The organism is Streptomyces lancefieldiae (assembly GCF_031845825.1).
Lineage (GTDB): Bacteria > Actinomycetota > Actinomycetes > Streptomycetales > Streptomycetaceae > Streptomyces > Streptomyces lancefieldiae.
Window position 1 is genome coordinate 56,353 of the sequence record NZ_JAVRFH010000016.1, and the last position, 88,836, is coordinate 145,188.

General features: G+C 70.6%; 62 protein-coding genes and 5 pseudogenes (1 of these 67 only partly in view). 33 read left to right on the forward strand and 34 right to left on the reverse strand.

Annotation, left to right across the window (positions count from 1 at the left end; genetic code table 11):
- A protein-coding gene (locus RM812_RS18220; protein ID WP_311573630.1) for a carbohydrate ABC transporter permease crosses the window boundary here: on the reverse strand, nt 1-369 show its beginning. The gene continues 549 nt to the left of window position 1, outside the view; the window shows 369 of its 918 coding nt (coding positions 1-369); it begins with the start codon at nt 367-369; its stop codon lies off the left edge, out of view.
- A gap of 152 nt (nt 370-521) precedes the next feature.
- Between RM812_RS18220 and RM812_RS18225 the strand changes: the two genes are divergently transcribed.
- The gene (locus tag RM812_RS18225; RefSeq protein ID WP_311573632.1) at nt 522-1,685 is read left to right on the forward strand and encodes an ROK family transcriptional regulator; all 1,164 of its coding nucleotides are present in this window, start codon (nt 522-524) and stop codon (nt 1,683-1,685) included.
- A gap of 630 nt (nt 1,686-2,315) precedes the next feature.
- Here RM812_RS18225 and RM812_RS18230 read toward each other — a convergent pair.
- Nucleotides 2,316-3,179: a LacI family DNA-binding transcriptional regulator gene (locus RM812_RS18230; RefSeq protein WP_311573633.1), complete on the reverse strand. Its 864-nt coding sequence runs from the start codon at nt 3,177-3,179 to the stop codon at nt 2,316-2,318.
- Nucleotides 3,176-5,671 carry a glycoside hydrolase family 2 protein gene (locus tag RM812_RS18235; protein ID WP_311573635.1) on the reverse strand — a complete coding sequence of 832 codons (2,496 nt, stop codon included), beginning with the start codon at nt 5,669-5,671 and terminating at the stop codon, nt 3,176-3,178. The genes RM812_RS18230 and RM812_RS18235 overlap by 4 nt, the downstream gene beginning before the upstream one ends.
- 156 nt (nt 5,672-5,827) lie before the next feature.
- On the opposite strand from RM812_RS18235, the gene RM812_RS18240 reads away from it, so the two are divergent.
- A complete protein-coding gene (locus RM812_RS18240; protein ID WP_311573637.1) occupies nt 5,828-8,011 on the forward strand; it encodes an alpha-galactosidase in 2,184 nt (727 codons plus the stop codon).
- A gap of 472 nt (nt 8,012-8,483) precedes the next feature.
- On the opposite strand, the gene RM812_RS18245 is transcribed toward RM812_RS18240, so the two are convergent.
- The 6 genes from RM812_RS18245 to RM812_RS18270 form a co-directional block, all read right to left on the reverse strand.
- Complete coding sequence (locus RM812_RS18245) at nt 8,484-8,759, reverse strand: hypothetical protein (RefSeq protein WP_311573639.1); 276 nt, start codon at nt 8,757-8,759, stop codon at nt 8,484-8,486.
- A 158-nt stretch (nt 8,760-8,917) separates the two neighbouring features.
- Nucleotides 8,918-9,823 (reverse strand): ABC transporter ATP-binding protein, encoded by a 906-nt coding sequence (locus tag RM812_RS18250; protein ID WP_311573641.1) that lies wholly within the window; start codon nt 9,821-9,823, stop codon nt 8,918-8,920.
- Nucleotides 9,820-10,791 carry an ABC transporter ATP-binding protein gene (locus tag RM812_RS18255; RefSeq protein ID WP_311573643.1) on the reverse strand — a complete coding sequence of 324 codons (972 nt, stop codon included), beginning with the start codon at nt 10,789-10,791 and terminating at the stop codon, nt 9,820-9,822. The genes RM812_RS18250 and RM812_RS18255 overlap by 4 nt, the downstream gene beginning before the upstream one ends.
- Nucleotides 10,788-11,786 (reverse strand): ABC transporter permease, encoded by a 999-nt coding sequence (locus RM812_RS18260; RefSeq protein ID WP_311573645.1) that lies wholly within the window; start codon nt 11,784-11,786, stop codon nt 10,788-10,790. The genes RM812_RS18255 and RM812_RS18260 overlap by 4 nt, the downstream gene beginning before the upstream one ends.
- Nucleotides 11,787-11,801: 15 nt before the next feature.
- On the reverse strand, nt 11,802-12,791 hold the full coding sequence (locus RM812_RS18265) for an ABC transporter permease (RefSeq protein ID WP_311573647.1): 990 nt from the start codon (nt 12,789-12,791) through the stop codon (nt 11,802-11,804).
- Nucleotides 12,792-12,849: 58 nt separating this feature from the next.
- Nucleotides 12,850-14,529 carry an ABC transporter substrate-binding protein gene (locus tag RM812_RS18270; protein ID WP_311573650.1) on the reverse strand — a complete coding sequence of 560 codons (1,680 nt, stop codon included), beginning with the start codon at nt 14,527-14,529 and terminating at the stop codon, nt 12,850-12,852.
- Nucleotides 14,530-14,889: 360 nt separating this feature from the next.
- On the opposite strand from RM812_RS18270, the gene RM812_RS18275 reads away from it, so the two are divergent.
- The 3 genes and pseudogenes from RM812_RS18275 to RM812_RS43070 form a co-directional block, all read left to right on the forward strand.
- Nucleotides 14,890-16,155 carry an ROK family transcriptional regulator gene (locus tag RM812_RS18275; protein ID WP_311573652.1) on the forward strand — a complete coding sequence of 422 codons (1,266 nt, stop codon included), beginning with the start codon at nt 14,890-14,892 and terminating at the stop codon, nt 16,153-16,155.
- 510 nt (nt 16,156-16,665) lie between these two features.
- Complete coding sequence (locus tag RM812_RS18280; RefSeq protein WP_311573654.1) at nt 16,666-17,562, forward strand: glycosyl hydrolase; 897 nt, start codon at nt 16,666-16,668, stop codon at nt 17,560-17,562.
- Between the two features lie 71 nt (nt 17,563-17,633).
- A pseudogene (locus RM812_RS43070) lies at nt 17,634-17,771 on the forward strand (IS3-like element ISRhosp1 family transposase); the annotation flags it as partial.
- Between the two features lie 224 nt (nt 17,772-17,995).
- Here RM812_RS43070 and RM812_RS18285 read toward each other — a convergent pair.
- Both RM812_RS18285 and RM812_RS18290 read right to left on the reverse strand, forming a co-directional pair.
- Nucleotides 17,996-18,337, reverse strand: a complete 342-nt coding sequence (locus RM812_RS18285) for a hypothetical protein (protein ID WP_311573656.1) — start codon at nt 18,335-18,337, stop codon at nt 17,996-17,998.
- Between the two features lie 759 nt (nt 18,338-19,096).
- Nucleotides 19,097-19,711 (reverse strand): TetR/AcrR family transcriptional regulator, encoded by a 615-nt coding sequence (locus RM812_RS18290; RefSeq protein ID WP_311573658.1) that lies wholly within the window; start codon nt 19,709-19,711, stop codon nt 19,097-19,099.
- Nucleotides 19,712-19,910: 199 nt separating this feature from the next.
- Here RM812_RS18290 and RM812_RS18295 point away from each other — a divergent pair, with 199 nt between their 5' ends.
- The 7 genes from RM812_RS18295 (at nt 19,911) to RM812_RS18325 (ending at nt 26,842) form a co-directional block, all read left to right on the forward strand.
- Nucleotides 19,911-20,720: an SDR family NAD(P)-dependent oxidoreductase gene (locus RM812_RS18295; RefSeq protein WP_311573660.1), complete on the forward strand. Its 810-nt coding sequence runs from the start codon at nt 19,911-19,913 to the stop codon at nt 20,718-20,720.
- A gap of 47 nt (nt 20,721-20,767) precedes the next feature.
- On the forward strand, nt 20,768-21,937 hold the full coding sequence (locus RM812_RS18300; protein ID WP_311573661.1) for a serine hydrolase domain-containing protein: 1,170 nt from the start codon (nt 20,768-20,770) through the stop codon (nt 21,935-21,937).
- A 120-nt stretch (nt 21,938-22,057) separates the two neighbouring features.
- Nucleotides 22,058-23,347 carry a cytochrome P450 gene (locus RM812_RS18305; protein WP_311573663.1) on the forward strand — a complete coding sequence of 430 codons (1,290 nt, stop codon included), beginning with the start codon at nt 22,058-22,060 and terminating at the stop codon, nt 23,345-23,347.
- A 1-nt stretch (nt 23,348) separates the two neighbouring features.
- Complete coding sequence (locus RM812_RS18310) at nt 23,349-24,413, forward strand: aromatic ring-hydroxylating dioxygenase subunit alpha (protein ID WP_311573665.1); 1,065 nt, start codon at nt 23,349-23,351, stop codon at nt 24,411-24,413.
- Nucleotides 24,410-24,637: a hypothetical protein gene (locus RM812_RS18315; protein WP_311573667.1), complete on the forward strand. Its 228-nt coding sequence runs from the start codon at nt 24,410-24,412 to the stop codon at nt 24,635-24,637. The genes RM812_RS18310 and RM812_RS18315 overlap by 4 nt, the downstream gene beginning before the upstream one ends.
- Before the next feature lie 28 nt (nt 24,638-24,665).
- Complete coding sequence (locus tag RM812_RS18320; RefSeq protein WP_311573668.1) at nt 24,666-25,637, forward strand: PDR/VanB family oxidoreductase; 972 nt, start codon at nt 24,666-24,668, stop codon at nt 25,635-25,637.
- A gap of 119 nt (nt 25,638-25,756) precedes the next feature.
- Complete coding sequence (locus RM812_RS18325) at nt 25,757-26,842, forward strand: S-(hydroxymethyl)mycothiol dehydrogenase (RefSeq protein WP_311573670.1); 1,086 nt, start codon at nt 25,757-25,759, stop codon at nt 26,840-26,842.
- 146 nt (nt 26,843-26,988) lie between these two features.
- On the opposite strand, the pseudogene RM812_RS18330 reads toward RM812_RS18325, so the two are convergent.
- The 4 genes and pseudogenes from RM812_RS18330 to RM812_RS18345 all read right to left on the reverse strand — a co-directional run.
- Nucleotides 26,989-27,348: pseudogene (locus RM812_RS18330) on the reverse strand (hypothetical protein); the annotation flags it as partial.
- 70 nt (nt 27,349-27,418) lie between these two features.
- The gene (locus RM812_RS18335) at nt 27,419-28,771 is read right to left on the reverse strand and encodes an FAD-dependent oxidoreductase (protein WP_311573752.1); all 1,353 of its coding nucleotides are present in this window, start codon (nt 28,769-28,771) and stop codon (nt 27,419-27,421) included.
- Between the two features lie 1,103 nt (nt 28,772-29,874).
- Complete coding sequence (locus tag RM812_RS18340) at nt 29,875-30,417, reverse strand: SDR family NAD(P)-dependent oxidoreductase (RefSeq protein WP_311573672.1); 543 nt, start codon at nt 30,415-30,417, stop codon at nt 29,875-29,877.
- 187 nt (nt 30,418-30,604) lie between these two features.
- The gene (locus tag RM812_RS18345; RefSeq protein WP_311573674.1) at nt 30,605-31,195 is read right to left on the reverse strand and encodes a DUF6461 domain-containing protein; all 591 of its coding nucleotides are present in this window, start codon (nt 31,193-31,195) and stop codon (nt 30,605-30,607) included.
- A 53-nt stretch (nt 31,196-31,248) separates the two neighbouring features.
- Here RM812_RS18345 and RM812_RS43355 point away from each other — a divergent pair.
- Nucleotides 31,249-31,385, forward strand: a pseudogene (locus tag RM812_RS43355) (IS630 family transposase); the annotation flags it as partial.
- A gap of 251 nt (nt 31,386-31,636) precedes the next feature.
- On the opposite strand, the gene RM812_RS18350 reads toward RM812_RS43355, so the two are convergent.
- Nucleotides 31,637-32,548 (reverse strand): LysR family transcriptional regulator, encoded by a 912-nt coding sequence (locus RM812_RS18350; protein ID WP_311573676.1) that lies wholly within the window; start codon nt 32,546-32,548, stop codon nt 31,637-31,639.
- Nucleotides 32,549-32,707: 159 nt separating this feature from the next.
- On the opposite strand from RM812_RS18350, the gene RM812_RS18355 reads away from it, so the two are divergent.
- The 7 genes from RM812_RS18355 to RM812_RS18380 all read left to right on the forward strand — a co-directional run bounded on the left by RM812_RS18355 (nt 32,708) and on the right by RM812_RS18380 (nt 38,594).
- The gene (locus tag RM812_RS18355; RefSeq protein WP_311573678.1) at nt 32,708-33,442 is read left to right on the forward strand and encodes an SDR family NAD(P)-dependent oxidoreductase; all 735 of its coding nucleotides are present in this window, start codon (nt 32,708-32,710) and stop codon (nt 33,440-33,442) included.
- 111 nt (nt 33,443-33,553) lie between these two features.
- Nucleotides 33,554-34,177, forward strand: a complete 624-nt coding sequence (locus RM812_RS18360) for an NADPH-dependent F420 reductase (RefSeq protein WP_311573680.1) — start codon at nt 33,554-33,556, stop codon at nt 34,175-34,177.
- Nucleotides 34,178-34,318: 141 nt separating this feature from the next.
- Nucleotides 34,319-35,221 (forward strand): TIGR03619 family F420-dependent LLM class oxidoreductase, encoded by a 903-nt coding sequence (locus RM812_RS18365; protein ID WP_311573682.1) that lies wholly within the window; start codon nt 34,319-34,321, stop codon nt 35,219-35,221.
- Between the two features lie 95 nt (nt 35,222-35,316).
- Nucleotides 35,317-35,940 carry an NADPH-dependent F420 reductase gene (locus tag RM812_RS18370; protein WP_311573684.1) on the forward strand — a complete coding sequence of 208 codons (624 nt, stop codon included), beginning with the start codon at nt 35,317-35,319 and terminating at the stop codon, nt 35,938-35,940.
- 63 nt (nt 35,941-36,003) lie between these two features.
- The gene (locus RM812_RS18375) at nt 36,004-36,945 is read left to right on the forward strand and encodes an SDR family oxidoreductase (RefSeq protein ID WP_311573686.1); all 942 of its coding nucleotides are present in this window, start codon (nt 36,004-36,006) and stop codon (nt 36,943-36,945) included.
- Between the two features lie 380 nt (nt 36,946-37,325).
- Nucleotides 37,326-37,571, forward strand: a complete 246-nt coding sequence (locus tag RM812_RS43075; RefSeq protein ID WP_394816473.1) for a DUF6233 domain-containing protein — start codon at nt 37,326-37,328, stop codon at nt 37,569-37,571.
- A 189-nt stretch (nt 37,572-37,760) separates the two neighbouring features.
- The gene (locus tag RM812_RS18380; RefSeq protein ID WP_311573688.1) at nt 37,761-38,594 is read left to right on the forward strand and encodes an NAD(P)H-binding protein; all 834 of its coding nucleotides are present in this window, start codon (nt 37,761-37,763) and stop codon (nt 38,592-38,594) included.
- A 77-nt stretch (nt 38,595-38,671) separates the two neighbouring features.
- Here RM812_RS18380 and RM812_RS18385 read toward each other — a convergent pair whose 3' ends face one another.
- Nucleotides 38,672-38,968, reverse strand: a complete 297-nt coding sequence (locus tag RM812_RS18385; protein ID WP_311573690.1) for a hypothetical protein — start codon at nt 38,966-38,968, stop codon at nt 38,672-38,674.
- A 327-nt stretch (nt 38,969-39,295) separates the two neighbouring features.
- Here RM812_RS18385 and RM812_RS18390 point away from each other — a divergent pair, with 327 nt between their 5' ends.
- Nucleotides 39,296-40,306 carry an aldo/keto reductase gene (locus tag RM812_RS18390; protein WP_311573692.1) on the forward strand — a complete coding sequence of 337 codons (1,011 nt, stop codon included), beginning with the start codon at nt 39,296-39,298 and terminating at the stop codon, nt 40,304-40,306.
- A 6-nt stretch (nt 40,307-40,312) separates the two neighbouring features.
- Here RM812_RS18390 and RM812_RS18395 read toward each other — a convergent pair whose 3' ends face one another.
- Entirely contained in the window at nt 40,313-40,516 is a 204-nt protein-coding gene (locus tag RM812_RS18395; protein ID WP_311573694.1) for a LapA family protein, read from the reverse strand.
- A 60-nt stretch (nt 40,517-40,576) separates the two neighbouring features.
- Between RM812_RS18395 and RM812_RS18400 the strand changes: the two are divergent.
- Nucleotides 40,577-40,772: pseudogene (locus tag RM812_RS18400) on the forward strand (hypothetical protein); the annotation flags it as partial.
- A 99-nt stretch (nt 40,773-40,871) separates the two neighbouring features.
- A complete protein-coding gene (locus tag RM812_RS18405; RefSeq protein WP_311573696.1) occupies nt 40,872-41,411 on the forward strand; it encodes a hypothetical protein in 540 nt (179 codons plus the stop codon).
- A gap of 388 nt (nt 41,412-41,799) precedes the next feature.
- On the opposite strand, the gene RM812_RS18410 is transcribed toward RM812_RS18405, so the two are convergent.
- Nucleotides 41,800-42,585, reverse strand: a complete 786-nt coding sequence (locus RM812_RS18410; RefSeq protein WP_311573698.1) for a helix-turn-helix domain-containing protein — start codon at nt 42,583-42,585, stop codon at nt 41,800-41,802.
- Nucleotides 42,586-42,614: 29 nt separating this feature from the next.
- On the opposite strand from RM812_RS18410, the gene RM812_RS18415 reads away from it, so the two are divergent.
- Nucleotides 42,615-43,055 carry a nuclear transport factor 2 family protein gene (locus tag RM812_RS18415; protein ID WP_311573699.1) on the forward strand — a complete coding sequence of 147 codons (441 nt, stop codon included), beginning with the start codon at nt 42,615-42,617 and terminating at the stop codon, nt 43,053-43,055.
- Nucleotides 43,056-43,575: 520 nt separating this feature from the next.
- Here RM812_RS18415 and RM812_RS18420 read toward each other — a convergent pair.
- On the reverse strand, nt 43,576-44,319 hold the full coding sequence (locus RM812_RS18420) for an SDR family oxidoreductase (RefSeq protein ID WP_311573701.1): 744 nt from the start codon (nt 44,317-44,319) through the stop codon (nt 43,576-43,578).
- 156 nt (nt 44,320-44,475) lie between these two features.
- Here RM812_RS18420 and RM812_RS18425 point away from each other — a divergent pair, with 156 nt between their 5' ends.
- Nucleotides 44,476-45,402, forward strand: coding sequence for a LysR family transcriptional regulator (locus RM812_RS18425; RefSeq protein WP_311573703.1), 927 nt, complete (start codon nt 44,476-44,478; stop codon nt 45,400-45,402).
- Nucleotides 45,403-45,838: 436 nt separating this feature from the next.
- On the opposite strand, the gene RM812_RS18430 is transcribed toward RM812_RS18425, so the two are convergent.
- Together RM812_RS18430 and RM812_RS18435 are read right to left on the reverse strand one after the other, a co-directional pair.
- On the reverse strand, nt 45,839-46,642 hold the full coding sequence (locus RM812_RS18430) for a GNAT family N-acetyltransferase (protein WP_311573705.1): 804 nt from the start codon (nt 46,640-46,642) through the stop codon (nt 45,839-45,841).
- Between the two features lie 279 nt (nt 46,643-46,921).
- Entirely contained in the window at nt 46,922-47,806 is an 885-nt protein-coding gene (locus tag RM812_RS18435) for a LysR family transcriptional regulator (RefSeq protein WP_311573707.1), read from the reverse strand.
- Between the two features lie 140 nt (nt 47,807-47,946).
- On the opposite strand from RM812_RS18435, the gene RM812_RS18440 reads away from it, so the two are divergent.
- On the forward strand, nt 47,947-48,576 hold the full coding sequence (locus tag RM812_RS18440) for an anthrone oxygenase family protein (RefSeq protein WP_311573709.1): 630 nt from the start codon (nt 47,947-47,949) through the stop codon (nt 48,574-48,576).
- Between the two features lie 78 nt (nt 48,577-48,654).
- On the opposite strand, the gene RM812_RS18445 is transcribed toward RM812_RS18440, so the two are convergent.
- Nucleotides 48,655-49,500, reverse strand: a complete 846-nt coding sequence (locus RM812_RS18445) for an SDR family oxidoreductase (RefSeq protein ID WP_311573711.1) — start codon at nt 49,498-49,500, stop codon at nt 48,655-48,657.
- Nucleotides 49,501-49,580: 80 nt separating this feature from the next.
- Between RM812_RS18445 and RM812_RS18450 the strand changes: the two genes are divergently transcribed.
- The 3 genes from RM812_RS18450 (at nt 49,581) to RM812_RS18460 (ending at nt 53,582) form a co-directional block, all read left to right on the forward strand.
- A complete protein-coding gene (locus tag RM812_RS18450) occupies nt 49,581-50,183 on the forward strand; it encodes a TetR/AcrR family transcriptional regulator (protein WP_311573713.1) in 603 nt (200 codons plus the stop codon).
- Nucleotides 50,184-50,595: 412 nt separating this feature from the next.
- Nucleotides 50,596-52,095, forward strand: a complete 1,500-nt coding sequence (locus RM812_RS18455; RefSeq protein ID WP_311573715.1) for an SDR family oxidoreductase — start codon at nt 50,596-50,598, stop codon at nt 52,093-52,095.
- 113 nt (nt 52,096-52,208) lie between these two features.
- Nucleotides 52,209-53,582 carry a cryptochrome/photolyase family protein gene (locus RM812_RS18460; protein ID WP_311573718.1) on the forward strand — a complete coding sequence of 458 codons (1,374 nt, stop codon included), beginning with the start codon at nt 52,209-52,211 and terminating at the stop codon, nt 53,580-53,582.
- Nucleotides 53,583-53,789: 207 nt separating this feature from the next.
- On the opposite strand, the gene RM812_RS18465 is transcribed toward RM812_RS18460, so the two are convergent.
- Nucleotides 53,790-56,066 carry an FG-GAP repeat domain-containing protein gene (locus tag RM812_RS18465; RefSeq protein WP_311573720.1) on the reverse strand — a complete coding sequence of 759 codons (2,277 nt, stop codon included), beginning with the start codon at nt 56,064-56,066 and terminating at the stop codon, nt 53,790-53,792.
- 133 nt (nt 56,067-56,199) lie between these two features.
- Between RM812_RS18465 and RM812_RS18470 the strand changes: the two are divergent.
- Nucleotides 56,200-56,418: pseudogene (locus RM812_RS18470) on the forward strand (MFS transporter); the annotation flags it as partial.
- A gap of 141 nt (nt 56,419-56,559) precedes the next feature.
- Here RM812_RS18470 and RM812_RS18475 read toward each other — a convergent pair.
- The 10 genes from RM812_RS18475 to eccD all read right to left on the reverse strand — a co-directional run bounded on the left by RM812_RS18475 (nt 56,560) and on the right by eccD (nt 79,269).
- On the reverse strand, nt 56,560-58,095 hold the full coding sequence (locus RM812_RS18475; protein WP_311573722.1) for a hypothetical protein: 1,536 nt from the start codon (nt 58,093-58,095) through the stop codon (nt 56,560-56,562).
- Between the two features lie 141 nt (nt 58,096-58,236).
- Entirely contained in the window at nt 58,237-72,072 is a 13,836-nt protein-coding gene (locus tag RM812_RS18480) for a WXG100-like domain-containing protein (protein ID WP_311573724.1), read from the reverse strand.
- A 25-nt stretch (nt 72,073-72,097) separates the two neighbouring features.
- Complete coding sequence (locus RM812_RS18485) at nt 72,098-72,439, reverse strand: hypothetical protein (RefSeq protein WP_311573726.1); 342 nt, start codon at nt 72,437-72,439, stop codon at nt 72,098-72,100.
- Nucleotides 72,432-72,944: a YbaB/EbfC family nucleoid-associated protein gene (locus tag RM812_RS18490; protein ID WP_311573728.1), complete on the reverse strand. Its 513-nt coding sequence runs from the start codon at nt 72,942-72,944 to the stop codon at nt 72,432-72,434. The genes RM812_RS18485 and RM812_RS18490 overlap by 8 nt, the downstream gene beginning before the upstream one ends.
- On the reverse strand, nt 72,944-74,974 hold the full coding sequence (locus tag RM812_RS18495) for a hypothetical protein (protein ID WP_311573730.1): 2,031 nt from the start codon (nt 74,972-74,974) through the stop codon (nt 72,944-72,946). Before RM812_RS18495 ends, RM812_RS18490 begins: the two co-directional genes overlap by 1 nt.
- A gap of 57 nt (nt 74,975-75,031) precedes the next feature.
- Nucleotides 75,032-75,487, reverse strand: coding sequence for a hypothetical protein (locus tag RM812_RS18500; RefSeq protein ID WP_311573732.1), 456 nt, complete (start codon nt 75,485-75,487; stop codon nt 75,032-75,034).
- Between the two features lie 13 nt (nt 75,488-75,500).
- Nucleotides 75,501-75,794 (reverse strand): hypothetical protein, encoded by a 294-nt coding sequence (locus RM812_RS18505; RefSeq protein ID WP_311573733.1) that lies wholly within the window; start codon nt 75,792-75,794, stop codon nt 75,501-75,503.
- Between the two features lie 59 nt (nt 75,795-75,853).
- Nucleotides 75,854-76,204, reverse strand: coding sequence for a hypothetical protein (locus RM812_RS18510; protein WP_311573735.1), 351 nt, complete (start codon nt 76,202-76,204; stop codon nt 75,854-75,856).
- Nucleotides 76,205-76,385: 181 nt separating this feature from the next.
- The gene (gene eccB / locus RM812_RS18515) at nt 76,386-77,879 is read right to left on the reverse strand and encodes a type VII secretion protein EccB (RefSeq protein WP_311573737.1); all 1,494 of its coding nucleotides are present in this window, start codon (nt 77,877-77,879) and stop codon (nt 76,386-76,388) included.
- Nucleotides 77,880-77,886: 7 nt separating this feature from the next.
- Nucleotides 77,887-79,269 carry a type VII secretion integral membrane protein EccD gene (eccD, locus tag RM812_RS18520; protein WP_311573739.1) on the reverse strand — a complete coding sequence of 461 codons (1,383 nt, stop codon included), beginning with the start codon at nt 79,267-79,269 and terminating at the stop codon, nt 77,887-77,889.
- Nucleotides 79,270-79,434: 165 nt separating this feature from the next.
- Between eccD and eccCa the strand changes: the two genes are divergently transcribed.
- From eccCa to RM812_RS18535, 3 genes are all read left to right on the forward strand, one after another.
- Nucleotides 79,435-83,388 carry a type VII secretion protein EccCa gene (eccCa, locus tag RM812_RS18525; protein ID WP_311573740.1) on the forward strand — a complete coding sequence of 1,318 codons (3,954 nt, stop codon included), beginning with the start codon at nt 79,435-79,437 and terminating at the stop codon, nt 83,386-83,388.
- A 206-nt stretch (nt 83,389-83,594) separates the two neighbouring features.
- Nucleotides 83,595-86,885, forward strand: a complete 3,291-nt coding sequence (locus tag RM812_RS18530) for a right-handed parallel beta-helix repeat-containing protein (protein WP_311573742.1) — start codon at nt 83,595-83,597, stop codon at nt 86,883-86,885.
- An 835-nt stretch (nt 86,886-87,720) separates the two neighbouring features.
- The coding region (locus tag RM812_RS18535) for a S8 family serine peptidase (RefSeq protein ID WP_311573744.1) at nt 87,721-88,836 on the forward strand (1,116 nt) is incomplete at its 3' end.

An 88,836-nucleotide genomic window follows, 5' to 3' on the forward strand; every position in this document is an offset into this window, starting at 1 on the left:
GGGCGTCAGCACGATGCCGCGCAGCGTCGCCGACCGGGTCAGCCGCTGCAGCAGCACGGCGATCGTCAGCGCGGCCACCGTCTGCACGGCGATGTTGATCACCACGTACTCGACGGTGACCTTCAGCGAGTCCCAGAAGAGCGGGTCGTGGACCATCCGGTCGTAGTTGTCGAGCCCCACCCACTGGGGCGGGGTCAGCAGGTTGAAACGGGTGAAGCTCAGATAGACGCCGCGCACCGTCGGCCAGAGCAGGAACACCAGGAACCCGAGCAGGGCGGGGGCGATGAACAGCGCCGCGAGCCGTCCGTCACCGCCGCGCTCGCCGCCCGAAGGCGGGCGCAGCGGAGGGCTGTGGGGAGCGGTGGGCATCGGGACGACTCCTCTTCGCTGGATGTCGGGACTTACTTTTGCTGCCAAACAATCCCGTCGTCAAGAGGTTGACCAACACCTTCCGAAGCCGGGAACTCGCTCCGTAGAATGACCTCGTTGCTTTTCCCACGGAACAAAAGGAGGAGGCCGCGATGGGCTTGGGCCCGGACGGTTGGCTGCCACTGAGCCCTGGCGAGCGGTCGGTGGCCATCGAGGTGCTTCTGCACGGCCCGCTCTCACGCACCGAGGTGGCCCGCCGCCTGGACCTGTCCCAGGGCAGTCTGACCCGTCTCACGAAGCCACTCATCGAGTCGGGCCTCCTGGTGGAGACGCCGGACTCGAGAGCCACGTCTCAGGTACGTCAGGGGCGGCCGTCACAGCCCCTCGACGTCGTGACCGACTCGCTGTCGTTCGTGGGCTTCAAGATCACGCAGGACATGGTGTACGGCGTCGCCACGACCCTGCGCAGCGAGGTGGTCATGCGTCTGGACCGTCCGCTCACCACACACGAACCCACCGAAGTCGCGGACCTGCTCGCGGCGATGACGGACGAACTGGCCCGCGAGCACCCCGCCGTCGCCGGGCTGGGCATCGGCGTGGGGGGCTCGGTCAGGGACCGCGCCGTCGTCACGGAGTCCGGCTTCCTGTCCTGGCGCGATGTACCGCTGGCGGATCTCGTCCGGGACCGTACCGGCCTGCCGGTCGTCGTCGACAACGACGTCGCCGCCCTCGTCGAGGCCGAGAACTGGTTCGGGGCGGGCCGTGGCCTGGAACGCTTCGCGGTCCTCACCATCGGCGCGGGCATCGGCTACGGCCTCGTCCTCGGCGGGAAGCACGTGCCCAGCCACGGCGAGGACCGCGAGTTCGGCCGGCACTGGGTCATCAACCCCACGGGGCCGCTCACCCCGGACGGCGAACGGGGCAGCGCCGTGTCCCTCCTCACCATCCCGAGCATCCGCTACCAGGTCCGGGCCGCCCTCGGACGCGACCTGTCCTACGAAGAGATCCTCTCCCGCGCGGTGGACAACGACCCCATGCCCGCGCGGGTCGTCGACGAGGCGGCCCGCGCGCTCGGCACACTGCTCGCCCAGATCGCCAACTTCGCGATGCCGCAACGCATTCTGCTCGCCGGGGAAGGCGTCGGCCTGATGGACGTGGCGGGCCCGATCGTGCACGAGACCCTGCGCCGCGGTCGGCACCCCCTGGCCGCTCCCGTCGATGTCGTCACCCGGGTCTCCGACTTCCACGACTGGGCCCGCGGCGCCGCCGTGCTGGCCATCCAGGTCCTCGTGCTCGGGATGAAGGAGACCGCATGAGCTCTCCCGCAGGTCGTCGGGACCGCTGAATGCGGCAGACTCCTCGGATGCGCGTGGACTCCGCTCGGATCGCCGCCGCGTTCGGCCTGGGCCGCCCATTGGGGCCGTGGCGCTCGTTGTCCGGCGGTGGCCACCCGTCGGACAGTCATGTGCTGACCACCTCCCGAGGGCGGTGGACGGTTCGGGCGGGCCGGCTCACCGACTGGCATCACCAACAGGCACGGCGGGTGCACCGATCGGAAAGCGCGGCCTGGAACGCCGACATCCGGATGCCGCGGCCAGTCGTTCCGCCCGCCCCGTCCGTCGGCTACGGGCACACGCCGGGCGGGGACGTCTCGGTGCGGGTGAGCGCGTGGCTGGCAGCGGCAGGACGCGCAGCGCACCGTTCGCGCCGCGCCAGACGGAGACCACCTTCGCGATCCGGTATGCGCGGGCGGTAACCATGGCGGCGACAGCCGCGTACTCCGCGCAGAACCCGGTTCCCGACCCGGTGTCGATGCACACCCCCGAATACGGACGGCTGGTGTCCGACAAGCGTCGAGGCCACGTCGCCGATGAGCCGGTCGCCCACACGGTACGGCTTCGGCACGGCCGCGGCGGTCGTGATCAGCGCGTCATCGGCAGGGGCGCTCACGCGGGCGCGGGTCCCGTCGTGCCGCGTTGCACGAAGTGGGCGCTCGGAGACCAGCGTTCGACCATGGGGCGGTCGTCGAGGCAGTCCAAGGCGGCTTCCGCGACCTGTACTCCGAAGTGGTGCACGTCGACGGTCATGGTGGTCAGCGGCGGGGATGCCAGTCGGCACAGCGTCGAGTCGTCCCAGGCGATCAGTGACAGGTCGGCCGGGATCTCCAGGCCCAGGTACTTGGCCGCGGCGAGACCGGCGCCCGCCATCACGTCGTTGTCGTAGAGGATCGCCGTGGGCCGGGAGGACCGCTTGAGCAGTTCGGCGGTGAGCTGTTCACCGGACTCGGCCGTGTAGTCGCCCTCGACGACCACCGCCTCGATCCCCGCCTCCCGGCATGCCTCCCGCTGAGCTGCCGTACGAGCCTGGGTGTGCAGGAGGTTCGGCGGTCCGGCGACGCGGGCGACGACTCGGTGTCCGAGTTCGGCGAGCCGGGCCACGGCGTCGCGGACCGGGCCGCCGTCGTCGGTGCGCACGGACGGCAACTCGGGGTCGTACGGCCAGGTGCCGACGAGGACCGCCGGCAGGCCGAGGTCCTGAAGGACGGCCGGCCGGTCGTCGCCCTCGGTGAGGTTGACGACGGCCACCGCGTCGACCAGCCCTGCCTCGGCCCACCGGCGATAGGCGGCGATCTCCTCCTCGTACGTCGCCACCACGTGGAGCAGCACCGACATGTCGCGCGTCACCAGGCGTTCTTCCATCCCGGCGATGAACTCCATGAAGAAGGGCTCCACGCCGAGCAGACGGGTCGAGCGCGCCAGGACGAGGCCCAGGGCGCCCGGCTGGGTGCGGTCGCGGTGGGCAGGAGTCATCCGATCTCCGGTGTGGTGTGGCAGAGGCTGTTCACGGAACGCAGCACGGGCGGTGCAGTCAGGACAGCCGGGTCGAGGGTGTGGCGGGTGCGGACGTGGAAGGAGTGGGTTTCGCCCGGCAGCAGGGTGACCAGCATGTCGTCGACGAGCGCGTCGGGGGCGACGTGGTCGGCAAGCACCGAGACGTCGCGGGCGAAGGAGGTGGCGTGGACGTCGACGCGGTATCCGCCCGGCTCAGCGTGCGCCTGTGCGGTGAGGGCGTCGGGCCGGTAGTCCAGTTCTCGGTCCTCGCAGAAGGTGTGGACGGCGCGCACGCGCTCCGACGACGCCACCAGTACCTCCTGCCTGACCTCGTCCGGTGCGAGCAGTGCGTCGTCCGGTGCGACGAGCACGACCGAGCGGGGCTCCGCCCGGAGGTCGACTTTAGCACCGGCCAGGACGACGCCCCCGAGCGTCCGGCGCTCCAGTACGAGGCGCCCGTTCCAGGTTTCGTCGGTGTCGTTGACGGCGACGACGACGAGCCTGCCCTCCCGCGGCTGGAAGGTGAGCATGCGTGGTGCGTATGCCTGGCGCAGCGCGTACCACAGTGGCTTGGGGCGCTCGTCGCTGTCGATGGCGGCCCAGGAGGTGACCGGCCAGCAGTCATTGAGCTGCCACACCAGGGTCCCGGCCGTGCGGGGCCACCAGGAGCGGAAGTGTTCGACGCCGAAGGCGACGGCGCGCGCCTGGTTGAGCTGGGTCGCCCAGTGCCAGTCCGTGAACGTACGCGGGGCGGGCAGGTGCGGAGCCATGCCGCGGTCGAGTTTGCCGTTGCCGTCCTCGGCCTTCTGGTGCAGCAGGAACGCGGGCGAGGTCGGGCTGAGCGGCTCGTCGTGGATCCAGCGGGTGAGCGTGGACCAGGTGGGCGGGCCCTGGAAGCCGAACTCCGAGCAGAAGCGCGGGACGTGGTCGCGGTAGGTGGTGTAGTCGAGCCGGTTCCACACCTCCCATTCGTGGCGCGTGCCGTGGTGCTGGTCGTTGGGGTGGATGCCACCGACCGGGGCGCCCGGGGAGTAGGGGCTGCCGTCGGCGTACGGCGTCGTCGGGTCGAGTTCGGCGACGATCCGTGGCAGCAGGTCGGTGTAGTAGCCAAGTCCCCAAGTGCGGCCGGCCAGTTGTTCGGGCCAGCCCCAGTCGGCGTAGCCCCAGAGGTTCTCGTTGCCGCCGTTCCACAGCGCCAGGCTCGGGTGTCCCGCCAGGCGGGCGACGTTCTCGCGGGCCTCGGCCTCGACCTCGCCGCGCAGCGGCTCCTCCTCGGGGTAGGCGGCGCAGGCGAAGGGGAAGTCCTGCCAGACGAGCATGCCGCGTTCGTCGCACACGTCGTAGAAGTCGTCGGTCTCGTAGATGCCGCCGCCCCACACGCGGAGCATGTTCATGTGGGCGGCGTGTGCCTGGTCGACGCGGCGTTCGAGGCGTTCGCGGGTGACCCGGGTCAGGAAGTGGTCCTCGGGGATCCAGTTGGCCCCCTTGGCGAAGATCCGGGTGCCGTTGACGACGAAGGTGAACGGGGTGCCGGTCGCGTCGGGTGCGGTGTCCACGGTGATGTTCCGGAAGCCCACCCGCCGGTCGACGGCGTCGAGGGGACCGCCGACGGGGTCCGCGTCCTGACCGTGCGTGGACAGGGTGACGTGCAGGTCGTACAGGGGCTGGTCGCCGTATCCTGCGGGCCACCACAGCCGGGCGTCCGGCACGGTGAGGCGGAGGACGGCGCTGGTCTCGCCGCCGGTGAGCACGGCGCGTGCCTGGTGTCCGCCGACTTCGGCCGTGAGCAGGAGGTCCGGACCGCCGGTCGCGGAGCGTTCGACGTCAGCGTGCAGGTCGACCACGCCGGTGCCGTCGTCCTCGACACGGACGAGGGGACGGACCCGGTCGAGCCGTGCCGTGTGCCAGCGTTCCAGGCGGACGGGCTTCCAGATGCCGGCGGTCTGCAGGTCGGGGCCCCAGTCCCAGCCGAAGCTGCACGCCATCTTGCGCACCATGTTGAACGGGTGGGGGTAGACGTGCTCGCGGCGGCCGAGCGCCGCCTCCGCCTGCTCGGCGTACTGCAGGGCGGAGGAGAAGTCCACGGTGAGTTCGTTGGCGCCGTCGGCGAGCCGGTGGCTGACGTCGAAGCGGTAACGCCGGTGCATGTTGGCGGTGGTGCCGACCGGCTGCCCGTTGAGTGCGACGGCCGCGACGGTGTCAAGGCCGTCGAAGACGAGGTCCACGCGCTCCTCGGGCCGCGCGGCCGCGGCTTCGAAGGGGAGGCGGTACCGCCAGTCGGTGCGGTGCATCCACGCCAGTTCCTCCTCGACCCGGTCGAGGTAGGGGTCGCGTATGAGACCCGCAGCCATCAGGTCGAGGTGCACGCTGCCGGGTACCTGGGCCCGGACCGTGCCTCCGCGGACGGAGTCCGGCACCGGACCGCGCGTCGCGCTCAGCAGCCAGCCCTCGTGCAGGGTCGTACGCGCCATGTTCACTCCCGTCGGATCGAAGCCTACGGCCGGGACATCCGTCGTCGCGGGACTCTGGTGTCTTCCAGACGGGGCCGTTAGGCTCCGAGCATTGTTACGTCGCTGAATTAACTAAGTCAACGACACATGAACATCCCACTCCGAGGAAGCGCCACTGTGTCAGCTGATTCCCTCACCACCGCGCCTGTACTGGTCCAACTGCGCGCCGCGGGCGCCGCGTTGGTTCTGGACCTGTCGGGAGACACCCTCCCACGCGTCCTCCACTGGGGGGCCGACCTGGGAGACCTGTCCCCCTCCCACCTGCGCGCCTTGCGGCTGGCGTCGCTGCGGCAGCCGGTCGGCTTCTCCGTCGACCACCCCGTCGAGGTCTCGGTGCTGCCCGAGCACTCGGCGGGCTGGCTGGGGACCCCGGGCCTGACGGGCCACCGCGCCGGCGCGGACTTCTCGACCGCCTTCCGCGTCACTGGCAGCGAACTCGCCGTCGACGAGCAGGACGACGGTAACCGTCCCGGCACCCTCGTCGTGCAAGCCCAGGACGCTTCGGCGGCCCTCGCGCTGACGCTGACGATCGAGCTGACACGGGAAGGTCTGGTGCGCCAGCGCGCCCGTGTCACCAACCTCGCGGACAGCGTGTTCGCCGTGGACTCGGTCCACCTGGCCCTGCCCGTCCCGGCCGTCGCCGTGGAGCTGCTCGACTTCACCGGGCACCACCTGCGCGAACGCAGCCCGCAGCGCACTGCCTTCACGCAGGGCCTGCGGGTGCGCGAGAACCGTACGGGCCGCACCGGTTTCGACTCCGCCTACCTGCTCACGGCCGGCACCGAGGGGTTCGGCAACCGCTCCGGCGAGGTGTGGTCCGTGCACACGGCGTGGTCCGGCAACCACCGCACCTTCGCAGAACGCACCTTCCACTCCGTCTCCCTGCTCGGCTCCGGCGAACTGCTGCTGTCCGGCGAGGTGCTGCTCGGCCGGGACGAGGGCTACACCACGCCCTGGCAGTACGCGGCGTACGGGCGCGGTCTCGACGAGGTGTCCGCCCGCTTCCACCGCCATCTGCGGGCCCGCCCGCACCATCCGTCCTCACCCCGGCCCGTGGTCGTCAACACCTGGGAAGCGGTCTACTTCGACCAGGACCTGGACCGGCTCAAGCGCCTCGCCGACACGGCGGCCGCGGTGGGCGCGGAGCGCTTCGTCCTGGACGACGGCTGGTTCGGCGCGCGGCGCGACGACCGCCGGGCGCTCGGCGACTGGTACGTGTCCGACGAGGTCTGGCCCAAGGGGCTGAGCCCCTTGGCGGACCACGTCACCACGCTCGGCATGGAGTTCGGGCTCTGGGTGGAACCGGAGATGATCAACGAGGACTCCGACCTCGCCCGCGCCCACCCTGACTGGATCATGGCCACCGGCGGCCGTCTGCCCGGCGCCGCCCGCAACCAACAGGTCCTGGACCTGGCCAGGCCCGAGGCGTACGCGTACATCCTGGAGCGCCTGGACGACCTGCTGACCGCCTACCCGATCGCGTATCTGAAGTGGGACCACAACCGCGACCTCGTCGAGGCCGGGCACCAGCCGGTCGGGCGGGCCGGTGTGCACGACCAGACCCTGGCCGTCTACCGGCTCCTCGACGACCTGCGGTCCCGGCACCCGGGAGTCGAGATCGAGTCCTGCTCGTCGGGCGGCGGCCGGGTGGACCTCGGCATTCTGCAGCGCACGGACCGCGTGTGGGTGTCGGACTGCATCGACGCCCTGGAGCGGCAGCAGATCCAGCGGTGGACCAACGCCCTGGTCCCACTGGAGCTGATGGGCACCCATGTCGGCTCGCCCGTGTCCCACACCACCGGCCGCAGCCACCCGCTCGACTTCCGGGCCGGCACCGCCCTGTTCGGCCACTTCGGCATCGAATGGGACCTGACCACCGCCGCGCCCGAGGACCTGGAACGCCTGGCGCAGTGGGTGGCCCTGTACAAGGAACTGCGGCCGCTTCTGCACTCGGGGACGGCGGTGCACGCCGACCACGCCGATCCGGCCCTCCAGGTGCACGGGGTGGTCGCCGCGGACGCATCCGAGGCCCTCTACGCACTGGTCGCCCTCGGCACGTCCGAGCTCTACCCCGCGGGCCCGGTGCGGCTGCCCGGCCTCGACCCGCACGCCGTCTACCGGGTCCGCCCACAGGCGCCCGGCGACGTACCGGAAGGCAACGCGCACCACTGGGGCCTGCACCTGCCCTGGTGGTCCGCGGAAGGCGTCGAGCTGCCCGGCGCCGTCCTGGAGCGGGCCGGGCTGCAGGCCCCGGCCCTGCACCCGGAGCGGCTGGTGCTGGTGAGGGCGACACGCGTGTAGCCCTCATGACGTACAAGTGGGGCCCACCGGCCAGGAGCCGGTGGGCCCCACCCTTCGCGTCGCCCCGCCTTACGAGCCGGGGTGCAGCCGCACCACGCAGGCCGTGGGCGCCTGCGCTCGGCTCAGTCGGCGTCGGTGGGGCCGAGGATCGCGACGCAGGCGCCGTGGCGGCGCTCAACGACCTCCCGGTGGCAGGTCCCGTTGTGCTCGACCTGCCAGGCCAGTGACCAGGAGCCGTCCCGTGCGACCGGTGCTCCGGTCGGCAGGTTTCGCCGGTGGACCAGAGCCGCGTGAGGTTCAGCGCGAACCGGTTGCGCGGGGTGTGGGGGTGGGCCTCGGGATCCGTCGCCGCCGGCCCGGCACGCCGCAACGGGGTGCGCTGCCCACGGCTTTCGGCGCACCGGTCGCTGACGCCGTGCACGAGGCCGAAGTCGTCCACTCCCAACCCGGCGTCGGTGAGGAAGGCGCCGGTTCAGGCCGAGGCGACGGCCTGAACCGTGAGCCGCTCACCCGTGGCCTCTGTATAGGTCCTCACGCGCACCGCCGCACCCTCCGCCGTGGCGCGGAAGACGCTGGTGGCAGACAGCCCACTCACCGGGCCGTGCGGGGACAGGCGCAGTACCGCGCCGCTGTCGGCGGCCGTGCTGCGGGTGTGTCCCGTGGAGCGCAGGCGGGCGCCGACGGCCGTGTCGGCGTGCCGGTGGCTGCCGGGGAAACGCCCCACGCCGAGGACCTGTACCCCGGCCAAAGGGGCGGCATCCGTGGCCGGGCGATGACCGGGGCAGCGACAGGCGCGTCCACGGGACGCAACGAGAACAGCCGGACAGGCCGTTCGCCGCCGATGCCGAGCGTCAGTGTGACGCCACCGCCCGCCCAGGCCAGGTGGGCGCTCGAGCTCTCCGAGCCTCACACCACCGCGGCGGCATCGGCAGCCGCTTCGGCATCGACGTCCACCCAGCGCCCCGCGTCATGGTCGTAGGTGAGGTGGTCGCGCCCGGACGACGCCTCCGGTTCGGGCTCCGCCGAGCGCAGCCGGCCGCGCAGTTCGGGGTTCGGGGCGGCGGCGGCAAGGGTCTGGGTGTAGGGATGCCGGGGGTCGAGGATGACGTCGTCGGCCGGTCCCCGCTCCACGATCCGGCCCCGGTTCATGACCAGGATGCTGTCGGAGAAGTGCCGGGCCGTGGCCAGGTCGTGGGTGATGTAGAGGACCGCGAGGTCGTCCTCGTGCTGGAGCCTGGCCAGGAGGTTGAGGACGCCGAGACGGCTGGAGACGTCCAGCATGGAGACCGGTTCGTCCGCGACGATCACCTGGGCGCCGGGGGCGAGGGCACGCGCGATGGCGACGCGCTGGCGCTGGCCGCCCGACAGCTCGTGCGGACGCCGGTCCATCAGGTCGACGGGCAGGTTCACCCGCTCCAGAAGCTGCGCCGACCGCTCACGGACCTGTTCGCGTCCCTTCGCCCGGCCGTGCAGCACCAACGGACGGGCCAAGTGGTGCTCGACGCTGTGGAACGGGTTGAGGGAGGCGAACGGGTCCTGGAAGACCATCTGCACATGGTCGCGGTAGTGACGGTCGTCCACGGTCGCCCCGTCCGGGCCGACGGCGGCGATGGAGCCGGACGTGGGCCTCTCGAGGCGGGCGATCATGCGTGCGACGGTGGACTTGCCCGAGCCGGAGGCCCCGACCAGCGCGACGGTGCGGCCGGGCACCAGGGAGAAGCCGACCCTGTGGACGGCCCGCAGCCGGGTGCGGCGCAGGCCGGACCGGAGGGTGAACTCCTTGACGAGTTCGCGTACTTTCAGCGTGGTCATCGCACACTCCCGTCGGTACGAACGTGGTTGCCGTCTGCGGTGCGGGGGCCGACAGGTGCCGCGTCCGGCACGGTCTCGGGTGCGGCGGGCGCGCCGTCACGCAGGAAGGCTCCGCGTTCTCCCGTGAGGCTCGGGAAGGAGTCCAGCAGCCGGCGGGTGTAGGGGTGCTGCGGCTGCTGGTGGATCGTCTCTGCGGACCCGTACTCGACGATCTCGCCGCGCAGCATCACGGCGATGCGGTCGCTCAGTTCGAGCAGCAGGGGCAAGTCGTGCGTGATGAAGATGACGGCGAAGCCGAGTTCGTCGCGCAGCCGGAGGATCTCTCGCAGGATGCCGCGCTGCACCAGGACATCGAGGGCGGTGGTCGGCTCGTCCATGATCATGACCTGGGGGTCGAGCAGCAGCGCCATGGCGATCATGACGCGCTGCCGCATACCTCCGGAGAGCTCGTGCGGATACGAGTCCATCCGGCGGGCCTCGACACCGACGAGTTCCAGGACCTCCGCGCAGCGCGCCCTGCGATCCTGCTTGGACATGCCGGGGCGGTGCGTGGTGAGCACGTCCTCCAGCTGTGCTCGTACGGACGTGACGGGGTTGAGGGCGTTCATCGCGCCCTGGAACACCATGGACAGCTTCGACCAGCGGAAGCGGCGCAGTTGCTCGGCGCGCAGGGCGAGCAGGTCGAGGTCCTGTCCGTCGCGGTCGTGGAAGATGACCGATCCGGCGGTGACTTCGGCGGGCCATTCGTGGAGCCGGTTGATGGCGTAGGCGAGGGTGCTCTTGCCGCAGCCGGACTCCCCGGCCAGGCCGAGGATCTCGCCCCGGCGCAGGGTGAGGGAGACGTCCTTGACGGCGTGCACGGGTGACGCGCTCTGGTACACGACGTTCAGGTCACGCACCGTCAGTAGCGCTGCCGGAGCGGGTCCTTGGGTGGCCGATGCGGTGTGCGACGACAGGTTGGGGGTCATACGGCGGTGCTCCTGACGGCGTCGTTCCGGCTGGTGACGGACGCGGCCCGGCCCGCGCGCCGGCGACCGGGGCGGCGCAGCCGCGGGTTGATGATCTCGTCGAGGCTGAGGTTGACGAGGGCGAGTCCGCATCCGAAGGCGGCGATGATCGCGCCCGGCGGTACGAACCACCACCACGCCTCGCGCTGGAGGGCGAAGCCGTTCTGTGCGAAGTACAGCATGGTGCCGAGCGTGGAGGAGTTGGATGCGCCGAGGCCCAGGAAGGACAGACCCGCCTCACTGAGGACGGCGGCGATCACCGAGAAGACGAACTGCGAGGCCAGCACCGGCAGCAGATTGGGCAGGATCTCCACACAGATCACCCGCCAGGGCTTCTCCCCTGCGACGCGTGCCGCCGACACGTAGTCACGGTTGCGCAGTGAGAGGGTCTGGGCACGCAGCACGCGCGCCGCGGCGGCCCAGCCGGTGACCGTGAGCACGAGCGCGATGGTCCACGAGCCACGCTGGTCCGCGGGGACGAATCCGGAGATGACGATGACCAGCGGCAGGCCGGGGATGACCAGCACGACGTTGGAGAACAAGGAGAACGCCTCGTCGACGATCCCGCCGACGTAGCCGCCGATCACCCCGAACACCGCGGACAGGGCGGTCGCCATGACGCCGACGAGGAGGCCGATCTGCAGGGATCCCCGGGTGGCGTGGGTCAGTTGGTCGAGCACGTCCTGGCCGGTCTGGGTGGTGCCGAGCCAGTGGTCACCGCTCGGCCCGGTCAGGCCGATGTTGCGGATGGTGTCGGGGTTGCCGGCGAAGACCGGCCCGATCAGCCCGAACAGTGCGATGACGACCACCAGGCCGAGGCCGACGGCCAGTTTCGGTGTCCAGGTCGGCAGGACGGCGCGTCGACCGGTACGCCGGGCGGGTGCGGGCACGGCGCCGGGTCCGGCACCCGGCGGCAGGTCCTCCAGCCCGCTGGAGGGGGGAATGACACTCGTCATGGATGGTCCTTCCGGTCAGTTGCTCGCGCGGGTACGGGGATCGATCAGCCCGTAGAGCAGATCCACGAGCAGGTTGGCGCCCAGGACCGCGACGGTGATGACGAGGAAGATGCCCTGCATGAGCGCGTAGTCGTTGTTCTCGACGGCCTGCAGCAGCCGGCCGCCGATGCCGGGGTACGAGAAGACCTGCTCGGTCATCACCGATCCGGACACCACGAAGCCGAGGGAGGTGGCGAACCCCGCGACCGAGGGAAGCGCCGCGTTGCGGGCGGCGTAGCGGATCATGATGCGACGATTACGCAGGCCCTTGGCGCGTGCCGTGAGCATGTAGTCCTCGGCCGCGGTGGACACCATCATGTTGCGCATCCCAAGGAGCCAGCCGCCCACGGAGGAGATCACGATCGTGAGCGCGGGCAGGATGCCGTGGTAGATCGCCGAGGAGATGAACGGCCAGTTCCACCCCATGGCGAGGGACACGTCGTACCCGCCGAGCAGCGGGAACCACTGCAGCGTGGAGGACAGCAGTGCCGCCAGGATCAGGGCGAGCCAGAAGTACGGCACGGCCGCCAGCACCGTGGTGCCTGGGATGACCGAGTCCAGCCAGGTGCCTCGCTTCCAGCCCACCAGCGTCCCGAGCGCGAGACCGAGTGCGAAGGAGATCAGTGTCGCCATCCCGATGAGGACGATGGTCCAGGGCAGGGACTGGCCGATCACGTCCGACACTTTGGCGGGGTAGGCGCTGACGGAGACTCCGAGGTCGCCATGGAGCAGATGGCTCAGGTAGGAGAAGTACTGCTGCGCGAGCGAGTCGCTGTGGTCGGCTCCCAGCAGAAGCTCGTAGGACCGGCGTACCGCCGGGTCGACCGTCCCGCCGCGCTGTTGCAGCTTCGCCATCAGGATGTCCACCGGGTTGCCCGGCATCATCCGCGGGATGAAGAAGTTGAGCGTGACGGCCGCCCACAGGGCGACGAGATAGAAACCGAGTTTGCGGGCGTAGTACCTCATCGGTCACTGCCGATCATGATGTGCTCCTGAGCGCCGGACTTGGTCACTTGCGCGTGCCTCACTTGGCGGGCTTGAGGTGCAGGAAGACCTGCGAGTTGTCGGGACGGCCCCAGACGGCCGGGAACGCGTAGAGGTTGTCGTCGCTGGGCCAGCCGCTGAACTTGCTCGCGTTGAACTCGCTCGTGGTGCCGCCGGTGAGCAGCGGGATGTACGGCATCGACTTCTCGATCTCGGTCTGGATCGTGTCGTAGTACGGCTGTCGGGCCGCGGTGTTCTGCGGGTCAATCGCCTTCAGGGCGTCCAGGGCCGCGTCCACCTCGGCGTCCTTGAACCGGGAGAAGTTCGGGTTGGCGCTCTGGCCCACGCGTGCCGTGGTCTTGGCGGAGAAGAAGTAGCTGTAGAGGTAGTACGGATCGGGGGCGGGCCCCTGCGACAGGGAGTCGATCAGCAGCTGGTAATGGCCGCGGCCTCGGGCGTCGGACCACTCGTTCCACGACACCTGCTGTGCGGTGAGCTTGATGCCTGCCTTCTTCAGCTGCTCGGCGATCGTGTTGACGGCGGTGATGTAGTCGGTCCAGCCGGAGACGACCTTCACCGTGAGGGCGAGCTTCTTGCCGCCCTTGGCGTAGATGCCGTCGGACCCCTTGGTGTAGCCGGCGTCCTGGAGCAGCCGCGCGGCCTTGTCGGCCTGCGGGTTCATCGGCGCGATCCGGTCGGTGAGCCTGGACGACACCACTGTCCTGTCGCGCTCGGGCAGGGCGAAGCCCGGGGAGATCTCGCTGGCGGTGTTCTCGAAGGCCAGTGCGTTGAGCTGGGTGCGGTCCATCGCGTAGTAGACGGCCTTGCGCACCGCGGGATCGGTCTGCGGTCCCGAGCAGCCGAGGTCGGCGTTGGCGCAGGTGAACAGAGCGGCCTGGTTCATCGGCACGGTGATGGCCTTGTAACCCGGGTAGTTCTTCGACACGTTCCTGACGTCGGGGACGGGGCCCGTCTGCCAGTCGATCTGCCCGGACTTGAGGGCGTCGGCGCCGGACTGATTGCCGGAGAGAGCGACGAAGCGGACCTTCTTCAGCGCGGGAGCCCCGCCGTAGTAGTCCGGGTTCGCCTCCAGCGTGAACGCCTGCGGCTTGAACACGGCCAGCTTGTACGGTCCAGTGCCCACCGGTTGCTTCATCACGTCCTCGGACGGCTTGGTGATCTTGGACCATATGTGCTTCGGGACGATCCAGGACTTGCCGAGGATCTGAGGGCCGTCGCTGAAGGACGGCTTGTCGAACGTGATCTTCACGTGGGTGGCGTCGACGACCGTCGCCCTGCCGGAGTACCCGGTGCTGTTCATGCCGGGGTTCTTGCGGATCATGTCGAGGGTGAAGGCGACATCGTCCGCGGTGAACTTCTTCCCGTCGCTCCACTTGGCGTCGGAACGCAGGGTGATCGAGAGCTCGGTGCCCTGCTTGTTCCAGGAGAAGGCGGTGCCCAGTCGCGGAGCCGGGTTGTCCTTGCGCGCGATGTTGTAGAAGAACAACGGCTCGAAGATGGTGCCCGGACCGTCGATCGCGGTCGGCGAGTACGGGTTGAAGTTGATCTGGTAGTCGCCTGCCTGGCCGGTGTAGGCGACCAGCGTGTCGGAACCACCACCTGCGGTGCCTCCACCGCCACTGCATCCTGTGAGGACAAGGCCGAGGGCAACGGCTCCCGCGATGCCGACGCGACGCGACTCACTGCGAATCCTGGACATATTGGCCACTCTCCCGAGGCGGTCCTTACCGGACGGCCGGCCGGGGCTCCCTCGGCACCTCGTGAAGGCCTGGGAACCACACTTGTGTGGCGAGATTGTTAAGCTGACGAAGAAAGAAAGTCAACACATCGACGGGAATCAACACCCCGTCGTGAACACGCGAAGCTCACGTTCGGGCCCCAGCCCCGCCTCTCCGAGCGCACCGAAGGCCTCGTCTTCTCCCCCGGCCTGTGCCGACGCCCCGCATCGGTTGCTATGTTCGTCCTGCAAATAAACTGGTCCAGCGCCGGGATCTCCGGCCGGAGTACGGCGCTTCGCGGGGCGCCGGGGAGGATGCCGATGGGCGCGCCGGCAAAGGACATGCCACATGCGACGAGCAGAGCCGCGGTGCTGGACGCCATCAGAGCGGCCGGCACCATCAGCCGGGTCCGACTGATCGAGGCCACGGGCTTCACGGGCGCCACGATCTCGACCGTGGTGCGGCGCCTGATCGACGACGGGCTCGTCACCGAGGTCGGCCGCTCCGAGTCCACGGGGGGCAAGCCACGGACCCTGCTGGCGCTGAACGAGAGCGCCCGCTACGCGATCGGTGTCCATCTCGACCACTCGGGCATCACCTACGCGCTCACCGATCTGACCGGGTCGGTCGTGGCCCGGATGTCCCGGGCCGGGGTCGGCACCGACAACCCGCCGGTGGTGGTGGCCCGCGTGGCCGAGGAGGTGGACAGACTCATCCGAAGCGTCGGGATCAGCCGGCACCTGATCCTCGGTCTCGGCCTGGTCTCCCCCGGGCCGCTCACTCCCGCCAGCGGCATGCGCCTGACGCCCCCGACCATGCGGCACTGGGAAGAGTTCCCGCTCGACCAGGCACTGGAGGAGGCCACCGGCCTTCCCGTCATCCTCGAGAACGACGCCACCGCGGCGGCCCTCGGCGAACACTGGTCCGGAGTCGTGCGCGGCACACCGAGCTTCGCCGCCGTCTACATGGGAACCGGTATCGGCGCCGGCCTGATGATCGACGGTGTCGTCTACCGCGGCCGCAGCGGCAACGCCGGCGAGATCGGCCACATGTGCCTCGACGCGGACGGCCCCGACTGCTGGTGCGGAGGGCGGGGCTGCACGGAAGCACTCGCGGGACCCGCCGCCGTGGTGACGCAGGCGCGAGCCGACGCACACGTCAGCCGCGCGGCCGGCCTGACCCAGGGGCCGGGCGGGCAGCGCCCCTCGGTGGCGTCCGACTTCGCAGCAGTGGCACGTGCCGCACGGTTCGGTGACCGCGGCGCCCGTGAACTGTTGGAACGATCCGCGCGCTGGCTCGCTCTCGCGGCCCGCGCACTCGCCAACGTCATGGATCTGGACGCGCTGGTGCTCACCGGGCCGAGCCTCGCCGTCGCGGGGTCGGTTTATCTTCCCGTGGTGCAGGAGGAGTTGGACCGGGCCTTCTTCGCACGCGCCGCGCACCGCGTGGTCGCGCACCTCTCGGACTCGGCTGCCACCGCTCCCGCCATAGGGGCGGCGACCATGGTGCTGCGGGCCGAACTGGTGCCCCTGCGTCAGGGCAGTCTTCCCTTGGCGAGCGTCTCCAAGGATCCGGAGCCCAAGGCCGCGGGGCGCCGTAACCGGTAAGCGTCTCACCGGGCGCTCGCTCCACAACCCCACAGCGGAGTCAGCGACGTGCGTCAGCAGGCGCCCGAGCCTGAACCGGACGCCCGCTGCCTGCGAGAGTCAGCTGACGGCCACCGCGCGCCATAAGGCAGAGCGGCTCCCGTCACTTTCGTCAGTAGCCAAACTTAATCGGTCACCGCTCTTGCCAAGAGACAGGCGCGCTCCTAACGTCAGGGCGCATCGGCGACCCCGACCAGGAATCCGGTTCGCCCGGGGCTTCCCCTGCTCCGTTCCTGTTCCTCCTGCGCGACATACGCGTGCGACGCAGGACGGTTCCCTCCCACTCCCCAGATTCCAGGAGCGCTCATGTCTCCAGCACACTTCACTCGTCGTGCCACCCTCCGCGGGGCGGTGGGCGCCCTCGCAGCCGCGGGTTCCGCCGCAGTCGCCGGTGTGCCGGCCGGCGCAGCACCTTCCCTCCCCACCGCCTCGCGCCACCGTCGTCCGAAGCCCTGCCGAGCCGCCGCCCCCGTGACCGCAGGGGCCACCCGCCAGGCAGCCAGACTGCTGTCGTTCATCTCCGCCCAGTACGGCAACCGCATCATCTCCGGGCAGCAGGAGTCGACCTGGATCGACGGCCCCGACTACGAGATGAACTACATCCACGAACACACCGGCAGGTACCCCGCCATACGCGGCCTCGACATCTGCGACGAGCCCGGCGCCACCGACCGGGCCATCGCCTGGTGGCAGGCCGGAGGCATCCCGATGTTCGGTTATCACATGGGCGCGCCCACGTTCTCGGACGACTACGACGGCTCCAAGCAGACCGTCTCGATCGACAAGGTGCTCACCGCCGGCACGGCCGAGAACATCTCCTTCCTGGAGCGGTTGGACCGCGCCGCCGCACAGCTGCACAAGCTCAGGAACGCAGGGACGGCCGCCATCTGGCGTCCCTTCCACGAAGCCGGCGGAGCCTGGTTCTGGTGGAGCAAGGAAGGCGGGGCCCAGTACCGGCGGCTGTGGCGGTTCACGTTCGACTACATGACGAAGACCAAAGGGGTCGACAACGCCGTCTGGCTCTGCGGATTCAACGGCGAACCGGCCGCGTCCGCATCCTTCTACCCCGGCAAGCACTACGCCGACCTCGCCGGCGCCGACACGTACGCCGGCGACGGGAACTACGACCCCCTGAAGGCGATGTACGACGCGACAGCCGGCGTGGTCGGCTCGGCCGTTCCCGTCGCCCTGCACGAGAACGGACCCATCCCCGACCCCGACCAGCTCCAACAGGCCGATGCCCACTGGGTCCTGTTCAACACCTGGAATGTCGAGCACCTCACGGTGAGCAACTCCGTGGACCACTTGGCCAAGGTCTACCACCACGACTACGTCATCACCCGAGACGAGGTGCCGGACCTGAACTGACCATCGGGCCAATTCCCCCATGACGCGGACACTCTGGCAGTGGATCTGCAGATCCGAGGGACGGTGTCCTGGTGGGACGTAAGTCTCCGTATCCGGCGGAGTTCAGTAACGACGCTGTCCCGCTGTGCCGCACGTCGGGTGGGAAGCGCACGTACGCGGCAGTCGCGGCAGATGTCGGGGTTACCGGCAAAACGCTGCGGAGCTGGGTGTGCCAGTCCGACGAGCACGCGGGCCGCGCGCAGGGCGACGGTGAGCAGAGCGCGGAGAGGCTGGTTGAGGAACTGGCCCGGTTGCCGCCGATCTGCCAGTGGACGGATTCGGGGTACTGGGGATGTACCAGTCCAGCATGTCAACTCTCAGCGCCTCAGTGGCTCAGCGCGGCAGGGCTGCCCCCGCACGAGGGGAGCGTGGCAGCCCTGCCCGCCTGCCCTGCTCAGTTCTCGTCGTCCCGGACGCAGTCGTAGCCGGTGATCGTTCCGGGACCGCCCCGTTCCTCGACGCGCTCGCACCGCCAGTACGCGTCGTAGTACTCGGAGAAGACGAGCACGTCCTCGCCCGGGTCGCCCGGTACGCGGTGGCACTGGTCGGCATAGAGGGTCACCGACTGCCCCGGCTCGGGGTCAGCGGGGGACGGTACGGGCTCGTCGTCGCAGTCGTAGTCCACGGCGGCAGCAGCGGCCGTGGGTGCGGTGACCGCGACCGTGGTGCCGGCGAGCAGTCCGGTGAACGCGACGGCCGCGCAGACACCGGCCATCCGGGTCCTCAGTGAGCGCATGAAATCTTCCTTTCCGGTGACGTTGGTTGGCAGCACGGCTCGGCTCCATCCGCACGGGCGTCCGCGGGGGCCGAGTCGGGATAGTCACTCGAAGGTCAACGGTCCCAGTCCTCCACACGCCCCGTCCGTGCCCCGAAAGCGTGACGCACCGGTGTGAAAGAGCAGCACCGAGCCAGAACTTCACCCAGGCGCACTCAAATGCCGCAGTAGGGCAGAAAACTACGAACCAGGATCGGACCGGCGGTACTGATGTGCCGTCACAGCACCGCCCGCCCTGTGGCCCGCCTTGAGGTGCTGGGCCCCGGGCCGACCCGCCTGGTGGAAGTCGTCCACCGCCGCGGCTGTCGGGTCCGGGCGACTTTGGCCGAGTAGTCCAGGCGTACCCGTGCGCGGAAGCCGGCCTTCACGGCGTTCCAGCACGGTGCAACCAGCGAGCGAGGGGCCGGTTCGCCAGCCGCCTACGCCCGTGGACGGTACGGGTTCCTGCACGAACTCGACCAGCGGGGGTGACGCGAGCGCCCGGAGCCCCACGGCCGTTCCGCGACGAGTGTCCCGGCGGGGACGTGCATCGCCTCACCGAACGCGCCCGCGGGGACATCGTCGTCGGAGCCCGCGATGAGCAGCAGTCGGACGTCAGCGTAGCGTCGTCGCGTCATGGGGCAGTGCAGCGAGGGCCCCCCGGAGACCGTTCGCTTCGGATCCGTCACCCGGCCCGTGGAACCTCACGTCACCTCCGTGTCGGCCTTGGGGAACCGCCGGTCATGACTGCTTCAGCACGTCCCACCACTGCTCGGCGAGCACGTCCACCAGCTGTTCACGGTCGTGCGGAGCCTGACGCACAGCCGTGAAGTACATGAGCCTCTCCAGTTGGGTGATCAGCGTGACGAGACGCAGTCGCTCCCGGTCGCGGTCCGGCCCTTCCGTGAACGCGGCCAGGTGCCGTGGCATGGCATCCGCCGCACGGTGGACACTCTCGAACCAGCGGGCCGCCACCTTGGGCTCGATGGCAAGAGCCTGCTCGAAGGCCTCGAAGCGGAGCCTGTCGCGCTCCCACCAGGCGACAGCGCGGTCGAGCCACTCACGGACCGACTCCAGGGATGGGTCCGACTCGTCGAGGCTGCGGTGGAACGCCACCACCGTGGGCTCGATGCGTTCCAGCAGGGCGATGACCACTTCGGCCTTGCTCGGGAAGTGCAGGTAGAACGTGGCCCGACTGGCTCCCGCCGCCGAGGCGATGTGCGCCGCGGTCACCGCCGCGTAGCCCCTGTCACGGAAGGCCTCGAAAGCCGCATCGACGAGCCGCTCCCGCGTGAGGCGCTTCTGGGCCTCACGCAGGGACCCACCGGCCCGACTCGCTGTGCTTGCTTCCGTCACTCGTGTCACGTCCCTGGATCCGCCGGCCGTCCGCTCCGGCGAGGGGGCGTCGCCGCCCGGCCGCCGAAGTCTCGATCGTGACAGCAAATTTACCACTGGACTTCTGTCTGATTACTAGACGAGGGTCTAGCCAAATGGCATGGTGGCCCGCACCACACCAGTCCTGCCGCTCACCGGCAGGGGCTCGAGGAGGAGTCGTATGAAGCTGGAAGGAAAGGTCGCCTTCGTCACCGGAGCCGCTTCCGGGATCGGAGCCGCGACGGCCCGGCTGTTCGCCGCCGAAGGGGCGACGGTCATCGGAGCGGACCTGTCCACCGAGAAGGCCAAGGACGCGCTCAAGGGTCTCGACGGGGCCGACGGCATCGGTCTGGACGTCAGCGACAGTGCCGCGGTGAACGCCGCTTTCGCCGAGATGGAACGCGAGCACGGGCGTCTCGACGTCCTGGTCAACGCTGCGGGCATCAACGCACCGACCAAGCAGGCCAACGACCGTCTGGTCGAGATCAACGTCGAGACGTTCCAGGCCGCAAGCCGGGGCGAGACCTACCACCCCGACTTCCTGAACGACACCACGGACGAGGACTTCCTCAAGGTCCTGGCGGTCAACCTGTGCGGGCCGTTCTACTGTCTGCGCGCGGCGGCTCCCCTGATGCGCAGGAGCGGCGGCGGCTCGGTCGTCAACATCGCCAGCGTGGCCGCGCTGGTGGGCGCGCCCATGCCGCTGTACTACCCGGCGTCCAAGGCGGGCGTCCTGGGCCTCACCCGTGCCGCGGCCGGCGAGCTGGCCCCGCACAACATCCGGGTCAACGCGGTCGCCCCCGGCGCGGTGGACACCCCGCTGTTGCACGCACAGCCGCCGGAGATCGTGGCCGGCATCGTCTCGATGCAGCCCATCAAGCGACCCGCCACTCCTGACGAGTTGGCCCGCACCATGCTCTTCCTCGCGTCCGACGACGGCGCCTACTACACGGGCCAGACGCTCTCGCCGTCCGGCGGCCTGTACATGTGACCAGGCGGTCCTCTCGTCCTGAACTTCCCCATAGAAGAGGCACAACTGTGATCAACGAAGACCACAGCGGACTGGATGCCGCAGCCCTGCACAGGCTCCAGGCCGCCGTCGAGAGCGACATCGAAGCCGGTCGGTACGACGGCGCCAACATCATCGTCGCGCGGCACGGCGAGATCGGCCTGCAGGCATCGGTCGGCTGGTCCGACCGGAAGGCCGGACGCACCGCCGCTCCCGAGGACGTCTACCGGATCTTCTCGATGACCAAGGCGTTCACCAACGTCCTGGCCCTGCAGGCGATCGACCGCGGAGAACTGGCGCTCACCACCCGCGTCGTCGACGTCATACCCGAGTTCTACGGCCGCGACCGCTTCCGCACCGCGCGCAAGGACAGGGTCAACCTCGCTCACCTGCTCACCCACCGCGCGGGCCTCGTGACCACGCCGACGCCGCTGCCGTACGACGAGCTGGGCGACCTCGGCAAGGTCATCGACGCCGTCTGCCAGCTCGACGTCGTGGGCGAGCCCGGAACGACCCTCAACTACTCACCTGCGCTCAACCACGCGCTGATCGCCGAGATGGTCCGCCGTGCCACCGGTGCCGCGTCCGTGCGCGACCTGATGAAGCGGGAGATCTTCGACCCCCTCGGCATGGACAGCACGGCCCTCGGTGCCCCCCGGAAGTGGGCCGAGCGCTACGTACCCGTCCGGGCGAGCTTCCCCGACGGCGGCTGGCTGTCCACCGCGGATGTCGAGGTGATGGAGGAGATCATCACCGAGGAAGCCGAGATGCCCTGGGTCGGTGCCGTGTCCACGGCCCGGGACATCCACTCCTTCACCGAGATGCTGCGCCGGCGCGGCGAGTACGACGGCAATCGCATCCTCTCGCCGGCGGTCCTGCACCTGGCCACCACCAACCAGACCGGCGACCTGCCCAACGACCTCTACCGGGCGCTGGCCGAGGCGCGCGGCTGGGACGTGCCACCGGGCAACTTCGGACTCGGCTTCGCCCTCTCCGGAACCGGCACGCACGCGTCCTTCTTCGGCTCGACCACCAGCCCGCGCACGCACGGCAACTACGGTGCCGGCTCCACGCTGTTCTGGGTCGACCCCGAACGGGACCTGACCTTCGTCTGCCTGACCGCGGGCGTCATGGAGGAGAGCGAGAACGTCCTCCGCTTCCAGCGGCTGTCGACCCTGGCCGCGGCCACCGCGCTCTGACCCCTCCGCTCCCGGCCGACACCTCCCGGCGGGTCGGCCGAACGCACCCCTTGCGCCGGGGAGTTCGGCGCCCATGCCGATGAGCCCCTCCTTCCCCTCATTCCTCGGAGTGATCGACACATGACACAGTCCACCGGCCGGCCGGCCCCGCCGCCGGAGTTCGACCCGTTCGGCGACGCGTACCTGCGCGACCCGGCCTCGGCCTTCGTCCGTGCCCGTGAAGAAGTCCCGGTCTTCTGGCACGAAGCGCTCGGCACCTGGGTGGTCACCCGCCGCGCCGACGTCGACGCCGTCCTCATGGACTGGGAGACCTGGTCCTGCCAGGCCAACGGCGGACGGGTTCCCGTGCCCGACGAGTACGCCGACGTCGTACCGCCGGAGCTGATGGCCGAAATCCTGATCAGTATGGACCCGCCGAAGCACACGGCGGCCCGCAAGGTCGCCCAGCGCGGATTCCTCAAGCCGGTCATCGAGGCCCTCGCCCCCGAGATCGAGGCCCGCGCGCACCGGATCATCGACGGCTTCGCCCACGTCGGCGCCGCCGAGCTGATGGAGACGTACTGCCTGGAGCTGACGACCCAGACGCTGATCGCCCTGCTCGGCCTGTCCGCCGAGGACGAGCCGATGATGCGCCGGCTGCGCGACGACCACTTCCGGGTGCTGGCCAGCGGCCGCGAGCCGATACCGGAACCCGAGCGCAGCGAGGTCTGGGCCCGCTACACCGCCGCCCAGCTGCGGCTGCGGCAGCTCGCACAGGAACGCCGCGAAGGTGACGGCGGCGACATCGTCACCCTGATGGCCAGGGCGAAGGACCGGGAGGGCAACCACGCTCTGTCCGTGGAGCGCATCGCCATGCACCTCACGGAGTTCGCCGCGGCCGGCACCGACACCACGGCGCAGGCCATGGCCAACGCGATCCTCTTCCTGTCCGAGGCCCCCGGGCAGCTCGCCGAAGTGCAGGCCGATCCGACCCTGTGGGCCAGAGTGTTCGAGGAGACCGTGCGGCGTCGCCCCTCCGCGCCGTTCGCATCCCGCGTGGCCACCCGCGACGTGGAGATCGCCGGAGTGACCATCCCCGAAGGGGACACGGTGTGGCTGGCGCTGGCCAGCGCCAACACCGACCCGGCCGCCGTCGTGGACCCGCTGCGCTTCGACATCCACCGCGACGGGCTCGACGAACACGACCACTACGCCTTCACCAAGGGCCGCCACACCTGCCTGGGCGCGCCGCTGGGCCGCACCCAGGGAACCATCGGACTGCGCGTGGCCTACGAGCGGCTGCCCGGTCTGCGCGCCGTGCCCGACCAGAAGCAGGACTTCCTCCCCCTGGCCATGCTGCCCATCCGCCGCAGCCTCCAGGTCACCTGGACCCCCGGTGACGCCGGGGTCCCCGAGAGCAAGGAGCACTGAGATGACCGCCTTCGTCCGCAACCAGTGGTACGTCGCCGCCTACGGCCGTGAAGTGGGCCGCGCGCTGCTGGGCCGCACCGTCCTGGGGGAGCCGATCCTGCTGTACCGCACCGAGGACGGCCGTGCCGTGGCCATGTCCGACCGCTGCGTGCACCGGCGCTTCCCGCTCTCGCAGGCGCCGAGCCGCCTGGACGGCGACCGGGTGGTCTGCGGCTACCACGGCTTCACCTACGGCACCGACGGCGGCTGCGTGTACGTGCCCGGGCAACAGCGCATCCCCCGTACGGCCCGGCTGAACACCTACCCGGTGATCGAGCAGGACTCCTTCGTCTGGGTGTGGATCGGCGACCGGGAGCCGGGCGACACGGTGCCCCCGCGCGCGCCGTGGATGGACTCGCCCGACTACACCGTGGTCTCCGGTATGGAGCCCATCGACGGCGACTACGGGCTGCTGGTCGACAACCTCATGGACCTGTCCCACGAGACGTACCTGCACGGTGGCTACATCGGAACCCCCGAGGTGGCGGAGACCCCCATCACCACCGAGGTCGACGAGTCCGCCGGAGTCGTCTACGTCAGCCGGCACATGGACGACGCGGAATGCCCGCCGTTCTACGCCAAGTCCACCGGTATCGAGGGCCGCATCACCCGCTGGCAGGACATCGAGTACCACGCCCCGTGCCTCTACCTGCTGCACTCCCGCATCGCCCCCGTCGGCGCTCCCGGCCCGAACGCCGACGGCAGCGACCCGCACGCCTTCCACACCGAGGTCGTCTACGGCATCACACCGTCGACGGAGACGACCACCTACGACTTCTGGGCCGTGGCCCGCGACTTCGCCCTCGGCGACCAGGAGGTCACCGACTTCCTTCGGGAGAACAACCACACCGTGGTCATGCAGGACGTCGTCGCCCTCAACGTGCTCCAGCAGTCTCTGAACACCGAGAAGGCCGGCTATCAGGAGCTGAGCATCAACATCGACACCGGCGGCCTGGCCGCCCGCCGCATCCTCGCCCGCCTGGCGCAGGCCGGCACCGGGCAGCGGTCCGGGGCAACGGCCCGATGAACCCGCTGCACCCGGCCGTTCTCAGCGGCGACAGCGTCTTCCGCATCCACTGGATCCTCGGCACCGACAGGCTGCTGGCCGTCTGCCACTGCGGCGCCGAGCGCGAGTTCGAGGACCCGGTACTGCTGTGGGACTGGCTGCTGGGCCATCCCGACGACCACCAGGCCAGTCCTCGGTCCGTGCCTGCCGCCACCCCCCAGCCCTTCCACGAGGTCTTCGCCTGAAGACAGCCCGACTCAGCAAGGAAGCACCATGACCACCACGACGTCCGCGCGCACCGAGGTCGAACTCGACCTGCACCTGGAGCGCAAGGAGACCCTCGCCGACGGGGTCGTCCGTCTCACCCTGAACCACCCCGCGGGCGAGCCGCTTCCCGCCTGGGAACCCGGCGCCCACATCGACCTGGTCCTCGGCCCGGACCTCGTCCGCCAGTACTCCCTGTGCGGCAACCCCGCCGACCGCTCCGTCCTCCAGGTGGCCGTCCTGCGCGAGGCGGCGGGCCGCGGCGGCTCCCGCCACGTCCACGACGCACTCGCCGAGGGAGACACCGTCCGGGTACGCGGCCCTCGCAACCACTTCGCCCTGGTCGACTCGCCGCGCTACCTGTTCATCGCGGGCGGCATCGGCATCACCCCCATCCTCCCGATGATCCGCGAAGCCGAACAGCGCGGGCCCGACTGGCGGCTGGTCTACGGCGGACGCACCCGCACGACCATGGCCTTCGCCGGGCAACTGGCGCGGGCCCACCCCGGCCGGGTGGAACTCTGCCCCCAGGACGAGACCGGTCACCTCGACCTCCAGTCCCTGCTCGGGACGCCGCAGCAGGACACGGCGGTGTACTGCTGCGGCCCCGGGCCGCTGCTCGACGCGGTCGAGAAGGCATGCGCCGACTGGCCCGAAGGCGCCCTGCACATCGAGCGGTTCGTTCCGAAGACACGCGAGGACGACGGCCCCGCCACCGGCTTCGAGGTCGAACTCGCCCAGTCCGGCCTGACCCTGCCGGTACCGGCGGACCGTTCGATCCTCGAAGTGGTCCAAGAGGCAGGGGTCGAGGTCCTGTCCTCCTGCCAGGAGGGCACCTGCGGCAGCTGCGAGACCGCCGTGCTGGCGGGTAAGCCCGACCACCGCGACTCGCTGCTCAGCGAGAAGGAGCGGGCGGCCTCAGACGTCATGTTCCTGTGCGTCTCCAGGTCCCACTCCCGCCGCCTGGTCCTCGACCTGTGATCTCCCACCGTCACCGCGTCGTCCGGGCACGGACAGAACCTCACCCGGTGCCACGCGGTGACGGCCCACCACCACCCCAACCCGTACGACGGCAAGACGGAGAAGAGAGGCAGCCGGAGATGGCACAACAGGTACGCGGCGTGGTCGCCCGTGCGAAGGGCGAGCCGGTCAGGACGGAGACCATCGTGGTGCCCGACCCCGGGCCGGGCGAAGCCGTGGTGCGCGTCCAGGCCTGCGGCGTCTGCCACACCGATCTCCACTACCGCGAAGGCGGAATCAACGACGACTTCCCCTTCCTCCTCGGCCACGAGGCCGCCGGAGTGGTCGAGTCGGTCGGCGACGGCGTCACCGAGGTCGCCCCCGGCGACTTCGTGGTCCTCAACTGGCGTGCGGTGTGCGGAGAGTGCCGGGCGTGCCGCCGCGGGCGGCCGTGGTACTGCTTCGCCACGCACAACGCCGCCCAGCCCATGACGCTCACCGACGGCACGCCACTGACCACCGCGCTGGGCATCGGCGCGTTCGCCGAGAAGACACTCGTCGCCGCGGGACAGTGCACGAAGGTCGACCCGTCGGCGTCCCCGACCGCCGCAGGGCTGCTGGGCTGCGGCGTGATGGCCGGGCTCGGCGCCGCCCTCAACACCGGCGAGGTCGGCCGGGGCGACTCGGTCGCCGTCATCGGCTGCGGCGGCGTCGGAAGCGCGGCCGTCGCCGGCGCCCGCCTCGCCGGCGCATCGAAGATCATCGCCATCGACCTCGACGACCGGAAGCTCGCCTCCGCTCGGACCTTCGGCGCCACGCACCTCATCAACTCCGGCACCACCGACCCGGTCGAGGCCGTGCGGGACCTCACGGGCGGCTGCGGGGCCGACGTGGTCATCGACGCGGTCGGCCGACCGGAAACCTACCGGCAGGCCTTCTACGCGCGCGACCTCGCCGGCACCGTCGTTCTGGTCGGCGTGCCCACCCCGGGTATGGAGCTGGAACTTCCGCTGCCCGACGTCTTCGGCCGCGGCGGTGCGCTGAAGTCCTCCTGGTACGGCGACTGTCTGCCCTCGCGGGACTTCCCCATGCTGATCGGCCTCTACCTCCAGGGACGCCTGGACCTGGACGCCTTCGTCACCGAGACCATCCCACTGGACGGGGTCGAGGACGCCTTCGCCCGTATGCACAAGGGAGATGTGCTGCGTTCGGTGGTGGTCCTCTGATGGCGGCCGCGAGTATCCAGCGCGTGGTCACGTCCGGCACCTTCTCACTGGACGGCGGCAGCTGGGAGGTCGACCGCGGAGCGGGCGGCGGCGAGGAGGGTCAGCTCCTTGTACGTCTCATCCCCGGGCAGCGGCACGATGAGCTACTGGCCGGGCGGGAACAGGCGCCCCTTGGTGGTGGCGAGCCCGCCGTCGACGGACCTGAGGAACCCGGGGACGGAATCCCGTGGTACGTCGTGGAACTCCACCCCCTTGACGGTGATCCTGGCATCGTCCTCGGGGAACAGCCGGATGCTCACGGCGGGCGACCCCGCCAACTCCACGAATCCTTCATGCGGCAGCGAGCCGTCGGGACCAAACTCGGCGCACAGCTCAGCAGACGTACGCCTCGAGGTCTGGTCCGCGCCGATGTCGTCCGTGACGGACATGCTCACCCCGAACTCCACCGCGATCCCACGCATCGCCTGGACAGCGGCCTCAGTGTTCGGCAAACGCGCTTTCTCCATGCTCCGATCATGCGGGAGAACCCAGGAGAGGTCTAGACCAGCTTTGTTCGTCTGCCCGGCCCCCGTCGGCTCAGGCCCCGGGTCCTTCCGGTGCCGCGGGAGGCTCCGTCGGCGTCGGCGCCGGCCGAGCGAAGAGGACGGCGCGGGCCACCGGCGGAGCGAACAGCGCGGAGACGGGTCGGGCGAGCGTCAGTACGGCACGGAAGGCGCCGCCCACGACCGGATCGCCGGGGGCCCTCTCCTGCACCCGCCGCAGGTACCAGTCCGCGACCCGGTCCGCGGGACCGCCGTCGAGGGCATTGCCAAGGGCACCCGGCATCCTGCGGTCCGCCCCGGCGGAGATGTCCCACGCCTGCCGGGACGCCGCGAGCAACGCCCGCTGCACACGCCGGGTCGTGGGCGTACGGCGCGGATCAGCAAGCGCGTCACGCAGGGCGACCGCGCTCATCGCGGCGACGGCCATGCCCTGGCCGTAGATCGGGTTGAAGGTGCACAGCGCGTCACCAGTGGCGAGGAATCCCTTCGGCGGGCCGGGCAGGTCGTAGCGGCGCCGGACATTGGCGGTGCGCCGGTAGCCGAACGCCGGCGAGAGCGGTTCGGCCTTGTCCATCCAGCGGTCCAGGAGCGGATGGCCCAGACGCTTGGCGTACGTCACGAACTCATCCCCGCCTGTGGGCGGTTCGTCGCCGCGCAGCCCCGAGACGATCACCAGATGGGTGCCGTCCTCAAGGGGCAGCACACCGCCGCCGTGCGGCTGGGAGGGGCAGGGATAGACGTAGTACCCGACGGTCGCACCGTCGAGAACGCCCTTCGGGCCGCGGTAGACGCGGGAGGCGTAGGCGAGCCCCGTGTCGAGGGTCTCCTCGTGCGGGGCCGCGGCGCCGATCGCGGCAAGCCACTGCGGGGCCTTCGTACCGGCGCCGGAGGCATCGACGACCAGGTCGGCCTTCAACGGACGGGGTTCTGCGCGCGTGTCCCCGGACCGCCCCCGCAGCAGCACGCCCCGCACCCGCGAGGCGTCGCCGAGGAGCCCCACGGCATCGGCGCCCTCCACGGTGCCGATCAGCGGGTTGGCGAGAACCCGCCGCCGTACCAGCTCCTCCAGTTGCGCGCGGGACCCGGTGCAGATGTGCGTGGAGGCGGACACCCGGCGGAACCAGCGCCCGGCCTGCCAGAGCACCAGGTCCGACGGCATGCCCACCCACGGCGCGCCCGCCTCCCGCAACTCCGTGAGGAAGCCCGGCAGCAGCGCTTCCACAGCCACCTGCCCACCCTGCAACAGCACATGCGGATGGCGCCCCTGCGGCACCCCGGGCCGCGGCTCGGCACCGCCCGGGAACCGGTCCCGCTCGATGACGGTCACCCGGTCGGCATACCCGGCCAGCACATGCGCCGCGAGCAGCCCCGCGAGGCTCCCACCCACGACCACCACATGTCGCCCACCCCAACGTCCCGAACCTACAGCAGAGTTCACCGGCCCACTCCTTGGTCGCCCCGACACCGAGTCGGCACAAGTATTCCGCCACCCAGACCAGGTTTACCGAGTTTCAGCCCTTCTGCCCGCCCGTCCGGGGTCGCAGCACAAGCGAGAGGTTCGGCGAGGCTGTCGTAGAGGTCTATCCGCGCCACACGCTGCAGGGGGTCCCGTAGGGAGTGTCGCAGCTCTGGGCCCAGATGGATCTTGAACCCGTACCAGCCTCACGCTTTCACGAAGCGTGCTGTCCGAGGCTTGATCAAAAACAAGGGAAGTACCTCTGAACCGCAACGAGAGGACTTGCCGAGATCCTGTTGGCTGCGCGGAAAGAAGTACTTCCCGGGCGAAGAAGCGTATCGGGTCGTACCCGCGTGTCCGTGTCGAGGGCGGTGGCCGACTGGCCGCAGGAGGGGCAGCGCGTGCTGGCCGCGCCCCGCATGGCCCGGGCCGAAGTACGCGAACACGTCCGGAACCCGGCCGGCCCCTGAAGCCGTGCGGCAGGAGCTGTGGGCCCTGCTCGCGGTCCACCAGGCTGTCCGCCGGTTCGCGCACGACGCCGCGGCGAACGGCCCGGTCCTGGATGCCGACCGGCTCTCCTACCTCCGCTGCGTCCGGATCGCCCGCCGCAGCGTACCGTCCCAGCACGGCACCTCCAGGCGCACGCTGACCAACGCCTGGAAGAAGGCCCATCCAGAAAGCGGTCCCGTCTGTTGCCGCCCCGGTCCGGCCGGGACTGGCCCCGAGCGATCAAGAAACCGATGCGGTGGCCGGTCCTGAGAACCGGGAGCGGCCGCAGCAAGGTGGCACCGGGGCGATGGGCACACGACCAGACCACCAAACAGCGCAAACACCGGGGCGCCAGCAGCGCCGTGCCTCACGCTCAACCGCCTTGACCTTCCTGCATCTGCTCCCCCCTGCTGGGGCAACCCCCCTCCTGGTTCAGGAATCGTCCACCGAGGCAACGGACCGCAGCACCGGTTACGCCTACTCCGTGGAACCCGTCGAGGCCTGCGGCACGGTCTGCCTCAGGTCTGGTCCCGGGCAGTGCGGGCTTACGGCTTGGCGGCGTGCGGTGCGGACAGGTGCGGATACAAGTGGGCCGGGTCCTCGCCGAGCCGGGACTTCCACTGGACCGTCCGCTGGTCGGCCAGCACTTCGAGGGAACCGGCCTCGAGGCCGTCCAGCGCCGCCCTGACGATCGCATCGGGATCCGACTTCTCGTCCTCGACGCCGGCCATCATGTCGGTGTCGACGCTTGCCATGGCCAGCGCCGTGACCTGCGTGCCCTGAGCGGCGAGTTCGTACCGGATGCCGTTGGTCAGCGCCCAGGCCGCTGCCTTGGAGGCGCCGTAGCTGTCGGAGTGCTCGTACGCCATCCACGCCATGACCGACAGAACGTTCAGTACGGCACCGCCGCCGTTGGTGCCCAGGACCGGTGCGAAGGCACGCACCATGCGCAGGGTGCCGAAGAAGTTGGTCTCCATCTCCAGCCGGATGTCCTTCTCCGCGCCGTCGGTGAGCCGGGCGAAGGTCGACACTCCGGCGTTGTTGACGAGCAGTGTCGTGTCTGCCGCCGTGGCCGCGGCCCGGGTCACTCGGTGAAGGCGGGCGAGGGGTCCCGGTCAGGAGTGGACCAGACAGCGACGGCGCGGCCGCGTCGGCAACCCACACACGGCCGTACATCATCCCGATACGGGTCAGGCCGAGTTGTTGGAAGCGTCGGATCCCGCGCGCGGCGAACCGTTCTGCGGTCCGGAGCCGGGTCTTCTCCCGAGGACCGGGTCAGGAGGCGGTGCGGGAGCGGCCGCCGGTCCAGGAGTCCTCGAAGTCGGCCGCGGTGAGGGTGACGCCGGTCAGGACGCGTACGGCGAGGACGAGGCGGCCTTCGGGCTCTTCGGTGTCGGCTTCACCGGTGGGTTCGCAGTCGTCGGAGGCGTCGAAGCCGGCCGCGGTGAGGGAGCCGACGACGGGGTGGGTGACGTCCACGCTGCCGGAGGGGCCGCCGAAGTAGCCGCCGGACAATTCGAGGCTGCCGAGGACGGCGCCGTCGTGGGCGATGGTGGCCGTCTTCGTGTCGGGGTCGCGGTAGGCGCTGATGGCGGTGCGGCTGTCTGCGGCGAGGGTGCGCAGGACGTCGTCCTCGGAGCCGATCCGGCTGTCGAATTCGATGGTGAGAGTCCAGCCACCGGGCATTTCGCGGCCGAAGACGAAGGCGCCTTCGCCTTGGTGTTCTTGGAGGAATTGTGCGGCTTGGTGCAGGCCCCCGGGGCAGGGGGCTGGGTCGGCGACGCCCATGAGGTGGAGGGTTTCGGTGAGTGGGTGGGGGGCGAGGGTTACGCACCAGCCTTCGCCGAACATCTCGTCCAGGTCCACGGTGTGGGGCCTTTCTGGTCGGGTTCACTGCCATTGAAGGACGCCCGCAAGACTTCTCCCGGAGGGACTACCGCACCTGCTCGTGCGGGCTCACATCCGGCTCGTCGGCCCGATCGTAGAGGTCTGGTGCCATCTCAACGCCCACCTGGCCGCCGGGCTGAAGCGGTACGAGGCCGAGCACGACTGGCTTAGAGGTTGTTGTCTTTCCGTGCATGACGGCTGCGTTTCCGCTGTTCAGGGGTAGGGGCGTCGTCCGTGTGGGAGTGATGGATCGTGTTTCGTCGCTCCCCTGGAGGTCGCGGATGCCGTCGGTTGTCGGACTGCTGGAACAGCACGAGCTTGCCGCCCGCCGCCGCGTGGACGGGCTGCGCGAGGAAGCCGACCGCATTCAGGCCGAGCTCGCGACGGCCGAGCAGGAGTGGCTGTTGTCAGCCGAACTGCTCAACCGCGCTGTGCAGCGGCATCGGTCACAAGCTGCCACATCTCATAGTTCCCGCATTCCGCCGTGATCTCAGCCGTCGTCTGAGCCGCAGCGAAGAAGTCGTCGGCCAGCGGCGAGGTGCGCGACGCCGCCATCGCGACGAATACCTGGTCGGGCGCCAGGTCCGGGACGGGCACGTACCTGATGTCCGGCCGTGAGTAGAACACGGTCTCCGAGCGCCCCACGAACGAGATGCCACGGCCGGCCGCGACGTGCTCGAGCTTCTCCTCCACCCCGCGCACCCGGAGCCCGGAGTCGGGGAGCGGACGCCTCGTGGGCTGCGTGCTCGGGTCGGCATGCCAGATCAGCGGTTCACCGGCCAGGTCCGCCTCGGTGACCTCCTCCTTGCCGGCCAGCGGATGGTCCGTGGGCAGCGCCACCATGAACGGCTCGGTGTAGAGCAGGGTCAGGCGCAGGCCGGTCTCGTCGACAGGCAGCCGCACAAAGCCGACGTCGACGCGGCCGTCGAGCAGCATAGGGACCTGGTCGTCCCATTCCATGCGCTGCACGTCCACGACCACGTCCGGATGGCGGCCACCGAACTCTCGCGCCGCGGGGATGACCGGGATCCCAGCCCGAAAACCGACCACCAGCCGCCGGCCGCCACGGGCAGCCGCGGTCACCCGGCGCCTGACCGCGTGCGCGGAGGCGAGCAACGGGCCGGCGTCGTCCAGGAGTTGTCGGCCCGCGTCCGTCAGCGTGACGCCGTGGCTGTCCCTGGTGAACAGGGGGGCGCCGAGGTCCTGTTCCAGCGCGCGGATCTGCCGGCTGAGCGCAGGCTGCGCGATGTGCAGGTCCTCGGCGGCGTGGCCGAAGTGCAGCCTGTCGGCGACGGCGACGAAGTAGCGCAACTTACGGAGATCTAGATCCATGGGGCCCCTCCCGGTCCGGCAATGCCTTGAGGTTATCACCACGGTTAAAACGGGTCTTGGACACCCGCTCAGGCCAATGGCATCGTTCATGGGGCCGAGAGAGTTCGGTACAAGAATTCGGGATCGGTAATTGCTACTCATCAATTCAACGGAGTGATCGTGGGAAAGCTCGATGGCAAGGTAGCGGTAATCACCGGGGGATCCACCGGATTGGCACTGGCCGGGGCCAAGCTTTTCGTCGAGGAAGGAGCGCATGTCTTCATCCAGGCCCGACGGCAGGAAGCACTGGACGAGGCCGTCGACCTGATCGGCCGCAACGTCACCGCCGTCCAGGGTGACGCGTCCGACCTGGACGACCTGGACCGCTTGTACGACACCGTCAAGCGGGAGAAGGGCTCGATCGACGTGCTGTGGGCCAGTGCGGGGATGGGCGAGCCCGCCATGCTCGGCGAGATCACCGAGGAACAGTTCCACCGCTCCTTCTCGCTCAACGCACGCGGCACTCTGTTCACCGTGCAGAAGGCACTGCCGCTGATCAACGACCACGGCTCGATCGTGATGACCGGATCCAACGCCTCCCTCGGCGCCTTCCCCGGCTGGAGCCTCTACGCGGGAAGCAAGGCGGTCCAGCAGGCCTTCGCCCGTGTCTGGCTCAACGAGCTGCGCGACCGCAAGATCCGGGTGAACGTCCTGACCCCCGGCCAGGTCGGCACGGCCAAGCAGGAAGAGCTGTTCGACGAGGCGACCAGGACTGCCTTCGAGTCCCTGATCCCCCGCGGAAAGATGGGCCGCCCCGAGGAGATCGCCACGATCGCCCTGTTCCTGGCCTCCGACGACTCCAGCTACGTCAACGGTCTGGAGCTGGTCGCCGACGGCGGCACCACTGCTATCTGAGCCACGCACGAATATCTGCACCACGCACGAACAAGACCGGACCACGCCCGAACGAGACAGAGCGGCACCTCGAGAACAGGCGCCCCCGAGAACAGGAAGAGAGCACAGCTCATGAGCAGCATCACCTTCATCGGTGCGGGGAACATGGCCCGCACGATCGGCGCGCTCGCGGTAGCGGGCGGCAACACCGTCGAGGTCATGGCACGCGATCACTCCAAGGCCGAGGCCCTGGCCAAGACTCTGGGCGGCGGCACGACGACGGGTGAGTGGGGCGCCGTCCCGGCCGGGGACATCGTCATCACGGCCATGTCGTACGACGGGGTCGTTCCGACCGTCGCCCAGTACGGGGACGCCCTCGCGGGCAAGACCATCGTCGATATCAGCAACCCCTTCAACATCACGTTCGACGGACTGGCCCACAGCGAGGAGACCTCGATCGCGCAGGAAGTCGCCAAGGTGGCCCCGGCCGACGCCAGCGTGTTCAAGGCCTTCAACACCATCTTCCGTGGCGTTCTGGAGAACGGCCGGCCCGACGTCTTCTTCGCCGGTGACGACCCGCAGGCCAAGGCGGACGTGGCGGCATTCATCAAGAGCCTCGGATTGCGCCCGCTGGACGTCGGCGGCCTGAAGATGGCGCACTGGCTCGAAGGAGCGGGCGTGCTCACGGTAGGCCTCGCCGGCAACGGGATCGGCCACGGGAACCTCGCCCTGGGCGTCAACGAATTTACGGGCTGACCCCCGCGGCTGACCAAACAGCCGGCGAACAGGGCGCCGTGCGCTCCGGCTAATTGCTGGAACCACCGACTCGTCGATGCCAGATGTCAGATGCCAGATGTCAATAGTGGCGAAAGAGTTCGCCCGAGGAGGCGCAACACAATGCAGCTCGGTTTCGTGATTCCCATTGTCGGGCCCGCGGTCAGCGACACCCCCGCCCTGAGCGCTTTCGTCCGCGGACTCGAGGACCTTGGCTACGACACCCTGTGGGTCGGCGATCGCCTGGTCACGCCGGTTGATCTGGGCAGCGGCTATCTGGACCGAGGGCCGCAGATGGCCCGCTCCTTCGATCCGATGCTGCTGTTGACCGCCGCTGCTGCGGCGACCGACCGGGTGCGCCTGAACACCAGCACGCTCAGCACGTTCTACTACGAGCCTCCGCACCTGGCCCGGCAGTTGACCACGCTCGACGTGCTCAGCGGCGGCCGCCTCGGCGTGGGTGTGGGGGTGGGGTGGATGAAGCAGGAGTACGACATCGCCCGCAGCGCGGACTGGAGCCGGCGCGGCAAGATGCTCGATGACACGCTGGCGTTCCTGCGGGCGTGGTGGACGACCAGTCCCGTGTCCTGGGACAGCGAGTTCTTCACCATGCCACCGGTCCACGCCGGCCTCCGTCCGGTCCAGGCGGGCGGGCCGCCCATCTGGATCGGTGGTGCCAGTGAGGCCGCGATGCGCCGGGTCGGCCGCAGCGGGGTCGGCTGGCTCGGGGTCGAAGGGCCTACGCCCACTGCGTCGGCCAGTAGTCAGGACGAGGGCGCAGGCCGCTTGTGGTCGGTCGCGCGTCGAGCGGCGGAGGAGGCCGGCCGCGATCCTGACGCACTCAAGACAGCCATGCGGATCAACCTCGAGCCGGGCACGTCCGTCGACTCGGTCGCGGACCAACTGAAGCGGTACGCCGAATCCGGTGTCGATGAGGCGTACTTCGATGCCTTCACGATGTTCGCCGGCCTTGACCAGCTGCTCGACTTCGCCGGCCAGGTGATCGAGCGTACCGGCCGGTTGTGACCACCCAAGAAACGACCGCCGAAGAAACGACGGGCGAAGAAACGACGGGCGGGCAAGCCGTTCGATTCGGAACCAGAGGAAGAGAGAGTCTCACCATGAGCAGCATCAGTTTCATCGGTCTGGGGGGCATGACTCACGCCATCGCCTCACGTGCGGTAGCGGGCGGTGACTCCGTCGAGCTGATCGGCCGCGACGCCGCCAAGGCCAAGGGCCTGGCCGCCGAGCTCGGCGCCGGGGCCACGGTGGGGACCTTCGGGGCCGTCCCTGTGGGCGACATCGTTGTCCTCGCCGTGCCCTACACCAGCGCCGTGCCGGTCGTCGCCCAATACGGGGATGCCTTGGCCGGCAAGGTCATCATCGACATCTCCAACACCTTCGACGCCGACGCCACCGGGGTGGTCACTCCCGAGGGCACGTCCGGTGCGCAGGAGATCGCCAAGACGGCCCCGGCGGGCGCGCACGTCGTGAAGGCGTTCAACACAGTGTTCGGCCATGTCCTGGTCCAGGAGCGTCCCTTGGACGTGCTCTTCGCCGGAGATGACGCACAGGCCAAGGCCGACGTGTCGGCGTTCATCGCGAGCCTCGGTCTGCGTCCCCTCGACGTTGGCGGCCTGGAGATGGCCCGCTGGCTGGAAGGGATCGGGCCGCTGCTGATGGGCCTGGCCAGGAACGGCGCGGGGACCTTCGACATCGCCCTCGGCGTCGACCTCCGCGGCTGAGCACCCGCACCGCCACCCCGCACCACCACTTCGCGCACCACATCACCGACAAGGAGCAGTAAGTTGCGAGTCCTCGTCACTGGCGGGACCGGCCATTCCGGTTCGCACATCATCCCCGAACTCGTCGCCGCAGGGCACGAGGTCACCGGCCTCGTCCGGTCGGACACGGCCGCCGCGGCACTGTCCGCGCTCGGCGCGAAGATACGCCGCGGCGACCTCCAGGACCTCAACGGGCTCAAGGAGGCGGCCGCGGACTCCGACGGCGTCATCCACGTCGCGCACCGGCAGGACCTGCTTCCCTCCGGCGGGATGGCCGCCGTGGCCGCCGCGGAGCTCCCGGTCATGCTCGCGTACGGCGAGGCCCTCGCGGGGACCGGTAAGCCGCTGGTGGCGGCGGGGAGTATCGGCTCGCCCGGAACCGGGACGTACCTGGGCCGGTCGGGTACCGAGGAAGACCCGGCCCTGCCCGTCGGCGACGAGCACAAGGGCACCCTGCGGGCCCGTAATGTCGTGGAGTCCGCCGTCATCGGACTCGCCGAGCAGAAGGTACGGTCCTCGGTCGTGCGGATCGCCAACATCATGCACAGCACGACCGACCGTGGCTTTCTCCCCATGCTGATCGCGCTCGCGAAGGAGAAGGGCTTCGCCGGCTATCCCGGAGACGGCACGAACCGGTGGAACGCCGTGCACGCCCGCGATGCCGCCTCCCTGTTCCGTCTGGCGCTGGAGAAGGGCCCGGCGGGCAGCTACTGGCACGCCGTCGAGGACGGGGGCATCCCGTTCCGCGAGATCGCCGAGGCCATCGGCAGCCGCCTGGGCCTGCCCGCCGTGAGCGTTCCCCTGGACGAGCTGATTCTGCCGGCACATTTCGGGTTCCTCACGAACGTCGTCACGCAGAGCTACCCGACGTCCAACCTCATCACCCGCCGGACCCTCGGCTGGGAGCCGTCTCAGCCCCGCCTCCTCGCCGATCTGGACAACGGCCACTACTTCCCCGCCGGCTGACAGCAGGGTGCCCGGATCGCGACGAGTCCGGCTCATGGCAAGACGAGGCTCTTATGGCGAGGCTCGTACAAGGACACGCCGCCGGGAGCCGATCCGACGGCGGTGGCCTGCGAGGGGACCGGAGAGGTGTTGCAGCGTGCGGCTGGACAGATCGATGCCGGACGGGCAGAAAAGCACGCGAAAGCTCCGGCGGGCTGGTGATTTTGGCCGTGAACCCTTCTACCAGGAGCTTTCTTCATGCCCGCCACCAGGGTCACCCGCCCAACCACCCGTCAGGGTGGAAGAGGAACACCGCCGGAGCACCCGGCCGCGGCCACCGGAGTGGATCGTCGGACTCGGTATCGGCACCCGGCTCTGCAGGTCCACGCTGTGACTGCGGCATGGCCGGCAAACAACCCCGTCCCGCCGGCCGTGACGAGGCCTGCCAGCTCCTCGCCTCAGCCCTGAAAGCCTGTAGCCGCTGCCGGCCCGACGTCCAACTGCACATCATCGACCTGTCCCGCCCCTGGCGCAGCAGGTGGTGTGCCCGGTCAGTGCCCCGAGGGGATACGGAAGGCGACCGTCTTCGCCAGCCGACCCGCCTCCTTCGCGTCCACCGGGCAACGTCCCCGGAACCGACGCGGTAACACCGCAGGCAGACAGCATCAGCTCCGCCCGGTGATGCCGGGTGTCGGCGTACGGACTCAGCCCGTGCACAGCCGAGCACGGATGAACGCGCCCATCCGCGGGCGTGGCCAGGCGTCCTCTTGACCTGAAGCATGATTGAGGTTTTAGCGTGTCGCCTACTTGATCATCTGACGACGGGAAACGCACTCGTGATCCTCGTGACCGGAGCCACCGGAAACATAGGCAGTGCCCTGCTGAAGGAACTGCGCGCACGCGGCGTCGGGCCGCTGAGAGGGCTCACCCGTGATGCCGCACGGGCCGTCTTCCCCCAAGGGGTCGAGGCCTCGGAGGGCGACTTCGCGGATCCGGCGTCGCTGAAGCCCGCGCTGAAGGGAGTACGCTCGCTGTTTCTCGTGTCGTGTCTGGGCCCGGACGCCGACGTCCTCGAAGCCGCCCGGCAGGCCGGCGTGGAACACGTCGTGCTGGTGTCGTCCATCACCGTCCAGACTCACCCGCACCTCGGCCCCGCCGGCGAGAACCTTGCGGTGGAACAACTGCTCAAGGAAACCGGCATGGCCTGGACGATCCTGCGGCCGACGCAGTTCGCGTCGAACGCCCTGATGTGGGCCGCGTCCATCCGTGGCCGCGAGACCGTCCGCGCGCCGTATGCCGAGACCGCGCTGCCGACCATCCACCCCGGAGACATCGCATCGGTGGCACTGGTGGCACTGACCGAGCCCGGCCGCCGCGGACGCACGTATGCCCTGACCGGGCCGGAGCCGATAACCGCCCGACAGCAGGTCGAGGCCATCGCGGCAGTACTGGGCCGGGAGGTTCCCTTCGCCGAGATCGGCCGCCGGCAGGCCCACGCACAGATGGCCGCGGTCTTCGGACCCGAGGCCGCGGACGCGGTGCTCGACGTCACGGGCGGAGACGTGAACGACGAGCTGCAGATGGTGCGCGACACGGTTTCCCAGATCACTGGAACGCCGGCTCGCCCGTTCCGGCAATGGGCTTCAGAGAACGCCGACGCCTTCCGCTGAATCGCCTGGACCCGAGCACGTTCTCCGTACCCTGGTACGCATTCTCAGGGCTCTGGCAAGATTTTCGTAGCCGGAGATCATCTCGGTGACACGGTCGGCTGGTCCGCGCAGCGTCGGCGGAGGTGAGCGGTCAGGACGACGCGGCGGCGGAGGAGCGGGACGCCGACGCGGCCTGCCATGCGGCGTTTTTGCAGCTTGACATCGGCGATGCGGCCTTCGTCGACCCCGGAGCTGTAGAGGGTGATGATGCCCTGGGCGACGGCGTGCCGGTCTTCGCGCAGGGCTCCGGCGAGGCCGGCGAGAGGGGCCAGTCCGCTGTTCGAGAGGTCGTCGAGCCAGCCCGGGCGGGGTTTGGTGTCGCGGTTGTTGAGCATGCCGGCGGAGCAGGTCGTGGGCGTGCCTGAGTTCAGGGCAGTGGTCGAGGAGCCGGGGCGGGCATCACCTCCGACGACCTCCTGTCGGCAGCCCGCCAGTAACCCCAACTGCCTCAGATGTCCCGCGGGTAGGGGCGCCGTCGCGAGCACCGCGACACCGCCGCCCGGACCAGCGGGTTGACAGTTTTGTTACTCGCTACCACTGGGTTCTCTGGTACGTCTGGCCGATACGGTCGAAACCTGACCGGGCACACATGCCCCACGCCTCCGATATTCCAGGCCAAGACGTTTGCGTTTGAGTGCACTCCAACTCCTAGGTTCGCAGACATGCAATACGTCAAACTCGGAACGACCGGACTGGAAGTCTCCGCCATCGCCCTCGGCTGCATGAGCTTCGGCGAGCCGGACCGGGGCGGCGAGCCCTGGTCGCTGGGCGCGGACGCCAGCCGGGACATCATCAAGCAGGCCTTCGAGAGCGGCGTCAACTTCCTCGACACGGCCAATGGGTACAGCGCCGGAAGCAGCGAGGAGATCGTCGGTCAGGCGGTCAAGGACTTCACCCGGCGCGAGGAGGTCGTTCTCTCCACCAAGGTCTGGATGCGGATGCGCCCCGGCCCGAACGGCGCCGGGCTGTCCCGCAAGGCGATCTTCGCCGAGCTCGACGCCTCCCTGAAGCGACTGGGAACCGACTACATCGACCTCTACCAGATCCACCGCTGGGACTACGACACTCCGATCGAGGAAACCCTCGAGGCGCTGCACGATGCGGTCAGGTCCGGGAAGGTCCGCTACATCGGCGCCTCTTCCATGTACGCCTGGCAGTTCGCCAAGGCCCTGTACCTGGCTGACCTGAACGGCTGGACCCGGTTCGTGTCGATGCAGGACCACTACAACCTCATCCACCGGGAAGCAGAGCGGGAGATGCTCCCGCTCTGCGCCGACCAGGGCATCGGCGTGATCCCGTGGAGCCCGCTGGCGCGGGGCAGGCTGACGCGGGTCCGGGACACCGCCACGGCGCGTGCCGCAACAGACCCGGGCGGCAAGATCCTCTACCGCGACGGTGACCAGGCGGTGGCCGAACGCGTCCACGAGATCGCGGGCAAGCGGGGTCTGTCCCCGGCCCAGGTCGCCCTGGCCTGGGTCATGCGCAACCCGGCGGTGACCTCGCCCATCGTCGGGGTCACCAAGCCGGCCCAGCTGGCCGACGCGGTCGCCGCGGTGGACATCGAACTCGACGAAGACGAGGCCGCCTACCTGGAGGAGCCTTACCAGCCGCACGAGGCCGCCTACCTGGAGGAGTCCTTCTACAAGCGGCAGCCTGTGGCGGGCTCCCGGTAGTCCGGGCTACCGCCGGGCCTTCGACGAGTCCTTGGCCTCGGCCTTCACAGCCCTGTGGTCGGCCCAGCGGTGCTTGCGGGCGGTCGCGCGCAACTGCAGGATCCGCGCGCTGCCCGCCGGCGCGGTGAGCAGGATGCCCCCCACCGCGGCCGGCAGCAGGCCCACGCGTAGCGGAACGTGCCCGTGGGCACCGAAGCAGCTGACGTCCACCGACTGACCCTGGGTTTGGTCAACTGGTAAGAAATTTCGCAGGCAGGGGCGTCAGGCTGACGTGACGCGGGTGACACGCACCGGCACGCCGGCCATGCCGACATCATCCGAGCTCATGGACGGTGCCGTGGAGATGAACCACGGCAACGACAGCGTGGCGTCGGGCGACTCGGCAGGGTGGGAGAACCATCGGAGCCGGCTGGAGCATGCAGCTCAGGAAGCCGACCGACGCGCGACTTCGGACCAGATCGGCTGAGAGAGTTGGAGCTCGTCTCTCTGACGCGGTGCGGGCTGCAATCGACGGCGGACGGAAACTTTAGTTCCCGATTACGGAGTTGGGAACTATAGTTGTCGCATGATGGTCTCTGAGATCACCCCAGAAGAGCAGGTAGAGCTCGACAAGGCCCTGTATGACGCCTTGAATCCCCTGGCCTCGGCCATCCGATCCCGCGAGACCGGGCTACCCACGGACCGTATGTGGGAAGCGGATCCTGTCGAAGTGGCGCTGTCCGTCCTGGCTGCTTGGAAGGTAATGGATGTCGAGGTCAGGCGGCTGGCTGGGCAGGCGGCAGCAACTGCCGGGTCCTACGGCGCAAGTTACGAGCAGTTGGGAGCCGTCTGGGGCATCACCCGGCAGGGTGCTCGCAAGAAGTGGCCCGACGCCGTCAGCCGCCCGGCACCTGCGGCAGCGGGCAAACGCAGGCTTGCGCTCTTCGGAGGGACTGCTGAGCTGGTGCAGGCGCCCGCCGGCGACTGGAGCTGGACAGGTAAGGGTGCTGACGGGGCATCCGGCACGGTCGCTGATGGGACGCGTTACGCGACTGCGGAAGAAGCAGCGGCTCATGCGGGCGCATTCCTCAAAGAACACGCCCTCGGCATCGACGGCCACTCCTGAAGCCCCTTCCTGGTCGACGGCGCCGCCCACCAGTTGGAACTGACCCGGGCCGCGGCCTGCCCCCACAACAGCGGGCCGCGGCCGACAAGGCCTGCCGCTGCCTGGAGAACCATGCCGCCTTCGTCCACTACGACAAGGCCCTCGACACCGGCTGGCCGATCGCCAGCGGCACCGTCGAAGGAGCGGCCCGCCATCTCATCTCCAGCCGCCTCGGCGCCGCTGGCAGCCGGTGGAGCGTCACCGGAGCCGAAGCCGTCCTCACCCTCCGCGCTGTCCTCAGCAACGGCGACTTCCCGCAGTACTGGTCCTTTCCCACCCAGAGAGGACGCGAACGCCTCTGTCCCCCACCCGACCAGCACGACGACGAACCCAAGCCTGACCGACGACCTCACTGCAGAGGGGCAACCTCCCCCTCGAAGTATGCGGCGCTCTCCGCGTCCGCCGGATAGTAGGACTCGATCGCGACCTCGTCCAGCGTGATGTCCATCGGAGTACCGAACGTGGTGATGGTCGAGAACAGCCGCAGCTCTCGTCCGTCCAAGCGAAGGATCATCGGGATCACGACATCGGGTTCGACCCATCGGCCCGACGCGTCCTCGGAGTCGGGCTCCAGCAGTTCCTCATAGAGCGCTGTGAGCTCGGCGTCGGGAGCAACGGCGAGCTGACGCCTGATTCGGGAGCGGAACACCGCACGCACATCGGCCAGGTTGACGACCAGAGGAGCGAACCCGCGCGGGTCCAGTCCCAGCCGCACCAGGTTGACCGGCGGTCGCAGCAGATCGGGGTCGACGTCCGCGAAGAACGGCTCGACCGCGCGATTGGTCATCACGATGTTCCACCGGCGATCGAAGGCCAACGCCGGGTACGGCTCATGCGCGCGGAGCACCCTCTCGACAGCGTTCCGGGCCGACGACAGCGCGGCGTCATCGAGTGGCCGCTCGGCGTACCGGGGTGCGAAGCCGGCCGCAAGCAACAGCCGGTTGCGCTCACGCAACGGCACATCGAGCTGGTCCGCGAGCCGCAGAACCATGTCGGCGCTCGGGTTGGACTTCCCCGTCTCGACCAGACTGACGTGACGAGCCGAGACGTCGGCCGCGATCGCAAGATCGAGTTGGCTGATTCGTCGGCGATGCCGCCACTGCCGCAAGAGCTTCCCGACCGTATGCACGGTCATCGAGAGTACTCATCGTGGAGCCGTACGCCATGAAGTCCGACTTCATCGACAACCGTCTCGACCGCGGAAACACTGCGTCCATGACCACAGACAACAAGAACATCGTTGAACGGGCACTGGCGGAACTGATCGAGACAGGCAGCGTCGACGCGCTCGAACCGTTGCTGAGCGATGACTTCGTCCATCACAGGCCGGACTCGACCTCCGCGACCAAGGCGGAATGGCTCGCCGCCGTACAGGCGGCACTCACCCCGCTCGCCGATATGCGGGTCGAGGTCCACCACCTGCTGGCCGACGGTGATCATGTCGTGATGCACTCGCGGCGACAGCTCCCCGATGGAGGGCCGGAGATCGCGGTCGTTGATATCTGGCGGATCAACGAGGGGCTGATCACGGAGGGCTGGGAGATCATCGAGCCTGTGGCCCAGGTGGCCGCCAATCTGGTGTGGTGGGAGGCCGCTGGGCACTGACGATCACATCGGTTCCACTCTCGAACGGACAATCGGGTGAGGGGCGACTCCTCCTCAACGACGACATGTATCCCGCCCAGCACACCGGGTCCTTCTAGAGCAGCGTTGCGTCGTTTGAGCAGGTCGCGGTGCCAGCGCAGGATGGTGTCGGGGCGTACGGCAGCAAGAGTTGGCAGCAGGTTGTCGTTCGGGAGGTGGTGGAGCGAACCGGGGACTGTGCGGTCGGCGCCGATGGACACGGGCCTTCCGACCTGACGCTGCAGGACCAGCAGTTGGTGCGTAGCGCGAGGATCTCAATGCCTGTGTCCCCTTCACTCCTCGGATGGGCGCCATAGGCGACGTCACCGGCCACTTCGACTCCGACGGCCGCCTCTACAAGCAGAAGCTGCCGTGGAAATATGGACGTCGAGTTCGACTTCGACCCACCGGTGGCGAGACCTCTCGTTACTGGCACTGGGAGTCCGGCTGGACCGTCCAAGGCGAGGCCACCAGCCAGAGCACCGACGCCCGGCGCCGAGCGTCAGAGCTGGGAGCCGCCGCCGTCCACCGCGAGTTCGGCGCCGGTGGTGAAGGTGGCGTCGAAGGCGAGGAACACCACCGTCCTGGCGACTTCGTCGGGAGTGCCCATGCGCAGCATGGGGTTGTCGGCCGCCATCTGCGCCTTGGTCTGTTCGGCCGCCTCCCGGGGCATCGACTTCTCCAGGATTCCGGAGTCGATCGGGCCGGGGCTGACCGCGTTGACGCGGATCTTGCGCGGGAGCAGCTCGCGGGCCAGGCTGCGGGTCATCGAGCGCAGCGCCGCCTTGCCGGCCGCGTACGCGCTGAGCATCGGAAGTCCCAGCACGTTCGCCACGGAGGTGGTGAGCACGACGCCGCTGCCTTCCGCCAGTAGCGGGGCGAGCTTCTGCACCGTGAAGTAGGGGCCCTTGGCGTTGATGGCCAGCAGTTGGTCGAAGAGTTCTTCGCTCGTCGCCTCGAACGGCGCGAAGCCGTTGACGCCCGCGTTGGCGAACAGGGCGTCGACCGTGCCGAGCTCGGCCTTCACTCGGTCGGCCAGCGCGTCGATGTCGGGCAGCGACGCGGCGTCGCTGCGGACCGCGATCGCCCTCTCGCCGAGCCGGTCGCGTGCAGAGTCCAGGGCGTCCTGGTTACGCCCGGTGATCAGCACACGTGCCCCTTCGTCCACGAGCAACTGCGCGGTGGCCAGTCCGAAACCGCTGCTGCCTCCGGTGATCACCACGTGCTTGCCTTCGTGCTTGCCCATTTCGGACACACTCCATCTGTGAGAACGGCTATTGTCTTTCGTCCGAGCGGTCGATCCCGGCTGGACAGCATCGAGTCAACAACCGTCCGAACCGGGCGTCCAAGACCCGTTCTGCACCCCGTTATGCCGAATCTGCATAACGGGTAGGCTGCTGGTATGTCCGACGAAGCCCCGCCCTCCACGGCGCCCCGCCCTGGCCCTGACCTGGATCTGAGACTGGTGCGGTACTTCGCGGTCGTCGCCGAGCATCTGAACTTCGCCCGGGCGGCCGCGGCGCTGCACGTCGCCCAGCCCTCCCTGAGCCGTCAGATCAAGCGGCTGGAGGACGCCCTCGGCGTGCGCCTGCTGGAGCGCACCACTCAGGGCAGCCGCCTCACCGCGGCCGGCGCGGCCTTCCTCCCGCAGGCACAGACGCTCCTGCACACGGCTCACCAGGCGGTGCTCACCGCACGCGCCGCCGCGCCGCCGCGTACGGTCACCATCGGATATGTCGAGGACCTCGTCATCACCCCCGCGGTGCGGGACCTGCGCCGCCGTCATCCCGACACCCACGTCCGCACCCGTCACCTGGACTGGGACGAGGTTCGCGCCCTGCCCGAGGGCCGGGTCGACGCGCTCGTCGTCCGCACGCCGCTCCCGATCCCGAGCGACGGTCTGGACGTGACCGTCCTCTACGACGAACCCCGGGCACTCCTCGTGCCCGCGTTCCACCGCCTCGCCGGCAAGGAGTCGGTCACCCCGGACGACTTCACCGACGAACCCCTCGTGGCCTGTGCTGGTATGGCTGCGCTGTGGACCGGGTTCTGGCGGCTCGAACCCCGTCCGGACGGCAGCCCGGCCCCACTCGGTCCCATGCTCGTCGACACCTTCGAGGACAAGCTCGAAGTCGTCGCCGACGGCCGGGCCATCGCCCTCGTGCCGGCCGACGACCGGCGCTGCACACTCCGCAACGACCTCGTCACCGTCCCCGTCGAGGGAGTCGAACCCTGCCAGGTGGTGGTCGCCACTCGCTTCGCAGACGCCAACCCGCTCGTCGCCCACTTCCGTGAATCCGCGAAGAACTTCCTCGTCCGCGAAGCCTGACGCGTCCGGTCCAGAAGGGCTGCCGGGCGCGGGAGCGGGGCCCACCGTCGTGCGGGGTCCGTGCCCTACCCCGGCATCCCGCCCGATCCGGTGGCGAGGCCGTCGAGCTTGCGCGCCAGGCGCTGGCCCTCGGCCGGGTGGGCATGGCGGACACGTACGAACCGTCGAACAGGACCCACAGCTCATGGCCGGCGAAGTTGCGGTCGGCCAACAGCGGCATGCCGGGCCGCAGGGAGGCGAGCAGGCCGCGGGCGAGCTTGTGCTCGCCGAACCTGGCAATCGAGTCGAAAGCCGCGTCGATGACGGCGTGGGTGCCGCACTCGATCAAAGCCATCATCCTGGGCTGCGGATTCCCGCTCTTCCGCCGTTCAGACGTCCTACGCGCAGACTGCGGCCGCCGGAACGGAACATCACGGCTCGGCGGCGGCAGCCGTGGTCAGCCCTTCAGTGTGTAGAAGTGGAGGGGAGAGTTCGGCCTGAAGCCGATGCGCGGATACACCGGTGCGCCGGCGACCGTCGCGTGCAGGGTGGCGCGGGTGAGCCCGGTGGCCCGAGCGCCTTCGTACAGGGCCTTGCGCGTCACCGCCTCCCCATAGCCCCTGCGCTCCCACTGCGGGTCGGTGGCGACGAGCAGGACGAAGAGGCGGCCCTCCGCCTCCACCACGGCCGCACAGGTGACGGGCATATCGTCCCGCATCCCCAGATAGGCGTGAATCCGCTCCTTCCACAGTGTGGAGGAGCCGGCCAGGCCGTCCCGCCCGTCCTCCAACGCGAATCCGTAGGCACGCGAGTTGATGTCCGCGTAGGCCTGGAGTTGCTCGTCACTGGTGACGCGCACGAACGTCAGCTCGGGGTGGAAGGGTTCGGGAATGGGCAGCAAGTCTCCCGCCATGCCCGTGCCGGGGAAGGCGTGTTCCAGACCGGCCTGCCCGGCCGCTGTGTCGAGCACCGCGCGCGCGTCCTCGTCGACGAGGTCCTCGAACACCCACAGGAAGCCCGGGTGTTCCTTCTCCTGCATGATCTCCGCCGCCTCGTGCAGGCGCTGCTTCAGGAGCACGGCGTCCGCGCCCACTTCGGTCAGCGTGACGCAGTTCCAGAAGGCGAAGCGGCAGTCGGCCCAGCGGACGGCGACGCCCGGAAGGTCTCTTACGTCCGCGTCCGGCTTCCGTTCGAGCACCACGGTCCGCCAGACCGTGGCGAGCTGCTCCATCGATTCGATCGAGTCCGCGAGACTGTGCACCAGTACCCCCCGGGGGCTGTGTAGGGAAGAGCGTCGCTTGATGATGCCCCGGATGTGTCGCCGCCGCTCCCCTTGGGGCAGGAACAGCGCAGAGGCGGACGACGTCGTGCCCACCTGCCAGGTGACGTTCATCGAGGGCGCCCCGGGCGGTTCACCTGATCAACCCTCATCCCGTGAGCGTGTTCGGTGTAGAGGCGCGGTCAGCAGAATGCCGACAGGGCGAACCGATCCTCAGAGGGCAGGCACGCGGGGCTCGTGCTGTGCTGTGACCCGGTCGGGTCACAGGGCCAGCGGGCCGAGGTCCGCAGCCACGGAAGCCAGCGCGCGGATCGCGTCGGTCTCGGCGTCGCTGCGCCAGCAGAACGCCCAACGGCTGAGCGGTGCGTCGCGGATGGGGATGTACGCGATGTCGGGGCGGGAGTAGTAGCGCAGGCCGTGCGCGAAGGCAGGGCACACCGCCTCGCCGGTGGCGACGACGGCGAACAGCTGCGTGCCGTCCACGACGGCCGGGCCGGCGGGGATGGGGCGGCCGCTCGGGGTTCGGGTGGGGATCAGGGCCTCACGCCAGTACGCGGGGGCCGCGCCGGTGACGACGGGCTCGTCGGCCAGGTCCTCGTACGAGACCGAGTCGCGGACGGCCAGCCGATGGTTGGCGGAGACGACGAGCACGACGGGCTCGGTGCAGACGACCGGGCCGACCGTCAGGTCCGGTTCCTCGATCGGGAGCCAGACGAGCAGGACGTCGACGGTTCCGGCGCGCAGGTGGGCGAAAGGGCCGTCGTAGGGCACGGCCCGGATCTGCACCGTGCAGCCGGGCCGTCGGGCCGCGAACTCGGCGAGGACCGGGCGCAGATCGCCGGTGTTGCTGGAGATCATCCCCAGCCGCAGCACATCGGGCTTGCCCCGCGCGGTCAGTGCGGCGCGCTCCAGCCCCTGGCGCAGGCCGCGGTACGCCGGGAGCAGGTCGTCGTAGAGTTGCTGTCCGAGCGGGGTCAGGCGGACGTGGTGGCTGGTCCGCTCGAAGAGGGCGCCGCCGATGCCGCGCTCCTGCTTCTTGATCGCCTGACTGACCCGGGCCGGGGTGACGTACAGCCGCTTGGCGGTGCGGCCGAAGTGCAGTTCCTGCGCCAGCGTCAGGAAAATCTCGATGTCCCTGATCTCCACGGACCCTCCCCCGTCGGCGTTAACCTGTAGGTTAATGCGTCTGCTTCAAACGGGCATTGCCGGGTGCAAGCGGCCGGACGGAGGGTGGAACAGCGCCCCCGCCCGGGGCATCTCACGGCCGATCGTGCGAAGGACCCAGCATGCGACACCTTCAGACGGGCACGCTGCTCGTCACCACCCTCTTCACCGGGCTCATGGCCGGGCTCTTCTCGGCCTTCGCCTACTCGGTGATGCCCGGCCTGGGCCGGTCCTCCGACCACACCCTCGTCGAAGCGATGCAGGGCATCAACAAGGCGATCATCAACCCTGCCTTCATGCTCCCCTTCATGGGTTCGATCCCGCTGCTCGGGCTGGCCGTGGCCCTCGCGTGGCGCGGCCAGAGCCGCTCCGCGCTGCCGTGGCTGATCGCTGCGCTGGTGCTGTACCTCATGGCCTTCGTGGTCACCAGCGCCGTCAACGTCCCTCTCAACGACAAGCTCGCCCAAGCCGGCGACCCCGACCACATCCGCCACCTCGCGAGGGTGCGCAGCGACTTCGAGGGCAGCTGGGTCGCCTGGAATGTCGTACGGGCGCTGCTGCACACCGCCGCCTTCGGCTGCCTTACCTGGTCGCTGGTCCTGCATGGGGCGCACCGTGCACACGACAGCGCGGGCGGCGGCACCTCCCTGCACACGCCGGCGCACGTCATGGAGCATCCGCGTCCGGGCCCGTACCAGCACCCCGGCCGGTCCTCCAGCGCCGTCGCTCCGCCGGTGGAACCCGTCATTTAGAACCGGGCGTGGGGTGCGCCCGTTGGCGGCAGGGAGGCTGCCTCGGGCGCACGGCGTTGTGTGCGCCCGAGGCATGGCCTACCGGAACGACGGCAGATTGCGTGCTACCCACGCGCCGAAGGGGCTGGCCGGACGGTGCAGGACAGCCTCCACATCAGGGCTGGTCTTCTGCTCTGCCGGGAGCGGGACGCCGAGTACGTCGAGGGTGCCGGTTACGACCTGCTCCGGCATGAACTGCGCCATGCGGGCATGGGCGTCCTCGCGAGACAGTTCCACGAAGGTCACTTCCTCGCCCAGGGCTTCCGCGATGACTGCGGCCTGCCGGCGCGGGCTGATCGGTTCGGGACCAGTCAGCTCGTATGCGTGGCCTGCGTGACCGTCCTCGCGCAGGGCGGCTGCGGCGACTGCGGCGATGTCCGCCGGGTCGATGACGGGCAGTGCCACGTCCCCGAATGGGGCGAAGATCGTGCGTTTGGTGCGGACCGTCTCGGCCCAGGCGAAGGTGTTGGAGGCGAAACCGCCGGGGCGCAGGATGGTGAAGTCGTGTCCGGACGCGCGCACGGCCGCCTCGAACTCCCGCAGGCGGGCGTGCGAGAGCGCTTCGGGGCGGGTGGTGCTGACCTGCGACGAGACCAGGACGATCCGCTCGACCCCGGCATCCGATGCCATGTCGAGCAGGGTGGCCGGGTTCTCGCCTCGGCTGTTGAGTTCGCCGCCCAGGAGGAGAAACAGGGCACGGGCTCCTTCGAGGGCGGGTCGCAGGCCCGTGGTGCTCCCGATGTCGGCCTGGCCCCACCGGACCCCAGCCGCCAGTCCGGCCGGCTGGGGTCGCCGCGACACGGCCACGACCTCTTCGCCCGCCTCGGCCAGCAGTTCCACCAGCGTCTTCCCGATGTTGCCGGTAGCACCAGTCACTGCGATCATCACGACTCCGATTGTGAGTTAGTTGACTGACTAAGAGGAACGTAGCACACCTCCCCGGACGGCTGCCTATAGTTAGTTGGGTGACCAACTCAGTGAATCGGCGGGCGCAGGCGTCGCAGAAGCGTCAACGGCTGACGGCGGCGGCGGCCCGGGTCCTGCATCAGCAGGGGGTCGAACGCACCACCCTCGGCGACATCGCGCGCGAGGCCGATGTCCCTGTGGGGAACGTGTACTACTACTTCAAGACCAAGGACGAGCTGATCCAGGCCGCGCTGTCCGAGCACAGCGCACACCTGGACGAACTCACCGGCCGGCTGGAGCAGCTGGCAGACCCGCGCGACCGCCTCAAGGCGCTGATCGAAGCGTGGGTCGACCAGCGCGACGTCGCCGCTCGCTACGGATGCCCCACCGGCACCCTGGCCGTCGAGCTCGACAAGCGCGCCGACGGGACCCTCGACACCGAGGCCGGAGCAGTCATCCGGCGGCTGCTGGACTGGTCCGGACGCCAGTTCCGCGAGCTGGGCCTGTCCGACCCGGACGACCTGGCCCTCACTCTCATCTCCGCCTACCAGGGCATGTCACTCCTGGCCAACGCCCTGCGCGACCCGGACATCATGACCCGCGAAGGATCCCGCCTCCTGCGCTGGCTCGACTCCCTCCGGGCTCCCGACGCGCACCTGTAACCCAGCGCGCGACCGGCGACCAGGTCAGAGCCACGCCGACTCCGAGGTTCTGCTGGCGCGGGCGCCCCAGGGGAGGTTGGTGCTCATTCCGCGCGACCCCGGTCACCCGGTTGCCGCTCCCCGGCCCTCCTTCCCGACCGCCCGCGGCGGCCGCCGTGCCGGCGGTCGGGGCGGCAGGCGGCGCTCCTGCCGTGCGGGATGACGGGCCGCCGCCGTGGCCGGACTCCGCGTGGACACGCGGGCGCCGCCGTCGGAGCACGGAGCCCTACGGGAGGTGGCGCCGGAACAGGGTGGCCTCCGTTCTCCTCGTCACGGTTCGCCGCCGCGTCGCCGCGACAGGCACGGCCACGCTGATACGCCCATGATCGGACATCAGAGCACGAAGTCGGACCGAACGCCTGGAGGATTGCTCGTGGACACGGACGGACAGCGTGACACGGAGCGGCTGCACTGCCTGGTCACCGGGGCGTCCGGGTACATCGGCGGACGTCTGGTGCCGGAACTGCTGGAAGCCGGCCACCGCGTCCGGTGCCTGGCCCGCTCCCCGGGCAAACTCCGCGACCACCCCTGGGCGCAGGACGCCGAGACCGTCGGCGGCGACGTCACGGACGCCGACTCCGTCGCCGAAGCCATGCGGGGTATCGACGTCGCCTACTATCTGGTGCACGCCCTGGGCACAGGTTCCGGCTTCGAGGACACCGATCGCCGCGCGGCCCGGACCTTCGCCATGCAGGCGCACGCCGCCGGCGTGCGCCGGATCGTGTATCTCGGCGGACTTACCCCCAGTGGTATCCCGGAGGGAGACCTTTCCCCGCATCTACGCTCCCGGGCCGAGGTCGGACGCATCTTCCTGGAGGCGCCCGTACCGGCCACCGTGTTGCGGGCCGCGGTCGTCATCGGCTCGGGATCCGCGTCGTTCGAGATGCTGCGCTACCTCACCGAACGCCTGCCCGTCATGATCACCCCCAGCTGGGTGCACACCCGCACGCAGCCCATCGGGGTACGCGACGTACTGCGTTATCTCGTCGGCTCGGCCACCATGCCCGCAGACGTCGACCGAGCTTTCGACATCGGCGGACCGGACGTCCTCACGTACCAGGGGATGATGCGCCGTTACGCCACCGTCGCCGGGCTGCGGCGGCGGGTCATCGTGCCGGTGCCGGTCCTCACCCCGAGACTGTCCAGCCACTGGGTCGGTCTCGTCACTCCGGTGCCCGCCTCCCTCGCCCGGCCGCTGACGGAGTCACTGCGCCACGAGGTCGTATGCCATGAACACGACATCGCCGCCCATGTGCCCGATCTCCCCGGTCGGCCCCTGCCGTTCGACGATGCTCTGGCCCTGGCACTACGCCGGGTGCGCGAGGCGCAGGTGGCGACACGCTGGTCCTCCGCCGCCGTACCGGGAGCACCCAGCGACCCGCTGCCCACGGACCCGGACTGGGCCGGTGGCAGCCTCTACCAGGACGAGCGCCGACTGCCGGTCGACGCGTCACGCGAGGCCCTGTGGAAGGTGATCGAGGGCGTGGGCGGCGACAACGGCTGGTATTCCTTTCCCCTCGCCTGGGCGGTCCGTGGCTGGCTGGACCGTTTCGTCGGGGGCGTCGGCCTGCGCCGCGGACGCCGCGACGCCGCTCACCTCCGGGTGGGCGACTCGCTCGACTTCTGGCGGGTCGAGGAGATCGAGCGCGGCCACCTGCTGCGTCTGCGTGCGGAAATGCGCCTGCCGGGTCTCGCCTGGCTCGAGATGTACGCCGAGACGGACACCGAAGGCCGCACCCGATACCGGCAACGCGCCTTGTTCCACCCGCGCGGCCTGCTCGGTCACGCCTACTGGTGGAGCGTCTCCCCGTTCCACGCCGTCGTCTTCGGCGGCATGGCCCGCAACATCACCCGGGCCGCCGCCAAGTCATGAGCGCGCGCGTCGGGCTCCGGTCCCCCGCCGACCTCGTCCGGCACTCCCGCGCCGGGCGGAGCGTCCGGCAACATCACACAACAGCACCGCTTCTCGGCACCAGGAGCAACGACATGACCGTCGCGGTCGTCCTGTTCACCTCGGACCTGCGTCTGCACGACCATCCACCACTGCGCGCCGCACTCGCGGCGGCCGACGAGGTGGTGCCCCTGTTCGTACGCGATCCCGGTGTGCACGAGGCGGGATTCGACGCGCCCAACCGGAACGCCTTCCTCGCCGACTGCCTGGCCGACCTCGACGCCTCACTGCGCCGGCGCGGCGGCCGGCTCGTCGTGCGCAGCGGGCCGGTCGCCCAGGAGGTCGACGCGGTAGCCGCCGAGTGCGGGGCCGCGGAGGTGCACATGGCTGCTGGGGTCACCGGGTACGCCCAGCGACGGGAGGAGCAACTGCGTGACCACCTTGGCGAACGCGGCGTGGCACTGCGCGTCCACGACGCCGTGATCACCGCCGTCGCTCCCGCGCGTGTGACGCCGGCCGACTCGGACCACTACGCCGTGTTCAGCCCCTACTTCCGCCGCTGGTCCGGCGAGCGGCTGCGGGACACCCGCCCGGCACCGAGAACCGTGCGGGTCCCCGACACCGTAACCGGCGAGCCGCTGCCGTCCCGCGACACCCTGTCCGGCATCTCGCCGTGCCTTCCCGCCGGAGGCGAGAAGACGGGACGCGAGTGGTTCTCACGATGGACGCGCACAGGTCTGTCCACGTACGAGGAACGGCACGACGACCTTGCGGGCGACGCGACCTCCCGGTTGTCGCCGTATCTGCACTTCGGTGCACTGTCGCCGGTCGAGCTCGTCCAGCGGGCCCGCGCGCACGGTGGGCCCGGGGCGGAGGCGTTCGTCCGTCAGCTGTGCTGGCGCGACTTTCACCACCAGGTGCTCTCGGCCAGGCCCGAGGCGTCGGTCCGGGACTATCGCACCCGGCACGACCGGTGGCGGAGCGAGAACGAGGCGTCCGAGGACATCGCCGCGTGGCGGGAGGGCCGCACAGGCTATCCGGTCGTCGACGCCGGGATGCGGCAATTGCGTCACGAGGGCTGGATGCACAACCGCGCGCGCCTGCTGGTGGCAAGCTTTCTGACCAAGACGCTGTACGTGGACTGGCGGATCGGCGCACGGTACTTCCTGGACCTGCTCGTGGACGGCGACATCGTCAACAACCAGCTCAACTGGCAGTGGGTCGCCGGAACCGGCACCGACACCCGTCCCCACCGCGTCCTCAACCCCGTGCTCCAGGGCAAACGTTACGACCCGAACGGCACCTACGTACGACGATGGGTGCCCGAACTGCACGACGTGGACGACCGCTACGTGCACGAGCCCTGGCGGCTCCCGGAGGACCGCCGCGCCCGCCTCGACTACCCCGAACCGCTGATTGACCTCGCCGACGGGCTGGCACGCTTCAAACACGCCCGCGGTCGCGACTGAGGAGCGACACATCGTGCACGGGTTCCTCGGCGACCAGCTCGGGCCGACCAATGCACGGGTGCACCTGGACGCTCCGGCTCCCGACGCCGGACTGACGGCGGCGCGGCGGTCCGGGCCGACGCGCAACCGGCCGAGTGCGCCCCGCACCCGCCGCGACCGTGCCGACGTCCCGTCAGGACAGGGTCATTGGATGCGGGGCCGACATCGTCAGAAAACCGAGTCGACGGGTGCCGAGTCCGAGAGCAGGTTGCCCGGGGCGGCAGGCTTGAACGGGGCCGCCGTGTCGCCGGTGCCCGCGTAGAACTTGGCGCCCGAGGTTCCGACCGCGTAGAGATCGGCCCGCCCGTCGCGGTCGGCGTCGCCGATGCCGACGAGGTGGGTGAAGACGCCCCAGCCCGCGCCGATCCTCGTGCGCGGGGCGTATGTGCCGTCGCCCTTGCCCTCGTACAGCCACAGGACACCGGCCCTGTCGCGGGCGACGAGGTCTCCGGCGGAGGTGCCGGTGATGTCGCCGGTGGCGGTGAGCTGGTTGTAGATCTCCCAGCCCCAGCCGATCTTCTTGCGGGGTGCGAACGGCGCGCTCGTGCTGCCCGTGCCCTTGTAGAACCACGCGTCGCCGACGGCGTCGGTGGCGAGGAGGTCGGACTTCCCGTCGCCGTCGAGGTCGCTGCCGCCGGTCATGTTGTCGTAGGTCTGCCAGCCGCCGCCGATCTTCGTACGGCCGGCGAAGCTGCCGTTTCCGTTGCCCTGGTAGAGCCAGAGCACGCCGGTCTTGTCACGGGCGACAAGGTCGCCGGCCGGGCTGCCGGCGATGTTCCCGGCGGCCTCCAGCTGGTTGTAGATCTGCCAGCCGCCGCCGACCTTCGCCCGACCCGTCGAGTACGGCTGCGGCGCGGACGCCACCTTGGCCGAGTCGTCGCGCCACAGCACGCCCGCGGCATCACGGGAGAGCAGGTCCGGCGTGCTGTTGTCCGTGTAGTCGTGCAGGCCGGCCGTGCGGGTGACCTTGAAGGTGCCGGTCTGCGCGACGTCCGGCCCGACACCGTTGAGCGGGGAGGCGGTCAAGTCCCAGGCATAGTCGCCGCTGGGAGCGAACTCCTTCGTGCCTTCGGCGTTGGGAAGCATCCCGTCCCAGCGGAAGTCGACGGATCCCTTGCCCTCGTAGGCGGCCGCCTGCGCGAAGTCGTACCGCACGCTGCGGCCCGTGGTGATGTGACGAACCGTCACGGAGCCCTGGGCGTTGGTCCGGGAGAGCACCCAGCGGAGCAGGGCCTGACCGTTGTTCTTGTCGAGGTCGACGACCGGGAGGGTGGCCCCGGTGTGCAGCGTGAGCGCGGTCGGCTCGCCGGTGCTCGCGATGAGCGTGGCGGTGGGCTTTCCGTCCGCCCCGAGCACGATCCGGTAGACCCCCTCTCCGTGGGCGACCGTACCGCCGCGCACCAGGAGCGCGCCGTCGGTGGCGGGGACGGTGGACGAGGCGTGGTCGAGGAGCTTGACCGTGGATCCGTCGACGAGGTTGACGGCACTGAGCGCGAAGCGCGTGGAAGCCTCGGTCGCGGCGGCGCCGCCCGGAGCGGCGTACGTGGCCCAGTCGCCCAGGACACCGATGTGCGGGCGGACGGAGTCGCCCAGGTCGGCCGCTTCCACGGCTGGCGTGCTCCCCGAACCGTCGCGGGTGGCGTACATGAGCTTGGCGTGCGCGGATGTCGGGGCGTCGACCCAGACCCAGCGGTCCCCGGAGAGGGCCGTGTCGGTGTCGTACGCGGACACGCCCACCTCCCGCTTCTCGACGACGGAGGCGGTGGCGACGTCCACGACGGCGAGGTAGGAGCGGTCGGTGTCGGCATCCTCCGAGACGTATCGGACGAGCGCCGAGCTGTCCGACAGGGCCTCGACGCTCTGTACCCTCGAGTTCGGCGTGAGGCCGGTCACCTGCCGGTCGCTGCCCGCCTGGTTCCCCTCGCCGATCAGACGGAGCTGGCCCGTCCTGCTCTGGCTGTCCCAGGACGAGAAGACGAGAGTCCTGCCGACCACGCCCTTCCAGTAGAGCCGGGTGTCGGTCTGGTTGACGACCGCGGGGTCGCTGCCCGGCGACGACATGTCATGGAGCAGGTACCGGGTCGTGCCGTCCTCCTTGGCCACGACAGTGTCGGAACCGCCCCCGCGGTACCCGCTGTACCACTCCGGGAGGTTGGTGGTGGTGCCGTCGACGGTGCTGGTCCAGCGGTAGTACGTGTGGTCCCATCGGCGCTCCACCGACAGGAACCCGCTCGGGCCGACACTGAGGACCTGGTCGGTGCGGGGGATGGAGATGACGCCGTCGACGGCCGCCTGCGTTTCGGCGGGTCCGGCGTCCGCACCGACGGCAGCGGTGGGCGTCGCGGCGATCGCGGGCGCTGTCGCGAGGCTCGCACCGACGGTCACGGCCAGAACGGTGGTGACGGCCGCGACGAGCTGTTGTCGGGCGGGACGAACATGGGTCAAAGCGGGTTCCTCTCAAACGACCGGGCGCGCACCAGGAGCTGCGCGCCCGGTCAGACTCTTGATCACGTCGGAAGGTTGTGCTTGGTGGACGATGTGATCAGGCCGACGGAGGTGTCGCTCAGGCGGAGTGGTCGTGCTGCCCCTGTACTTCCAGCAGGTCCGCGGCGCGTCGCCACTCGGCGCCGGACTGCTGCTCAACCCCCAGGGAATCGGCGCCCTCGTCGCCCGCGGCCTGGCAGGCACGTACACGGACCACGTCGGCCCGCGCGCGGTGGCACTCGTGGCCTTCGTCCTTGTCGCCGTGTCCACCGTGCCGTTCGCCTTCGTCACCGCCGACACCAGCGAAATCCTGCTCATGGCCGTGCTGTTCATCCACGGCATCGCCCTGGGCGCTGCCATGATCGCGCCGATGGACGCCGCCCACGTAGGGCTGGAGCACAAGGAGATCCCCGACGCCGAGGGGCCTGCCCGGCCGGTGCGGTACCGGACAGGGTCAGCTGCAGCTCACGTGGACCACGTCCGCCGCGTGGTGCGCGTCCGTGGGGCCGTTGGAGTCCCAGTCCTTGCCGCGGTCGTGCAGCACGACCGACAGGCTTCCGCCGCTGATCCTCACGTTCGGGGCCTCCACCCACTGCCCCAGGTGGTCGACCTGGTCGATCCTGAAGCTCGCGAGCTGCGCCCCGGAGGAGTTGCTGCCGGCGTGGACGGTGTAGTAGGACGGGTTGCCGCCGACGTGCCGGATACCGCCGGAGCCGGGGATGTGCACCCTGACGCGGCAGGTGCCCGCGGTGCCGAAGCCGGTGTCGAAGGACCAGGTGGCGTAGTTGCCCGCGTCGTTGTTGTCGCCGGACATCGGGACCGACCGGTACCGGCCGCTGCAGCCGTTGGACGAGTAGCCGCCGACCGCGGTCGTCCACTGGTCGTCGTCGTTGGCGACCTTGGACGAGCCGTGCTCTCGGTAGGAGGTGCCGGAGCCCGAGCAGTGCGGGCCCTCATAGGCGGAGAACGACCGGCCGCTGGTGGAGTCGGACCTGGAATCCGTCGTCGGCCCCCCGGGCTGCGCCTTGGAACCGGATTCCGACTTGGTGGTCGCCTCGCGGGTCCCGGTGGGTGACGGCTCGTCGGCCACCTTCTCCTTCCCGGCGGAGTCGGCGACGGCGTTGTTCTGCGGCCCGGGAGGCACGTTCGAGGTGGTGTCCTTCTTGCCGTCAGGGGCCTTGACCACCGGAGCCTTGTCGCCGTCCTGCTCGGCGCTGGGGACGTACCCCGACGGGAAGGTGCTCGGGCCGGTATAACCGGCCGCGTCGCCGCGGCTCTTGTCGTCCTTCGGATCGTCGCCGGATACGGCACCGATGATGAAGGGGGTGGCGAGGAGGATCACTCCGCCGATCGCGGCGGCGGCGACCATGGGGCGGGATATCCGGTTCGGGTCCCCGGAGGCGCCGGTGGCCCCGGTGCCCGGGGAGCCCTCGCCCGAGCCGCTGCCGGATGCGGCCGCGGTGGTGGCGGCTCCGGTGCGTCCGGAACGCAGCCAGGAGAAGCGGGGCCCGGAGGCCGCGGCCGGAGCAACGGCTGTGCTGCCGGTGGTGGCGCTGGTGGCGGTTGCCGTCGAGGCAGGCCGGGCAGCGGATGCCGTCGACCCCTCGGGCGACGACGGCTCCGCGGAAGACGGCTCCTCGGAGGACGACGTTTCGGGTGCCCCGGACTTCGTCTCCGCCTCGGCGCCCTCCGGCTCGGCGCCCTCCGGCTCGGCGCCCTCCGCCTCGGCGCCCTCCGGCTCGCTCTCCGTCCTGGTGGCCTCCGGCGACCTGGAGGCACCGCTCCCCCGCAGCGCGGCGGCGACGCCCACCGCGGTCCCGGGCCCGGTTTCGGACTCGGGTGCTGCCACCGCCACGATCGCGGCCTCACCCTCGGATTCGGATTCGGATTCGGCCGCGGGTCCGCTCTCCGGGTTCGCTCCGGGCTTCTTCTCCGGGGCGGCCTCCGACTCGTCCGGCCCCGCGCCGATCACACCGTTGCTGACGGACACCGTGGCACGCGCCGTCGGCGCCCCGGCCTCCTCTGGTCCGGACCCACCGGCGCTGCCGGGGGTACCGCTCTGCGACTCCGTGACTGCCACTGGTGCCACTCTCTCTTTTCGTCATCCGTCGTGCTGTTGGTGGTGGTGCGGTCATTCGCCCGTCGGGGGTCCGGGCGGTACGGGACCGCGCGTCGCCGCCCTCTCGTGCTCGACCCACTTCCGTACCGCCGCCGGTCCCGCTTCCCGGTCGCCGGCGTGCAGCGCGGCCAGGTCCTCGTCCGTCGTGTGGTGGTCCGCCACGTAGTCCCAGAACCGTTCGATGTCCTCGGCCGTCACCATGAGGTTCTTGGTGTCCACGGCCGTCACCACGAGGTGTGCGATGTCCTCGGCCGTCACCGTGAGGCTGTGGAACCAGGCCAGTTCGCGGGGGTCGAGACCGAGGCCGTCGAGTCGCTGCCTCACCAGGTCGGCGGAGACGGCCGGAACGCCGTGCCAGAGCAACCCCCCGAGGGTCCATCCGTTGCCGACGGTGAGATTCGGGATGGTGCCGAGGAGCTTGGGATCGATGTCGAGGTGGTCGGCGATCTCGAGCACCGAGAGGGGGCGGGGCGCCGCGTTCGTAGCCGGGTCGGTGAACATCGCAGCCGTCTCGCGGGCGTCCTCGTACCGCTGTTCCAGCTGCGTCGTCAGCGGGAGGGGGCCCGCTTCCTGGCCGGGGCCCTCGATGTAGGCACGGGCTTGCTCGGGCCACATTCCGAGACGAAAGGCCAGGAGCGCGAGCGGGCGGGGGTCCAGGCCGTCGGGGAGCGCGGCGGTCGGGCCGTTCAGGCCGAGCCGCCACAGCGCCACGGCACGCGTCAGATCGTCCAGGGTGAGCTGATCCAGCGGCAGTTCCACGGAGGTGGGGATCTCGGACCACTCGGCGAATTCGACCGGTGCGTCCTGTGCCGATTCCGCGGCGCCGAACCGGACCGCCATCTGACCGAAGTTGCCGCGCCAGTGCTGTCCGGCAAACTTCTCGGCCATCTCCCCGACGGTGCTCCCGGTCTCCCAGAGCGGCCGGGTATGCACACCGAACACCGTCGGCTGGTCGATCAGGGTCGCGATCATCACCATCTCCAGGCGGCGCGGGTGCACCCCGAGCAGGAGGGCCTGGGCGACGATGTCCTGGCGGACCGCCCGCTGTGTCCGCTGGTCCCAGGAGGCGAGCAGGTCACTGTCCGGGCCCGCCTCGATCAGGCCGCTCAGCGTCTCCCCCCGGTCCTGCAGGTGGGCGGCGAGGTCCCACCAGTGCTCGACGCCGATGCCCCGCGCGCTCATCCACCTCATCAACAGCAGCGGGTCCTCGGCGCCCAGCCGGTCGGCGATCAGCTCCAGGTGGTCGAGGACGACGAGCGGGTCTCCGAAGCCGCGCAGGAGCGCGGCGACGCTCGACACGTCCTGGGGGTCCACTCCCAGCTCCTGGCTCAGGACGAAGAGATGCGCCGGGTTGACTCCCATGTCGGCCGCCGCCTCGGCGAGGGGTCCGTCGGGCTGCCACAGCGGCGGCACGCCGGTCCCTTCGTCGGTGTCGATGGTGTAGTCGGCGATCCGCCACGCCCCGTCGGCGCCCCGCTCGTGACGGATCTCCAGCCGGACGCCCGGCACGGGGAACGCCTCCAGCACCACCTCGTCGGGGCCCTGCCGTCCCTCGACGGGGCGGGCGTGCAGGGAGTGCTGCAGCGCGGCCAGCCGTACCCGGTCCGGCGTCCAGTCGCCCCGCAGGTTCTCGGGGATCGTCAGGTCGCTTCCGGCGCCCGGGTGGAACAGGTGGCCGGTGGCACCGACCAGGTCCTGTGCACTGTGGTCGCGGTCGGCGTGGGGCGCGAGTTCCTGGGCGGTGTGCAGTTGGACGAGAGCGTCGACACCGGGCTCGTGGGTCAGCGGGCTCGGTCCGTGGAGGTCGAGCACCGCCGAGGTGGCGGCGCGCCAGACGGGCGTGGCGAGCGTTCCGGCAGGTGGCGTCCACTGGTCCGGGCCGAGGATTCGCGGGGCGGAGAGGAACATCGCTTCGAATCCGGGGCCGAGCAGCGTGCGGGCGTTCCTCACACGCGAGGATGCCGCACGGTCCAGCAGCTCGGTGTCGGGTCCGTTGCCCGTGTCGTCGTACGCGATCGCGAACCGGAGTTCCGCCGGGCCGAGCCCGGGGATGCCTCCGAGGGGCAGCCGGGCGCCCCGGATCGACTCCAGCAGGAAATCCATGCCGTTGTCCCGCGGCACGTGCAGCACACGGACGATCTCGGTCCTCTGTTCGCCGTTGTGGCGCAGCACCCGGTTCATCCGGTAGTGGGCCCCGTCGCCGGTGCGGAATGCGATGTCGTGCGCCTCGGCCAGCACCACGGTGGATGTGTGGTCCCCCGCTCCGGACTGGTGCCAGGAGGGCCGTACCCACTGGTGCTCGCCGTCGAGGACCTGCCCGTGCATCGGCACGTTCTCGATCACGGCGTGCCAGATGTGGCCGCCGGAGGGCAGGAGGGTGAAGGACCCGTGCGCGAGAGCCTGTTGGTGGCCGACGCGGATGTGATCGTCCATCTTCCAGTTGCTCCACCCGTCCGGGAAGAGGGTGTTGAGGCCGGTGACGCCGTCGGAGAGGGCGACGGCCGGGCCCGGGGAGGCGAGGGGAGTACGGACGGCCCGGTTCATCCAGTGCTGCAGTTCGAGGGCGAAGGTGCCGGCCCGCAGCGTGCGGTTGCCTGCCGTGGTGGTGCCGTACGGCAGGTGGCGCACCGCCGGTCCGCCCAGGGGGCCGGCATCGTCCCGTCCGCCGGTACGCAGGTGCCCGCCGATGCCGCGCGAACGGTCACCGAGTGCGATGAAGTCCCACAGCCGGTGGGTGGCCAGCGGGGCACCGCCCTGGGCGAAGGGTGTCGGGTGCGGTTCGTCGGCCGGGTCGGCGAACAGGGCCGGGCCGAGGTCGTCCTGTCGGAGCGACGGCTGGAAGTCGGTGATGGTGCCGTCGGACAGGGCATGACCGCGGATGCGGACCCCTCGGTGGACGCCCTCGAACTCGCCGTCCTGCCGGACGTTGCCGCGCCGCAGCTGCTCGCGGTGGACGTGTTCGACCGCCGCGGCCACCTCCTCCAGCGACCAGTGTTCGGGGAACATCATGACGGGCCGGTCGTCCGGGCCGCTCCCGGCCGCGCGGTAGGTGCCGTTGGGGTTGGTGCCGCCCAGCGGCTCGGGCCGCGGGCGTCCGCTGGTGCCGACGGGCGCCAGGAGGCCGGCCACACCGGCAGCCGGATTACCGCGCAGCACCCGCTCGGCGACGTCGAGCGGCAGGTGGGACGGCACGTCGTTGCGCGGGCCGGGCTCGAGCCCGGCGTCCTTCCACGCGGTCTCGATCGCCGATCCGATCAGGTTCAGGTCACGGGGCATCAGCCGTTGGTTGTGCAGGCGGGTGCCGCCGATCTGCAGCGGGTTGGTGTCGGGCTGCCCGTAGCGGGTACCGAAGACCGGGCCTCCCATGAGGGCCCGGTCGGTGTAGACGGGGCGCAGGGTGTTCGAGTGCTCACGGTAGTAGTCCCAGGGACCGAGCAGATGGGTCAGCTCATGGGCGAGGACGGCGGGGCTGTCGCCGGGCAGGTTCCACTGCCGTGCCTCCATGCGACCACCGGGCTCGAAGGAGAGGTCGACGAGATGGACCCCGTTGACGGGGCTCTTGAGGAAGCCGCCCTCCCAGCGCTCCACGGGCACGTCGGCGTCGGTGAACTCCACCGCGACATGGAGCAGATCGCCGTTGGGAAGCCGGTAACGGGGGGAATTGAGGTAGGCGTCGAGAGCGCCCCTCGCGACTCGCCGGGCGGCCTCGGCGAGGTGCTCCTGGCCGGCCTCGTGGAGCAACTTGACGGAGAGGGTGACCTCGGCTCGGACGGAGCCGTCGGGGAGCAGCACGCGGCGCGCCCGGAAGGCGCGGCTCGAGATCGGTCCGAGGTAGCCGAAGCGCTCGTGCTTCGTCCAGCTCGGGGGCAGGACGTCGACGGTGCCGAGGACCACCCCCTCGGCGGTGTCGTTCCCGCGCCAGGTCTCGACGTGGGCGGCGGCTGCGGCGGCGGGCAGGTTCCGCCACGCCCGGACTGCCGCGTGCGGTGTGGCGCCGAGCGTCTTCTGGTGGACGAGGTAGTGGGCGAAGGAGTCCAGTTGCTCGGTGCCGATGGCATCGACGTGCCGGTGCCCTGCCCCCGACTCGGCCAGCACGGCGAGGTCTGCCGTGGTGAAGCCGTGGTGCGCGAGGTCGACGCGGAAGGAGGCCGCTGCCGCGTCGGTCGCCTGGGGGGCCGCGGCGTGCCGGGCGCGATGATGTCCGAGCAGTCGTCCGAAGGGGCGCAGGGCGGCGGCGTCGACGGCCAGGTTGCGGATGAGGGCGCGGGCGTCACCGAGTCCGGCGCCGAGGGCGGTGGCGAGGTCGACGGCCTGGGCGAGACTGCCGTCGGCGAGGAAGTGGGCGGCGGCGGCGCGGAACTCCGCGAGGATCTCCCCGCCCGTGGTGTCGGCGGCACCGGCGAGTCGGGCGAGCGTCCGGACATCGACGCCGGCGGGAAGGCTGCCGAGGCGGTGTCCGGATTCGAGGTACCAGCGGGCGACCGCCTCGCGCACCTCCTCGTCGGTGGTGCGGCCGAGGTGTTCGGGGCCGCCGTTGGCGGCGTGCCAGGCGCGAAAGGCGGTGAGGTCGGGGCCGCGGCCCGGCCCGGGGGCGGCCTCGTGCCCGGTTCCGGCCTCGTGACCGGTTCCGGTTCCGGTGCCGGTGCCGAGGCCGGGGGCGTTCAAGGCGCCGCTGGGAATGCCGAGGTCGTTCACGGCGGCCGTGAGCCGCGCGGTGTCCTGGCGGTCCCGCAGCCGGGCGACGGCGTCGGGGTGGGCGTCGAACCAGGCGGTGCCGATTCCCTCCGGTCCGAGGCCTCCGCTCTCTTCGACGAGGTGGACGAGCCCGTCGGCGTCGTGCAGAGCGTGTGCGCGCAGGAGTCGTTCCAGGTGGTCCGGCCGTGTGCGCAGCCAGTACGCCGCGTCGAGGACCGAGACCGGCGGTCGGTGGACGGGCGTGGCGAACCAGTCCACCACCGCGTCACGTATGCGGTCGTGATCACCGCCACCGGCCAGTTCGGCGAGGGTGGCACCCCGGCGGGCCAGATGGCCGTCGAGGGACTCCCAGTGGGAGCGATCAAAACCCAGTTCGCTCATGTACTGGTCGAATGCGAGGAGTTCCGTCGCGGGTAGGTTCAACCAGCTTCCCAGCTCGGCGAGTTCCTCGTCGATGTCGATGACCGCGGTGGTTTCGTCGCCGCCCCGGGCGGGCGGGGTGAGCACGTCGAAGATTTCCTGGGAGACGGCGTGGTCGTCCGTCGTGCCGCGGGCTTCCCCGTCGCCCGTCGCCTGGGCGGCCGTGTTCTGCGTCGGCGTCGGCGTCGGCGTCGGGGACGGAGCCGAGTCCGCAGTGGACGTCCGCGCGTGTTCCCGCGTCCCGGACTGCTTCTGTGTCGGCGCCGGGACCGGCGTCCGCGTCTCGGTGTCCGGCCGCGTCGGGGGCGGGGGTGGCGTCGGCAGCACCGTTCTGTGGTCGACGTACCGGTACGTCCTGTCCTTCGGGTCGTCCTTCAGATGCAGCAGGACGCCCCGCTCCCTGTCCCCCGGCTTCGCCTCGCCGCCGCCCGGCAGGAAGGTGTGCAGTTTCCCGTCGTACGCCACGGTCACCGGCACCTTCCACAGGGCCGCCGCCAGTGCCGGGTAGAGGTCCGCCGTGCCGTGGCCGGCCAACGTATCGCGGTCACCGTCCCGGCCTGCGGTGATCTCGGCGAGCGTGCGGCGCTGCTGCTCCGTCAGCGCCTCCCTCGTCGGCGGGAGGGCTCCGTCGCGGTCCTGGAACTCCCGCCCGGCCTTGGTCGTCGGGTCGAGGAAGGACAGCAGTCCCGCCTTGGTGACGTCCTCTGCGGTGAACGTGTCCGCCAGGTCCGGCGGTACCATCGCGGCCAGCTCCGCGAAGCGTCTGGGCGTCTCGTCCGGTGTCCGCAGTTTCCCGGCCAGCTCCTGCCACAGCTCCAGGCCGTTCGCCCCGGCCCGGTCGGGGTGCACGTCCCGCCGGAACCCTTCCGCCAGGGCGTTGAAGAATCCGCGGCCGTCGTTCTCGACGTCCACCAGTGGGTGGGTCGTACCGTCGATCGTGATCGTGACCGGGGTGCCGCCGTCCTCGTTCTCCGAGAACTCCTTCTTCTCGTCCTCCGGCTTTGGCTGCGGCTCGTCCTCGTGGCCGTACTTCTCCCTGAACCTGTCGGCCGCGGCCTGGGCGTCCGGGCCGTCGCGGAAGATCGGGTCGGTCAGCCGGCGGATCTCGAAGTACTGGGTACGGGCCTCCTCCACCGCCTTCGCGAGGTCCTCCAGCGGCTTCGTGAGCTTGTCCGACGGCGCCGTGAGCTCGTCCAGTTTCGCGGTGAGGGCGTCCAGTCTCGCCGTGGTCTCGTCCAGCCTCGCTTGATGGAACTCGCGCTCCCCGGGGCCGGAGCGGAGGTCCCGTTCGACCGCCTCGTGCTCCTCCTCCAGTTTCCGGAGCTTTTCCCGGTACTCCTCGACGCTGTCGAGTTCCTCCCTCAGCCTCCGGCGCTCCTCCCAGTACTTCTTGTCGCTGTCCTCCCACGCCTTCTCGGCCTCGGTCACCTTCTGGGCGGCCTTCTCCTCCGTTTCGATGAGCTTCTTCAGCCTGGCCTTGGTCTTCTCGTCGGTGGCCTCGGCCTCCGCTCTGGCCAGCCGGTCCAGTCCCAGTTCCCTCACCCGCTGGTCGCTCAGCCAGACGAGGACCGTCGCCTCCGTCTTCCCGGACTGCAGGGCGGCCGGGGACGTGAACGGCCGGCCGACGGTGCTGTCCTTGATGTGGCGTTTCGCCTCCGCGGCGAGGTGGAAGGTGGCGGGCACGGCGTAGAGATGGCCGTGCCCGGCCGGCGGCTTGAGGTTGCGCCGGGTCTGCTCGGCCTGTCCGATCCGATGTGTCTCGCCGGCGCTGTTGCCGACGCCGGCGCCGGAGACACCGGGGGTGACGAGCACGTTGCCGCCGGCGTCCGCGCCGCCGGCGGCACCGGGCCCCGCAGTCCAGGTCAGGCCCGTTCCGTCGGACATCTCGCCGCCGGTGCCGGTGCCGGTCAGGTCGTCCAGCCTCACCTGGCCGCTGACGGCTATACGGCGCGCGTTCGTGAAATCGAGGTGGGTGGCCAGGGTGAGCGTGGCCTCGACCCCGCCGACCAGACTGTTGTCGGAGACGGTGACGGCGTGCCGGCCGCTCTGGGCCGCGCCGGAGGAGAGAGCGGCGGTGAGGGAGGGGTCGTCCAGGGCGGTGCCGAGCGCGTCGGCGCCGGAGCTGCCGGTCTTCACGAGGTCGCTCGCGCGCGTGGCGTGGTTCACCGCCTCGGTGAGCGCCTTGCCCTCGTACGTGTGCTGCGCGGTGTGGCCGAGGTCGTTGCGGTGGACCCGGGAGACGAGCAGTTTGCCGAGGTCCTGCACCTGGTCGGCACCGATGACCTCGTGGATGTGCAGACCGCCGTCGCCCTTGCGGGCCTTCTCGTCGTTCTTCTTCGTGGTCTCGGCCAGCAGGTCGGCGGGGTTGCTGCCGTTCTTGGGCGGATCGATCGTCACCGCGGGCTTCGGCCGCAGACCCGGGGGCGTTGCCGGAGGCGTCGTCGAGGACGACGCCGGGGAAGACGCCGCGGGTCCGTCGCCGTCCCCGTCCGGCTCCAGCATCAGGTACGACTCGGCCGTGGTGACGGTGGCTTTCCAGGTGACCGGTTCGATGACGTTGCTGCCGTCGGAGTAGGTGACGGTGACGGTGGTCTCCCAGTCGGTCTTCAGCACCGCCTTCGGACCGGGAAGGGTGGTGACCTGGGTGGTCACGCCCGAGACGGACTCGGTCGCGGTGACGGAGTCCCCGGCGCCGGCTCCGGCGCCGGCGGTGGGTCCGCCCGAGCCGCCCGGGACACGCACCAGTTCACCGCCGTTGACGCCGTGCGCGCCGGTCTTCGACGACGACACGGAGTCGTCCTGGGCCGTGCCGCGGTTCGCCCCGAACTCGTGGTCGCCGAACAGGGTGCCGACGATCTCGGGCTTACCGACGCGTTCGTGCCGGACGGTGACGGCCACGTCCCTGCCCAGGACGTTCAGCTTCCGGACGTGTGCGAGGGCGGAGGTGCGTCCGCGGGCCGTCAGCGGGCCTCCGCTCTGGATGGCGGACCGGCCCGCGCGGGCGGACACCATGGCGTTGATGGTGTGCCGGGTCTGCTCGGCGATGCCCGCCCTGTCCAGTGCCTCCCCGAGTTCCTTCAGCCCGGCGGCGTCCTGCGGTGCGGTATGCGCGAAAGCGCCGCGGCCCGCTCCGGCGAGGTCGTGCCGGTGGCGCCATTTCTCACTGACGACGGCGTTGGTGTTGGCGTCGGCGGTGACCTCGGCATCGGTGCCCGTACCCGGCACCGGGCCCAGACCGTCATCGATCAGCTTCGCCCTGATCGCGTCGCGTTCCCGGATCAGGCCGACCCAGCCGCCCGGCTTCCGGATCACCGGCGAGGAGTCGGCGCGGTGGTTCCCGAAGGGGCGGCCGAAGAAGCCCAGCGACCTGTGGCGGGTGCCGATCCGGTAATCGGCGTCGCCGACGACCAGCACCCACCGGTCGTTGCCCATCACCTGGTTGAGGTCGCGCGTCGAGGTGATGGAGGACCCCTTGGCCGAGGTCCGGAACTTCTGCAACCAGGTACTGGCCGTGCCGCCCTGGCCGGTGAGCTGCGTGGCGCCGGCCGTCTCCACACCGGCGAACATGCCGGTGGTGCCGAGCGAGACGCCCCACGACCCGCTCCGCGAGTAGCCGAACGCCTGCTCCAGCGCGGTGTTCATCTCGGGCGACGCGGTGAACGAGGTGCCCACCACCGTCAGGTTGTGGCGGGTCCCGGCGAGCGAGACGGACTCGTCGCCGGCGAAGAAGGTGCCCTTGTCGTGCAGATTGCCGACGTTGTGTCCGCCGGGCGAGAACACCTGGTCGGAGAAGGCGGTGAGGGAGTGCTGTCCGAAGGCCCGCCGGATCCGCTCGGACATCACCGCCCCCGCGTCGGTCAGCTGCCACGCGTTCCCGGACGTCTTCCCGGAGAGGGCGAGCGCCGAGCCGAGCAGGTTCTGATCGGCCCGGACCGAGAGGGTGATGGCGGCCAGGCCCTCGGAGAGGATCGTGTCCGGCTCCGGGATCTCGACACCCGGTGGTTCGCCGGACTGCGTCTTTCCGGTGAACCGGTCCCGGTCGGCGTCCGACATCCCACTTGCCTTGGACAGGGCGTCGGGCACACCGAAGGTGAACGCCACCCGGTGAGAGGTGAGAGGGACGGACCTCTCCCCGTTCCGGATCTCGCCGATCCCGCCCAGCCCGGCGTGCTCGCACAGCCGCCTCACCGCCCGGAAGTGCGAGTCCGCGCCGTACCGTGCCAGGGCCCGCATCCCGCCCAGGGTGAGCGCCTGCATGAGCGGCTGCGGAAACGCCGAGCGCTGGATCTCGAACGTCAGCTCGCCCGTGAAGTCGTAGTGGTCGGTGCCGGGCCCTGGCACGAACAGGTCCTCGCGGGTGGCGGTCTCCCCGGACTTGACCTGTCGGGTGGTCGTCCGGCCGCCGCGCGCGCCGATACCGCCGGTGCCGGTGGTCTGTGGTGTGCCCAGCGCGTCCTTCGCGTTCTCCCGGGCGGAGAAGGTCGCCTCCAGACCCAGGTTCCAGGAGTGCGTGACCTGGTGGGCGGTGTCGAACCGCTCGCCGCCGCCGGTCGCCTCGGTCGGGGTGCGGCGGTTGCTGCCCGCGTAGGTCGGGTTGTTCAGATCGGCCCGGATCGTCAGCGTGTAGCCGCGGTCCCTCGTGATCGTCGAGCCGAGCAGAGGGACCCGGATGCCCTCCGCGGTGGCCGCCTGGTGCATGCCCTCCCGCAGCGCATGGTCGGAGAGGGCCGTCATCAGGCTGCGGGCGTTCGCCACGGCGAGGGCGGAGGTCCTGCCGCCTGGGAAGAGCCTCTTGAACCAGGAGCGGTGCTGTCCGGCGGCTCTCACCTCGTCCCGGGTCGCCAGGGGCAGGCCGGGGTCGGCCTTCTTCAGGTCGTCGAAGAGGGAGTCGAAGAGCTTCTCCCCGGTGGTCCGGCCGTCGTTCGCCGACGATTCCGGGTTCCGCCGGGGCGTGTCGACGTGGATCTCGCCCGGCCGACCGGGCCCGAGCAGGGACACTTTCCCGTCGCCCCAGTAAGCGGGCTTCCCCGGTTCGTTGACGCCGACGCGCAGGCCGTCCTGGTTGTCCCAGCCTGCCAGTCGCTGGGCCTCGCCGAGCGGCATCCGGACCAGGCTGCCGACGGTGAACGTCTCGTGCGTGTCGTCCGGCATCCGCACCGTGACCTTCGATTCACGCAGCACGAGCACCGTCCGGACGTCCTTCGGGGAGCGCTCGGCGTGCTTGACGCCCGCGGTGCCGCCCAGGTTGGCCGTGGTGCGGGAGGAATGGCTGTAGCCGAACGTCAGGCCCGCCTGGACGCGCGGCGCGGCGACGGCGTCCGAGAAGCCGGTGGGGTCCAGCTGGGCGCCCGCGAACAGGGTGGCGTCGAGGCTGTGGTCGCGGTGGACGCTGCTCTCGTTCTTCTGCGTGAACTGGCCGGTGTCGCGCAGTTCGAAGTCGGTGCCGGCGTCGATCACCCAGTGCCGGTGGGGCACCGGCCGGTCGATGGTGACGGTGCCGGACGCCGATCCGTCGGACGTGTGCAGGCGCAGCGGCGGTGCGGGGACGCGGCCGGCGGTCTGGGTGAAGTGCTCGGCCGAGAAGTAGGTGACGACGGCCTTGTAGTTGTTGCTGCCGACCGGGGAGTCGGTGTGCTGGAGCACCCAGTCCGTCATCGCGTCGAGGCCGAAGTACGACTCGGTGTGCTCGATGCCCGCCCGCTCGCCGGACTCCGTGGTGAACTTCAGCGGCACCCGGTCCTTGCGCGGGTCGGGCCGGGTGTTGGTCGTGTGCGACTCGGGGACCCGGACCGTCAGGCCGTCCTTGACGGTGTGGGTACGGACCACCGGGGGTCCGGCGGACCCGGTGGCGGGGACGTCGTGGAGAGTCAGTTCGTACGTGACGTCGGTCTTCAGTTCGACGGACGCGCCGTGGCTGCGGGTCTCGCCCTGCGACAGCAACTGGGTGTTGAGGTTGTGGTCCCGGCTGGTGGCCATCCCCGGGGCGACGGTGATCCGCCCCACCGCGCCCGCGCCGACCACCGCGGCGGAGACCGGTGCCCGGACATTGCTGGACTCGGAGTAGGACAGGCCCTCGGTCTGCTGGGAGCGCTGGACGGTGTCGAGTTTGAAGGGGGTGGTGGGGGCGTCCTTGTCCGTCGGGACGGCCTTCCAGGCGTCCTGCTTGGGGACCGCCCTGATGCGCAGTTCCTGTTGACGGCCGTCGGTGGTGGTGGCGGCGAAGCGGCGGCCGTCGCCGAGGAAGGTGTGCGGCTGCTGCGCCAGGGCGAGAGCGAGGGCTTCCGGCTCGTGCAGGGTGACGTCGGCCTTCTTCGCCAGCTCGTCGGCGAGCAGTGCGGGGTCCTTGCTGCCGTGATCGAGCTGGACGGCGAGGTGCCCGCCGACGGCGCCGCTGAAAGGGGGCGCGTCCTCGGCGCCGCCGAAATAGGTGGAGACGTCCTTGAGGAAGTCGGGGACGGGAGTCTGCGTCGTCTCGTTCGGCGTCGTCGTGGGGTTCGGCGTCGTCGTGGGGTTCGGCTGGGTGCCTTCGGTGTTCTCGTCGGCGACGTTGTCGTCGTTCTCGTTGACCTCGTCGGTGGTGGTGTCGTTGGCACCGGCATCGCCGTTGCGGGCCGGGGCCGGGCCGCCGAGTTCGGTCAGCTCGATGTCGTGGGAGGCCGTCTCCGGCACGGACTCGGATGCCGAGGTGGGCGTGGGTGAGCTCGTCGTCGTGGTGATGACGGGCTCGGCCGGTGTGCCGAAGCCCTGTTGCGCAGTCGGTTCCGTGGGACTCGGGGCGCTGAAGTGGGGCATTCCCGTGGAGGGGCCGGGAAAGGGCGTGCTCGATTCCGTGGGCCGCGGGGCGAAGGACTTCTGCACGGGCGGAGTGCCCGACCCGTTCCCGGACACGGGCGGTGCGGGCGTCCGGGACGTCGGCTGGGTCTGCGGCTGGGGAGTCGTCTGCGGCTGGACCTGGGAGGTGGCCTGCGTCTGCGGTGAGGGCGTGACCTGCGGCTGTACCTGGGGAGACGTCTGCGTCTGCGACTGCGTCACTATCGGCGAAGGCGTCGGGGACGCCGTCGGCTCCGGGGAGTTCGCGGAATGCGTGAAACCCGTGAAACCTGTGGGACCCGTTGAGCCCGTGGAGCCCATGAAACCCGTGGAGCCCGTGGACGTCTGCGGCATCGTGGTCGCGGTGGGCGCCGTCGTCTCCGGCTCCGGCCCGGTGCCGGCTCCCCCGGCCGTCTGCGCGAGCGTAGTGGCACCCATGCCCCGTCCGAGCGGCGCCGACGAGTCGTTCGGCGTGATCTTCGGCCCGTACTCACCCGGCATCTTGTCCAGGGTGTCGAATTTCGAGTGGACGTCCTTGAGGAAACCGGCGATCGGCGAGTCCGACTGGGCGAGGAGGGGGTGCACGATCGTGTGCCGTATCGCATGGCCGAACGCGGTCGGCACGACGCCCGAGACGAACGTCTGCCAGCTGGTGGTGAACTCTCCCTGGGTCACCAGGTTGTACGTGCCCTCGGCCAGGTTCTGGGCACCCGCCTCGACCAGTGCCGACGTCCCGTACCGGCCCGCCGCATAGCCGAACTTCTGCGTCTTTGTCAGCGTCTCGGCCATCGTCTTCGAGCTGAGGGACTTCGCCACGTCCTCGGTGATGGCGTGCGACAACGTCTTCAGGGCCGCCGCGTCGACCTGGCCGCCCACGCTCTTCGCCAGGTCCTTGGCGATCTTCTCTGACACCTGGTCCACGGAGGCCGCCGTCGACCAGTGCGTGTTGAGGGAGCTCGCCCAGGTCTTGCCGACGTTCCGCGCCGCGTCCCCCGACAGCCCGTTGAACCCGTGCTTGGCGAAGGCGTTGCCGACCTTGTCGACGAAGGTGTCCGAGACCAGCTTTCCGGTGCCCTTGTTGAGGTTCTTCGCCAGTTCCCCGTCGGCCCCGCCGAGGATGTTGCCGAGCGTGTGCGCCAGCCCCTTGTTCGCGCCGGTCGTCCCGGCTAGCGTGTCGAGGTGGTCGCCGATCCGCGTGCCCAGCCACTTGGCCGCGTCACTGCCGAGAAGCTTGCCGATCTGCTTGCCGAGCGCGCCACCGGCCAGGCTGAAGACACCGCCGAACACGCCCTGCACGGCCCCGAAACCGAGCGCGCTCTTCGTCGCATCCCAGTCCCAGTCGCCGCGGTTGCCCTGCTTCATCTGGATCAGCTGGACGGCCACGTCCATCGCCGCGCCCATCGTGACGCTGATGGCGGTGTGGATCAGGATGCTCTCGATCAGCGCCTTGATGACGGACTGGGCGACGACTTTGAGCGCGACCTCCGCGGCGGCCGCCGAGGCCTCGGCGGCCGCGTTGACTCCGGGTATCCACCACACCGCGGCCAGGAACGCCAGCTCGGCCATCAGCTGGATGACCTGGCCGAGGATCATCCACTTCGCGTACTCCGCCTGGGTGGCGGTGTCCCGGGCGATCCTGGCGAGGTTCTCGGCCTGAGCGGCACAGCCGGTCAGGATCGACTTCTCGCCGCCGCTCGCCAGGTAGTCGGCGTACTTGGCGAACTCCTCGGCGGCCTTGCCGGAGAAGTTCTCCTTGATGTGGTTCGTGGCACTGACGAGGTAGGTCTGCAGTTCCTCGAAGATGCCGACCAGCGCGTCGTAGCGGTCGGCGGCCTCCCGCAGCAGGTCCTCGTTGATGGACGGCCACTTCTCGCCCGAGAAGACCATGAGCAGCGTCTGTGCCTCGGGGGACGGGGTCAGCACGGACGCCGCCGAGTGGTGGTGCGCGTCACTGTTCCCCTCCGGCCGCCTTCCAGTGCTTGGCCAGCAACGCGGCCTGCTCCTCGGCGTCGCCGAAGATCTTCCTCACGTCCTGGCCGTTCTGGCCCAGCTGGGTGATCAGGAGGTCCAGCATCTTCAGGGTGTCGGTGAGCGGCGGCATGCCCACCCCGATCTGCTCCAGGTACTGCTTCGACGACTCGTCCTCGCCGTCACCGCCGCCGCGGGTGTTGAGGTCGTTGACGGCGTCGAGGTTGGCGTGCCCCCCGGCCAGGGCAGTGCCGAGGCCCTCGTACTGGGCGAACCCCGTCCAGGTGGCGTCGCCGGCCTTCAGCTCGTTGCCGTCAGCCATCGTTCCCGCCTCCCCGGGGCGCGGGCGCCCCGCCAAGGTTCTTCGTCATCTCCCGGATCGGGGCGAGGAGTTCCTCGACGGGCGAGCCGGCCAGCATCGACCGGCGCATCTCGGCGCCCCTGCCGCGCAGCGGCTCGAACGCCTCGCGCGCGGCCTCGGCGCTCTCGGTCTGCGCCCTGCCGATCAGCTCCACCAGCACCTTGCCGAGGCGCGCCGGGTCCATCCGGCGGTAGTCCTCGTTGTGGAACCTGATCTCGCGGACATCGCCCTGGGCGCCGACGGTGACGCTGAGGGCACGGTCCTTGGAACGCACGGTGGACGTGCGGGCGGCCAGCTCGCGCTGGACGGACGCGAGCTTCTCGGTGTGCTCGCGGACCTGCTGCTGCATCTCGTCGAACTGTTCCTGGAGCGTCGAGCCGAGGATCGACTCGAACTGCTCGCGCGCGGAACGGGGGCGCGGCGCGGAGCCGCCGCCCCGGACGCCGCTGTCGTTCTGCTCCGCCATCAGCCGATCACTCCCGTCGAGGTGCACTCCTGGGTGCCCCACGTCTCCTCGTCCTCGTCCAGGTAGCTCTTCCGCTCCCGGTGCTGCTCCTGCCCCGCCGGGGCCCCGCCGCCCGCGCCGGGCGGCGGCATCATCGGCGGAGAGGACGAGGTGCGCAGCCCGCTGCCGGTCCCCTCGGTGACCCTGACGCCGGGCTCGGCCGATGCGGTCCTGACCCGGCCGGCCGGTGGTTCGACGCCGACGGGGCCCTTGCCGTTCTTGCCGAACGCGTACTCGGAGTGCGTCCCGTCGGGGTTGCGGACCTTGAACACGCCCTTGTTCTGCTGCGTTCCGCCCTCGCCGTTGCCACGGGTGCCGGGGAGCTCGCCGGACAGCCGGGAGGTCTCACGGAGACGTGCCAGTGTCTTCTCGTTGTCGCGCCGCTGCTGCTCGGCGCGCCGCTGTGCCTCTTCCTGCTGCTTGAGCCGTTCCTGGTACGCCTTCTGCTGGGCCTCGGCCTCGCGGCGCAGCGCCTCCTGCTGCTTCTGTTGTTGCTGCTGTTGTTGCTGCTGTTGCTGGAAGGCGCCGGGCGGGGCCTTGTAGACCGAGCCGTCGGGGTTCTTGAGCGTCTTGCCGTCCGGCCCGGTGACGGTGCCGTTCTTGTTGACCGTGGAGCCGGGCGGGACGTGCGACAGGCCGCCGCCGGGACCGAACACCCCCGGACCGGTGGCGTCCTCGTCGGTGCCGGTGCCGGTGCTGATGTTCCCGAGGCCGGTGTTTGCGGTGTTCGTGCTCCCGCCGCCGGTGATGCCCTTGTTGTCGAAGACTCCCGGGCCTTCGGTGTTCAGGTTCTTCAGCTGGTTCTCCAGCGCCGTGCCGGTGCCCTCGCCTCCGGAGCCGTTCTGCTCGAAGGTCCCGCCACCACCGCTGAACTTCCCCTCGCTGTCGCCACCCGGGAGCTGGATCCCGTCGCCGATCCCGTCGGTGCCGAGGGCCTTGTTCGTCGGGTCGCCCGGGCCGCCCTGGGGGTTCTTCAGCCCGTTGAGCAGTGTGGCGATGGCGTCGGCCGTCGGGTTCTTGCCGTCGGCCAGGTCCGGGCCGCCCTGGCCCGTGCCGACGGGGGCGTCCCAGGCCGGCTTGTAGATGGGGCGGATGGCCGTGGTGGCCTTGGAGTAGGCCGCGTTGATCCGGTCGGCGGCGGTGGCGGCGGGCCCGTCGAGGCTGGCGCCGACCTGGTCGAGCCAACGCAGCTTGGCCTTCGCCTCGAAAGCCTCCCAGAACCCCGGCTTGTTCGGGTCGCCGAGCGTCTTCGTCGTCAGCCAGCCGTCGTTGAACGTGTAGGCGCCCTCGGCGAACTCCTCGTGGAACAGGTCGCTCAGGATCTGGGCGGGCCAGGCGTTGCCTTCCGTGCCGTACGCGAAGAACACGTGGTACAGGTGCTGCAACTGCGCGGTCACCGCGGTCCGGGCGTCGTCGATCTCCTTGGAGAAGTCACTCGGGTTGATCATCTGCGTGTGCAGACCGGCGAACTGGTTCGCGACGCCGATGAGCATGCTGCGGAACTGTCCTGCCGCGGTGCCCTGCATCTCGGACTCGGGAACGTCGATCCCCTCGGCCCAGCCCTTGAGGGTCTGGTAGCAGCTGTCCAGGAACTGCTGCACCCCTTTGACCGTGTTGCTGGCGTCGTCGAAGCTGTGCAGGGCGAAGACGGTGTTGCCGGACTCGGACAGCGCCTGGGCCAGGAGGTTCCTGGCCCCGAAGTGCCATTGGTGGAGCGGCTTGTCCTGGGGCAGTGGGTCCTTCAGGTCGGGACTGATGTTGAACCCGACCTGGTAGTTGTAGATGATCTGCCCGGGTTCGTACCACTTCTTGTACCAGCCGAACTCGAATCCACCCGGCGCACCGGCGCCCACGATGTCCCTCTCGACCTTGTGAGGGTTCACATGGGAGTCGGCCACCCACTTCTGCTCGACGACCTTCATCCGGCTGACCGGAATGCCCTCCTGGTCGGAGAAGAGGCTGAGGGCCGCCTCCCAGTCCGCGCTCGCCATCCTGTCCTTCCCTCTCCTGGCCCTGCCCAGCCGCCGTGTCGCCGTATCGCCCAGTGATCAGTTGCCGAGGGTCGGCGATTGCCCGGTGGTCGGCTGCGTGTTGCCGCCGCCGAACATGGCCAGCGGGCCCATGAGATCGTCCATCATCGACTGCAGGGCGATCTCGTTGGCGTCCTGCTCGCCCTGCTGGGTGATGTGATCGACGCTGATCAGGTTGTCGGAGAGCCTCAGCATCCCGCCCTTCAGCTCCTCCAGGAGCTTCACCATGTCCGTGGCGAAGTTCCTGAAGTCTTCCTGCAGGGCCTTCGCCGAGGTGATCGACGAGGACGTGTTGCCCGCGAGCAGATTGTCGTACTCACCGGCGCCGCTCTGACCGCCGTAGCCGCGCAGCTTGTTGACGTTCGGGTTGCTGTCGAGCTTCCCGAGGAACTGGGTGTTGATCTCGTCCCGTGCGAAGCCCTGCAGGTACTCCGACGAGATCTTGTAGGTGGCGGTGCCGCCGTCCTCAGCCACGACTCACCCCCGTTCAGCTCGCCATGACCTTGGCACCCTGACCATCGTGCTCGTGATGGGTGCTGCCCATGTTGTTCAAGGTCTGGTGGCCCTGGTTGAACGCCTCGTCCATCCTGCTGATCGCGGCGTTGAGCTGCGTCTGGACCTCGACCCAGGTGTTGGCGCTCTCACCCTTGGCGTTCGCGGCGAGGTCCTGCACGCCCACGATCAGCTCCTCCAGCGCGTTGCGCATGTTCGCCGTGAGCTGCTGCATGTCGTTGGTGGCATCGGCGAGGCCATTCCAGTTGATCTTGATGTTGCCGGACACTGCGTGCCCCTCTCCCGTACGACGGATGTGGCCGGATCAGCTGCGGTCCAGGGACCTGGTCAGTTTCGGTTGAGGACGTCGAGGATGCCGTCCGAGACCGCGGTGTCGTCGAACCCGCTCTTGGCGTGCTGGAGAGCGGCTTCCTCACCGGCGTCGAGCACCTGCTGCTGCTGGTTCAGCTTGTTCCAGACGTCGTCGACGGAGTGCATCGCCTCGGTGTAACCCTGCTGCCATGCCACGAACTTCTGCCGGAAGATCTCCGCGGAGCCGGAGTCCGTGTAGTAGTTCGCCTCGACGTTGGACCTGATGCCCTCGGCCACCCCGCCGGCCTGCTTCATGAACCCGTAGTGCGTGTCCAGCGCGGTGACTGCCTTCCGCGCCGCTTCCGCGTCCTTGACGAGCTCGGACACCACTGCCTCCCTCTGAGTCGGAACCCGGTGTGTACGGGGGGAGGCATGACTCAACCGTCACAGAGCTCACCCCAACACCACATGTACCAGTGAGATTAACTGTTTGATGATCGCATGTCGGTAGTCGGGCAGGGGAGTTCTCCGCCCTCTGCCTCTTCTTTACTTTCCGGCGCCGCACTGTTCACCGATTCGTGTTCCTTTCGGAGGAACCCCCTCCCCGCTTCTGGCATCCGCGTCCCCTTTCGGTGTCCGCGTCCGTCTCTCCGCCCTTCGACACCGCGGACGGGTCCAGTACGGGACCGCTCGGAAGAAGGTTCAGCAGTCGGTCCGGAACGTCGACGGCCGCGCCCGCCGGATATCCGAGTTGCTTCAGCCCCGCGGTGGTGACCGGGTAGGAGACGCCCGACTCCGTGACCAGGTACAGGGAGTCGCCCGTACCGGCCGACGAACGGGCCCGGACCAGTGTGCCGGTTCCCGGGCGCACCCACGTCCGGTCCACCGGGACGCACGGTGCCGTCACCCCCGACTGGGCGGTGGGCACCGAGCCGGGCACCTCGGCGGCCGGGACCAGGGCCACCGTCGTCGTGTGCCCCTCGGCGGACGGCGTCACCCGGGCGCAGACCTGCTCCTGCGCCGGGTCCACCGTCGCCACCTCCGGCACCGAGTCGGGCAGCCCGGCCGCCAGCTGCTGCGACGCCGACGCGGGGGCCTGATGGGCCGCCAGGTCGGCGGGGCCGATGGGCCGTTCCACCACGGAACGACCGTCGTACGCCTGGTCCTGGGTGCGCGGATCGCCGTGCAGCAGGCGCCTGGCCAGCCCGGTCAGCGGGGCCAGCCCGTCCGTGCGCAGCACGTAGTGCTGGCCCCCGGCCGAGAACAGCTGCCCGACGCGTGTGGCACCGCCCGCGAGCTCCGGGCCGGGGCGGCCCCGCCCCGCGATCACCGGCGGGGCCAGCCCCGGTCCGGCGTCCAGCGCCGTCAGGAACGAGGCACTCACCGGTACGGGCGTCACGCCCGCCCAGCCCAGCGCCGCCACCGTCCCGTGCCGGGTGTCGACCCGGAACCGGCGCCCGTTCCACACCAGTTGCTGCCCCTCCCCCGGCGCCGTCACCAGCACGCCGCGGTCGGAGCCGAGCCCGTCCCCGGCTTCCGCCGGCCCCGCCACGACCACGCTGGTGAGCGGCCTCGTGCCACCCGCCGCGGCGGCCGGCCGCACTCCGGCGCACACCGCCCACGTCGCGGGGCCGGGCGCGGTCGGCAAGCCGTCCGGGGCGCCGACGATCCCGATGGGGGCACCGCGCGGCGCGTCCTCGATCGACTGCGAGACGGCCTGTTCCACCGTCATCCGGTTCCCGGCCACCAGCCGTGCGGAAGCCTCGTTGAGTACCGGGTGGAGCGTCCCGCCGACGTTCAGGTAGCGGGCGCCGGTGTCCTTGACCACGACCAGTGCGCCCGGTGTCCGCCAGGACGTCCCGCCGCCCGGTCTGATCAGCCCGTACAGCACCGTCACCACGCAGCCCAGCACCACCAGGAGCGCGCCCCACCGCAGGCCGCGCCAGGTTCGCGCGGTCGGTGTGTCCGGCGAGTCGGGGTCGTCCCTCAACAGGCCGCTGGCCAGCCTGCCCATCACGTAGAGATGCGCCTGTACCTGGTCCTTGCGCGACTGCACCACCATCAGCGCGTCACCCCCGGATTCCGCGGAGCGCGCCGAACACCCCGGCGAGCAGCACCGCGAGCGGCAGCAGCACCAGTGCGCAGAGGGTGTGCAGGATGTCGGCGAACCGGCCCCAGTAGGGAACGAGGCGCCGGCCCGGCACCGTCCACGCGGCGATCGCGGTGACCGCGGCGAGGGCTGCGACGGCGGCGGCGACCTCCAGCCGCTCCGGCAGCCCCAGGTCCGTCGCGCGCACCACGGCCGCCAGGGCGATGCCGTACGCCCCGGGGACCGCCATCGCGAGCCGGTGCCACACCGCGCCGACCACCCTGACGTGCAGCAACAACAGCGTGCTCAGCACCACGGCGAGCAGCGGGGGCGTCCAGCCGTCCCCGGCCGTGAGCAGCACCGTCTCGCAGGCGGCGGCCACCAGCCCGAGGGCGGTGTACATCCCGGTCAGGTACCGGTCGGCCAGTTCGGCGCGCTCGCGCACCTGCTGGGCGGGGAACGGCTCGATGCCCTCCTGGAGTTCACCCGCGTTGGACGGCAGCGGCGGCATCCGCATCCCGGCGAGCCGGAAGCACAGGCTGGGCACGAACCCGCCCGCGAGCACGGTCGTGACCGCCAGCCACCCCGCGACCTGCGCGATCGACATCCCGGCCAGGGCGACCGCGCCGGCCGCCACGGTGAACACCGCCACCGTGAACGCCCCCAGGAACAGCGGTGCGAAGGCGCCGACCGCGGCCAGGGCGACGATCGCCGCGCCCGCGCCCGCGGCGCCCCCGGCCAGCAGCCGCGGGCCGAGCATGTCCTCGCCGTACCCGGCGACCGGGACGAGTGCGCCCGCGACGGCCAGATAGGGCACGGCCAGCACGCCGAGCACGGCACCGGCGCCCGCGTCGCCGACCGCCCGGGAGGCGGCCAGACCGCCCGCCACCAGCAGCGACGCGAAGACGGCGGCGGCTGCGGCGCGCCAGACGGCCTCGCCCGGCAGCAGGACGGTGATCAGCCCGACGGCCAGTGCCACCACGGTGAACCCGAGGAGCAGGCGGCGGGTCAGCTCGGGCCGCCAGGTGTCGGAACGCGCGCGCAGCGACTCGCCGATGCCGTCGACGAGGTCGTCGTAGACGACCTCGGGCAGGGACTCGTGGCGGGCCCGCAGGTAGAGCGTCTCGCCGTCGCGCAGTTCCAGGGCGGCCGGTGTGCGCTCCTCGTCGAGCGGGGCCGCGCCGAGCCGCTGCAGGCTCCAGCCGCCGTGTTCCAGACCCTGTTCGTCGAGGTCGCCGCCCGCGTACTCGACGAGTACCGGCAACAGATCCGCGAGAGGGACATCGACGGGTATGCCCAGTTCGAAGGTTTTTTCCGGACTCCTGATGGTTATTCGGCAGAGCCCGGCGGTCTTGTCGCTCACGGTGCGCGATTCACTCCCGCCATTTTTTTCCGATCGGGATTCGACCCGGGATCGGCTGCACATTATCGTGAAGATCGTTGTGACTGTACGGTCGTCCGACCGCACGGCAATCGGCGCCCTGAACGCCGATATCGAATCGCCGACACATCGATCCGGGGAGCCGGTTTGAGCACCGTCACCTTTCGGCGGCCTCCGCGCCGGGTGGGCCCCGCCATGCCCGACGGCGAACTGACGCTGCAGGAGCCACCCTCCCTGCCGGAGCCCCAGGGCGCCATGGGCGGCATCGTCACCTACCTGCCGATGGCGTTGAGCTCGCTCGGCATGGTGCTCGTCTTCATCCGCCCGGGGCAGGGCAACGGCGTGTTGATGTGGGTGGCGATCGGCATGATGGGGGCCTCGGCCGTCGGCATGCTGGTCGCCCAGTTCCTTCGGGCCGCCGGGGACCGCAAGCGCGCGTTGCGCGCCGAGCGCCGGGACTACCTGAGGTACCTGACGACCAGTCGGCGCCGTGTCCGCAAGGTCGTCGAGCAGCAGCGGCGCGCCCAGGAATGGCGCCACCCGCTCCCCCAGGCCTTGTGGTCGGTCGCCCGCACCGGGCGGTTGTGGGAACGGCGCGCCACCCACGACGACTTCGGGGAGGCGCGGATCGGCACTGGTGAGCAGCAGCTCGCGCTGACCCTCTCGCCGCTTGCCACCAAGCCGGTCGAGGACCTGGAGCCGCTCTCCGCGCATGCGCTGCGCCGCTTCATCCACACCTACGCGACGGTCGGCGACCAGCCGGTCGCCATCCGGCTGCGGTCGTTCGCGCGGGTGCTCCTCACCGCGAAGGAGGAGCACCGCGAGGTCTCCCGGGCCGCGGCCCGGGCGCTGGTCGGCCAACTCGCGGTGGCGCACGCCCCGGAGGACCTGGTGATCGCCGTGGTGGCGGACGGCGAGGCGCTGCCGTCCTGGTCGTGGGTCAAGTGGCTGCCGCACGTGCAGCACCAGTCCGATGTCGACGGGGTGGGCCCGGCCCGGCTGGTGGCCGAGACGGTCTCCGAACTGGAGCCGCTGCTCGGCGGGGAGTTCGCCGGCCGGCCGCCGTTCGAACCCGGAGCGGAGCCGAGCCGTGACGAACCGTTCACCGTCGTCGTCCTGGACACCACGTCCGTACCGCCCGGAGCCCGGCTCGCCGAGTCCGGCTACCGCAACACCGTCGTCGTCGACGTCCGCGGCACCATGGACGGTGCCTGCCCCGCCCGCGGCACGCTGCGTCTGCGGGTGGGACCGGACGCGCTGGCACTGCTGTCCACCGCCCCGGACGGCAAGCCCACCGAGACGGACCTGGGCCGGCCCGACGCCCTCGGACCGCACGCGTCCCGCGCCCTCGCCACCGTCCTCGCCCCCTACCGGCTGGGCGCCGCGGCGCGGGCCGAGCGCCCGCTCCAGGAGAACATGGAGCTGACGGATCTGCTCGGCATCCGCGATCTGCACGCCGCCGATCCGGCCGGTCTGCACCGTCCGTGCAGTGCCGCTGAGCGGCTGCGGGTCCCGATCGGCATCGGTGCGGACGGCTCGCACATCGATCTCGACCTCAAGGAATCGGCACAGGGCGGCATGGGCCCGCACGGCATGCTGATCGGCGCCACCGGTTCCGGCAAGTCGGAGCTGCTGCGCACCCTGGTGCTCGCGCTGGCGCTCACCCACTCCTCCGAGACGCTGAACTTCGTCCTCACCGACTTCAAGGGCGGTGCCACCTTCCTCGGTCTGGACCGGCTTCCGCACACCTCGGCCGTCATCACCAACCTGGCCGACGAGGCCGCGCTGGTCGAGCGGATGAAGGGCGCCCTGCACGGCGAGCTGGTCCGCCGCCAGGAGGTGCTGCGCAAGGCCGGGAACTACACCTCCGTCCGCGAGTACGAGGAGGCGCGGGCGAACGGCGCCGCCCTCGACCCGCTGCCCACCCTGTTCGTCGTCGTCGACGAGTTCAGCGAACTGCTCGCCGCGCACCGCGACTTCCTCGACCTCTTCGTGATGATCGGACGGCTCGGCCGCTCGCTCTCCGTGCATTTGCTGCTGGCCTCGCAGCGCCTGGACGAGGGCCGCATCAGCCAGTTGGAGAGCCACCTGTCCTACCGGATCGCGCTGCGCACCTTCTCGGCGATGGAGAGCCGGGGCGTGCTCGGTGTCCCGGATGCCTACGAGCTGCCCCCGCAGCCGGGCAGCGGACTGCTGAAGAACGATGTCGGCACCCTCACCCGGTTCAAGGCCGCCTACGTCTCCGGCCGGTACCGGGTGGTCCGTCCCGCGATCCGGCAGGCGGTGGTCGCCGGCCAGGTGGTGCCGTTCGAGGCGGGCTGGGTGGCGCCCCGGGCGCTGCCCGACGTCACCCCGGAGACCGAACCGGACACGACGGAGGAAGAGGAGGGGAACACCTCCGGCCCCAGCCTGCTCGCCGTCGCCGTCGACAAGCTGGAGCGCTCCGGTCCGCCCGCCCACCAGGTGTGGCTGGCACCGCTGGACGAGTCCCCGACGCTCGATCTCCTGCTGCCCCTGCCCGGCATGCCCGGCGGGAAGTTCCTCACCGTCCCCGTCGGTGTGATCGACCGCCCCTTCGACCAGCGCCGTGACGAACTGGTCGCCGATCTCTCCGGCGCGGGCGGCCACGTCGGCATCGCGGGCGGCCCCCAGTCCGGCAAGTCGACCCTGGTGCGCACCCTGATCACCGCGCTCGCCCTCACTCACACCCCGCGCGACGTCCAGTTCTACTGCCTGGACTTCGGCGGTGGGACGCTCACCTCGCTCGCCGGGCTGCCGCACGTCGGCGGCGTCACCGGGCGCCTCGACCCGGAACGGATGGCCCGTACCATCGCCGAGGTCGGCCATGTCATCACGCACCGCGAACTGCTCTTCGCCGAGCGGGGCGTGGAGTCCATGGCCGACTTCCGGCGCCGTCGCGCCGAGGGCGAGTTCCCGGACGAGGCGCACGGCGACGTCTTCCTCGTCGTGGACGGCTGGAACACCATCCGGCAGGACTTCATGGACCTCGCCCCGGCCTTCAACCTGATCGCCTCGCGGGGACTCAACTTCGGGGTGCACCTGATCGTCGCCTCCGGCCGTTGGATGGAGATCTCCGCGGCCCTCCGCGACCAACTCGGCACCCGCTTCGAGCTGCGCCTGGGCGACCCCGTCGACTCGATGGTCAACATGCGGGTGGCGGCGACCGTCCCGACCGTCCCGGGCCGCGGTCTCACCGCCGACCGCATGCACTACCTCACCGCGCTGCCCCGTACGGACGGCGACCCACGCGCGGAGACCGTCGCCGACGGCGTCGCCGCGCTCGTCCGGCAGGTCGCCGCCGAGTGGGACGGCCCTCCGGCGCCTCCCGTGCGGATGCTCCCGATGAACCTCCCCGCGGACGGACTGCCCGCCGCCGACGGCGACCTGCGGGTCCCGCTCGGTCTGGAGGACCAGCGGCTCGACGTCTTCCACCACGACTTCGAGGAGCACCCGCACCTGGTGGTCGTGGGTGACGTCGAGACCGGCAAGTCCAACCTGCTCGCCCACGTCGCCGACGGCATCCGCGCCCGGTACACCCCCGACGAGGCGCGGATCGTCCTCGTCGACTACCGGCGTGGTCTCGCCGAGGCCGTCCCCGACTCCCACCTCCTGGGCTACGCCACCGGCGCCGGTCTGCTGGGGCAGATGGTCGACGGGGTGGCGCGGGCGATGAGGGAGCGGGTCCCGGGGCCCGACATCGCCCCCGCCCGGCTCAGACTGCGCGACTGGTGGAGCGGGCCCCGGCTGTTCCTCCTCGTCGACGACCACGAACTGGTCTCCACGGGGGGCCTGTCGGGCGGCGATCCGTTCGCCCCGCTCCACGAGTTCCTGGCCCAGGCCGACGAGGTCGGACTGCACATCGTCGTCGCCCGCAGCGCGAACGGCTCCGGCCGGGCGATGATGTCCGACCCGTTGCTGCGCCGCCTGGTCGAGGCCAACACGCCTGTGTTGTTGATGAGTTGCCCGCCGACGGAAGGGCAGGTGGTGGCGGGGACGAAGCCGCGTATCCTGCCTGCGGGACGGGGCCTCTACATCACCCGCCGCCGCACGGTGCAGATCCAGACGGCGCACCGGTCCTGACCACCCGGCCCCTCCCCAGCCGCACCTTCGTCCCCGGTGCTCCCCCGTCCCGTGCGACGAGTCGGCGACCACGACCGGCGGGGCCGTGCCCGGCCCGGTTCCCGCGCCACCGGGTGGGCCGGGGCCGGGCGCCCGGGTGCCAGGGGCCGGCGCGGACTCCGGCCATGACGCAGAGACGACGCAGAGACGACGCAGAAAGGAACGCCATGGCCCGCCAGACCATCGTCGCGGACCCGTACCAGGGCATCACGTCGGCCCTCGTCGCCACGCGTCCAGGAGGGGTGATCCGCCTCCGCCCCGGCCGCTACGACGAGTCCCTCGTCATCACCAAGATGGTCACGATCATCGCCGACGACCCCGACGACCCGCCAGAGATAGCCCCCCGCTCGGGCACCGCCGTCCAGGTCGTCGCCGAGGCGGTCAAGCTCTCCGGGCTGGTCCTGCGCGGCGGTGACGAGGACGCCCCCGTCGTCGACGTCCCCCGCGGCCAGGCCGCACTGGAGAACTGCCGGGTGCACGCCGGCTCCTGGACGGCGCTGCTCTCCCGCGAGCGCGGATCCCTCGCCATGCGCGACTGTGTCATCACCAACCCTGCGGGGGCCGGGTTCGTCGACCTGTCGCCCGAGTCGAGTGTCGTGGAGCACTGCGTCTTCGAGGATCTCGGCAGCTCCGGTCTGGTGCTCGGCGAGGAGTCCGCACCGGCCATCCGCGACTGCACCGTCCGCGACACCCGCGGCAACGGCCTGCTCGCCAACGGCCGTGCGGGTGGCACCGTCCAACGCCTCACGGTCGAGGGCACCCCCCAACCCGGGGTGGCCCTGGAGGAGCAGGCCGGGACCCGCCTCACCGACGTCCGAGCGGTGGGCTGCACCATCGGCTTCCACGTCTCCTCCACCGCCCGCCCCGTCCTCACCGGCTGCTGCGCCGTCGACAGCACCACCCACGGCGTGCTGCTCTCCGCCTCCACCGCGCCCGCCCTCGACAACGTGGAGGTCCGAGGTTCGGGCGGCAACGGCATCGTCGCGATCGACCGCGCCCGCGGAGTCCTCTCCGACTGCCTGGTCGAGGGCTCCGTCGCCGCCGGCATCCTGGTCCGCGGCGGCGCCGAGCCCACCGTGCAGCGCACCCTCGTCACCGGCGGCAACGCCGAGGGCGTCCTCCTCGACGCCGACAGCGCACCCCGCGTCGACCGGGTGACGGTGCACCGGACGGGGGGCCACGGCATCGTCCTCACCGGCGGGAACCGGGCCAGGCTCCGCGACGTGGAGATCGTCGAGGCCGGCGGGCACGGCCTGTACGCCCGCGACGACGCCCGCGGACGCGTCGAACGGACCACCGTCGCCGATGCCGCCGGGTGCGGGGTCCGCGTCGAGGGCGCGAGCCCCGCGTTCCAGGACGTCGCCGTCCGCGGCAGCGGCACCACCGGGTTCGCCGCCGCCGGAAGGTGCGCCCCCGAACTCGTCGACGTCCTCGTCGAGGACTCCGGCGCCGACGGCATCACGGTCACCGACGACGGCGCCGCGCTGACCGCCGTCCGGGCCCGGGTGCTGCGCAGCCGCGGCCACGGCGTGCTCGTCGGCACGGACGCCTCCGCCGAGCTGACGGAGTGCGAGTTCACCGACGGCCGGGCCGACGGCATCCGGGTCGCCACCGAGCGCCCCGTCCGGGCCGCGAGATGCACCGTCACGGGCAACGCCGGCGCCGGGGTCCGTCACACCGTCCCCGACGGCAGCCTCGCCGCCGACGACCTGACCAGCAACGACAACGGCGACCCGGATGTCCTGGGCGGGCGCGACGACGGCGCCGCCGCGCCGGAGGCCGGAACCGCGGGCGACGGACCGCTCACCGGCCCGCTCGCGCAGCTCGACGGACTCGTCGGGCTGCGCGCCGTCAAGGAGCAGGTCGCCACCCTCGTCAACCTCAACAAGCTGGCCCGGCGCCGCCGCGAGATGGGCCTGCCCGTCCCGGCCACCGCCCGGCACCTGGTCTTCGCCGGGCCGCCCGGCACCGGCAAGACCACCGTCGCCCGCCTCTACGGCTCGATCCTCGCCGCACTCGGCGTGCTGCGCTCCGGACACCTGGTGGAGGTGTCGCGCGCCGACCTCGTCGCGAAGATCGTCGGCGGCACCGCCATCAAGACCACGGAAGTCTTCGAACGGGCCCTCGGCGGTGTGCTGTTCATCGACGAGGCGTACACCCTCACCGCGGACGGCGGCAGCGGCCCCGACTTCGGCCGAGAGGCCGTCGACACCCTGCTCAAGCTGATGGAGGACCACCGCGAGGACGTCGTCGTCATCGCCGCCGGGTACTCGCGGCAGATGGGGGCATTCCTGGAGTCCAACCCCGGACTCGGGTCCCGGTTCAGCCGCACCCTGGAGTTCGAGAACTACGCGGTGGACGAGCTCGTCACCATCGTGCGGCGCCAGGGCGAGCAGAACCGGTTCACGCTCGGCGAGGACACCGAGAAGGCGCTGGCCCATCACTTCGGGCGGATGCACCGGGACGAGTCGTTCGGCAACGCGCGCACGGCCCGCAAGGTGTTCGAGGAGATGGTGGACCGCCAGGCGCTGCGCCTCGCGCAGTCTCCCGACATCACGGAGGAGGACCTGACCGTCTTCGTCCCGTCGGACGTCGGCGAGGAGGCCGCCCGCGCCGTCGCGGGCGAGCGCGGCGCGGACGGCGGACAGTCCGAACGCCTCACCCGTGTGCTCGCGGAACTGGACGGTCTGATCGGCCTGGACGGTGCCAAGGCGCAGGTCCGCGACCTCGTCAACCTGCTGTCGGCGGCCCGCCGCCGCAAGGCCGCCGGGCTGCCCGCCCCGAGCGTCGCCCACCACCTGGTCTTCACCGGGCCGCCCGGCACCGGCAAGACGTCGGTGGCCCGGCTCTACGGCGAACTCCTCGGCTCCATGGGCGTGTTGCCGCGCGGCCAGCTGGTGGAGGTGTCCCGGGCCGATCTCGTCGGCCGTTATGTCGGCCACACCGCCCAGCTCACCAAGGAGGCGTTCGCCCGTGCCCGGGGCGGCGTGCTGTTCATCGACGAGGCGTACACGCTCACGCCCGAGGGCGGTTCGGGTTCCGACTTCGGCCGGGAGGCCGTCGACACCCTGCTCAAGCTGATGGAGGACCACCGCGACGACACGGTCGTGGTGGCGGCGGGCTACGAGGGCGACATGGAGCGCTTCCTGGGTTCCAACCCGGGTCTGGCCTCCCGCTTCGGCCGTACCGTCACCTTCGTCTCCTACGACGCCGACGAACTGGTCGAGATCGTCCGCCGCCAGAGCACTCGCGACGGTTACGAGTGCCCGCCCGCCACGCTGGAGGCGCTGCGCCGGCACTTCGCCGGGGTCGACCGCGGTCCGGGTTTCGGCAACGGGCGCTACGCACGCACCGTGCTCGAACGGATGATGACCCGCCAGGCCGGGCGGCTCGCGTCCGTCCCGGACGCCGACACGGACCAGTTGCGGCTGCTGCTTCCCGAGGATGTGACGGAATGACGGACGAAGGCAGGACGACGCGGAGGCTTCGGGGCGCCGGACGGTGCGCCACCTGCTTCGAGGCCTTCAACCCGGCCTGTCCGCGGGCGAGGCTGGACGAGGAGACGCGGGAGGTCCCCCGGATCGTGAGCGCACCGGCGAAGCCCCTGCCGCCCGCGTCCCGCCCCCGGACCACGACCGGCACCGTCGGCGCCGTCGGCTCCGCTGAACGGGCTCACAGGGCTGACGGGGCCCACGGGGCTGACGGGGCTGACGGGGCTGACGGGGCTGACGGGGCTGACGGGGCTGACGGGGCTGACGGCCATGGAGCCACCACCCGCCCCCGGGTCCTCGTGCAGCCGCCCGCCGGCCCCCGCCCCGAAACCAGCGACCGACCGGCCTCCCCCTCCCGGCCCGGAACCGCTCCCCGGGCAACCGACTCGGCTCCGTCCGGGACCGCCGACCGGCCCGGGAGCGCCGCACGGCCACTCGCCGCGCCCCGGCCCGGAGCCGCCGATCCTGCCGACCGGCCGGCCGCCGCCACCCGCCCCGGGGCCTCCACCGTGGGCGCGGACCGACCCGCGCCGCTCCCCGGCGTGCGCGGGGCCGGGCGCCCCTCCGCTCCCGTCCGCGACCCGCGCCGCCCGCGCACCGACACGGCGGGCGGTGCGTCCCCGTGGCAGGAGCTCACCGCGCCTCGTGGGACTCCCGGGGCGGTGTCCCCGGCGCCGGGGCCCGGCGCGTCGGGCCGTCCGCGCACCGCCACGTCCGGCGCCGCCCCCGCCCGCACGTCGGGCTCCGGCACCGCTGCGCCCGGCAGAGCCGAGGCCCCGGCCACGGAGAAGGGAACCTCCCGATGACGTGCGCTCCCCGCCGCCCGCATCTGCCGCCCCGGACCGACGCTGACCGGCATGGTCCGCGACCCCCGCTGGGCCGGCTCCCCCGCGGTACCGCCCGTACCCTCGCCGTCCTCGCCGTCCTCACCGTGGCCGCCCCGCTCGCGGCGGCGTCCCCCGTCGCGGCCGACACCGGCCTGCCCCGGATCAACGCCGTCCCGCCCCGTAGCGGCGGATGCGTCAAGCCGTCCAAGCAGCATCCCGTCGATGTCCCGTGGCCGCAGCAGTACATCGCCCCGTCCCGCGCCTGGGACACCACCCGTGGCGCGGGCGCCGTCGTCGCCGTCGTCGACACCGGGGTGGACGCCACGCGCAGCCCCGCCCTCGCGGGCCGTGTCACCCCCGCCTCCCCCGCCTCCGGCACCGACTGCATCGGCCACGGCACGTTCGTCGCGGGCCTGATCGCCGCCGCGCCGCGCCCCGGCACGGGGTTCGCGGGTGTCGCCCCCGAGGCCAGGATCGTTGCCGTCCGTGCCACCGCGTCGGACGGCAGCGCCACCGCGAACAGCGTCGCCGCCGGGATCGAGGCGGCCGTCGCCCGCCGCGCGCGTGTCATCGCCGTACCGATCGCCCTGCCTGAGGGCAGCCCGGCGCTCACCGCGGCCGTTCGCGACGCGGGCCGCCGCGGCGCGCTGGTGATCGCCCCGGCGTACGCGGCGGGCGGCACCCTGACGGGTTCCGGGGACGCCCCCGCCCCGGCCGCCTACCCGGCCGCGCTGCCGGACGTCCTGGCCGTCGCGGCGCTCGGGCCGGGCGGCGTCCCCGACCAGAGGCTCGCCCCCCGCACCGCACCCGACCTGGCCGCGCCCGGCAATGCCGTGATGAGCATCGGGCCGGGCGGCACGGGCAGCTTCACGGGCGACGGAGCCGAGATGGCCACGGCGTTCGTCGCGGGCACCGCCGCGCTGGCCGTCGCCGCGCACCCCGACCTGACGCCTGCCCGGCTGGCCGATCGCCTCACCTCCACGGCGTATCGCATCCCGGCCGACGAGGCGCTGGTCGGCGCGGGCACCGTGGACCCCGCGGCGGCCGACACCGCCCCGGCCCCCGCCCCCGCCCCCCCGGCCCCCCCCGCC

What these genes read in the sequence shown, in the direction of transcription:
- RM812_RS18230 (WP_311573633.1), bottom strand. Translation starts at nt 3,179, where the DNA reads ATGACTCCTGCCCACCGCGACCGCACCCAGCCGGGCGCCCTGGGCCTC.
- RM812_RS18250 (WP_311573641.1), bottom strand. Translation starts at nt 9,823, where the DNA reads ATGACCACGCTGAAAGTACGCGAACTCGTCAAGGAGTTCACCCTCCGG.
- eccB (WP_311573737.1), bottom strand. Translation starts at nt 77,879, where the DNA reads ATGGTGGTGCAGTCGCGCAAGGACCAGGTACAGGCGCATCTCTACGTG.
- RM812_RS18275 (WP_311573652.1), top strand. Translation starts at nt 14,890, where the DNA reads ATGCCACATGCGACGAGCAGAGCCGCGGTGCTGGACGCCATCAGAGCG.
- RM812_RS18415 (WP_311573699.1), top strand. Translation starts at nt 42,615, where the DNA reads ATGAAGTCCGACTTCATCGACAACCGTCTCGACCGCGGAAACACTGCG.
- RM812_RS18325 (WP_311573670.1), top strand. Translation starts at nt 25,757, where the DNA reads ATGGCACAACAGGTACGCGGCGTGGTCGCCCGTGCGAAGGGCGAGCCG.
- RM812_RS18370 (WP_311573684.1), top strand. Translation starts at nt 35,317, where the DNA reads ATGAGCAGCATCAGTTTCATCGGTCTGGGGGGCATGACTCACGCCATC.
- RM812_RS18360 (WP_311573680.1), top strand. Translation starts at nt 33,554, where the DNA reads ATGAGCAGCATCACCTTCATCGGTGCGGGGAACATGGCCCGCACGATC.
- RM812_RS18270 (WP_311573650.1), bottom strand. Translation starts at nt 14,529, where the DNA reads ATGTCCAGGATTCGCAGTGAGTCGCGTCGCGTCGGCATCGCGGGAGCC.
- RM812_RS18420 (WP_311573701.1), bottom strand. Translation starts at nt 44,319, where the DNA reads ATGGGCAAGCACGAAGGCAAGCACGTGGTGATCACCGGAGGCAGCAGC.
- RM812_RS18365 (WP_311573682.1), top strand. Translation starts at nt 34,319, where the DNA reads ATGCAGCTCGGTTTCGTGATTCCCATTGTCGGGCCCGCGGTCAGCGAC.
- RM812_RS18255 (WP_311573643.1), bottom strand. Translation starts at nt 10,791, where the DNA reads ATGACCCCCAACCTGTCGTCGCACACCGCATCGGCCACCCAAGGACCC.
- RM812_RS18405 (WP_311573696.1), top strand. Translation starts at nt 40,872, where the DNA reads ATGATGGTCTCTGAGATCACCCCAGAAGAGCAGGTAGAGCTCGACAAG.
- RM812_RS18305 (WP_311573663.1), top strand. Translation starts at nt 22,058, where the DNA reads ATGACACAGTCCACCGGCCGGCCGGCCCCGCCGCCGGAGTTCGACCCG.
- RM812_RS18410 (WP_311573698.1), bottom strand. Translation starts at nt 42,585, where the DNA reads ATGACCGTGCATACGGTCGGGAAGCTCTTGCGGCAGTGGCGGCATCGC.
- RM812_RS18485 (WP_311573726.1), bottom strand. Translation starts at nt 72,439, where the DNA reads ATGGCTGACGGCAACGAGCTGAAGGCCGGCGACGCCACCTGGACGGGG.
- RM812_RS18265 (WP_311573647.1), bottom strand. Translation starts at nt 12,791, where the DNA reads ATGAGGTACTACGCCCGCAAACTCGGTTTCTATCTCGTCGCCCTGTGG.
- RM812_RS18320 (WP_311573668.1), top strand. Translation starts at nt 24,666, where the DNA reads ATGACCACCACGACGTCCGCGCGCACCGAGGTCGAACTCGACCTGCAC.
- RM812_RS18310 (WP_311573665.1), top strand. Translation starts at nt 23,349, where the DNA reads ATGACCGCCTTCGTCCGCAACCAGTGGTACGTCGCCGCCTACGGCCGT.
- RM812_RS18315 (WP_311573667.1), top strand. Translation starts at nt 24,410, where the DNA reads ATGAACCCGCTGCACCCGGCCGTTCTCAGCGGCGACAGCGTCTTCCGC.
- RM812_RS18225 (WP_311573632.1), top strand. Translation starts at nt 522, where the DNA reads ATGGGCTTGGGCCCGGACGGTTGGCTGCCACTGAGCCCTGGCGAGCGG.
- RM812_RS18285 (WP_311573656.1), bottom strand. Translation starts at nt 18,337, where the DNA reads ATGCGCTCACTGAGGACCCGGATGGCCGGTGTCTGCGCGGCCGTCGCG.
- RM812_RS18440 (WP_311573709.1), top strand. Translation starts at nt 47,947, where the DNA reads ATGCGACACCTTCAGACGGGCACGCTGCTCGTCACCACCCTCTTCACC.
- RM812_RS18260 (WP_311573645.1), bottom strand. Translation starts at nt 11,786, where the DNA reads ATGACGAGTGTCATTCCCCCCTCCAGCGGGCTGGAGGACCTGCCGCCG.
- RM812_RS18460 (WP_311573718.1), top strand. Translation starts at nt 52,209, where the DNA reads ATGACCGTCGCGGTCGTCCTGTTCACCTCGGACCTGCGTCTGCACGAC.
- RM812_RS43075 (WP_394816473.1), top strand. Translation starts at nt 37,326, where the DNA reads ATGGCCGGCAAACAACCCCGTCCCGCCGGCCGTGACGAGGCCTGCCAG.
- RM812_RS18235 (WP_311573635.1), bottom strand. Translation starts at nt 5,671, where the DNA reads ATGGCGCGTACGACCCTGCACGAGGGCTGGCTGCTGAGCGCGACGCGC.
- RM812_RS18445 (WP_311573711.1), bottom strand. Translation starts at nt 49,500, where the DNA reads ATGATCGCAGTGACTGGTGCTACCGGCAACATCGGGAAGACGCTGGTG.
- RM812_RS18425 (WP_311573703.1), top strand. Translation starts at nt 44,476, where the DNA reads ATGTCCGACGAAGCCCCGCCCTCCACGGCGCCCCGCCCTGGCCCTGAC.
- RM812_RS18530 (WP_311573742.1), top strand. Translation starts at nt 83,595, where the DNA reads ATGGCCCGCCAGACCATCGTCGCGGACCCGTACCAGGGCATCACGTCG.
- RM812_RS18390 (WP_311573692.1), top strand. Translation starts at nt 39,296, where the DNA reads ATGCAATACGTCAAACTCGGAACGACCGGACTGGAAGTCTCCGCCATC.
- RM812_RS18350 (WP_311573676.1), bottom strand. Translation starts at nt 32,548, where the DNA reads ATGGATCTAGATCTCCGTAAGTTGCGCTACTTCGTCGCCGTCGCCGAC.
- RM812_RS18495 (WP_311573730.1), bottom strand. Translation starts at nt 74,974, where the DNA reads ATGGCGAGCGCGGACTGGGAGGCGGCCCTCAGCCTCTTCTCCGACCAG.
- RM812_RS18490 (WP_311573728.1), bottom strand. Translation starts at nt 72,944, where the DNA reads ATGGCGGAGCAGAACGACAGCGGCGTCCGGGGCGGCGGCTCCGCGCCG.
- RM812_RS18295 (WP_311573660.1), top strand. Translation starts at nt 19,911, where the DNA reads ATGAAGCTGGAAGGAAAGGTCGCCTTCGTCACCGGAGCCGCTTCCGGG.
- RM812_RS18385 (WP_311573690.1), bottom strand. Translation starts at nt 38,968, where the DNA reads ATGCTCAACAACCGCGACACCAAACCCCGCCCGGGCTGGCTCGACGAC.